The organism is Rhizobium sp. FY34 (assembly GCF_005222845.1).
Lineage (GTDB): Bacteria > Pseudomonadota > Alphaproteobacteria > Rhizobiales > Rhizobiaceae > Neorhizobium.
Map to the genome: position 1 here is coordinate 172400 of NZ_STFZ01000018.1, position 115343 is coordinate 287742.

Annotated in this window: 107 protein-coding genes and 1 tRNA gene (2 of these 108 running past the window's edge); 57 read left to right on the top strand and 51 right to left on the bottom strand. The window is 60.0% G+C overall.

Annotated elements, in window-relative coordinates:
• The 3 genes from E8M77_RS15045 to E8M77_RS15055 all read left to right on the top strand — a co-directional run.
• Positions 1–69: the end of a DUF2244 domain-containing protein gene (locus tag E8M77_RS15045; RefSeq protein WP_137131451.1), read on the top strand. 426 nt of this gene lie to the left of the window's left edge; 69 of the gene's 495 nt are visible here — the last part of the coding sequence; its start codon lies beyond the left edge, outside the window; its stop codon occupies positions 67–69.
• Between the two features lie 313 nt (positions 70–382).
• The gene (locus tag E8M77_RS15050) at positions 383–1267 is read left to right on the top strand and encodes a bifunctional helix-turn-helix domain-containing protein/methylated-DNA--[protein]-cysteine S-methyltransferase (protein WP_137131452.1); all 885 of its coding nucleotides are present in this window, start codon (positions 383–385) and stop codon (positions 1265–1267) included.
• Between the two features lie 63 nt (positions 1268–1330).
• Positions 1331–1636 (top strand): type II toxin-antitoxin system ParD family antitoxin, encoded by a 306-nt coding sequence (locus E8M77_RS15055; protein WP_137131453.1) that lies wholly within the window; start codon positions 1331–1333, stop codon positions 1634–1636.
• Positions 1637–2006: 370 nt separating this feature from the next.
• Here the strand turns inward: E8M77_RS15055 and E8M77_RS15065 are convergent, their stop codons facing one another.
• Positions 2007–2987 carry a sugar-binding transcriptional regulator gene (locus E8M77_RS15065; protein WP_137131455.1) on the bottom strand — a complete coding sequence of 327 codons (981 nt, stop codon included), beginning with the start codon at positions 2985–2987 and terminating at the stop codon, positions 2007–2009.
• Between the two features lie 179 nt (positions 2988–3166).
• Between E8M77_RS15065 and tal the strand changes: the two genes are divergently transcribed.
• Positions 3167–4126, top strand: coding sequence for a transaldolase (gene tal / locus E8M77_RS15070; protein ID WP_137131456.1), 960 nt, complete (start codon positions 3167–3169; stop codon positions 4124–4126).
• A 136-nt stretch (positions 4127–4262) separates the two neighbouring features.
• Here tal and lysS read toward each other — a convergent pair whose 3' ends face one another.
• From lysS to E8M77_RS15100, 5 genes are all read right to left on the bottom strand, one after another.
• Entirely contained in the window at positions 4263–5759 is a 1497-nt protein-coding gene (lysS, locus tag E8M77_RS15075; protein WP_137131457.1) for a lysine--tRNA ligase, read from the bottom strand.
• Between the two features lie 246 nt (positions 5760–6005).
• Positions 6006–7463, bottom strand: a complete 1458-nt coding sequence (gene gltX, locus E8M77_RS15085) for a glutamate--tRNA ligase (protein WP_137131458.1) — start codon at positions 7461–7463, stop codon at positions 6006–6008.
• A gap of 112 nt (positions 7464–7575) precedes the next feature.
• Positions 7576–9348 (bottom strand): SLC13 family permease, encoded by a 1773-nt coding sequence (locus E8M77_RS15090; RefSeq protein ID WP_137131459.1) that lies wholly within the window; start codon positions 9346–9348, stop codon positions 7576–7578.
• 113 nt (positions 9349–9461) lie between these two features.
• Positions 9462–10226 carry a TerC family protein gene (locus E8M77_RS15095; protein WP_137131460.1) on the bottom strand — a complete coding sequence of 255 codons (765 nt, stop codon included), beginning with the start codon at positions 10224–10226 and terminating at the stop codon, positions 9462–9464.
• A gap of 119 nt (positions 10227–10345) precedes the next feature.
• On the bottom strand, positions 10346–11014 hold the full coding sequence (locus E8M77_RS15100; RefSeq protein ID WP_137131461.1) for a TetR/AcrR family transcriptional regulator: 669 nt from the start codon (positions 11012–11014) through the stop codon (positions 10346–10348).
• Between the two features lie 133 nt (positions 11015–11147).
• Here E8M77_RS15100 and E8M77_RS15105 point away from each other — a divergent pair, with 133 nt between their 5' ends.
• The 6 genes from E8M77_RS15105 to E8M77_RS15135 all read left to right on the top strand — a co-directional run bounded on the left by E8M77_RS15105 (position 11148) and on the right by E8M77_RS15135 (position 19324).
• Positions 11148–12359, top strand: a complete 1212-nt coding sequence (locus E8M77_RS15105; protein ID WP_137131462.1) for an HlyD family secretion protein — start codon at positions 11148–11150, stop codon at positions 12357–12359.
• A gap of 30 nt (positions 12360–12389) precedes the next feature.
• A complete protein-coding gene (locus tag E8M77_RS15110; RefSeq protein ID WP_137131463.1) occupies positions 12390–13967 on the top strand; it encodes a DHA2 family efflux MFS transporter permease subunit in 1578 nt (525 codons plus the stop codon).
• Between the two features lie 150 nt (positions 13968–14117).
• Positions 14118–15143: a LacI family DNA-binding transcriptional regulator gene (locus E8M77_RS15115; RefSeq protein ID WP_137131464.1), complete on the top strand. Its 1026-nt coding sequence runs from the start codon at positions 14118–14120 to the stop codon at positions 15141–15143.
• Positions 15144–15170: 27 nt separating this feature from the next.
• A complete protein-coding gene (gene xylB, locus E8M77_RS15120) occupies positions 15171–16625 on the top strand; it encodes a xylulokinase (protein ID WP_137131465.1) in 1455 nt (484 codons plus the stop codon).
• 236 nt (positions 16626–16861) lie between these two features.
• Positions 16862–18172, top strand: coding sequence for a xylose isomerase (gene xylA, locus E8M77_RS15130; protein WP_137131466.1), 1311 nt, complete (start codon positions 16862–16864; stop codon positions 18170–18172).
• Positions 18173–18271: 99 nt separating this feature from the next.
• A complete protein-coding gene (locus E8M77_RS15135) occupies positions 18272–19324 on the top strand; it encodes a sugar phosphate isomerase/epimerase (RefSeq protein ID WP_137131467.1) in 1053 nt (350 codons plus the stop codon).
• 341 nt (positions 19325–19665) lie between these two features.
• Here E8M77_RS15135 and E8M77_RS15145 read toward each other — a convergent pair whose 3' ends face one another.
• Positions 19666–20301 (bottom strand): CatB-related O-acetyltransferase, encoded by a 636-nt coding sequence (locus E8M77_RS15145; protein WP_137131468.1) that lies wholly within the window; start codon positions 20299–20301, stop codon positions 19666–19668.
• Between the two features lie 191 nt (positions 20302–20492).
• Between E8M77_RS15145 and E8M77_RS15150 the strand changes: the two genes are divergently transcribed.
• From E8M77_RS15150 to E8M77_RS15180, 7 genes are all read left to right on the top strand, one after another.
• Positions 20493–21680, top strand: coding sequence for a Gfo/Idh/MocA family oxidoreductase (locus tag E8M77_RS15150; RefSeq protein ID WP_137131469.1), 1188 nt, complete (start codon positions 20493–20495; stop codon positions 21678–21680).
• A 142-nt stretch (positions 21681–21822) separates the two neighbouring features.
• Positions 21823–23196: a GH1 family beta-glucosidase gene (locus tag E8M77_RS15155; protein WP_137131470.1), complete on the top strand. Its 1374-nt coding sequence runs from the start codon at positions 21823–21825 to the stop codon at positions 23194–23196.
• A gap of 181 nt (positions 23197–23377) precedes the next feature.
• On the top strand, positions 23378–24010 hold the full coding sequence (locus E8M77_RS15160; RefSeq protein WP_137131471.1) for an NAD(P)H-dependent oxidoreductase: 633 nt from the start codon (positions 23378–23380) through the stop codon (positions 24008–24010).
• A 360-nt stretch (positions 24011–24370) separates the two neighbouring features.
• Positions 24371–25411: a methionine ABC transporter ATP-binding protein gene (locus E8M77_RS15165; protein ID WP_137131772.1), complete on the top strand. Its 1041-nt coding sequence runs from the start codon at positions 24371–24373 to the stop codon at positions 25409–25411.
• The gene (locus E8M77_RS15170; protein WP_137131472.1) at positions 25401–26069 is read left to right on the top strand and encodes a methionine ABC transporter permease; all 669 of its coding nucleotides are present in this window, start codon (positions 25401–25403) and stop codon (positions 26067–26069) included. The genes E8M77_RS15165 and E8M77_RS15170 overlap by 11 nt, the downstream gene beginning before the upstream one ends.
• A gap of 45 nt (positions 26070–26114) precedes the next feature.
• Entirely contained in the window at positions 26115–26894 is a 780-nt protein-coding gene (locus E8M77_RS15175; RefSeq protein WP_137131473.1) for a MetQ/NlpA family ABC transporter substrate-binding protein, read from the top strand.
• Positions 26895–27102: 208 nt separating this feature from the next.
• On the top strand, positions 27103–29238 hold the full coding sequence (locus tag E8M77_RS15180; RefSeq protein WP_246659277.1) for a bifunctional diguanylate cyclase/phosphodiesterase: 2136 nt from the start codon (positions 27103–27105) through the stop codon (positions 29236–29238).
• A gap of 35 nt (positions 29239–29273) precedes the next feature.
• Here E8M77_RS15180 and E8M77_RS15185 read toward each other — a convergent pair whose 3' ends face one another.
• From E8M77_RS15185 to E8M77_RS15210, 6 genes are all read right to left on the bottom strand, one after another.
• Positions 29274–29636, bottom strand: coding sequence for a hypothetical protein (locus E8M77_RS15185; RefSeq protein ID WP_137131773.1), 363 nt, complete (start codon positions 29634–29636; stop codon positions 29274–29276).
• A 92-nt stretch (positions 29637–29728) separates the two neighbouring features.
• Positions 29729–30676 (bottom strand): rhodanese-related sulfurtransferase, encoded by a 948-nt coding sequence (locus E8M77_RS15190; RefSeq protein WP_137131475.1) that lies wholly within the window; start codon positions 30674–30676, stop codon positions 29729–29731.
• 160 nt (positions 30677–30836) lie between these two features.
• Positions 30837–32576, bottom strand: a complete 1740-nt coding sequence (locus E8M77_RS23915) for a methyl-accepting chemotaxis protein (RefSeq protein WP_205910492.1) — start codon at positions 32574–32576, stop codon at positions 30837–30839.
• Positions 32577–32634: 58 nt separating this feature from the next.
• Entirely contained in the window at positions 32635–33480 is an 846-nt protein-coding gene (locus E8M77_RS15200; RefSeq protein WP_137131477.1) for a diguanylate cyclase, read from the bottom strand.
• Positions 33481–33893: 413 nt separating this feature from the next.
• A complete protein-coding gene (locus E8M77_RS15205) occupies positions 33894–34805 on the bottom strand; it encodes a CHAD domain-containing protein (protein WP_137131478.1) in 912 nt (303 codons plus the stop codon).
• Positions 34780–35271 carry a CYTH domain-containing protein gene (locus E8M77_RS15210; protein WP_137131479.1) on the bottom strand — a complete coding sequence of 164 codons (492 nt, stop codon included), beginning with the start codon at positions 35269–35271 and terminating at the stop codon, positions 34780–34782. Before E8M77_RS15210 ends, E8M77_RS15205 begins: the two co-directional genes overlap by 26 nt.
• A 164-nt stretch (positions 35272–35435) precedes the next feature.
• Between E8M77_RS15210 and E8M77_RS15215 the strand changes: the two genes are divergently transcribed.
• From E8M77_RS15215 to E8M77_RS15230, 4 genes are all read left to right on the top strand, one after another.
• Positions 35436–36086: a 2-dehydro-3-deoxy-phosphogluconate aldolase gene (locus E8M77_RS15215; protein ID WP_137131480.1), complete on the top strand. Its 651-nt coding sequence runs from the start codon at positions 35436–35438 to the stop codon at positions 36084–36086.
• Positions 36087–36147: 61 nt separating this feature from the next.
• Positions 36148–36846, top strand: coding sequence for a tellurite resistance TerB family protein (locus E8M77_RS15220; protein ID WP_137131481.1), 699 nt, complete (start codon positions 36148–36150; stop codon positions 36844–36846).
• 96 nt (positions 36847–36942) lie between these two features.
• The gene (locus E8M77_RS15225; RefSeq protein ID WP_137131482.1) at positions 36943–37635 is read left to right on the top strand and encodes a GNAT family protein; all 693 of its coding nucleotides are present in this window, start codon (positions 36943–36945) and stop codon (positions 37633–37635) included.
• Between the two features lie 2 nt (positions 37636–37637).
• Entirely contained in the window at positions 37638–37871 is a 234-nt protein-coding gene (locus E8M77_RS15230) for an intracellular growth attenuator family protein (protein WP_137131774.1), read from the top strand.
• Between the two features lie 15 nt (positions 37872–37886).
• Here E8M77_RS15230 and E8M77_RS15235 read toward each other — a convergent pair whose 3' ends face one another.
• The 3 genes from E8M77_RS15235 to E8M77_RS15245 form a co-directional block, all read right to left on the bottom strand.
• A complete protein-coding gene (locus tag E8M77_RS15235) occupies positions 37887–38921 on the bottom strand; it encodes a nickel/cobalt transporter (protein WP_137131483.1) in 1035 nt (344 codons plus the stop codon).
• A complete protein-coding gene (locus E8M77_RS15240; RefSeq protein WP_137131484.1) occupies positions 38915–39556 on the bottom strand; it encodes a DUF1007 family protein in 642 nt (213 codons plus the stop codon). Before E8M77_RS15240 ends, E8M77_RS15235 begins: the two co-directional genes overlap by 7 nt.
• Before the next feature lie 64 nt (positions 39557–39620).
• Positions 39621–40526: a LysR family transcriptional regulator gene (locus tag E8M77_RS15245; RefSeq protein WP_137131775.1), complete on the bottom strand. Its 906-nt coding sequence runs from the start codon at positions 40524–40526 to the stop codon at positions 39621–39623.
• Between the two features lie 529 nt (positions 40527–41055).
• Here E8M77_RS15245 and odc2 point away from each other — a divergent pair.
• The 6 genes from odc2 (at position 41056) to E8M77_RS24250 (ending at position 45701) form a co-directional block, all read left to right on the top strand.
• Positions 41056–42189: an ornithine/lysine decarboxylase gene (odc2, locus tag E8M77_RS15250; RefSeq protein WP_137131485.1), complete on the top strand. Its 1134-nt coding sequence runs from the start codon at positions 41056–41058 to the stop codon at positions 42187–42189.
• A gap of 91 nt (positions 42190–42280) precedes the next feature.
• Positions 42281–42871 (top strand): N-acetyltransferase, encoded by a 591-nt coding sequence (locus E8M77_RS15255; RefSeq protein WP_137131486.1) that lies wholly within the window; start codon positions 42281–42283, stop codon positions 42869–42871.
• A gap of 246 nt (positions 42872–43117) precedes the next feature.
• Positions 43118–43810 carry an OmpW family protein gene (locus E8M77_RS15260; RefSeq protein ID WP_137131487.1) on the top strand — a complete coding sequence of 231 codons (693 nt, stop codon included), beginning with the start codon at positions 43118–43120 and terminating at the stop codon, positions 43808–43810.
• A 182-nt stretch (positions 43811–43992) separates the two neighbouring features.
• Positions 43993–45102 carry a serine hydrolase gene (locus E8M77_RS15265; RefSeq protein ID WP_246659278.1) on the top strand — a complete coding sequence of 370 codons (1110 nt, stop codon included), beginning with the start codon at positions 43993–43995 and terminating at the stop codon, positions 45100–45102.
• Positions 45103–45168: 66 nt separating this feature from the next.
• Complete coding sequence (locus E8M77_RS15270) at positions 45169–45414, top strand: transcriptional regulator (protein ID WP_137131488.1); 246 nt, start codon at positions 45169–45171, stop codon at positions 45412–45414.
• A gap of 44 nt (positions 45415–45458) precedes the next feature.
• Complete coding sequence (locus E8M77_RS24250) at positions 45459–45701, top strand: type II toxin-antitoxin system RelE/ParE family toxin (RefSeq protein ID WP_281408200.1); 243 nt, start codon at positions 45459–45461, stop codon at positions 45699–45701.
• A gap of 70 nt (positions 45702–45771) precedes the next feature.
• On the opposite strand, the gene E8M77_RS15280 is transcribed toward E8M77_RS24250, so the two are convergent.
• The 5 genes from E8M77_RS15280 to E8M77_RS15300 form a co-directional block, all read right to left on the bottom strand.
• Positions 45772–46758 carry a WD40 repeat domain-containing protein gene (locus tag E8M77_RS15280; RefSeq protein ID WP_137131489.1) on the bottom strand — a complete coding sequence of 329 codons (987 nt, stop codon included), beginning with the start codon at positions 46756–46758 and terminating at the stop codon, positions 45772–45774.
• A complete protein-coding gene (locus tag E8M77_RS15285) occupies positions 46758–47906 on the bottom strand; it encodes a GTP-binding protein (RefSeq protein WP_137131490.1) in 1149 nt (382 codons plus the stop codon). The genes E8M77_RS15280 and E8M77_RS15285 overlap by 1 nt, the downstream gene beginning before the upstream one ends.
• A gap of 106 nt (positions 47907–48012) precedes the next feature.
• Positions 48013–48414, bottom strand: a complete 402-nt coding sequence (locus E8M77_RS15290; RefSeq protein WP_137131491.1) for a type II toxin-antitoxin system VapC family toxin — start codon at positions 48412–48414, stop codon at positions 48013–48015.
• The gene (locus tag E8M77_RS15295; protein ID WP_137131492.1) at positions 48411–48668 is read right to left on the bottom strand and encodes a type II toxin-antitoxin system prevent-host-death family antitoxin; all 258 of its coding nucleotides are present in this window, start codon (positions 48666–48668) and stop codon (positions 48411–48413) included. Before E8M77_RS15295 ends, E8M77_RS15290 begins: the two co-directional genes overlap by 4 nt.
• 57 nt (positions 48669–48725) lie before the next feature.
• Entirely contained in the window at positions 48726–49517 is a 792-nt protein-coding gene (locus tag E8M77_RS15300; RefSeq protein WP_137131493.1) for a creatininase family protein, read from the bottom strand.
• Positions 49518–49603: 86 nt separating this feature from the next.
• Here E8M77_RS15300 and E8M77_RS15305 point away from each other — a divergent pair, with 86 nt between their 5' ends.
• The 3 genes from E8M77_RS15305 (at position 49604) to E8M77_RS15315 (ending at position 52202) form a co-directional block, all read left to right on the top strand.
• On the top strand, positions 49604–50107 hold the full coding sequence (locus tag E8M77_RS15305; RefSeq protein WP_137131494.1) for a MarR family transcriptional regulator: 504 nt from the start codon (positions 49604–49606) through the stop codon (positions 50105–50107).
• Positions 50108–50198: 91 nt separating this feature from the next.
• Entirely contained in the window at positions 50199–51221 is a 1023-nt protein-coding gene (locus E8M77_RS15310; RefSeq protein ID WP_137131495.1) for a LacI family DNA-binding transcriptional regulator, read from the top strand.
• A gap of 18 nt (positions 51222–51239) precedes the next feature.
• Complete coding sequence (locus tag E8M77_RS15315) at positions 51240–52202, top strand: 2-hydroxyacid dehydrogenase (RefSeq protein WP_137131496.1); 963 nt, start codon at positions 51240–51242, stop codon at positions 52200–52202.
• Between the two features lie 7 nt (positions 52203–52209).
• On the opposite strand, the gene E8M77_RS15320 is transcribed toward E8M77_RS15315, so the two are convergent.
• Positions 52210–52968, bottom strand: a complete 759-nt coding sequence (locus E8M77_RS15320) for a gamma-glutamyl-gamma-aminobutyrate hydrolase family protein (protein ID WP_137131497.1) — start codon at positions 52966–52968, stop codon at positions 52210–52212.
• A 305-nt stretch (positions 52969–53273) separates the two neighbouring features.
• On the opposite strand from E8M77_RS15320, the gene E8M77_RS15325 reads away from it, so the two are divergent.
• Positions 53274–54380, top strand: a complete 1107-nt coding sequence (locus tag E8M77_RS15325; protein ID WP_137131498.1) for a TRAP transporter substrate-binding protein — start codon at positions 53274–53276, stop codon at positions 54378–54380.
• Positions 54381–54556: 176 nt separating this feature from the next.
• Here E8M77_RS15325 and E8M77_RS15330 read toward each other — a convergent pair whose 3' ends face one another.
• Together E8M77_RS15330 and E8M77_RS15335 are read right to left on the bottom strand one after the other, a co-directional pair.
• The gene (locus tag E8M77_RS15330; RefSeq protein ID WP_137131499.1) at positions 54557–56014 is read right to left on the bottom strand and encodes a TRAP transporter large permease subunit; all 1458 of its coding nucleotides are present in this window, start codon (positions 56012–56014) and stop codon (positions 54557–54559) included.
• Between the two features lie 24 nt (positions 56015–56038).
• The gene (locus tag E8M77_RS15335) at positions 56039–56578 is read right to left on the bottom strand and encodes a TRAP transporter small permease subunit (protein ID WP_137131500.1); all 540 of its coding nucleotides are present in this window, start codon (positions 56576–56578) and stop codon (positions 56039–56041) included.
• Between the two features lie 308 nt (positions 56579–56886).
• On the opposite strand from E8M77_RS15335, the gene E8M77_RS15340 reads away from it, so the two are divergent.
• Entirely contained in the window at positions 56887–57111 is a 225-nt protein-coding gene (locus tag E8M77_RS15340; RefSeq protein WP_137131501.1) for an aa3-type cytochrome c oxidase subunit IV, read from the top strand.
• Between the two features lie 77 nt (positions 57112–57188).
• Here the strand turns inward: E8M77_RS15340 and E8M77_RS15345 are convergent, their stop codons facing one another.
• Positions 57189–58082: a tetratricopeptide repeat protein gene (locus E8M77_RS15345; protein ID WP_137131502.1), complete on the bottom strand. Its 894-nt coding sequence runs from the start codon at positions 58080–58082 to the stop codon at positions 57189–57191.
• 119 nt (positions 58083–58201) lie between these two features.
• Entirely contained in the window at positions 58202–58432 is a 231-nt protein-coding gene (gene rpsU, locus E8M77_RS15350) for a 30S ribosomal protein S21 (RefSeq protein WP_137131503.1), read from the bottom strand.
• Between the two features lie 312 nt (positions 58433–58744).
• Here rpsU and E8M77_RS15355 point away from each other — a divergent pair, with 312 nt between their 5' ends.
• The 5 genes from E8M77_RS15355 (at position 58745) to E8M77_RS15375 (ending at position 65208) form a co-directional block, all read left to right on the top strand.
• Entirely contained in the window at positions 58745–59728 is a 984-nt protein-coding gene (locus E8M77_RS15355) for a zinc-binding dehydrogenase (RefSeq protein WP_137131504.1), read from the top strand.
• Between the two features lie 148 nt (positions 59729–59876).
• Positions 59877–61130: a sarcosine oxidase subunit beta family protein gene (locus tag E8M77_RS15360; protein WP_137131505.1), complete on the top strand. Its 1254-nt coding sequence runs from the start codon at positions 59877–59879 to the stop codon at positions 61128–61130.
• Positions 61131–61383: 253 nt separating this feature from the next.
• Positions 61384–61710 (top strand): sarcosine oxidase subunit delta, encoded by a 327-nt coding sequence (locus E8M77_RS15365; RefSeq protein ID WP_137131506.1) that lies wholly within the window; start codon positions 61384–61386, stop codon positions 61708–61710.
• Positions 61707–64667, top strand: a complete 2961-nt coding sequence (locus tag E8M77_RS15370; RefSeq protein WP_137131507.1) for a sarcosine oxidase subunit alpha — start codon at positions 61707–61709, stop codon at positions 64665–64667. Before E8M77_RS15365 ends, E8M77_RS15370 begins: the two co-directional genes overlap by 4 nt.
• Positions 64660–65208, top strand: a complete 549-nt coding sequence (locus tag E8M77_RS15375) for a sarcosine oxidase subunit gamma (protein WP_137131508.1) — start codon at positions 64660–64662, stop codon at positions 65206–65208. Before E8M77_RS15370 ends, E8M77_RS15375 begins: the two co-directional genes overlap by 8 nt.
• A 28-nt stretch (positions 65209–65236) precedes the next feature.
• Here the strand turns inward: E8M77_RS15375 and E8M77_RS24400 are convergent, their stop codons facing one another.
• The 14 genes from E8M77_RS24400 to E8M77_RS15445 all read right to left on the bottom strand — a co-directional run bounded on the left by E8M77_RS24400 (position 65237) and on the right by E8M77_RS15445 (position 87530).
• Positions 65237–65365, bottom strand: a complete 129-nt coding sequence (locus E8M77_RS24400) for a hypothetical protein (protein ID WP_281408198.1) — start codon at positions 65363–65365, stop codon at positions 65237–65239.
• Between the two features lie 224 nt (positions 65366–65589).
• Positions 65590–66846 (bottom strand): cyclopropane-fatty-acyl-phospholipid synthase family protein, encoded by a 1257-nt coding sequence (locus E8M77_RS15385; protein ID WP_137131509.1) that lies wholly within the window; start codon positions 66844–66846, stop codon positions 65590–65592.
• A gap of 93 nt (positions 66847–66939) precedes the next feature.
• Positions 66940–67428, bottom strand: a complete 489-nt coding sequence (locus tag E8M77_RS15390; protein ID WP_137131510.1) for a MaoC family dehydratase — start codon at positions 67426–67428, stop codon at positions 66940–66942.
• Between the two features lie 79 nt (positions 67429–67507).
• Positions 67508–69460, bottom strand: a complete 1953-nt coding sequence (gene glgX, locus E8M77_RS15395; RefSeq protein WP_137131511.1) for a glycogen debranching protein GlgX — start codon at positions 69458–69460, stop codon at positions 67508–67510.
• A gap of 181 nt (positions 69461–69641) precedes the next feature.
• The gene (locus tag E8M77_RS15400; protein WP_137131512.1) at positions 69642–71270 is read right to left on the bottom strand and encodes an alpha-D-glucose phosphate-specific phosphoglucomutase; all 1629 of its coding nucleotides are present in this window, start codon (positions 71268–71270) and stop codon (positions 69642–69644) included.
• Positions 71270–72715: a glycogen synthase GlgA gene (gene glgA / locus E8M77_RS15405; protein WP_137131513.1), complete on the bottom strand. Its 1446-nt coding sequence runs from the start codon at positions 72713–72715 to the stop codon at positions 71270–71272. Before glgA ends, E8M77_RS15400 begins: the two co-directional genes overlap by 1 nt.
• Positions 72716–72784: 69 nt before the next feature.
• Positions 72785–74047 (bottom strand): glucose-1-phosphate adenylyltransferase, encoded by a 1263-nt coding sequence (gene glgC / locus E8M77_RS15410; RefSeq protein WP_137131514.1) that lies wholly within the window; start codon positions 74045–74047, stop codon positions 72785–72787.
• 23 nt (positions 74048–74070) lie between these two features.
• Complete coding sequence (gene glgB / locus E8M77_RS15415; protein ID WP_137131515.1) at positions 74071–76284, bottom strand: 1,4-alpha-glucan branching protein GlgB; 2214 nt, start codon at positions 76282–76284, stop codon at positions 74071–74073.
• Complete coding sequence (locus E8M77_RS15420) at positions 76284–78746, bottom strand: glycogen/starch/alpha-glucan phosphorylase (protein WP_137131516.1); 2463 nt, start codon at positions 78744–78746, stop codon at positions 76284–76286. Before E8M77_RS15420 ends, glgB begins: the two co-directional genes overlap by 1 nt.
• Before the next feature lie 232 nt (positions 78747–78978).
• A complete protein-coding gene (locus E8M77_RS15425; RefSeq protein ID WP_246659279.1) occupies positions 78979–80283 on the bottom strand; it encodes a TadE/TadG family type IV pilus assembly protein in 1305 nt (434 codons plus the stop codon).
• A gap of 111 nt (positions 80284–80394) precedes the next feature.
• Positions 80395–81276 carry a transglutaminase family protein gene (locus E8M77_RS15430; RefSeq protein ID WP_137131518.1) on the bottom strand — a complete coding sequence of 294 codons (882 nt, stop codon included), beginning with the start codon at positions 81274–81276 and terminating at the stop codon, positions 80395–80397.
• Between the two features lie 5 nt (positions 81277–81281).
• Positions 81282–83651: a circularly permuted type 2 ATP-grasp protein gene (locus E8M77_RS15435; protein WP_246659298.1), complete on the bottom strand. Its 2370-nt coding sequence runs from the start codon at positions 83649–83651 to the stop codon at positions 81282–81284.
• 46 nt (positions 83652–83697) lie between these two features.
• Complete coding sequence (locus E8M77_RS15440) at positions 83698–87021, bottom strand: transglutaminase family protein (RefSeq protein ID WP_137131519.1); 3324 nt, start codon at positions 87019–87021, stop codon at positions 83698–83700.
• Between the two features lie 305 nt (positions 87022–87326).
• A complete protein-coding gene (locus E8M77_RS15445) occupies positions 87327–87530 on the bottom strand; it encodes a DUF2735 domain-containing protein (protein WP_137131520.1) in 204 nt (67 codons plus the stop codon).
• Between the two features lie 420 nt (positions 87531–87950).
• Here E8M77_RS15445 and E8M77_RS15450 point away from each other — a divergent pair, with 420 nt between their 5' ends.
• The gene (locus E8M77_RS15450) at positions 87951–88991 is read left to right on the top strand and encodes a glutamine synthetase beta-grasp domain-containing protein (RefSeq protein ID WP_137131521.1); all 1041 of its coding nucleotides are present in this window, start codon (positions 87951–87953) and stop codon (positions 88989–88991) included.
• An 81-nt stretch (positions 88992–89072) separates the two neighbouring features.
• On the opposite strand, the gene E8M77_RS15455 is transcribed toward E8M77_RS15450, so the two are convergent.
• Together E8M77_RS15455 and E8M77_RS15460 are read right to left on the bottom strand one after the other, a co-directional pair.
• Positions 89073–90875, bottom strand: a complete 1803-nt coding sequence (locus E8M77_RS15455) for a chloride channel protein (protein ID WP_137131522.1) — start codon at positions 90873–90875, stop codon at positions 89073–89075.
• A gap of 959 nt (positions 90876–91834) precedes the next feature.
• Complete coding sequence (locus E8M77_RS15460) at positions 91835–92212, bottom strand: PH domain-containing protein (protein WP_137131523.1); 378 nt, start codon at positions 92210–92212, stop codon at positions 91835–91837.
• Positions 92213–92793: 581 nt separating this feature from the next.
• Here E8M77_RS15460 and E8M77_RS15465 point away from each other — a divergent pair.
• The 10 genes from E8M77_RS15465 to E8M77_RS15510 are packed head-to-tail and all read left to right on the top strand — an operon-like array spanning position 92794 to position 98036.
• Positions 92794–93543 carry a hypothetical protein gene (locus tag E8M77_RS15465; protein WP_137131524.1) on the top strand — a complete coding sequence of 250 codons (750 nt, stop codon included), beginning with the start codon at positions 92794–92796 and terminating at the stop codon, positions 93541–93543.
• A complete protein-coding gene (locus tag E8M77_RS15470) occupies positions 93540–93782 on the top strand; it encodes a hypothetical protein (RefSeq protein ID WP_137131525.1) in 243 nt (80 codons plus the stop codon). Before E8M77_RS15465 ends, E8M77_RS15470 begins: the two co-directional genes overlap by 4 nt.
• Positions 93779–94357, top strand: a complete 579-nt coding sequence (locus tag E8M77_RS15475) for a hypothetical protein (RefSeq protein WP_137131526.1) — start codon at positions 93779–93781, stop codon at positions 94355–94357. The genes E8M77_RS15470 and E8M77_RS15475 overlap by 4 nt, the downstream gene beginning before the upstream one ends.
• Positions 94350–94625 (top strand): hypothetical protein, encoded by a 276-nt coding sequence (locus tag E8M77_RS15480; RefSeq protein WP_137131527.1) that lies wholly within the window; start codon positions 94350–94352, stop codon positions 94623–94625. The genes E8M77_RS15475 and E8M77_RS15480 overlap by 8 nt, the downstream gene beginning before the upstream one ends.
• Positions 94612–95112: a hypothetical protein gene (locus E8M77_RS15485; protein WP_137131528.1), complete on the top strand. Its 501-nt coding sequence runs from the start codon at positions 94612–94614 to the stop codon at positions 95110–95112. Before E8M77_RS15480 ends, E8M77_RS15485 begins: the two co-directional genes overlap by 14 nt.
• Positions 95103–96272, top strand: a complete 1170-nt coding sequence (locus tag E8M77_RS15490) for a phage major capsid protein (protein ID WP_137131529.1) — start codon at positions 95103–95105, stop codon at positions 96270–96272. The genes E8M77_RS15485 and E8M77_RS15490 overlap by 10 nt, the downstream gene beginning before the upstream one ends.
• Positions 96269–96598, top strand: a complete 330-nt coding sequence (locus E8M77_RS15495) for a hypothetical protein (protein WP_137131530.1) — start codon at positions 96269–96271, stop codon at positions 96596–96598. The genes E8M77_RS15490 and E8M77_RS15495 overlap by 4 nt, the downstream gene beginning before the upstream one ends.
• Complete coding sequence (locus E8M77_RS15500) at positions 96595–97257, top strand: hypothetical protein (RefSeq protein WP_137131531.1); 663 nt, start codon at positions 96595–96597, stop codon at positions 97255–97257. Before E8M77_RS15495 ends, E8M77_RS15500 begins: the two co-directional genes overlap by 4 nt.
• Entirely contained in the window at positions 97250–97504 is a 255-nt protein-coding gene (locus tag E8M77_RS15505) for a hypothetical protein (RefSeq protein ID WP_137131532.1), read from the top strand. The genes E8M77_RS15500 and E8M77_RS15505 overlap by 8 nt, the downstream gene beginning before the upstream one ends.
• On the top strand, positions 97491–98036 hold the full coding sequence (locus tag E8M77_RS15510; protein ID WP_137131533.1) for an HK97-gp10 family putative phage morphogenesis protein: 546 nt from the start codon (positions 97491–97493) through the stop codon (positions 98034–98036). Before E8M77_RS15505 ends, E8M77_RS15510 begins: the two co-directional genes overlap by 14 nt.
• Before the next feature lie 10 nt (positions 98037–98046).
• Here E8M77_RS15510 and E8M77_RS15515 read toward each other — a convergent pair whose 3' ends face one another.
• The 3 genes from E8M77_RS15515 to E8M77_RS15525 all read right to left on the bottom strand — a co-directional run bounded on the left by E8M77_RS15515 (position 98047) and on the right by E8M77_RS15525 (position 100221).
• Positions 98047–98541 carry a PIN domain-containing protein gene (locus E8M77_RS15515; RefSeq protein WP_137131534.1) on the bottom strand — a complete coding sequence of 165 codons (495 nt, stop codon included), beginning with the start codon at positions 98539–98541 and terminating at the stop codon, positions 98047–98049.
• Positions 98538–99260: a hypothetical protein gene (locus tag E8M77_RS15520; protein ID WP_137131535.1), complete on the bottom strand. Its 723-nt coding sequence runs from the start codon at positions 99258–99260 to the stop codon at positions 98538–98540. Before E8M77_RS15520 ends, E8M77_RS15515 begins: the two co-directional genes overlap by 4 nt.
• A 370-nt stretch (positions 99261–99630) precedes the next feature.
• Positions 99631–100221, bottom strand: a complete 591-nt coding sequence (locus tag E8M77_RS15525) for an Arc family DNA-binding protein (RefSeq protein ID WP_170975893.1) — start codon at positions 100219–100221, stop codon at positions 99631–99633.
• A gap of 115 nt (positions 100222–100336) precedes the next feature.
• On the opposite strand from E8M77_RS15525, the gene E8M77_RS15530 reads away from it, so the two are divergent.
• The 4 genes from E8M77_RS15530 (at position 100337) to E8M77_RS15540 (ending at position 102176) form a co-directional block, all read left to right on the top strand.
• Positions 100337–100510: an Arc family DNA-binding protein gene (locus E8M77_RS15530; protein ID WP_170975894.1), complete on the top strand. Its 174-nt coding sequence runs from the start codon at positions 100337–100339 to the stop codon at positions 100508–100510.
• Positions 100511–100553: 43 nt separating this feature from the next.
• Complete coding sequence (locus tag E8M77_RS15535) at positions 100554–100850, top strand: hypothetical protein (protein ID WP_137131538.1); 297 nt, start codon at positions 100554–100556, stop codon at positions 100848–100850.
• A complete protein-coding gene (locus tag E8M77_RS24255) occupies positions 100843–101190 on the top strand; it encodes an excisionase (protein ID WP_246659280.1) in 348 nt (115 codons plus the stop codon). Before E8M77_RS15535 ends, E8M77_RS24255 begins: the two co-directional genes overlap by 8 nt.
• 95 nt (positions 101191–101285) lie before the next feature.
• Positions 101286–102176, top strand: a complete 891-nt coding sequence (locus tag E8M77_RS15540; protein WP_246659281.1) for a site-specific integrase — start codon at positions 101286–101288, stop codon at positions 102174–102176.
• Positions 102177–102239: 63 nt separating this feature from the next.
• Here the strand turns inward: E8M77_RS15540 and E8M77_RS15545 are convergent.
• A tRNA-Val gene (locus tag E8M77_RS15545) sits at positions 102240–102314 on the bottom strand.
• A gap of 106 nt (positions 102315–102420) precedes the next feature.
• Positions 102421–102783: a response regulator gene (locus E8M77_RS15550; RefSeq protein WP_137131540.1), complete on the bottom strand. Its 363-nt coding sequence runs from the start codon at positions 102781–102783 to the stop codon at positions 102421–102423.
• A 178-nt stretch (positions 102784–102961) separates the two neighbouring features.
• On the opposite strand from E8M77_RS15550, the gene E8M77_RS15555 reads away from it, so the two are divergent.
• The gene (locus E8M77_RS15555) at positions 102962–103846 is read left to right on the top strand and encodes an N-formylglutamate amidohydrolase (RefSeq protein ID WP_137131541.1); all 885 of its coding nucleotides are present in this window, start codon (positions 102962–102964) and stop codon (positions 103844–103846) included.
• A gap of 292 nt (positions 103847–104138) precedes the next feature.
• A complete protein-coding gene (gene hisN / locus E8M77_RS15560) occupies positions 104139–104912 on the top strand; it encodes a histidinol-phosphatase (protein WP_137131542.1) in 774 nt (257 codons plus the stop codon).
• Positions 104913–104915: 3 nt separating this feature from the next.
• Here the strand turns inward: hisN and E8M77_RS15565 are convergent, their stop codons facing one another.
• Positions 104916–105884, bottom strand: coding sequence for an alpha/beta hydrolase (locus E8M77_RS15565; RefSeq protein WP_137131543.1), 969 nt, complete (start codon positions 105882–105884; stop codon positions 104916–104918).
• 393 nt (positions 105885–106277) lie between these two features.
• Here E8M77_RS15565 and E8M77_RS15570 point away from each other — a divergent pair, with 393 nt between their 5' ends.
• Positions 106278–106760, top strand: a complete 483-nt coding sequence (locus E8M77_RS15570) for an Hsp20 family protein (protein ID WP_137131544.1) — start codon at positions 106278–106280, stop codon at positions 106758–106760.
• Between the two features lie 65 nt (positions 106761–106825).
• On the opposite strand, the gene E8M77_RS15575 is transcribed toward E8M77_RS15570, so the two are convergent.
• Positions 106826–107812, bottom strand: coding sequence for a bile acid:sodium symporter family protein (locus E8M77_RS15575; protein WP_137131545.1), 987 nt, complete (start codon positions 107810–107812; stop codon positions 106826–106828).
• 90 nt (positions 107813–107902) lie between these two features.
• Here E8M77_RS15575 and E8M77_RS15580 point away from each other — a divergent pair, with 90 nt between their 5' ends.
• Positions 107903–108760, top strand: coding sequence for a LysR family transcriptional regulator (locus tag E8M77_RS15580; protein ID WP_137131546.1), 858 nt, complete (start codon positions 107903–107905; stop codon positions 108758–108760).
• Between the two features lie 48 nt (positions 108761–108808).
• Here the strand turns inward: E8M77_RS15580 and E8M77_RS15585 are convergent, their stop codons facing one another.
• On the bottom strand, positions 108809–109285 hold the full coding sequence (locus tag E8M77_RS15585) for an SgcJ/EcaC family oxidoreductase (protein WP_246659282.1): 477 nt from the start codon (positions 109283–109285) through the stop codon (positions 108809–108811).
• Positions 109286–109527: 242 nt separating this feature from the next.
• Complete coding sequence (locus tag E8M77_RS15590; protein WP_137131547.1) at positions 109528–110580, bottom strand: low specificity L-threonine aldolase; 1053 nt, start codon at positions 110578–110580, stop codon at positions 109528–109530.
• A 429-nt stretch (positions 110581–111009) separates the two neighbouring features.
• Here E8M77_RS15590 and gltB point away from each other — a divergent pair, with 429 nt between their 5' ends.
• Positions 111010–115343, top strand: the 5' portion of a protein-coding gene (gltB, locus tag E8M77_RS15595; RefSeq protein WP_137131548.1) for a glutamate synthase large subunit. It continues 382 nt past the right edge of the window; 4334 of the gene's 4716 nt are visible here — the first part of the coding sequence; the start codon lies at positions 111010–111012; the stop codon falls past the right edge of the window.

Genomic DNA, 115343 nt, shown 5'->3' on the forward strand with positions numbered 1-115343 from the left:
CCCGATGATCGCGAGAGTTTCGCCAAGGCGTTTCGTGGCGCGCTGGCAATGGTGAAGCGGCGGATTTGACACTGCTGGGTTAACCCCCTCTGGCCTGCCGGACTACCGGGGTTGAGCCGCCGGTCTCAACCCGTCCTTCGGACCCCCCACAAGGGGGGAGACAACAAGGCGCCGGGGCAATTCCCGACCGGATAGTTCCAAAGCGTGATGATGCGCTCTTTTTGCATAAGGCTTTTGGTCGAGAGGGCGTGCTTCCTGCGTTCTCCCCCCTTGTGGGGGAGATGGCGGCAGCCAGAGGGGGTATTCCAAACTGCCACGCAAGAATCGGGTGGTGTCTGCCGCTCGCCCATGCTGAATTGATCCTCCTCAAGAGGACATGGCCATGAACGTCTTTTCGCCCGCACCCGGTTCCGCCACCGACATGACGCCGCAGGGCGATGATTATGCCGTGGTCAAGCAGGTGATTGAACTGATCACGCTTGATTATCGCGCGCAGCCCTCGCTCGAGCATATCGCGGCAGAACTCGGTCGGTCGCCGACGCAGTTGCAGAAAGTGTTTACCCGCTGGGCCGGGCTTTCACCCAAGGCCTTCCTGCAGGCGGTAACGCTTGATCATGCCAAACGCCTGCTGGGGCACGAGCAATTGCCGCTTCTGGAAACATCCTATGAAATCGGTCTGTCCGGTCCCGGCCGCCTGCATGATCTCTTCGTCACCCATGAGGCGATGAGCCCCGGCGAATGGAAGGCGAAGGGCGGCGGCCTGACCATCCGCTACGGTTTCCATGCCTCGCCCTTCGGTCTGGCGCTCGTCATGGCGACCGATCGGGGATTGGCCGGCCTTGCCTTTGCCGATGACGAGGGTGGCCGCGACGCCTGTTTTGAGGATATGGCGAAACGCTGGCCGAATGCCTCCTATATCGAGGACAGCGTCTCAACCGCACCCTATGTGGACCGCGCCTTCGATGCCGGACGCTGGTGCGCCGAAGAGCCCTTGCGCGTCGTTCTGATCGGTTCCGATTTCCAGGTGCGCGTCTGGCAGAGCCTTTTGAAGATCCCGTTCGGCAAGGCTGTCACCTATTCGGATGTGGCGCGCGATATCGGCCAGCCGACCGCCAGTCGCGCGGTGGGTGCCGCCATTGGTCGCAATCCGATTTCCTTCGTGGTTCCCTGCCACCGGGCGCTGGGCAAGAGCGGCGCTCTGACCGGCTATCACTGGGGGCTGACCCGCAAGCGGGCAATCCTTGGCTGGGAGGCGGGCAAGGCGTGATGGGGGCCTCTTGGCAGTCTGGGTCAATGTGCCGTACAATCATTCTGCAAGTGGAGACATGCCATGCCCAGTCATAAGGTTGTGTTGACAGACTACCATCAGGATATGATCGACCGCTTGGTTAAGTCGGGCCGTTTTGAGAACCCGAACGAGGTTCTGTATGAAGGGCTGCGGCTGGTGGAGCAGATGGAAGAATTGGACGCCGCTAAGTTGCAAGCCCTTAGAGAGGCGGCCCGTGTCGGTTTCGCCGATCTGGATGAAGGCCGATTTACCGATGTTGCGGCGGATGATCTTGAGGAGCATATCGCCAGATTGGGTGAGAGCGCACTAGAGACCGTGCGGCGGACCGGCGCGAAGGGCAATGGCTGACGTTCGTTTATCGCATGCGGCCGATGCAGACATTCGTAACATTCTCTTCAAAACCCACGAAGACTTTGGGTACGACGCGTATCTGAGGTACCGACGTCTCATAGCAACCGCTCTTCGAGACCTTGCTCTTGATTGTCGCAGACCCGGTAGCGTCCTTCGGGAGGATATAGCGCCCGATGTTTGCTGCTATCATCTCCGACACAGCCGCGAACGTGCGCGTACTGAAAGCGGTATCGTGCGCAGGCCCCGTCACCTGATTCTGTTTCGGCAATTCCGACCAGAACTCATCGGTGTTGGCCGCATCTTGCACGACGCGATGGAGGTCAGCCGACATTTGCCTTTGGACTTTGGTGATCTGTGAGGCTTAAAGCTAAATTTCCGCCAACCCCAGCAATTCCCGTGCCGCCGCCTCGTCGGTAATCAGCGTGTTGCAGCCGATGCGGCGGATAGTGGCGCGGATGGCTTTGGCCCGGTGCGCGCCGCCGGAGGAGAGCACGATATGCTTTGCCTTTTTCAGTGTATCGAGATCGACCGACATCACCCGTTCATTGATCGGGTGGTCGATGGTGCGGCCGTCGGCATCGAGAAAGTTGAACATGGTGTCGCAGACGCAGCCGGCCGCCACCAGTTCCTCAAGCGTTGCGTGGCTGATGAACCCTTCCGACAGGGACGTCGAGTGCGGGCCTATATCGCCGCAGGAGACGATGGCGAGGTCGAGGTTTTCGGCCAGATCATAGAGCGTCTTCAGCCCGCATTCCTCGATCAGCGCCCGCTTGGTGGCCACCGAATCCACCAGAAGGGGGGCAAGGAACATGTAGCATTCGGCGCCGAGCTGGCTTGCAAGCCGCCAGGTATAGTCGATTGGGTTCGTCTGGTGGACGGCCACAATGCCGCCGAGCAGCGAGACGACCTTGCAGTTTTCCCGCCGGGGCGGGCGAAAGCCGGAGAGCGATGCGGTCATGGTGCGGCCCCAACCGACGCCGATGGTCATGTCATTCGTCACCACTTCGGTGAGGAATTGCCCGAGTGCCAGGCCAACGGCTTTGGCAATCGCACCGGCATCAGAACCGGCCGGTGAGGGCACGACGACGGCCTCATCCAGCCCATAGGCCTTTTCCAGCTTCACGGCCAGTTCGACGCAATCATCGATGCCTTCGCTGATCCAGATCTGCACTTCGGCGCGCTTCACCGCCTCGTCCAGCATGCGGATGACGGTCGAGCGGCTGATGCCGAGCTTTTCCGCCACATCCTTCTGCGTCAGACCCTGGTTGTAATAGAGCCAGGCGGCGCGCAGGCGCAAGGATGCCGCTTCCGAGTAGGCGATATGGGTTTCGCGTCTGAGTTTCGCCAAGGCGGCGACCATCCTTCTTGCTTGCTGGTTGGTTGTGACTATCCGGCTGCGTGAAACAAATGTCAAATCGGATCGGCAAATGTCCTTGACATTTCACCGGTCGAGCGCAGATATGGTGCGTAATGGAGAATGAAATTTCTCCGACCATTTTTACCAAAAACACCCGAGGAAAGATCCGCATGGCCTCCAAACTCGAACAGCTCCGTTCCATGACCACGGTTGTTGCTGATACCGGCGATATCGAGGCCGTTGCGCGCCTGAAGCCGGTGGATTGTACCACCAATCCGACGATCGTTCTGAAGGCGCTGGGTACACCCATGTTTGCCGACGACGTCAAGGAAGCCGTTGCCTGGGGCCGAAAGCAGGCCGGTGGCGAAGATGCGGTGATTTCGGCGGTTGCCGATCGTCTGGCGATTTCGGTTGGCGCTGCTTTGTCGAAACTGGTGCCGGGTCGCGTCTCGACCGAAGTGGATGCCGACCTGTCCTTCGATACCGAAGCCTCCATCAAGAAGGCGCATGGCATCATCGCCGCCTACAAGGAGCGCGGCATCGAGCGTGACCGGATCCTGATCAAGCTTGCTTCCACGTGGGAAGGCATCAAGGCTGCCGAAGTGCTGCAGACGGAAGGCATTGATTGCAATCTGACGCTGCTCTTCTCCAAGGCCCAGGCGGTTGCCTGCGCTGATGCCAAGGCCTTCCTCATCTCGCCTTTCGTCGGGCGTATTCTCGACTGGTACAAGAAATCGACGGGTGAGGACTACACGTCCGAGACCGATCCGGGCGTCGTGTCGGTGCGCCAGATCTACAATTATTACAAGGCGAACGGCATCGAAACGATCGTCATGGGCGCGTCCTTCCGCAATGCCGGCGAAATCGAAGCGCTGGCCGGTTGCGACCGCTTGACGATCAGCCCGGCGCTGCTGGATGAACTTGACAAGGATCAGGGCACGCTGGTCCGCAAGCTTTCGCCCGACAACATTACCGAGGATGCCTTCCTGCCGATCGACGAGAAGACGTTCCGCTGGATGCTGAACGAGGATGCCATGGCGACCGAAAAGCTGTCGGAAGGTATTCGCGCCTTTGCCAAGGATCTGGTTGCGCTGCGCGCCATGGTGAAGAAGGAATTGGCTGCCGCCTGACCTCCGCGGCAGTCATCAACAAGAAACGGCCTGTCCTCCAAGACGGGCCGTTTTTTTATGCCCGACGGCTGAAACGACAAAGGCCGCGAGAGTTGCCTCTCGCGGCCTTTGTTCGTTCTGCAGTATGAGTCCGGCGTCAGTCCACCTTGTTGCGGCGGGCCGGAAACAGGATGATGTCGCGGATCGAGGGCGAATTGGTGAGCAGCATGATCAGGCGATCGACGCCGATGCCCAGACCGCCGGCGGGCGGCATGCCCTGGTCGATCGCATCGAGGAACTCGTCGTCCAGCTGCTTGTCCTTTTCGCCGCGGGCATGCGCCTGCTCCAGCTGCTCGACCATGCGCTTGCGCTGTTCTTCCGGATCGTTCAGTTCCGAAAACGCATTGCCGATTTCCCAGGCATTGCAATAGGTCTCGAAGCGCTCGACGAGGCGCGGCTCGCCCGGCACTTCCTTGGCAAAGGGCGAGATGTCCTTGGGGAAATGCGTCACATGGCTCGGCTGGATCAGCGTGCCTTCAACCTTTTCCTCGAAGATGAAGGCCAGGCATTCGCCCCAGGTCCAATCCTTCTCGACCGCAAAACCGGCAGCCTTGGCGGCGGTGCGGGCTTCCTCGTCGGTCTTCATGGACAGGAAGTCGATGCCGGTGACGTCCTTGACCGCTTCCGGCATCGGCACGCGCTTGAACGGACCCTTGAAGGAAATCTCCTTGTCGCCGAAGGTGAATTCGGTCGAACCGTGGATCTTCACGGCGAGTTCGGCAAACAGCCGCTCGACGAGGTCCATCATGTCCTCGTAATCGGCATAGGCCCAGTAGCACTCCATCATCGTGAATTCAGGATTGTGCCTTGTGGAAACGCCTTCGTTGCGGAAGTTGCGGTTGATCTCGAACACCTTGTCGGAGAGGCCAGACACCAGCGTGCGCTTCAAGAACAGTTCCGGCGCAATGCGCAGATACATGTCGAGCTTCAGCGTGTTGTGGTGCGTCTTGAAGGGTTCGGCGGTTGCGCCGCCATAGATCGATTGCAGCATTGGCGTTTCGACCTCCATGAAACCATCGGTTTCCATGAAGCGACGAATGCCGGAGACGATCTGCGAGCGCTGCTGGAAGCGCAGCTTGCTGTCGTCATTGGTCATGATGTCGAGATGGCGCTTGCGGTAGCGCAGCTCGATGTCGGAGAGACCATGCCACTTTTCCGGCATGGGCAGCAGCGACTTGGTCAGCATGGTGATCTCATGCGCGTTGATCGTCAGCTCGCCACGCTTGGTGCGGCGAACAACGCCCGTCACGCCGATGATATCGCCGATATCGATCAGTGCCAGCATATCGCGCGCGGCGTCCGGCGTCGTATCCTTGTGGGAAAAGATCTGCACCTTGCCCGAGGCATCGCGGATATCCATGAACATCCCGGAATTGCGCGAGGAATAGACGCGGCCGGCAACGGTGACGATATCGGTCGTCTCGACATCCGGCTCCAGCGCCTCATATTTGGCGGCAAGCTCGGCATTGGTCAGCGTGCGATGAAAATGCGCCGGGTAAACGTCGCCGATCTTTTCGCGCAGCAGCGCCAGTTTCTGGCGGCGCACTTCGGTGGCGTCGGAGGAGAGGGCGGTTTCGGTCTTCTGTTCGGTCATCGGTTTGCCTTTAAGGGCTATCTTTGTTGACGTTACCCCCCTCTGCCCTGCCGGGCATCTCCCCCTCAAGGGGGGAGGTCGGATGGAGCGCGCTCATCGGTCCACAATGACTGTCGCTTGCGAAGCATTCGACCTTCGTGACGGCGGAGGCGGCACCTCATGTGATCTCCCCCCTTGAGGGGGAGATGCCCGGCAGGGCAGAGGGGGGTATTCAAGAATGCCGCCGTCAAAGGCAGCATTCGACAATCATTTCTCTGCACCCACCATGGATGAAACCACAGTTGCGGCAATTTTGAGCCGCTGACGCACCACGGAGCGACCCAGAAGCGCCATAGAGTCAAACAGTGGCAGCGAGCGCTGGCTGCCGGACATGGCAACAAAGAGCGGCGGGGTGACGACGCGCAGTTTCTTGCCCAGCTTGTCGGCAATGGCGCGCAATTCCTGGTCGATGCTTTCCACCGTCCATTCCGGCATCTTTTCGAAATCGGCCTGTACGGTGTTGATGATTTCCAGCGTATCGGCCGGCGTCGTTTTCAAACCGGCAAATGAGGCAGGCGTCAGGCCCACATCATTGCCGAGCAGGAAGCCAGCGAGCTGCGGCAACTCGCCAAGCTTGGAAATGCGGCTCTGGGCAAGCTTGAGGCCTTCCGTCAGGCGCTGGTTTTCCGATGCCCATTCGAAGGTGCGAGCAATGAATTCCTCGGGCGTCAGCTTTTCGCGCAGCCAGCGGCCGTTCAGCCAGTCTAGCTTCTGGATGTCGAAAATGGCACCGGCCTTCGAGAGGTTGTCCGGATCGAATTTTTCGGCCAGATCGTCCATCGACAGCAGTTCCTCGCCTTCTGCGATCTGCACGAAGAACAGGCCGAGGAAGTTCATCAACGCTTCCGGCAGGTAGCCGAGCGCCGAATAATAGGAGATCGAGGTCGGGTTCTTGCGCTTCGACAGCTTGGACTTGTCGGCATTGCGCATCAACGACAGATGCATGAACTTCGGCTCGGTCCAGCCGAAATAACGATAGAGCAGGATGTGCTTCGGCACCGATGCCAGCCATTCCTCACCGCGCGCCACATGGGTGATCTTCATCAGATGGTCGTCGATGACGTTTGCCATATGATAGGTCGGCATGCCATCGGCCTTGATCAGCACCTGCATGTCGACCGAATTCCACGGGATCGACACGTCGCCATAGACGCCGTCGTTGAAGTCGCAGGAACCTTCCGTCGGGATCTTCATGCGCACGACGGATGCTTCGCCGGCATCCATCTTGGCGGTAACTTCTTCTGCGCTGTAGCGCAGGCAGAGGCCATCATAGCCGGGCGCCTTGCCGCTTGCGCGCTGGTCTTCGCGCATCTTGTCCAGACGCTCGGGCGTGCAGAAACAGCGAAACGCATGGCCCTTGTCCAACAGGTCCTGGGCATAGGGCCAGTACATGTCCTTGCGGTCGGACTGGCGATAGGGGCCGTAAGGACCGCCGACATCGGGGCCCTCGCTCCATTCAAGACCGGCCCAGCGCAGGGCATCGAGGACTTTCTGCTCGTATTCCGGGGTGGAGCGCGAGGCATCGGTATCTTCGATGCGTAGAATGAACTCGCCGCCCATCTTCTTGGCGAAGAGATAGTTGAAAAGCGCGATATAGACCGTGCCGACATGCGGCTCGCCGGTCGGGGAGGGTGCGATACGGACGCGGACGCCGGAAGTGGTCATGGGTGCCTGCTCGAACTGGAAAAGCGCTCAAAAAGGGCGCGATCTTGATTTCGGGATTGGCAGGCCTTAGCGCATATTATGCGGGAAGCGTCAAGATTTATGCGGCAATCCGTCAGTTCACCGGCCAGAACCACATCAAGGCCGGCACGCTGACCAGCACGATCAGCAGTGAAAGCGGCAGGCCCAGCCGCGGGTAGTCGGAAAACTTGTAGCCGCCGGGGCCCATCACCAGCGTGTTGCACTGGTGGCCGACAGGCGTGAGAAAATCCGATCCGGCACCGATGGCCACAGCCATCAGGAAGGCTTCCGGCCGGAAGCCGAGCGTCGTTGCAAAGCTGACGGCAATCGGCCCCATGACCAGAACGGTGGCGGCATTGTTGAGGAAGGGCGTCACGGCCATAGCGGTAATCATGATCAACGCGATGGCGCCGTAGGAGGGCAGGCTGTGGGCGGCAGCGCCCAGCCATCCGGCGATCAGTTCGCTACCGCCTGTCGTGCGCAGCGAATCCGAGACCGGAATGAGGGCGCCCAGCATGACCAGGATAGGACCGTCCACGGATTTGTAGATATCGTTGAGCGGCACTGCCCGGAAAATCGCCATGCCGAGTGCTGCGGCAAAGAAGGCGATGGCAACCGGCGCATAGCCGACGGCGGTGAGGATCATGGCCGCGGCCAGAATGAAGATCGGGATCAGCGCCTTGCGCTGCGTCCCAAGCATGACTTCCTGCTGGGCAAGCGGTAATAGGGCCAGATCCTGTAGTACCACCGGCAAGGTCGTGCGGCTGCCCTGCAGCACGATCACGTCGCCTTCCTGCAGAACGAGATCGCGCAGACGTTCGCGCAGTCTTTCGCCGCGACGGCTGACTGCGAGAAGATTGACGCCGCGCGTGTAGGACAGCGCCAGACTGCCCGCTGAAAGGCCGGCCACGACCGATTGACGGGAGATCACCGCCTCAATGGAGATGAGATCCTGCTGCAGCTTGCCGCCCTGCGGCAGTGCCTTGCCGGACAGTTTGAGTTTTGCGCCGGAAATCACCCGGTCGAGCACGACGGAACGGCCTTCCAGCACGATCGAATCGTCTTCGCGCAGAATAAGGTCCGGGAAGGGTGACATGCGGGTTGCGCCGCGCAGCACGGCAGTGGCGACCACTTCGTTTTCGCCAAGCTTCAGAAGTTCGCTCAGCGGCCGCCCCATGACGGTGGATGTGCCGCTGACGGTGGCTTCCGAGGCATAGTTGGATATCTCGACCGCCTCTTCGATGCTGCTGGATTGCTTGCGCCGCTCCGGTACCAGCCAATGGAAGAAGAGAAGAAAGGTCAGGCCGACCAGGGTAAGGATGCCGCCGACCGGGGTGAAATCGAACATGCTGAAGGGCGTGCCGGTCATTTCGCCGCGCAGACGTGAGACCACGATATTCGGCGAGGTGCCAATCTGCGTCATCAGGCCGCCGAGCAGCGCCGAAAACGCCATGGGCATCAGATAGCGCGAGGGCGATACGCCAGAGCGGCGCGAAAACTGCATGGCAATCGGCATCATGATGGCCAGTGCACCGATATTCTTGATGAAGGCTGACAGGACCGCCACGGCGATCATCAACAGGGCCAGTTGCGCCCGCATCGAGGTGAGGCGCGGGAAGAATTTCTTGATCGCCATATCGACGATGCCTGAACGGGCAACGCCGGCGCTGACGACAAGCGCGCTGCCGACGATGATGACGATATCATCGGAAAAGCCGGTGAAGGCGTGATCGACCGGTACGACGCCAATGGCGACTGCCACGACGAGCGCGCAGCAGGCGACCACGTCATAGCGGAAGCGATCCCAGATAAAGACCGCCATCATGCCGGCGATCACGGAAAAGGCGAGGATCTGTTGGGTGGTCATGTCGCTCCGGGGGAGGGGCGGCATCATCTGCCGCCGATGGGAGGATCCTTATCGTCGCACCTCAATACAATGGTGGTCGGAAAGTTCCAAGCCGCCGGCGGCAGATGTTGGCATCAATGCACGGTGTCGCGCTTCGACGCATCATGCTTGCGCTGGCGGGCATTGCGCGCCACCATGTTGAGCACTTCGACAAGCGCCGAAAACGCCATGGCGGCATAGACATAGCCCTTGGGCACATGGACGCCCATGCCTTCGGCAATCAGCGTCGTGCCGATCATCAGCAGGAAGGCGAGCGCCAGCATGATGATGGTCGGGTTCTTCTCGATGAAGTTGGCCAGCGGGTTTGCCGCCACCAACATTACGATGACGGCGGTGACCACGGCGATGATCATGATCGGCACATGCGGCGTCATGCCGACTGCGGTGATGATGCTGTCGACCGAGAAGACGAGGTCGAGGACGAGGATCTGGCCAATGGCTGCTGCAAAGGTGGTGCTGACACCCTGGCCGACCATGTCTTCCTTGTGATCTACCGGGTCCACGCTGTGGTGGATTTCCTTGGTAGCTTTCCAGACCAGGAAAAGGCCGCCGGCAATGAGGATCAGGTCTTTCCAGGAGAAGGAATTGCCGAAGACTTCAAATACCGGGGTCGTCAGCTGGACGATCCAGGCAACGGTGCCAAGCAGGCCAAGACGCATGACCAGCGCCAGGCCGATGCCGATCTTGCGGGCCTTTTCGCGGCTTTCGGCCGGCAGTTTGTTGGTGAGAATGGAAATGAAGATCAGGTTGTCGATGCCGAGCACCACTTCCATGACCACTAGCGTGATCAGCGCGACCCAGGCCGCCGGATCCTGAACAAGCAGCATAATGTCTTGCATGAGTGAGTTATCCCTTCGCGCCGCAGTGGATTGGGCTTTGTCAATTTAGATCGGCTGTTTAGTTTATCAACCGACAGCCGGCTATAGCCGAAGATGATGAAACTCATTTACCGGCGCAATCATTTTGGCGCCGGGCCATAGGCCGCCAGAAACACCTTGAGGCCGCTTTCCACGACACTTTCGATTTCCGCGCGCGGCGGAGGCGTGGGCATGTCGCCGAACAGCCGCATCTTGAGGAAGGAACCCGTCGTCAGATCGATATACTGGCGCGCTGCAAGTTTGACGTCGTCGATGCGCAGGTTTCCGCTTGCCATCTGGCGCTCGAGAAACCGTTCCAGCACGTTGCGGACGTTCAAGGTATCGTCGTGAAAGAAACGGCCCGACAATTTGGGCATGCGTGTTGCGACAGCAACCATGGTGCGCATGGCGAAGATCGTCTCCTGCTTGGTGACCTGTAGAGCAAAATCGATGCCGTAGCGGCGCAGACCCTCTTCTGCGGACTGGATATCGGCCAGAATATTTTGCATGGATTGGCCAAGCCGCAACCGTTCGCGCTCCATCAGGGCTGCAAACAGATCGTCCTTGTTCTCGAAATAGACATAGATCGTGCCCTTGGAGACGCCCGCCTCGCGGGTGATGTCGTTCATGCTGGCGGCATCGAAACCGACAGTCATGAAGACGCGCTTTGCCCCTTCCAGAATCTGGTCGCGCTTGGCGGGGTCTTCCCCTGCTGCAAAACGCCCCGCAGACAGGGTCGCCTCGCAAGAGGGTTGCTTCTTCTCCGGCATAATAGAACCTGATCTTAACCTTTTCGAACCGGTTGGTTCGATTGCGCTTGATATGTGCGATGGAACGAACTAAGTCAAGTTTCATTGAACCGATCGGTTCGATCCGGTCGTCTTTCTCGTGATGGTGATTTTCATGGCTCAGCCACACACTCCAGGTTCCCTGCGCGTTGTTGCACAGGATGTCGATGCAACGTTGAAAACAGATCCCGTGGCGGAAATGCCGGCGAGCGACAAGGCAGCTTCCGGTGCCGCGACTGCAGGCGATGCCGCGTCCGGAGCTACGGTTACGAAAAAGAAGCGCAGCCTCGTTCTGCCGGTCATCGTCATGGCGGTTCTGGGCGCCGGTGGCTGGTATGGCTATCAATGGTGGACTGACGGACGATTCATGATTTCGACGGACGACGCCTATGTCTCCGGAGATATTGCTGTGATTTCGCCCAAGGTCTCCGGTTATGTCGAGAAGGTCAATGTTGTCGAAAACCAGACGGTGAAGGCTGGCGATCCGCTGGTCACGCTCGACCAGGGCGATTATCGCATTGCTTACGATCAGGCGCAGGCGAATGTCGAAAGCGCCCGGCTTGCCGTGTCGCGCATCGATGCACAGATCGTTGGCGGTGAGGCGAGCCTGAAGCAGGCGGAAGCCCAGCGTGGCGCTTTGCAGGCAGCCTTGCGGGGAACCGAAATCACGCTGAAGCGTGCGACGGAACTGGTGGCGAAATCCGTTGGAACGGCGGCCGATCTTGACAATGCGCAGATCGCGCTGGAGCAGGCGCAGGCCAATCTGGCCGCGGGCGACGCTGCCGTCACGTCGGCGCAGGCCAATATCGATCTCCTGAAGGCGCAGCGTAACGAAGCGGTCAACACCGTGCGCCTGCAGGAACTGGCCGTGCAGAGCGCAAAGCGGGATCTCGATTTCACCGTGCTGAAGGCGCCGTATGATGGCACGATCGGCAATCTCTCGGTGCAGACCGGCGATCTCGTCTCGATCGGCAAGCGGCTGGCCTCGCTGGTGCCGATGAGCGACCTCTACATCGAGGCGAATTTCAAGGAAACACAGATCGGCCAGATCGTTGTGGGCTCCAAGGTGCACATCCATGTGGATGCCTATGATGGCCAGACGGTCGAGGGCACGGTGCAATCCATCGCGCCGGCATCCGGTGCCGTCTTCTCGCTGTTGCCGCCGGAAAATGCCACCGGCAATTTCACCAAGGTTGTGCAGCGCGTGCCCGTGCGCATCGCCATTCCGCGTGAGGAACTGGAGAAGGGTCGCATGCGAGCCGGTCTCAGCGTCGTGGCCGATATCGATAGCCGCACCGCCCCCTCTGGTTCAACCGCCGCCAAGTAAACGGTACGGCGCAGGCGAAGGACGACATCCATGGCTGCCATCACCGCGACAGCGGGCGCTGCGCCCATCGACCCTCCTGTGGAGAGAAGAAAGGTCATTGCTTTCTTCGCCATGGTGGTCGGCATGTTCATGTCGATCCTCGACATTCAGATCGTGTCGGCCTCGCTTGCCGAAATCCAGGCCGGGCTTTCGGCCGGATCGGACGAGATCGCTTGGGTGCAGACTTCCTACCTGATTGCCGAGGTCATCATGATCCCGCTGTCGGGAACGTTGGCCCGCATCGTTTCCACCCGCGTGCTGTTTACCGTCTGCGCCGGTGGCTTTACCATCGCCTCTGCCCTTTGCGCGACGGCCACCAATATCGAACAGATGATCGTCTATCGTGCCATTCAGGGCTTCATCGGTGGCGGCATGATCCCATCTGTGTTTGCGGCGGCCTTCACCATTTTTCCGCCCTCCAAACGCGCAATCGTCTCGCCGATCATCGGGCTGATCGCCACCTTGGCGCCGACCATCGGGCCGACTGTCGGTGGCTATCTCAGCCACGCCTTTTCCTGGCATTGGCTGTTTCTCGTCAACATTGTGCCGGGTATTTTCGTCACTTTGCTCGCCTGGACCTTCATTGATTTCGACAGGCCGCAGCATTCGCTGATGAAGCGCTTCGACTGGTGGGGGCTTGCCTCTATGGCGATCTTCCTCGGTTCGCTCGAATATGTGCTGGAAGAGGGCAACAACAAGGACTGGTTCAGCGACGAACACATCGTTCTGGGCACGCTTGCCATGGCGGTTGGCGCCGTTGTGTTCTTCTGGCGCGCCTTTAATGTCGAATTCCCGGTCGTTGACCTGAAGGCCTTCGCCAACCGGAATTTCGCCTTTGGCTCGTTGTTTTCCTTCATCATGGGCGTCGGGCTTTATGGACTGACCTATCTCTATCCGCTCTATCTGGGCCGTATCCGGGGCTATGATGCGCTGATGATTGGCGAGACGATGTTTGTCTCCGGTCTTGCCATGTTCCTGACGGCGCCTGTGGCGGGTATCCTGTCCACGAGGCTCGATCCGCGCGTGATGATGGCGATCGGCTTCTTCGGATTTGCCAGCGGCACCTATCTGATGACCGGCATGACGGCCGATTGGGATTTTTACGAGCTTCTGCTGCCGCAAATCCTGCGTGGCTGCTCGCTGATGCTGTGCATGGTGCCGATCAACAATATCGCCTTGGGAACGCTGCCTCCGCAGCGCATCCAGAATGCATCCGGCCTGTTCAACCTGACGCGCAACCTTGGCGGCGCAGTCGGCCTTGCCATCATCAACACCATGCTGACCCAGCGCACCGATGAACATTATGCCAGGCTTTCCGAGAGCGTGAATTATGGCAATCCCGCTGCTCTCGACTGGCTGGACAGCGTGGGAGCCAATTTCAACGCCTATGGCATGGATGGCACAAGTGCTGCCCTTGCCAAGCTGTCCGGCATCATCACACAGCAGGCGACCGTCATGTCCTTCATCGACGTGTTCATGGGACTGACCTTCCTGTTTGCGAGCCTCATCCTTCTGGTGATGATGATCGCCAAGCCGAAGACCGCGCCGCCGCCGGGCGCCGGTCACTGATTTTCAGAGATCCACCGCCCAGGAAGGGTCGTCGCGCAAGCGGCGGCCCTTCTTGCAAATTATCGGTCAGATATCGCAAAAGTTCTGTCAGGCGGCATTTTCTGATTTACGTACCTCAAATCCGGCGCTATGTCTCTTCGCGGAGGAGACATGAAGCCAACCGTCCACGATATTGCAGCCTATGCGGGCGTCAGCCTTGCCACCGTTGACCGTGTTCTGAACGGTCGCGCCGGCGTGCGCGCCGTGACGCGCGAGCGGGTGGAAGCGGCTGTTGCTGCCCTTGGTTTCGTGCGCGACATGGCGGCGGCAAATCTTGCCAAGAGCCGTGTCTATCACCTCGTCTTCATCCTGCCGGCCAATGACAATTCCTTCATGATCGGCCTTCGGGCGCAGGTGGAGACCATGGCGGCGCGTGCCGCGACTGAGCGCATGCAGATCGATATTGTCGACGTGCCGGCCTTCGATATCCAGGCGCTGGCGGCGGCGCTCGATGCGGCTTTAGCCTTCAAGCCCGATGGGCTTGCCTTCGTCGCCGTGGATGCGCCGGCCGTGCTGGACGCGGCGGAACGCGTGAGAACTGCAGGCATCCCGGTCGCCACGCTGGTGTCTGATCTCAGCGGTTTCCGTCGGGCGCATTTCTCCGGCATCGACAACAATGCTGCCGGTCGCACGGCGGGCACGCTGATGGGGCGCTTTCTGGCGGAACGGCGCGGGCCTGTTCTGCCTCTGGCTGGTTCGCTGATGGTGCGAGACCATCGCGAACGTCTCGAAGGGTTTTGTGCCGTGATGGCCGAGCGCTTCCCCGACCGCGTACTTTTGCCGGTCGTCGAGGGACGCGATGACCCGGCCGAAGCGGAGCGGCTGGTGACAGCAGCGTTTGACGCGCATCCGGATCTCGCCGGCATTTACAGTTTCGGCGCCGGCAATCGCGGCCTGATCCGGTCGCTGAATGCGCAAGGGGCCGGGCTGCGGCCGGTCGTCATCCTGCACGAACTGACCTCTGCCACGCGCGCTGCCCTGCTTGATGACAGGATTGACGCCGTTCTCAACCAGGATGCCGGCCATGAGGTGCGCAGCGCCATCCGCGTGCTGAAGGCAAAGGCGGATGGCGCAAGTGTTGTGGACGAGCAGGAGCGCATCCGCATCGATATTTTCCTGAAGGACAACCTGCCCTGAAGCGGCGGGACAAGGAGGACACCCCCTATGTATCTCGGTCTTGATCTTGGCACATCCGGCGTCAAAGCCATGCTGATCGATGGCAATCAGAACGTCATTGCCTCGGCAACCGGCGCGCTTGACGTATCGCGCCCTTTTCCGGGCTGGTCTGAACAGGACCCGGCCGACTGGCTGCGCGCCACTGAGGACGCTCTGGCCGGCCTGAAGGCAAGTCATGGTTCTGAGCTTGCTGCCGTGCGTGGCATTGGTCTGTCCGGCCATATGCATGGCGCGACGCTGATCGGTGCTGACGATGCGGTGCTGCGTCCCTGCATTTTATGGAACGACACCCGCTCGCATGCCGAGGCAGCACAGCTGGATGCCGATCCGCGCTTTCGGGCGCTCACCGGCAATATCGTGTTTCCCGGCTTTACCGCGCCCAAGCTCGTCTGGGTGAAGAACAATGAGCCGGATGTATTTGCCAAGGTGGCCAAGGTTCTGCTGCCGAAGGATTATCTGCGCCTCTGGCTGACGGGCGAGCATATCTCCGAAATGTCGGATTCGGCCGGCACCAGTTGGCTCGATACGGGCAAGCGCGCCTGGTCACCCGAGCTTCTGGCGGCAACCGATCTCACGCAAGAGCAGATGCCGCGCCTCATCGAAGGTACCGAACAGGGCGGCATGTTGCGTTCCGAACTCGCCTCCCGCTGGGGCATGGGATCGGGCGTCGTGGTGGCTGGCGGTGCGGGCGACAATGCGGCATCGGCCTGCGGCATGGGAACGGTGCGCGAAGGCCAGGCCTTTGTTTCGCTTGGCACATCCGGCGTGCTGTTTGCTGCCAATGGTGCCTATCTGCCCAAGCCTGAAAGCGCCGTGCATGCCTTTTGCCATGCGCTTCCCAATACCTGGCACCAGATGGGTGTCATCCTGTCTGCGACCGATGCGCTGAACTGGCATGCGCGGGTTACCGGTAAATCGGCCGGCGAACTTTCCGGCGAAGTGGGCGACATTCTGCGTGCGCCGTCTGGCGTTACCTTCCTGCCCTATCTGTCCGGCGAGCGCACCCCGCACAATGACGCGAAAATTCGCGGCGCCTTTATCGGCCTTGGCCATGAGACGGATCGGCCGGCGCTGACGCAGGCGGTGATGGAGGGCGTGACCTTCGCCATCCGCGACAGTCTGGAAGCGTTGAAATCCGCCGGCACGCAGATTTCCCGCGTCACGGCCATCGGCGGCGGTTCGCGCTCGCGCTACTGGCTGGCCTCGATCGCCACGGCGCTTGATATGCCCGTCGATCTTCCCGCCGATGGCGATTTCGGTGCAGCCTTCGGTGCGGCACGTCTTGGGTTGATTGCCGCCACCGGCGCTGATCCGCTTGCCGTCTGCACCGCGCCGAAAACCGCCGAGACGGTCGCGCCGGTTGCCGGTCTGACCTTAGCCTATGAGGCGGCATACGGTCGCTACCGCGCGCTTTATCCGGCGATCAAGTCCATGACGAACTGAAATTTCAAACGTCACCCCCCTCTGTCCTGCCGGACATCTCCCCCTCAAGGGGGGAGATCAGCAAAAGGCCAGTCCACCTTCTCCCATGAACCGCACTGCGGAAGAGATGTGGAATTGGAGGACGATGAGCGTGCCGCAACCAATCTCCCCCCTTGAGGGGGAGATGTCCGGCAGGACAGAGGGGGGTGAAAACCCCCAAGCCAATGACAGAGATCACGTCACAGGAGGAACTACCCATGAGCTCAGGTTTTTTCGGCAATACCCAGAAGATCAAATACGAAGGCGAAAGCAGCCGCAACCCGCTGGCTTTCCGCCATTACAACCCGGACGAAATCGTGTTGGGCAAGCGCATGGAAGAGCATCTGCGCTTTGCCGTGGCCTATTGGCACACGTTTACCTGGCCGGGCACCGATCCGTTTGGCGGCAACACGTTTGAGCGTCCCTGGTTCAAGGATACGATGGAAGCGGCCAAGCTGAAGGCCGATGTGGCGTTTGAATTCTTCCAGCTGCTCGGCGTGCCCTATTATTGCTTCCACGATGCGGACGTGCGCCCGGAAGGCGCAAGCTTTGCCGAAAACACGAAGAACCTCAACGAGATCGTCGATTACTTCGCGGAAAAGCAGGCCGCCACCGGCGTAAAGCTGCTCTGGGGCACGGCAAACCTCTTCTCGCACCGCCGCTATATGTCGGGTGCCGCCACCAATCCCGATCCGGATGTGTTTGCCTTTGCCGCGGCAACCGTGAAGACCTGCATGGATGCCACCTACAAGCTCGGTGGCGAGAACTATGTACTCTGGGGTGGCCGCGAAGGCTATGAAACCCTGCTCAACACCGATCTTGGCCGCGAGCTGGACCAGATGGGCCGGTTCCTCAACCTCGTCGTTGAATACAAGCACAAGATCGGCTTCAAGGGCACGATCCTCATCGAGCCGAAGCCGCAAGAGCCGTCCAAGCACCAGTATGATTATGACGTCGCAACCGTCTACGGCTTCCTGAAGAAGTACGGTCTCGAAAACGAGGTGAAGGTCAATATCGAGCAGGGCCATGCGATCCTTGCCGGCCATTCCTTCGAGCACGAACTGGCGCTGGCCAATGCGCTGGGGATCTTTGGCTCGATCGACATGAACCGCAACGACTACCAGTCCGGCTGGGATACTGACCAGTTCCCCAACAATGTGCCGGAAATGGCGCTCGCCTATTATCAGGTTCTGGCCGGCGGTGGCTTCAAGACCGGTGGCACGAATTTCGATGCCAAGCTGCGTCGCCAGTCGCTGGATGCCGAAGACCTGCTGATCGGCCATATCGGCGGCATGGATTGCTGCGCGCGTGGCCTGAAGGCTGCCGCACAGATGATCGAGGAGAAGGCGCTGTCCGGTCCGCTCGCTGCTCGCTATGCCGGTTGGGATGCGGCGTCCAACCAGGCCATGCTGCGCGGCGAGGAAAGCCTTGATGCGATTGCGGCCCGCGTTGCGGCACAAAACCTCAACCCGCAGCCGAAGTCCGGCAAGCAGGAACTGTTGGAAAACGTCGTCAACCGCTACGTTTGAGTGCAAAAATATGCCGGCGGGGGCTGGAGATTTCCCCCGCCGGCTTTAATTTGGATTTTGAACTGCAACGTTGCAGGAATTCTCGGGGAGGAGAAATCCATGAAGACGATCAAGGGCCCGGCCATTTTTCTGGGCCAGTTTGCCGGCGATAAGGCGCCGTTCGACAGCTGGGACGGCATTACCAAATGGGCGGCTGACAAGGGCTATGTCGGCGTGCAGGTGCCCAGCTGGGCCGGCCAGCTGATCGACCTCAAAAAAGCGTCTGAATCCAAGGACTATTGCGACGAGTTTGCCGGTGTGGCGCGCGCCAATGGCGTGGAGATCACCGAGCTTTCCACCCATCTTCAGGGCCAGCTGGTGGCCGTGCATCCGGCCTATGACGAGGCTTTCGATGGCTTTGCGGCACCTGAAGTACGTGGCAATCCGAAGGCGCGGCAGGAATGGGCGGTGGAGCAGGTGAAGATGGCGCTGAAGGCCTCGCGCCATCTGGGTCTGAAGGCGCATGCGACCTTTTCCGGCGCGCTCGCCTGGCCCTATATCTATCCCTGGCCGCAGCGCCCGGCCGGTCTTGTCGAGACGGCCTTTGATGAACTGGCGCGGCGCTGGCGCCCGATCCTCGATTTCGCCGATGAGCAGGGCGTCGATGTCTGCTACGAGATCCATCCGGGCGAAGACCTGCATGACGGCGTGACCTTCGAGATGTTTCTGGAGCGCGTCGGCAACCATGCGCGCGCCAACATGCTCTACGATCCCTCGCATTACGTGCTGCAATGCCTGGATTACCTCGACAATATCGACATCTACAAAGACCGCATCAAGATGTTCCACGTCAAGGATGCCGAGTTCAATCCGACCGGTCGCCAGGGCGTCTATGGCGGCTATCAGGGCTGGGTCGGCCGTGCCGGCCGCTTCCGCTCGCTGGGGGATGGGCAGGTGGATTTCGGCGCCGTGTTTTCCAAGCTGACCGCCCATGATTTCGATGGCTGGGCCGTGGTCGAATGGGAATGCGCGCTGAAAAATTCCGAGGATGGCGCCCGCGAGGGTGCGGATTTCGTGCGGGCCCATATCATCAAGGTGACTGAGAAGGCCTTTGACGATTTTGCCTCCGGTGGCACGGATGAGGCGGCCAACCGGCGCATGCTGGGGCTGTAGGTCGGGTTTTATATGTCAAGGACACCCCCCTCTGCCCTGCCGGGCATCTCCCCCTCAAGGGGGGAGATCAGCAGAACGGCTAGCGCCGCAATTCAGTGAAGCGAAGGTCCAAGTGCTAACTGCGGGCGTTCTTTACTCAAGGCATTAGCGTTTGATTGAGGCAATGGTGGTGCAACGGGTCAATCTCCCCCCTTGAGGGGGAGATGCCCGGCAGGGCAGAGGGGGGTGTCTCCCATCAGGTTACGACGAGGAGGAGAAACTCATGACCATTGAAGCCAACACGTCAGGGCAACAGCGCAGGGCCAAGATCCGCCTTGGCATGGTCGGTGCCTAACGGGATGTCAGCAAACGGCTTCAAGTGCGTCTATGTCACCCCGCTCCAGAATGGACAGGTTTGCTTCAACCTTATCAAGAGGCCAGTCCCACCAGGCGATCCGGAGGAGCCTTTTGATGATGCTGTCGGAGTAGCGCATGCGGATCAGCCGCGCCGGGTTGCCGCCCACAATTGCATAAGGCGGGACATCGCGCGTCACGACGGATTCCGCCGCCACGATCGCGCCATGGCCTATCGTGATGCCGGACATGATTGTGGCGTTGTGGCAGATCCAGACGTCGTGGCCGACAAGCGTGTCACGATAAGGCAGGTTGGCATAACCGAAGGTCTCGGGCTTGAAAATGCGGAAGGGATAGGTCGTGAAGCCATCCATCGGATGGTTGGCATCGGCGCTGATGAAGTAACTGCCGCGGGCGATCTGGGCGTATCGCCCAATGACCAGTTTTTCCCGGCTGGTGGGGAAGAGGTAAGGCGCAAGAATGCCCGCCGTTTCCTCAACCGTTCCCGAATGGGTGAAATAGCTGAAATCGCCGATCTCCATCCGGGGATGAGTGACCGCATGTTTAAGGTGGACGGTATCTTTATAGATGGTGCCGTCGGAAAGCGTGATGGGATGCAGGGCATCTGCATTGAGAAGAGGCATGACAGACCTTTTGTCCTGAGTTTTTCAGCGCGCCGCAGACTATTGCCAGCGCGCGATGGAGCGGTTCAGGAGCCTCAGCGGAGGCGGGTCGCAGTGTTCATTGCCGTTCTTCCTTCTGCAGGCTGCAAGACTAACCGAGATCGGGCCCGAAGGCTACTTTGAGACCAAAAAAATCCAAGGAGGAGAAACTCATGACTATTGATGCCAGCAAATCGGGTGAGCGCAGGCCAAAGATCCGTCTCGGCATGGTGGGTGGCGGGCAGGGCGCGTTCATCGGCGCCGTGCATCGCATGGCAGCGCGGCTGGACGATCATTATGATCTGGTGGCCGGTGCGCTGTCGTCCACGCCGGAAAAGGCGATGGCGTCCGGTCGCGAACTGGGGCTGGATCCGCAGCGCTGCTATGGCTCGTTTGCGGAAATGGCCGAGACGGAAGCGGCCCGCGAAGACGGTATCGAGGCTGTCTCCATCGTTGCCCCGAACCACGTGCATTTTGCTGCCGCCAAGGCGTTTCTGGAACGTGGCATCCATGTGATTTGCGACAAGCCGCTCACCTCCAATCTGGAGGATGCCAGGGCGCTGAAGGCGGTGGCCGACAGAGCCAGTGCCCTCTTCATCCTCACCCATAATTACACCGGCTATCCCATGGTGCGCCATGCGCGCGAACTGGTAGAAAACGGCGAACTGGGCGAGATCCGGCTGGTGCAGATGGAATATCCGCAGGATTGGCTGGCCGAGCCGGTGGAACAGACTGGTGCCAAGCAAGCCGTCTGGCGCACCGATCCGGCGCAATCGGGTGTCGGCGGCTCCACCGGCGATATCGGCACGCATGCCTATAATCTCGGCTGCTTCATTTCCGGCCTGGAACTGGATGAACTGGCGGCTGACGTGCACACCTTTGTCGAGGGCCGGCGGCTGGATGACAATGCCCATGTGATGCTGCGTTTCAAAGCCAAGGGGACAGAAATGCCCGCCAAGGGTCTGCTCTGGTGCAGTCAGGTGGCGACCGGCAACGAGAACGGCTTGAAGGTACGCGTCTATGGCACGAAGGCCGGTATCGAGTGGACACAGGCGGATCCGAACTATCTGTGGTTCACGCGTCTCGGCGAGCCGAAGCAGCTGATCACCCGTGGTGGGGCGGGCGCAGGAGCTGCTGCTGCGCGCGTCACGCGTATTCCATCCGGCCATCCGGAAGGTTATCTGGAAGCCTTCGCCACCATCTATTCGGAAGCCGCCGCTGCCATCAACGCTGCAAAAACGGGTGCTGTGGTTGATCCGGCCGTCGTCTATCCGACGGTTGATGACGGGGTGAAGAGCGTTGCCTTCGTCACTGCCTGTATCGAAAGCGGCAAGGCGAATGGTGGCTGGGTGAAGGTGTGATGTTTGCTGCCACATCCCTGCAACGTTGCAGTTTTTAATTCACCACCGTCTTCACGCAGATATGGGTTTGGTCTAAACCCTCGCCTTAGATTTTGGCTGGAGCCTGTGGTTTCGCCGGCCCATAGCCTGAGAGGTTATCCGCATGATCGATCCGAAAAAGCTGGCTGCCCGGTTTCCGGGAGATTTCCTGTTTGGCGTGGCAACCGCCGCCTTCCAGATCGAAGGGGCTTCCAAGACCGATGGCCGCAAACCGTCCATCTGGGATGCGTTTTCCAACATGCCGGGCCGCGTCTTCAATCGGGACAATGGCGATATCGCCTGCGACCATTACAATCGGCTGGATGCGGATCTCGATCTCATCAAGGACATGGGTGTCGAGGCCTATCGTTTCTCGATTGCCTGGCCGCGCATCATTCCAGAAGGTGTCGGGCGCATCAACGAGCTAGGCTTGGATTTCTATGACCGGCTGGTGGATGGCTGCAAGGCGCGTGGCATCAAGACCTATGCGACGCTTTACCATTGGGATCTGCCGCTTGCGCTGATGGGCGATGGCGGCTGGACGGCCCGCTCCACATCCTACGCCTTCCAGCGCTATGCCAAAGTGGTGATGGCGCGGCTGGGCGACCGGCTGGATGCGGTAGCGACCTTCAACGAGCCCTGGTGTTCCGTCTGGCTCAGCCATCTCTATGGCGTGCATGCGCCGGGCGAGCGCAATATGGAAGCGGCGCTGCATGCCATGCATTATACCAATCTCGCGCATGGACTGGCCGTTGAAGCCATTCGCCATGTGACGCCGAATGTGCCGGTCGGCCTGGTACTGAACGCGCATTCGGTCGTGGCGGGTTCTGATAGCGGTGAGGACAAGGCGGCAGCTGGGCGTGCCTTTGATTTCCACAACGGCGCCTTCTTCGATCCGGTCTTCAAGGGCCAATATCCGGAAAGCCTCGTTTCGGCACTCGGTGACAGGATGCCGGTGATCGAGGAGGGTGATCTTGCTGTCATCAGCCAGAAGCTCGATTGGTGGGGACTGAATTACTATACGCCGATGCGTGTTCTGGATGAGCCGAGCGAGGGCGCGGAATTTCCGGCAACGAGACCCGCCCCCTTCGTCAATCCGGAAAAGACCGATATCGGCTGGGAGATTTTCCCGTCGGCCATGACTGATCTCGTCACCGAGCTTTATGCCCGCTACGACCTGCCGGAATTGTACATCACCGAAAATGGCGCCGCCTATAATATGGAAGTGGTGGATGGCGAGGTGGATGACCAGCCGCGGCTGGATTACTATGCGCATCACCTGTCTGCCGCTGCCGATCTGGTGCGTGACGGCTATCCGCTGAAGGGCTATTTCGCCTGGAGCCTGATGGACAATTTCGAATGGGCGGAAGGCTACCGGATGCGCTTTGGTCTCGTGCATGTGGATTACGACACTCAGATCCGCACGGTGAAGAAAAGCGGCAAATGGTACCGGGAACTGGCAGCGCTGTTTCCCAGCGGCAATCACAAATCTGCATAATCCGTCAAAAAGACGAGATTTTAACCGCTAGCGCGCTATGCGGTATATCTGCACTCTCAGGTTGGTTACCAAAAAGTGCCTGCTTGTCCGTCGTCAGCGCGCCTTTATTTAAGGTGCGTCATACGCAGCAAAGCGCTCCCCTACCGGAAGCTCTGCGGTATCCAAGCTGAAAGTGAGAAACATGCTTCTCGAAAAGCTCAACTGGCGCTATGCCACGAAAAAAATGGACCCGTCGAAGACGGTTGCCAAGGACAAGGTCGATCGGATTGTCGAGGCTGCACGTCTGGCGCCCACCTCCAGCGGGTTGCAGCCCTTCGAAGTCTACGTAGTCACCAATCCGGAAGTCCGGGCCCAGATCCAGGCCGTGGCCTGGAATCAGGCGCAGGTGACCGAAGGCTCGCATCTTCTGGTGTTTGCCGCCTGGGACAATTACACGGCAGAGCGCATCAATGAGATGTTCGATCTCGTCAATGCGGAACGCGGCTTTACCAGCGAAGGCTGGGAAAACTATCGCAAGATGCTGCTCAACTCCTATCCGGGCCGTGACCCGCAGGTGAATTTCGAGCATGCCGCCCGCCAGGCCTATATCGGCTTTGGCATGTCTGTCGCCCAGGCAGCCTTCGAAGGCGTGGATGCGACCCCGATGGAAGGTTTCGAGCCGGAAAAGGTCGATGAAATTCTCGGCCTGAAGGCTCGCGGCCTGCGCTCCGTCACGCTTCTGCCGCTCGGCTATCGCCAGGCCGATGGTGACTGGCTGGCCAGCCTGAAAAAGGTGCGCCGCGCCACGGACAAATTCGTCACCGAAATAGCCTGATCCGGTCTCCGGTGCCACGTCTTGCGACATGGCACCGGGTTTGCGCAGCATTTTTCCGGAAATTGGCGATTTTTCGAAACGGAATTCCTCGGAATCTGTAGGCTCGGATGCGATAAGCTGACATATGATCGTGCGGCACGGCAATCGGGCCTCGCACGGAACAGGGAAGCATCAGGGATGTTCAAGCGGCGTACCATGCGTCGAATGTGTTGCTCGCGGTAAACCGAGCCACGCCCTGATCTTGCCGTCCTGCGGCACCCATTGAAGAGTTCATCCATGCTTGCCATCCCTACAGCCACGCCGCCGGTGCGCGATAGCGCAACCTCTGTGGTGCCCGAGGCGTCTTTATCCGTGCCGACCATGGTCGCCTTCCAGGGTGTGACCAAGCGCTTTGCCGATCGTGGCGGGCAGGGCGAGTTCACCGCCCTTGCCGGCGTTGATTACACCGTGCCGAAGGGCGCGATCACCGGCATTATCGGTCGCTCGGGTGCTGGAAAATCCACGCTGATCCGGCTGGTCAACGGCCTTGAAGTGCCAAGCTCTGGCTCGGTTCTCGTGGATGGCGTCGATGTCACCGGGCTGGATGAAAACGGGTTGCGCAGCTTGCGCCGGCAGGTCGGCATGATCTTCCAGCATTTCAATCTGCTTTCCTCGCGCACCGTCTATGACAATATCGCCCTGCCGCTGGAAATCGCCGGCTTCGACCGCCGCGCCATCAAGGCGCGCGTGCAGCCGCTGATCGATCTCGTTGGCCTTTCCGACAAATCCGGTCGCTATCCGGCGGAATTGTCGGGTGGTCAGAAGCAGCGCGTCGGCATTGCCCGCGCCCTGTCGACCGAGCCGAAGCTGCTTTTGTCGGATGAGGCGACCTCGGCACTCGACCCGGAAACCACGCAATCCATTCTCGACCTGTTGAAGGCCATCAATCGCGACCTCGGCCTGACGGTTCTGCTCATCACCCATGAAATGGAAGTGGTGAAAACCATCGCATCGCATGTGGCGGTGATCGACAAGGGCCTGATCGTTGAAAGCGGACGCACCTTTGATGTCTTTACCCGGCCGGCACACGAGACGACGCGCGCACTTCTGTCCGGTCTTGCCGGCACCAAGGTTCCCGAAGCCATCACCCGCCGGCTGAAGCCGATGGCCGGTGCCGGCGACCGGGTCTATACGCGGCTCACCTTCTTTGGCGCGACGGCGGAACAGCCGCTGATCTCCCGGCTGATGAGCGAGCTTGGATCGGACGTCAACATCATCACCGGCACGATCGACGAGATTGCCGGCGAGCCCTATGGCTCGCTGGTCGTCTCCTATGCGGCCGATCCTTCGGTGACAGTGCGCGCCGATGACTTCTATCGCCAGACCGGCCTTTCCACGGAGGTGCTCGGCTATGGCGCCTGATATGCTGCTTGCCCTTCTCTGGAAGGCACTCGTCCAGACGATCCATATGGTGACGGTTGCCGGTTTCATCGGCACGCTGATCGGGCTTCCCATCGGCGTCTTCCTCGCCAATAGCGGCAAGGGCGAGCTGTTTGCCGCGCCGATGACCAACCGTATCGTCGGGCTGGTCGTCAATGCGACGCGCTCGACGCCCTTCATCATCCTCGTCGTGGCCATCATTCCGTTTACCCGGATGATTGCCGGCACCTCGATCGGCACCAGCGCTGCCATCGTGCCGCTGACTATTGCCACCATTCCCTTTGTCGCGCGCCTTATCGAGGCGGCCATCCGCGAGGTGGATCGCGGCCTGATCGAGGCGGCGCGTGCCATGGGTGCAAGCCGCTGGCAGATCGTCACCAAGGTGCTGATCGCCGAAGCAAGGCCGGGCATCACGCTTGCCCTGACGCTCACGCTCGTCAGCCTCATCGGCTACTCGGCCATGGTCGGTGCGGTCGGCGGCGGCGGTCTGGGCGATCTCGGTATTCGCTATGGCTACCAGCGCTTCATGCCGGAAGTCATGCTTGCCGTCGTGGTGGTGCTGGTTCTGCTGGTGCAGGCCGTGCAGAGCGCCGGCGACGGGCTTGCGCGGCGCTTCGACAAGCGCAACCGCCACGGCTGATCTTCCACACGTCACAAGAAACCCATTCATCCAGGAGAAACATCCATGAAGAAGCTCGTTATTGCGGCCTCGCTGGCCGCCCTGTTTTCCGCCGGTGCGGCGCTCGCCGAAACCATCAAGATCGGCGTGACGCCCGGTCCGCATGCGCAGATCATGGAACAGGTGAAGAAGGTTGCCGCCGAAAAGGGTCTCGACCTCGATATCCTCGAATTCTCCGATTATGTCGTGCCGAACCAGGCACTGGCCGATGGCGACCTGCAGGCCAATTCCTTCCAGCACCAGCCCTATCTGGACAACCAGGTGAAGGACCGCGGCTTTGCGCTGGTCAGCGTCGGCCAGACCGTTAACTTCCCGATGGGCATCTATTCCAAGAAGGTGAAGAGCCTCGACGAGCTGAAGAACGGCGCCTCGGTTGCCATTCCGAACGACCCGACGAATGGCGGTCGCGCTCTGCTGATTCTGGCCGACAAGGGCCTGATCAAACTGCGCGAAGGCAAGGGTCTCAAAGTGTCCCCGGCCGATGTGGTTGAGAACCCGAAGAACCTGACATTTGCGGAACTCGATGCCGCACAGCTGCCGCGTGCGCTGGATGATGTGGATGCCTCTGTCATCAATACCAATTACGCGCTGGAAGCCGGCCTTGACCCGGCCAAGGACCCGATTGCCCGCGAAGGCGAAAAGGCCCCCTATATCAATGTCATCGCCGTTCGCGCGCAGGACAAGGATGCGCCTTGGGTGAAGACGCTGGTAGACTCCTATCACAGTGTGGCGGTGAAGGATTTTGTCGCCAAGCAGTTCAAGGGCGCCGTGCTCGCTGCCTGGTAAGACCGCATCTATTACTTTGAAGTCGGCCTTCCCGTTGCCACGGGGAGGCCGTTTTGATGTGAGACATCAGCTCCTGGCAGTCATTAATGCAAAGTGAACACTTTGTCGGCATTCTGATGGGACTTGCCAGGACCTTTAAATGCGGTTTGTCCCCTCTCATCTGAAGCAATCCGCTGCGACTTTGGATCGACGTTCGGCCGTCCGTTCCATGCTGCTGATTTTTGCAGCCGTCATGGTCTGCGTGTCGGCCATGGTGTTTACCGCGCTGGATCGTGTGGGCCACTACGCCAACCAGCTTGATGAAGAACGCTCGCGCGAGGCGGTGACTGGCGCAATTCAGACGTTCCGCGACCAGTTGACCGCTACTTTGCATGATTACGTCGCCTGGGATGACGCGGTCACCCATACGCAAGACCCGCTGGATCTTGAATGGCTGCAACGCAATTTCGGCATGATGAGCTATCAGAGCGAACTGTTCGATGTCGTGATGGTTCTGGATGGCGCTGGCAAGCCGGTCATCGCCTATTCGGAGGGCAAGCCGATCGTGAGCGCCATTCTGAGCAGCTATATGACGCCGGATGCCTGGCTTCTGTTCAAGCGTGTCGCATCGGGCAAGGCGGACGCTGTTCCAGAGGCCAGCAGTTTCGTCAGCACCATCAAAGGTGTGGCCGCAGTCGGTGTAGGCCTTATCCGCCCGAGGATGGCCGTAGACGCCGAACGCCCGTCGCCGAGCTATTACGTTGTGATGATGCGCCATCTGAAGGGCGTTTCTCTCGAGCGCCTGTCGCGCGCCTATGTGCTGCCCGGCCTGCATATGGCCGATGTCGAGATCGACGGGACGCACCGGGTGGATATCAAGGGCCCGGATGACAAGCCGTTCACGGCGCTTGGCTGGGTGTCGCGCTCGCCAGGCGATACGAGCCTTGCCCAGGTGCGCCCGCTGGTCTGGTGCGCGGTCGCCATGATTGCCATCTATATGTTGCTGCTCTTCGTCACCGGCAGCCAGGCTTTGTCGCGGTTGAGCGCCGACGAGGCGGCGGCCGTTAAGCTGTCGCTGACCGACCGGCTGAGTGGGCTGCCGAACCGTGCGGGCCTGTTTGCCGGCATGGCGGACCTGGTGGACAAGGCACAGAGGGACAACAAGGATGTGGCGCTGCTCTACCTGGATCTCGACGGCTTCAAGGAGGTCAATGACGCCTATGGGCATGCGACCGGCGATCTTCTGATCCGTAGCGTTTCAGCCGGCCTTCGCGTTCTGGTGGGCGAAGGCTCGGTGCTGGCGCGGCTCGGCGGTGATGAATTTGCCATTTCCTTTGCCGGTTTTGATGTGCACAAGACAGCCATTGAGCTTTCCGAACGGGTGCTGGATTTCCTTGGCGAACCGCTCACCATTGGCGAGCGGGTCGCGGTCATCGGCTGCAGCATCGGGCTTGCCGTTTCCAGACGCGGGCTGGTGCCGGGCGAGGAACTGATCCGGCGTGCCGACATGGCCATGTACCGCTCCAAGGAAGATGGGCGCGGACGCTGGACGCTCTATGATCCGTCGATGGACGAGGAGCGCGAGGAGCGCAATCTTCTCGAACTCGATCTGCGGGCGGCGATCGATCGCCACGAGATCACCGTCTCCTACCAGCCCGTTGTCGATGCGCGCACGCTGAGGATTTCCGGCGTCGAAGCGCTAGCCCGCTGGAACCGCGATGGCCATGGGCCTGTGTCGCCGGATCTGTTCATTCCGATTGCGGAAAGCACGGGTCTGATCGATATGCTCGGCCTTTGCGTTTTGCGCAGCGCCTGCCTTGCGCTCAAATCCTGGCCGGACCTGACCCTGTCGGTCAATGTTTCGCCGGGGCAGTTCCGTGATCCGGCTTTCGTCGGCCATGTGGCGAAACTGCTTGAAGATACTGAGGTCGATGCCGCGCGGCTGACGCTGGAGATGACGGAAACCTATTTCGTGCAGAATCCGGCACGGGCTCGCCAGACGCTTGATCTCCTGCGCAAGACAGGCGTGAAGATCGCGCTCGATGATTTCGGTTCCGGCTTTTCCAGCGTCGGTTATTTGCGCCAGTTCGGCTTCGATCGCATGAAGATCGACCGTTCGCTGGTGCAGTCTGTCGGTGAAGGTGGTCGCGCACTGGAAATGCTGCGCGCCACGGTGGCGCTCGCCCGTTCGCTCGATATGCCGGTAACGGCGGAAGGCGTTGAAACCGAAGCGCAGGCCATGGCACTGCGGCTGGCCGGCTGTGACCTGCTCCAGGGTTTTTTGTTCGGCAAGGCGATGGCGGCGGCCGATATCGACCGCCTGCGCATGTCAGGCCCGCTGTTCACGCTGTCGAATACCGGCTGATACGGGCACGCCGGTCGCTCGTCTCTCGATCGGTCCTAGGCGTCGACTGTCTCGCGCACATCATCCAGCAGAAAATGCACGACCACATAGTGCGTCGTATAGGGCTTGCCGCTGTCGGACACGCTCTCCACACTGCCGCCATCGGACGGGTGCCAGCTCCGGTAGTGCGGATTGTTGGTGATCAGCGTGATCGCTTTGCCCGAAAACCGTCCATTCAAACGATAGCGCGCTTCGGCAAGAGGCCAGATCTTCTCGAAATCCTGCTGGCTGATCACAGCTTTCAGGGCTTTCCGGGTTATCGTCTGACTGGGTGAAATCATGTCTTTCACCGTCGGCAGTACATCGATCTCAACCTCTTCCGCATTGTTCAGCAGAAAAGCATAGTCGTCTGGCCACATCCGTCTCACGTATTGCTCCTCCCAAAGCTATCCGTCCTCAACATGGTGAGTGTAACGGTTCTGCTGTGAGAGGCAATGCGAATTGAGATCCTCTAGGATCCCAGGTGCCGTGCGCCGCGCTGTCTGGCAAGCGCGATCTGAAATTGCCGCTGGCGGTAGCGATCACGATCGGCTTCCGTGCGCGTGTCGTAGCAACTGGGGCAGGACACGCCTTCCTCATATTTAGGCGAGGTCATCACTTCGGGCGTGATCGGTTCCCGGCAGGCATGGCATAGCTTGTGCTCGCCCTCTTTCAGCCCATGGGTGACGGAAACGCGCTCATCGAAGACGAAGCAGGCGCCTTCCCAGAGGCTTTCTTCCTGCGGAACCTCTTCCAGATATTTGAGAATACCGCCCTTCAGGTGGTAGACCTCATCGAAACCCTGCTGCTTCATGAAGGCAGTTGCCTTTTCGCAGCGGATACCGCCTGTGCAATACATGGCGATCTTCGGCTTGTTGTGCAGGCCGGTATTGTTCTTCACCCAGTCCGGAAATTCGCGGAAGGTCTTCGTCTTCGGATCGACGGCGCCCTTGAAGATGCCGATCGCGGTCTCGTAGTCATTGCGCGTATCGATGACGATGGTTTCCGGATCGGCAATCAGCGCGTTCCAGTCCTTTGGATCGACATAGGTGCCGACGATCTGGTTGGGATCGATATCCTCGACACCCATCGTGACGATTTCCTGCTTCAGCCGCACCTTCATACGCAGGAAGGGCATTTTGGAAGCGCGGCTTTCCTTATGCTCCAGATCCTTGAATTCCGGCTGTGCCCGCAGATAGGCAAGCACGGTGGCAATGGCCTGATCACTGCCGGCAATGGTGCCGTTGATGCCTTCGCGCGCCAGAAGCAGCGTGCCCTTCACTCCGTTTTCATCGCACAGCGCCTGCAGCGGCTCGCGCACGCCTTCATAGCGCTCGAACCGCGCAAAGTGATAGAGCGCGGCAACGAGGGAGGAACCGGCTTGGGGCCCGGCAGCGGTCGAAGTCAGAATGTTGGTCATGGCTGGCGAAATACTGCCTCTTTGCCTGCGACGCAACGGTTTTCACCGGGCGCTTAGCACTTTGCCTTTCGTCAAGACATGGCAATTGCCCGGTGTTGAAAACGAAAAACCCCTCCCGCGCGGGCGGAAGGGGTTGCCTTGCAATCAGGTTTTTGAGACGTCAGGCGGCGCGGGAATAGCGGCTGCGCTCGGCTTGCAGATCAAGGGTGAACTTCACCATCAGTTCGCTGAGGCGTGTCGCTTCTGCCGCAAGTGATGCGGAAGCTGCGCTGGTTTCCTCCACCATGGCGGCGTTCTGCTGCGTGCTCTGGTCCATGTGGTTGACGGCCGTGTTGATCTCGGCGAGCCCTGTCGACTGTTCACGCGCCGAGGTGGCGATGGCGCTCACATGCTCGTTGATGGTGATGATGAGTTGGCCAATGCCCGTTAGCGCCGAACCGGTATTGGACACATGCTTGACGCCGGCTTCCACCTCGTTGGTGGAATTCTGGATCAGCGTCTTGATCTCGCGTGCTGCATTGGCAGAGCGCTGCGCCAGTTCGCGCACTTCCTGGGCAACAACGGCAAAGCCCTTGCCGGCCTCACCAGCGCGGGCGGCTTCCACGCCGGCATTCAGCGCCAGGAGGTTGGTCTGGAAGGCGATCTCGTCGATGACGCTGATGATCGAGGAAATCTGCGAGGCGCTCGCTTCGATGCGGCTCATGGCTTCGACGGCCTTGGCAACCACTTCGCCCGATTTGACCGCGCTGTCATTGGCTTGGGTCGCCACGCGGCGGGCCTCTTCCGTCAGATGCAGCGAGGAGGATACATTGCTGGTGATTTCTTCCAGAGCTGCTGCTGTTTGCTCAAGCGAGACGGCCTGCTGTTCCGTGCGGCGCGACAGGTCATTGGTGTTGCTGGCAATGTCCTTGGTGCCGGCATCGATGTTCAGGGCAGCGGTGACGACGACGGACATGGTCTGGCGCAGCTGGCGAACGGCGGCGTTGAAATTGGAGCGCAGCTCTTCATATTCTGGCGCAAAGCGGTCTTCGATCTGCACCGTCAGGTCACCATTGGAGAGCGCGCGCAGGCCGGCGGCAAGACCGCCATTGGCGCGGGTCATCGCTTCCAGCCGCGCATGATCGGTCTCTTCCTGGGCGCGGTGCTTCTGTTCCATCAGTTCGCGGTTGCTATCGGCATCCTGGCGCAGCTTGACGGACTGATGCACGCTTTCCTTGAAATACTGGACGGCGCGCGACATGTCGCCAATTTCGTCGCTGCGATTCTGATTGGGCACCAGTGTTTCCAGCGCGCCGCTGGACAAACGGTTCATCACGCCCGAAAGCGAGACGAGGGGCTGGGTGATGGAGCGCAGAAGGACGGCGAGCGCCAGTGCCGAGACGATCAGCGTCAGGGCTGCAATTGCGGCAAGGCCGGTCAGTGAGGCCCAGGTATTTTCCATGATCGAGGCGCTGTCGAAGGCCAGCACCATGGTGCCGATGGTCATTTCCTTGCCTTCTTCCACATGCTTCAGTGGCACGATCGAGAAGCGCAGCGCGCCGCTGTCATCGGCGGCAGTCGTTGCGGCAAGCGCTGTAATGCTTGCGGAAACAGCGCTGGCCTCACCGGAGGAGAAGAAGGTCTTGCCGGTCGGATCGACCACCACGGCGGCACGGAAATCGCTATCGGTCGTGGCCGGCTGGAAGGTCGCGTCCGCAAGTCCCTTGTCGAACTGCCAAAGCGCTGTCGAGGCGCCGGCTGTCGTCATCGAGCTGGTCAATTTCACCTTGTTGTCGAACATTTCGCGGGCGCCTTCGGCCTGCGACCAGCCCGAATAGAGGCTGAGCGCTGTCGAGCCGATAAGAATGAGCGCGAGCGACGGCAACATCACCTGCATGCGAATGGATTTGCTCTTGAACATGGTCAAAGTCCTGAAAATTGCGAAATGGTGATGGCGGAATGAAAGGCGGCTTGCAGCGTCATTTCTTCGGGTCGAACCAGTATTTCGCATCCATCGACAGGATGTCGTCCGGCAGGTTCGGGTTTGGGATCTTGATCAAGGTGCGGCTCTTGAGATTGCCCTTGTCGAGCGCCAGCTTGATATCCGGATAGGACAGGAAGGTTTCCTCGAACGAGCCATCCTTCCAGGCGGTTTCCAGCCCGCGCATCAGGTCGTCGCGCAGTTGCGGCCGGGATTTCGACACATAGAAGATCGAGGCGGAGGGATATTGCAGAACCAGCGAGGTCTCGACCGCAAGGTTCGGCAGTTCGGCAACCTGCTTGGCCTGCTCGTTCAGCGCCTCGTTGACGCCGCGGGCGAAGTAATCGCCGCGCCTGCCGATCGTCATGCGGTAGAGGTTCTTCTGCGGGCCGGTGCGCACCGTGAGTGATGATGCACGCAGCACATCCACATCGGCCCAGCCGGTTCCCTGCAGCGCTATGAAATTCTTCAGGCCGGCGAGGTCCTTGACCTTGCTGAATTCGCTCTGGCGCGCCCCGTCGATCAGAAACAGACGGTGGCCGCCGAGACCCATGTCTATGGGGAAGGGCACGGAGAGCAGCTTGGCCGAAACCGATTTTGCGGCATTGACCCAGGCAATGTCGATCTTGCCACCATTGGCGATGGCATCGACCATGCCGGCATTCGAGCTGTAGCCGGTGGGTGAGGGTTTCAGGACATAGGGCGTGCCGGACTTTTCGATCGCAAGCTTGAGAACCTCAAAGCCGAGGGTCTTCTCCCTATTACCTGTAGAATTATAGTAGATGTCCAGGTTTTCCTGCGCCTGAGCGGGGCTGGAAAGGCACCAGGCAGCCATGACCATCATGCAGATTTTGCGACTTGCGATACCAAATGTCGATGATAGGAAGCCATTGCGCCGGAGCGATCCTGGTTTTCGACAACGCCCGGAGAGCAAAGGCGCCCGGTGCTTCGCATGGGCGGCATTTCGTTCACCGACCTGGTCGCAATCCTCGACCGATACCAGAGCATCGCTCTCCGGCATGCTTCTTGCCGGATGAACGTCTCCGGTCCCACGCAATAGATTCCTATCGTCGATACTTAGCATTAGCACCACTTTTCCCCCGTAGAGCACAGTGGAGCTTGTGAGTGGCGGATTAAGGATGGATAAACGCCGGATGCAAGATCCTGCATCACAGCGCTATGATTTCGCCAAATTCCTGACTTTAGGTCACGATAAACGCCATCCTGCTGCGCGGTCCCGATCAAGGGCAAGCTTTCTCACGCCGTCGCTGCCTTGCTCCACAGCACGCTGATGATGACGGCTTCGCGTTCCGGGTCATCGGCAAACACCTGGGCGGCGAGCGCCAACGCCTGTTCGCGCACCGTCTGCTGACGGTTGATGATTGCCCCGAGCAGCAGTGCCAGCGTATCGCTGTCGCCGAACATGTCCGGGCTTTCATTCACGGTTTGCGTCAGCACGGTCAGATCGTGCTCGTGTCCCAGCAGATCGACAAGCTGTTTTGCTTCCTCCTGCCGTGCTCGCATGGCGGCAGGCCAGATCTCGCGCAGCAGTGTCAGGTGCATCCAGGAGGTCTGGCCGCATTTGCGCAGATCGTGGAAGGCCTCCGCCGTATGCGTTTCCAGGCAGTGCGCCAGCGCTAGCCGCGCCTTGTGGGATTGCTTTTTCCACACTTTGGCGAGCCGTCTTGCCGTGCGACCGCGTCCATCGGCAAGATCCAGTCCATCGAGCGCCTCCATCGCCGCCCGGCAGGTTTCGACGGCATGATCGATTTTCTGCGGCAGGTCGCTCTCTTCACTCGAAATGCGATCGCGTCGCGCCACCAGCGTGCGGGAGGCAAAGGTGAGGGCGGCAAATTCTTCCGCCGATACGGCCACCTGCGCCAGATAATCCATGGTCTCCACGAGCGCCGTTGCATCACGCACGGCAGAGAGCGTGTGGGCCATGTCGCGGATGCGGGCGTTTTCAGCGCGCCGGAAGGCCTTCGCATCCGGCTCCACCAGCCGATAGAGAGCCCGCAGGCGCTTGAACCGCTTGCGCGCCGCATGGATGGCCGCATGCGGGCCGTCCGGCTGTTGCGTCAGTGTGGTGATAGCAGCCGAAAGCTGGTCTTTCGCCACCGCCAGAAACTCTGCGCGAAACGGTTTAGCGGGTCTGATGCGAAAGGCCATTGCCGTGCTCCGGATGCTCGGTTGCCATGACCATATTGGAATAGCGCCGGTCGCCGGTCACCTCACGGCCAATCCAGTCGGGAAGGTGCGGCGTGTCGCTCTCGCTTTTCATCTCCACTTCCGCAACGACGAGCCCGCGATAGACGCCGTTGAACGCATCGACCTCCCAGGTAAAACCTTCATGCGGAACGATATAGCGGGTCTTTTCGATGACATTGCCGACTGATCCCCCGATCATTTCCTCGGCGTCGCGGATCGGGATCTCATATTCGTATTCGTCGCGGGTCACCAGATGGCGGCCAAGCTTGACGGTCAATTGCGCACGCGTGCCGTCAATGATGCGCACCCGCACATTGCGGTCCTCCCCGATCGCCACATAGGCCTGCACGATCCGCAGGCTCGCAGTGGCCTGTGCCCGCCAGCTGTCCGACAAGACAAGGAATTTGCGTTCAATTTCTTTCGCCATGCCGCTTGCCTCAATGTGACAGCGCTAACCTATTGCAAAGGCTCAAGTCGTGCCAGAGCGGATTCCGTAGCGGCAGAACGTTTTTTCTCGACAGTCCAATCGCCTCGCGGTATTCCAGCCAAGGTTTTCAATCGTTTCAATCCGTGAAAAGCGGGAGGTAGTTCATGAGCGCCCAGACCGGTAACAAGACCGATAATTTGCTTGCCATCCTGAAGCTGCAGCCGGTCGTGCCGGTTCTGATTGTCGATGATGCGGCCTCGGCCGTGCTGCTTGCCCGCGCGCTGGTTGCCGGCGGGCTGAAGGCAATCGAGATCACCATGCGCACGCCGGCAGCGCTCGATGCGGTCAAGGCCGTGGCAGCGGAAGTGGAAGGCGCGCATGTCGGCGCCGGCACCATTCTCAACGCGCGTGATTTCGATGCCGCCGTCAAGGCCGGTTCCACCTTCATCGTCAGCCCCGGCGTTTCGCCGGGCGTCTTGTCGGCTGCCAAGGGCTCGCCCGTGCCGCTTCTGCCGGGTGCCGCCACCGCCAGCGAAGTGATGACGTTGCGCGAGGCAGGCTTTGGCGTGCTGAAGTTCTTCCCCGCTGAACAGGCCGGCGGTGCCGCCTATCTCAAGGCTCTGTCGTCTCCGCTTGCCGGCACGCTGTTTTGCCCGACCGGCGGAATTTCGCTGAAGAACGCCCGCGATTACCTCTCGCTTCCCAATGTCGTCTGCGTTGGTGGTTCCTGGGTGGCGCCGAAGGAACTGGTGGCCGCCGGGGATTGGGCTGGCATCACGAAACTGGCATCGGAAGCAGCGGCGCTTAAGGGCTGATTGCCTTTGTAAAACCGCCAAGGCTTCCTATCTCTCCCTGAGATTAACAGGGAGAGATATGATGTTCGACGCCAAGAAGCTTCTTGACCAGTTCCTCGGCTCGCAGATTCCGGGCCTTTCCGGAACGCTCAAGGGCCGGGCCGGACAGGCAGGTGATCTCGCACGCAACAATCCGATGAAGGCAGCCGGTCTGGCCGCAGCGCTTCTGGGCACCAAGACGGGCCGCAAGCTGGCCGGCAATGTCGCAACGCTTGGCGGCGTGGCCGCTGTCGCGGGTCTCGGTTATCTTGCCTACAGGAATTACCAGTCGGGCCAGGCGCCGCAGGGCGTGCCGCAGGATATCAAGGCGCTGGCACCACCGGTCGGGTCGCCCTTCAACCCGCAATCGTCCGAGCTGACCAATGATTTTGCCCTGACCCTGCTGCGCGCCATGATTGCCGCGGCCAAGGCCGATGGCCATATCGATGCCTTCGAGCGCCAGTCGATCATGGAAAAGGTGCATGCGGTGGATCTGGGTGCGGAAGCCGAAGCCTTCCTGTCGCGCGAGCTTGCTGATCCGATCGATCTCGATGCGCTGGTGGCGGCAGGGCGCACGGAAGAGCAGCGGGTGGAGATCTATACGGCCTCGCGGCTTGCCATCGATCCCGATACGCGCGCCGAGCGTGGCTATCTCGATCTTCTTGCCGGACGGCTGCGCCTGCCCGACGCGCTGATCGACCATATCGAGGCAGCTGTCTCCTCGGCCAAGGTCTCGCTCTGATTTCGCGCAGGCTTGCAAAGGCTTTGGGTGCGGCGTTCCGGCGATTGCCTTTGCCGCGCCCCTCGCTTAATCCTCTGTCAAAATGAGGGGGATGCGATGCGTGATCTGACAGAATTCAAAGGGTGCCCGGCGCCTTCACCCGTGCGGCTCGAAGGCCGGTATGTGATTGCCGAGCCCTATGAGCGGGCAGTCCATCTCAACACGCTGTGGGATGCGCTGGGGGGCAACGAGGGACTGAATGACCTCATCCGCTTCTTTCCCAACCCTCTCTATCAGGCTCCGGAAGAATTCGCCGGCTGGCTGGACGGCATGAACCGCGATGGCCGGCTGATCACGCTCGTCTTTCGCGACAAAGAAGATGGCGAAGTGGTCGGCATGGCAAGCTATATGCGGGCTGATCCGGCCAATGGCGTCATCGAAGTAGGCTCGGTCGCCCATGGAGCGGGCATGAAACGCTCGCCGCTCTCGACCGAGGCGCATTACCTGATGGCCCGCCATGTGTTTGAGGATCTCGGCTATCGTCGCTATGAATGGAAGTGCCATAACGAGAACGAACCGAGCAAGGCGACCGCGCTGCGCTACGGTTTCACCTTCGAGGGCGTTTTCCGCCAGCATATGGTATCCAAGGGTGCCAACCGCGATACGGCCTGGTTTTCGATGATCGATGGGGAATGGCCGATCCTGTCCAAGGCATTCGAGGCTTGGCTTTCGCCGGAGAATTTCGACGGTCACGGCCACCAGCAGCGGCGGCTGGAGGATATTCGTTCCGAACTGCAGGGTGAGGTGTGATGATGAACGACAATCAGAAGCCGGGTGGAACGAAGCCCGGTACGAGATCGCCGGCGATTGCCGCAGCCGTCATCTTTTTCGGCTTCCTGATGCTGTTTTTCGTCATGCCGTCGATCATGACATGGCTGGCTGTGTTTTCGCCCTGGCTTGCGGCAGGCTTCGGCGCTCTGGCCGTCCTGTCCTTTTTCCTGATCTTCTGGCTGCGCGCTCGTTACCAGCGACGCCACCAGCCGTGACGTCGTCGGCCGCCTTCAGGCCTGAAGTGCGGCTCCAAGCAATGCCAGACCCATCAACAGGATGAACACGGCGCCGCCGATCTCGACGCCGATGGTGATGCGGCCGGCGGCGCGCGAACCCTTGCCGGCATAACGCACCGCCAGATCCTTGGCCGATACGGCGACCATGGCGAGGATCGACACCGTGATGGCAGTGCCAAGCGACATGAACAGAACCGAGAGCGCGCCGCCCAGATAAAGCCCGTTTAGGATCGAGAAGCTCATCACCAGAATGGCGCCGGAGCAGGGACGAAGGCCGACCGCGATAATGGCCGACCAGGCCTCCTGCAGGCTGAAATCGCGCCCGCCCAAAGCCTGGGGATCAGGCATATGCATCTGGCCGCAATCCATGCAGTAGCTGCCGGCCGAGAGCGTGGAATGATCGTGTTCCTCATTCACCTCAATGGCGCGAAACTGTAGGCCTGTCGGACCGGCGCCCGGCGATGCATTGGCAAAGATTGGTAGCGAGGAGGATAATCCGCGCAGGGCATAGAGCTTGCGGGCGAGAAGCCAGGCGCCGAACAAAGCGATCATGGCAAAGCTTGCTACTTCCATGGCCTGTGTGGCACGCGTCATGGTGATGCCGCTGCCGCGCAAGACCACATAGGCGGCGGCCACCAGCAGGATGGCAACGAGGCCCTGCAACAGGGCCGAGACGAGCGAAATGGCAATGCCCCGCTTCAGCGCCGTCTCATTGGCGATCATATAGGTGGAAATCACCGCCTTGCCGTGGCCGGGGCCGGCGGCATGGAAGACACCATAGGCGAAGGACAGGCCAAGCAGACCCTGCAGCGCCCAAGGGTCCTCGCGCATGGCCTTCAGCGAACCGGTCAGCGCCCGGTAAAAGGTCTGCTGGTGAGCATTGATCCAGGCGAAAAAGGGCCCGAGAAATCCGCCGGTGTTGAAGGAGGGTTCCGCCGAGCCGACGCCGAGCGGCGACTGCGCATGGGCGGTGGCCATGAGACCCAGGCTGATCAACAGGGCCAGCGAAAGCATACGACGGTTCAGCATGTCACCTCCAGACGGGTGGCAAACAGCTTCGTCATGTCGGTTCCCGTCGGATCGTTGAAGAAGGCGTCGGTCAGGCTGTTCTTGTTCTGGGCGATCACCTCGTCGGGATCGGGCCGCACCACTTTGTGCTTGCAGGCGGCAAAGGCCTTGCCCTCGGGCACCAGGTCGCCATCGGAGGGGAAGTCCACGGCAGTGTAAAGCGAGGGATCGTAGATGCCGAATGTCATCGTGCCCTTCAGATGCACGGGCTGCGTCGGCTTGACCGCAAAGAACACCAGAACCTGCTGGTCCTGATAGCTGACATGGATCACGTCCGGCTTGGCAATGGGGATGTTCTTGCCGTTCTGGGTGATTGTCGTGAAATAATGGAAATCCTCCAGCGAGGTTCGCATTACCTCGCCAAGCTCTGCCAGTTCCTTGTCGTCCAGTTTTAGATCGGTGTTCTTGTCGAAATCCAGAAGCACGCTGGAGGAAAACATTTCGTCGAAGCGCCAGACATTGCGCAGTTCGGAAATCGTTCCGTCATCGGCCGACAGGACTTCCATCCGCGCTTCCACGAAGATGTGCGGATGCGCAAGCGCCGGAAGCGGCGCCAGCAGGAATGCAGCGGCAAGAAGCCACTTCTGATAGGTCATGAGCGTTTCCCGAACCGGTTCGCAAGCGGTGTGACTGGCAAATGGGACGGAATTTCGTCACACGTCAATCCTGCTCGGTCTGCGTCTTGCGAAACCACAAGGACAGGAAGTCGACAAAGCTGCGCACCTTGGCCGGCAGGTAGCGGCGATGGGGATAAACGGCATAGATGCCGCGATCCTTCATCACATAGTCGTCGAACAGCGCCACAAGCGCGCCCGATTGGATATAGGGCAGGACGATGAAATCCGGCACCATGGCAACGCCAAGCCCTGCACGTGCGGCTCTAAGCGTTGCCTGTGGGCTGTTGACCTCGATGGAGCCGGAGACGGGTACCGAGAAATGGCTGCCATCGAGGTCCTGGAAACGTATATTGTTATGCGAGCGCGTGTTGGTGTCTATGATCACCGGCTTGCCGGCCAGATCCTGCGGATGGTTGAAAGGCCCGTAGCGGGCGACATAATCGGCCGTTGCGCAGGCATAGACGCGGAAATCCGAAAGCTTGCGGGCGATCATGCCCGAATCTTCGAGCTTGGTGATTCGAATCGCCAGATCGAAGCTTTCCTCGATCAGGTCGACGAATCGATCCTCTGCGACGATTTCCAGAGAGACATCCGGATGACTGACGGCAAAATCGATCAGCGACTGGCCGATTTCCGCATCGATGAAGGTGCGTGGCACGGAAATCCGCAGCCGTCCCTTGAGGTCTGCATTGTTCTCGCGCACCAGGTCGGCGAGATTGTCGATCTCCTTCAGGATGTCGGCAGCCGTGCGGAAATAGGTGTGGCCGGCCTCCGTCAGCGAGAATTGCCGGGTCGTGCGGTTGAGCAGAAGCGCGCCGAGATCGTCTTCCAACTCGCGCACATACTTGGAAAGCAGGGCCTTGGAGCGGCCGGTGCGGCGTGCGGCGGCCGAAAAGCCTTCCGCTTCCACCACGTCGATGAAGGCCCGCATCCGCGTCAAAGTATCCACACTCACGTCCCTTTTCTGTTTCAGAACCTAGGTGGAACCTTACGTCGGCTTCTGCAATGTGATTTTTGCGGGCGCGGCTAAAAAACCGCTTGATTATGACCGGAAATATTCTTATCTCCCGGTCAGCCCAAAGTCGCACGTGCCCATGGGTGTCCGCCGACCCTCTATTTGGTGAGGTCATCGGTAAGGTACCTGGAATTAACCCCTCCAGTCGCTATTCCGGCCATCCGGGAAATGCGAGGACATCTGAAGCAACGACGGTGCGGGCCTTTTTGTTCTCTCCCGGCTTTCCAACAGCCGGGGTTACTGAAGAGGCACACCATCATTGCCGGAAGTGCGGTAGGGACCTCCCTCCAATCCATGGCAGACAAAGCCGGATTATCGTTCTTGGCAGAGCGTTGATCCACTTATCGCGCGTTTGAGCGTGTCAAGGAACCGGTGTCTCCACCGACTGGTTTCTGGCGCATGCTCAGCCGTCCTTTGTCCTCCGGTTCGTAGCCGGAGCCTTGAGATTTGGAAGGGACTGACCATGACCACTCAACGCATCCTCGACTTCATCAAGACCCAGCGTCCCGAAGGTCCCTACCTCGTGGTTGACCTCGACGTCGTGCGCGACAATTACAACGCTTTCCGTCATGCCCTGCCGGATAGCGCCATCTATTACGCTGTTAAGGCCAATCCGGAGCCGGAAATCCTGAAGCTCCTGGCTTCGCTGGGCTCCAATTTCGATTGCGCTTCGGTTGCCGAAATCCAGATGGCCCTCAATGCCGGCGCGTCTCCTGCCCGTGTCTCCTATGGCAACACGATCAAGAAGGAGCGCGACATTGCCCGTGCCTTCGAACTCGGCGTTGGCCTGTTTGCCGTCGATAGCCATGAGGAAGTCGAAAAGATTGCCCGTGCAGCCCCTGGCGCCCGTGTATTCTGCCGCGTTCTGACCGATGGCGAAGGCGCCGAGTGGCCGCTGTCGCGCAAGTTCGGCTGCGTGCCGCAGATGGCCGTCGATGTTCTCGTCTATGCCCACCAGCTGGGTCTCGAATCCTATGGCGTCTCGTTCCATGTCGGTTCGCAGATGACCAAGGTCGATGCCTGGGATGCAGCCCTTGCCGATGCCAAGCGCGTTTTCGCGCAGCTCGCCAAGCAGGGCATCGTTCTGCAGATGGTCAATATGGGCGGCGGTTTCCCGACCAAGTACCTGCGCGACGTGCCGTCTGCCGAAGCCTATGGCCAGGCAATCTTCGCATCGCTGCGCAAGCACTTCGGCAACAACCTGCCCAAGACGATCATCGAGCCGGGTCGCGGCATGGTCGGCAATGCCGGCGTCATCAAGGCCGAGGTCATCCTCGTGTCGCGCAAGTCGGACAATGACGAACACCGATGGGTCTTCCTCGATATCGGCAAGTTCGGCGGTCTGGCCGAAACCATGGACGAGGCGATCCGCTACCCGATCCGCACCGAGCGTGACGGCGATGCACTGGAGCCTTGCGTTCTGGCCGGCCCGACCTGCGATTCGGCTGACGTGATGTATGAGAAGAACATGTATCCGCTGCCGATCTCGCTGACGATCGGCGACGAAGTTCTGATCGAAGGCACCGGCGCCTATACGACGACCTATTCGGCGGTTGCCTTCAATGGCTTCGACCCGCTGAAGGCCTATGTCATCTGATTTTTGACGCGGGCTCCGGCCATGTGCCGGAGCCACACATCACCCTGATCTGATAGAGCCGTTTGAACGGTTTTGAGCTTCGGAGGCCAAAATGGCCGCTGTTCTTGACGCTGTGCGCGCATTGTTTGCGCCCCATACTTTCACCATCTGCGAAGAAACGCCGGCGGATGTTGTCGCGCGCGAAAATCTGCTCGATCGCGCCATGGGTGCGGATCGCCGCAAGAAGTCGTCCGAGGCCCTGCGTCGTGGTCGTGTGCCGGCCGAAGGGCTGGCGCTCGTGGCGCGTGACGCGCGTGGCCATGTCATCGGCACCGTGCGCCTGTGGAATGTCGAAGCGGGCGTGACGCCCGGCGGTCAGCCGGTCGATGCGCTGCTACTCGGGCCGCTTGCCGTGGATGGTGCGCATGAAGGCAAGGGCATCGGTGCGGCCCTGATGCGCGCGGCCATTGCGGAAGCGCATGCCCGTGGCCATGGCGCGATCCTCCTGGTCGGCGATGCGCCCTATTACGAGCGTTTCGGTTTCTTTGCAGGCGCTGCGCAGCATCTTCTCATGCCTGGTCCGTTCGCCCGCGAGCGGTTCCTCGCGCTCGAGCTGAAAGCCGGCTGGCTTGAGGGTGCTGCCGGAATGTTGACCGCCTCCGGGCGCAAGCTGTCGCAGCCGATGTTCCGCCGCGCCGCCTGACCGCTTCTGATTCTACCCTCTCCAGTCGAGCCCTTCCTTCGCATCCACGCGGGGAAGGGCTTTTTCGTTTGTGCAATCTGGCGGCGGAATCTGTGGCATTATTGCATCGCCTGTCGCTCGTGCGATGGCAAGCTGGCCGGCCAGCTGATCATTGTCAAGTCTGCTTGACCAAGATCAAGTCTCTGAAAAGCCTTGATGTTAATCCTCTCCCCATCGAATTTGACGATGCGTTTCAAGGAGAGTGACATGTTCAAGAACGGACCCGCCATCGCCGCCATACTCAGCGCAGCAACGGTCCTTCTGTCGGGAGTGGTGCAGGCGGCGGATATCGCGCCTCTGGCGCCGGAGCCGGTTGCGCAGGATGCCGTGGCGGCCGCCAAAAGTCCCTGGCAGATCCGTGTGCGCGCGCTTGGCGTCATCCCCAATGATGACGGTTCAGTGAACGGAGTTGCCGGTTCCGACCTGCAATATTCCAACTCTATCACGCCGGAACTGGATATTTCCTACTACTTCACCGACAATGTCGCCGCAGAATTGATCCTCGGCACGACGAGTTCGCGGATTTCCGGCGATGGTTCGCTGGCTGGCGTGGATGTGGGCAAGGCCTGGCTCCTGCCGCCGACGCTGACGCTGCAATATCATTTCACCGATTTCGGCGCTTTCAAGCCCTATGTCGGTGCGGGCGTGAACTACACCTTCTTCTACAACGAATCGGAAAAGGCCGGTTTCAGCAATCTGAAGGTTGATCACCATGTGGGTGCGGCACTGCAGGTTGGTTTCGATTACATGATCGACGATCATTGGGGCTTCAACTTCGATGTGAAGAAGCTGTTTCTCGAAACCAACTGGAGCGCCGATCATTCCACGCTCGGTCCGCTGTCGGGCAAGGCAAAGCTTGATCCTTGGCTGGTCGGTGCCGGTGTAACCTACCGCTTCTGACCGCTCTAGTCTCCACCACGCCGAAGAATCGTCCGGATGGGGGCATCCGGCAACCGTGGCAGGTATCTTCGGTTGGGGAAGGAAGGGGGACTGGCGCGTCTATCGCGCTGGTCCCCGTTTCCGTTGTGGCCGCTTTCTGCATAGGCGCATCCTCACAAGCATGTGAATCCCGGTTTTTCGCCATGGTCCCGTTGGGCAGCCACGCTATGCTGGCCCGCATGATTGATCGCCGCGCTTTCCTTGCCACACTGCCATTTGCGTTTTCCGCTTTGCCGACCTTCGGGCAGGAGGAAGGGCAGGTGGGTGCTCCAGTGGCAGACGCATCTGCGCCCGCGCAGGCGCCTCCCGCACAGACTGTGTCGCGACCGCTGAGTGATATCCTGACTTCCGCCGAGCGATTTGCCCCGTTGAAATCCGTCCTGGTCTCGCGCAAGGGCGACTTGCTGGCCGAGCGCGGCTATCACGGATATGCGCCGCAGGGTTCGACGAATATCAAATCCGCCTCCAAATCAATTCTGTCCGCCATGGTCGGCATCGCCATTGCAAAGGGCCTGCTTGCGGGGCCGGACCAACCGATGGCGCCGATCCTGCAAGCGGATCTGCGGCAAAATCCCGATCCGCGACTGGCACGGGTGACCATCGGCAATCTTCTCTCCATGCAATCGGGGCTCGATCCGCTATCCGGCCCCAATTACGGGCGCTTCGTTGCCAGCCGCAACTGGGTGCGCTTTGCATTGGCGCAGGATTTTGTCGAGGATCCGGGCGGGCCGATGCTCTATTCGACAGCCTCCAGCCATCTCGTCTCGGCCATTCTCACCAAAGTGGGGCGCAAGCCGACACTGGAACTGGCGAAGGATTGGTTTTCGCCGGTTGAGGGCTTTCGCATCGGCTCCTGGTCGCGCGACCGGCAGGGCATTTATCTCGGCGGAAACCAGATGGCGATGACGGCGCGTTCGCTGCATGCCTTTGGCGAGCTTTACCGGTGCGGCGGGCGTACGGCCGCGGGCGTCCAGGTCGTGCCGGAGGACTGGGTCAAGACCTCCTGGCAGCAACGGACCAGTTCGCGCTATTCCGGCGACGGCTATGGCTATGGCTGGTTTTTGAAACGCATTGGCAATGAGGATGTGTGCTTTGCCTGGGGCTATGGCGGGCAGATGCTCTATATCGTGCCGAACCTCGATCTTACCGTCACCATGACCTCGGAAAGCGATTCGCCATCGGCAGCCAATGGCTACCGCGACCGGCTGCATGATCTGCTGGCCGAGATTATCGGGGCCGTGAAAATCACGTGATGAGCACGCAAATTTTGCTCTGCTGATTCTGCTTGCGGCTGCCCAAACGCAGCGCATAATAGTGCCATGGATGTGAAGTTCGAACTATCGCCGGATCTGAAAAAACGCGTCGAGATCATCGCTGCGCAATCCAACCTGTCGCCGGCTCAGATTATCTCGGATGCATTGGAATACGGTCATTCCCTGGAATGGCAGGAGCGCTTTCACCAGCAGGTCAAGCAGGTCAAGCGGGGCATTGCGGCGGCTGAGCGCGGCGATTTTGCCAGTGAGGGAGACATTGCACGCCTGGGCGGCAAATATCGTGCACTCTGATGCGCCTCCGCTGGACGACACCTGCATTGCTCGATCTGTAGCAGATCGCTGACTATGTCGCCCAGGATAGCCCGACCAGTGCCCATCGCCTTGTCTCGGAGATTTTTGACAGGACCGAAAATCTTCTGGGTGCCAATCCTCGGGCTGGAAGGTTGGGTCGGGTCCACGGCACGCATGAACTTGTTATCAGTCGAACGCCCTATCTCGTAGTCTATCAGGTTAACAGCCAGATCGATGTGCTGGCCGTCATCCATGCGGCGCGGGATTGGTCTGACACTTTCGGCTGAGCGGTGCAGGCCGTTCTTGACGGGTGGGCCACAGGACGAGGGGTGGGATCGATGCGGCCCATCACTGAGTTTACGCCGCGATATCGATGATCCCGCAATCGCCGGCTTCTGAACCGAAAGCCACCAGCTTGCCATTGCTGCTCCAGCTCATGGCGGTAATCGCGCCCTTGCCCGGCCGGCGCAGCAGCGCTTCCTTGCCATCGGCAATGCGCACGCCGAGGATCATGCCATCGATGAAGCCGATGGCGAGCACTTCTTCCACCGGGTGGAAGGCAACGCAGGTGGTCATGATGGTCGAGCGGGTGCCCAGTTCCAGCGGTGCCTTGCCCATCGGGCCATCCTTGGCCGAGAAGGGCCAGACGATGGCCGCCGGCGCGCCAGACGAGGCAAGCCATTTGCCTTTGGGCGACCAGGAGAGCGATTTCACCTTGGCGGGATAGCCCGTCATGCGCATATGGCGCGCTTCGCCAGCCTTGCCGTCGAGCTTCCAGCCATGCAGGGCATTTTCCTGCATCTGGGTGACGATAAAGCGACCGTCCGGCGAGAAGGTGACGCCCGTATGGGCGCCCTTCCAGTCGAGATCGGCGGCAGGGGCCGTCGTGTTGACCCAGTGCAGCGTCACGCCATTGTAGCGGGCTGCGGCAATGCGCAGGCCCTTGGGCGCAAAGGCGAGCGCCTCTACCGTGCGTTCCTCGGCAAATTCCTTCGCCGTGCCATCGGACAGCACGACATGGCTGGATTTGCCATAGGCATAGGCGACCGAGCCTTGCGGGCCGCCGGCCACCACCGTGATCCATTTGCGTGGCGCTTCGGCAATCTGCGTGGTGCTGCCATCGGCGGCAATGCGCATGACCTTGCCGTCTTCTCCGCCCGTCAGCAGTGTCGTGCTGAACGGGTCCTTGATGCAGGTCAGCATGCCCTGATGCGCCTGCGTCACCTTTTCGCCGCCATCCAGTCGGCGGATTTCGCCGGCGGCTGTGGCAAAGAACGGTACGTCGCCCAGGAATTGCGTGGCAATCACATGGCCGTCGAGATCAAAAGGGGCAACGGTCGGCATCAGGCTTGGTCTGCCTGGCAGGCGAGGAAGCTCTGTTCGATCTTTTCGCGGTCCAGATCACGGCCGATGAAGACGAGGCGGCTTTCGCGCTTCTCGCCATCCTTCCACGGGCGCTGGTGATCGCCTTCGATGATCATGTGCACGCCCTGAACCACATAGCGTTCCTCATCGCCCTTGAAGGCGATGATGCCCTTGAGACGCAGGATGCTGGGGCCTTGCGTCTGGGTGATCTTCTGGATCCAGGGGAAGAAGCGGTCCGGGTTCATCTCGGCCCCGCGCAGCGAAATCGATTTCACCGTCACGTCATGGATGGCCGAAGGGGCGGCGTGGTGGTGATCGTGGCCGTGATCATGTGCGTGGTCGTGCCCATGATCATGTCCGTGGTCATGATGATGGTGATGATGGTGATCATGGTCATGATCATGATGATGGTCGTGGTCGTGATGGTCGTGATCGCAATCGGGGCCGCAGACATGGTCTTCGTGGCCGTGCGCGAGGAAATGCGGATCATTTTCCAGCGCGCGTTCAAGGTTGAAGGCGCCCTGGTCGAGAACGCGGGAAAGATCGACGCCGGAACGGGTCGCCTTGTAGACGCGAGCCGTCGGGTTGATGGCGTGCACCACCTCTTCGATGACGGCGAGTTCCTGCGGGGTCACGAGATCGGTCTTGTTGATGATGACGACATCGGCAAAGGCGATCTGGTCTTCGGCTTCGCGGCTGTCCTTCAGGCGCAGCGGCAGATGCTTGGCATCAACCAGCGTCACAACGGCATCAAGCTCGGTCTTGGCGCGCACGTCGTCATCCATGAAGAAGGTCTGGGCGACGGGCACCGGATCGGCAAGGCCGGTGGTTTCCACGATAATGCCGTCGAAACGGCCGGGACGGCGCATCAGGCCTTCCACAACGCGGATCAGGTCGCCGCGCACGGTGCAGCAGACGCAGCCATTGTTCATTTCGTAGATTTCTTCGTCCGATTCGACGATCAGGTCGTTGTCGATGCCGATCTCGCCGAACTCGTTGACGATGACGGCGTATTTCTTGCCGTGGCTTTCCGAGAGAATACGGTTCAGAAGCGTTGTCTTGCCGGCGCCGAGATAGCCGGTAAGAACGGTCACGGGAACGGGCTTCTGGGGGGCGATATCGGCCATGGGAACCTCCGGGGACAGGAATGGCGCTCACGAACGGAGCGGCAGCGGTTGGCGATCATATAAGGCCTTGGGTCCGGCAGTTCAAAGGCTTTTGTATGTTATAAGATCACGTCTGCTCTGCGGTGAGGGCAGGCACAATATCCGTGCGGGAAAAATCCTGGCCCACATAGAGAAGCGGGCAATCGAATTCGTTGGCAGTGGCATAGGCGAAGCAATCGCCGTAGTTGAGCCCGGCGGCATGAAAGCTCTTGCCGAATTGCCGATAGGCTTCGGCCGCTTGTTCGGCGCGCGCTGTGGTGACGTCGATGACTTGAAATCGAACCGTGGCGAGCAATTCCTCCAGACCTGGCCGACAGCTTTTTCGCGCAGCGACGATTTGAATCTCCAGCAAGGTTCCGGCCGAAAGCAGAAAGGAAGTCTCTGGATTTTTCAGCACCGCACTGCAGGCTTCGGCTGAAGGTTCATTCAGCAGGATGGCTAGCAGCGCAGACGTATCAACCGCAATCACGCGGGAAGCCCGTCCTCATCATGGAGATCGTCATGGCTCCTATCCGCCGTCGGTTCACCCGGCATTCGCGGCGGCGCCATAGCCCGAATTCTGTCAAACGCCGTTTCACACTCCTCTCGGGTGAGCGCAGGTGGTGTGCGAATGATGCGGGCAATCATCTTCCCGTCACGTGTCAAGACGATATCTTCGCCGCTTTCGACGCGGTCGAGGAGTTCGGCGAGGTTTTCCTGCGCCTCTTTTACGGAAATCTGCATGGTCCCATGCCTCCGATGTTCACGTAAAGATATGCAGTTCCCGCTTCAGGCGCAAGATCAGCCAAATGTTGCAACATCAAACCGGCGCACGTCATCCAGCAGTTCCAGAAGACCGGTCACCGCATGGGAAATAAGCGCCTCGCCGCGTTCTGCCGTGGCGGCTGCGGCATTGCCGGCCACGCCATCGACATTGAGGTCCGACATTTTCCAGCCAAAGGCATGCGGGCCATAGGCGCGAAGATGGCGGAAGTCTCGCGCAAATTCCGACTGTCGTGAGGGAAAGGTGGCAGCCCTTTGCATATCCACCTTGTCGGGGTGCAGTGCCAGCATGACGGAGGTTTCGATATCGCCGCCATGAATGTCGATCGTCTTGTCTTCCGGTGTCATCCAGCCGTCCGGCTGGCCAAAGCGCGTCCAGCTGGTGGCAACCGCCAGAATGTTGAGCCGCACGCGGGCCTCGGTTGCCACGATGGTCAGCAGGGGGGAATTGCCGCCATGGGCATTCAGCATCACGAATTTACGGATGCCGATGGCACTCAGGCTTTCGGCAATCGCCAGCCAGCGGTTGATCGCCTGACTGAAGGTCAGCGTCCGGCTGCCCGGTACATCCATATGTTCGATGGAATAGCCCAAGCGCTCCACGGGCAGGAAGGTTACCGGCAGATCCGTCGGCAGCCGCTCCATCAGACGCGAAACGATGCCGCCTGCAATCAGGCTGTCTGTATCAAAGGGCAGGTGCGGTCCGTGCTGTTCATGCGCGCCAAGCGGCAGCACGGCAATCCAGTTCGCCCGGTCTTTGGGTGAAATCGTAGGGTCGTTGTCGTCGAAGCGGGGCTTTGGCAGCGGCATCTGGCGGTAACGTCCTGCTTTCGCTATGGATAGTCTTGGCCACAGCATATAGCGATAATCATGGATGCGGCAAACGGGCAGGTGCAATGAGCAAGAAGAAGGGTGACAAGAAGGACAAGGGGTCGAAAAAGAAAGACCTCGCCTCTTTCGGCGACTTGGCGCCGGTGCTGACCCAGGCGGCCCGTTCGCTGCGCACGGTCCTGTCGCGCAACCTAGCCGATGCCGGGCTTTATGCCGGACAGGATGGGGTCATCCTGCAACTGGCGCAGGAGCCGGGCCAGACGCCCGGCCAGCTTGCCCAGCGGCTTGGCGTCAAGGCACCCACTATGACCCGCACGGTGGGCCGCATGGAGGCGCAGGGCTTTCTGGAACGTCGCCCGGATGCCAGTGATGCCCGGCTGATCAAGATCTACCTGTCGGAAAACGGTCGCCAGAGCGTCGAGCGTATCAACGGCGCAATTACCGAGAGCAGCGAACAGGCGATCCGTGATTTCTCCGATAAGGAGGTGCGCACATTGGTCAAGCTTTTGAAGGCGCTGGACCGCAATCTGCACGGGCATGACCCGGTTGTGGATGAGGACGAAGATTGAAAATGACGGCTCTGTGACTAAGGATTGCGCGCTGCGATTAAACTGTTTAAATAAACTTTAAAACGTTCGCAGCGTGCTCCTGGGGAGGGTCATGGTTCAAAAGATCAAGTTGTCCACGATTGCAGAGAGCCTGGGGCTTTCGACGGCAACCATATCCCTTGCTTTGCGTGACAGCCCGCTTGTGGCCGTCGATACGCGCGAGAAGATCAAGGAACAGGCGCGCGCGCTGGGCTATATCTACAACCGCCGCGCCGCAAGCCTTCGCACCTCCCGCTCCGGCATTATCGGCGTCGTCGTGCACGACATTATGAACCCTTTTTACGGGGAAATCCTGAAGGCGATCGAAAGCGAGCTCGACCGCAGCCGGTATACGTTCATCCTGTCCAACCATTATGATTCGATCGAAAAGCAGCGCACCTTCATCGAAACGCTGCTGCAGCTTGGTGGCGATGGCGTCATCATGTCGCCGGCTATCGGCACGCCGATCGAGGATGTGAAGCTTGCCGAAGCCAATGGCATGCCGGCCATTCTGGTGGCCCGTTCCATGGATGGCGTCGATCTGCCGACATATCGCGGCGATGACAGCTACGGCATTTCACTGGCCACCAACCATCTGATCGGGCTTGGCCACCGCACCATCGCGATGATCGGCGGCACGGACCAGACCTCCACCGGTCGCGACCGCTACCAGGGCTATGTGAACGCTCTGCGCAAGGCGGGTATCGAGGTGGACCCGAACCTGCGCATTCCCGGCCCGCGCTCCAAGCAGGGCGGTTTCGAGGCGGCGGTGCACTTCCTTTCTTTGCCGCAGAAGCCGACGGCTGCCGTCTGCTGGAATGATCTGGTGGCCATCGGGTTGATGAACGGTATCGGACGCGCCGGGCTCATTCCCGGCCAGGATATTTCCGTCACCGGCTATGACGATCTGGAAGAAGCATCCATTGCCACGCCGGCCTTGACCACGGTGTGGAACGGCCAAACCGAGGTGGGGCGGCTTGCCGCGCGCGCACTTCTGGATAGATTGGCCGGAAGCCACGAACCGGATGGCATCCATCTCATCAAGCCCGAGATGCGCATTCGCCAATCCACCGGCCCCCATCGCCCTCGCGCCTGATCATACGGGATAGACACCATGACTGAACAGAAAATCACTGTGCTCGTTCCGGGCCGCATGCATCCGCGCGCACTGGAGCGCCTCACAGCGGCTTTCGACGTGGTGCAGACGGCGCCCGGTGCTGAACTGGAGCTTACCGACGCCGTGAAGGCAAAGATTGCCGGTGTCGCCACCACCAACCGCATGCCGGCAGACTGGATCGACCAGTTGCCGAACCTGAAGGTGATCGCCAATTTCGGCGTCGGCTATGATGGCGTGAATGCAAGCCATGCCGGCACCAAGGGCATTTTCGTTACCAATACGCCGGACGTGCTGAACGACGAGGTGGCCGATACGACGATCGGCCTCCTCATCAATACCGTGCGGCGCCTGCCGGTGGCCGAGACCTATCTGCGCGAAGGCCGCTGGGAAAAGGAAGGGGCGTTTGCGCTCACACCGCTGTCGTTGAAGGGGCGCCATGTCGGCCTTCTTGGGCTCGGTCGCATTGGGCTGGAAATCGCCAAGCGGCTGGAACCGTTCAAGGTGAAGATCAGCTATCACACGCGCACGCAGCGCGCGGATGTGCCCTATACCTATGCGCCGTCACTGCTGGACCTTGCGCGTTCCGTCGATACGCTGATCTCGATCATTCCGGCGACGCCGCAGACGTACAAGATCATCAATGCCGATGTGCTGGCAGCGCTTGGGGCGAACGGCGTGTTCATCAATGTCGGGCGCGGCACCAGCGTGGACGATGAGGCGTTGATCGCCGCTCTCAAGACCAATGTCATCGCGGCAGCCGGGCTCGACGTTTTTTACGACGAGCCGCGCATACCGGCCGGTTTCTTCGATCTGCCGAATCTCTCCATGCTGCCGCATGTGGCATCGGCTTCCGTGCCGACCCGCAATGACATGGCCGATCTGGTGGTCGACAATCTGATCGGCTGGTTCCGCGATGGCACGCTGCTGACGCCCGTGCCGGAAACCCCGGTCAAGGGCTGACGGGATATCAGCGGGCGTTGGCGCTGGCATAGGCGCGCACTGCGTCCCCAAAGGATTCGAAAAGGGCGCGTGACGGGCTGTCTGTCTGCGCCCAATATTCCGGATGCCATTGCACGCCGACCGCAAAACCTCGTGCATCGATGACGGAGACGGCCTCGATCGTGCCGTCTTCGGCTGTCGCCTCCACCTGCAGGCTCCGTGCCGTCTGCGCAATCGCCTGGCGATGCAGCGAATTCACTTCGATTGCGCCGGCAAGGCCCAGATGCTGTGCAATGCAGGAGCCTTCGCGCACGAAGACCTTCTGGCGGATCGCATACATCTCATCGCGGCTTTCGACCGGCGGCTTGCGATGGTCCCAGATGCCCGGTTGTTCCTGGATTTCGCTGGCTAGCGTGCCGCCCAGTGCGACGTTGAGTTCCTGGATGCCACGGCAGATGGCCAGAAGCGGAATGCCACGCGCAATGGCGCGGCGGATGAGCGGCAGGGAAGTGGCATCGCGGGCTGGGTCAAATGGGCCATCGGCATCGGTTGCCGCACGTCCGTAAAGCGACGGGTGCACATTGCTGGCCGAGCCGGAAACGAGAACGCCATCCACCCGGTCGAGGACGGCATCCAGATCATGGCCGTCTTCCAGTGCCGGCACCAGAAGCGGGATGACCCGCGCCACCTTCACGGCTGCATTGATATATTGGCTCTGGACCGCGTGCCAATCGACCTTGTCCAACTGGCGGATGTCGGCAGGAATGGCAATGATCGGCATGGGCATGGAAAGATCTCCGCGCAAAGGGGGGCGGCAGCGTTCTTGATCCGGCGCTTGGTCCGAGTCAAGTCCGACCGGCCGGCTGCGCTCCTGCCGCGCTCTGGTCATGGATCTCGTCCCGGCATGGCACTCTGCTCTATATTCAAGCGACCCAAGGTTTATTAGACGAAAGTCTTGGTCACTGCAGCTCTGTTGCAATGCAGGATTAGTGTCCGCGCGCTTGCATGTACCTTGCGGGCATGGTTACTTCGGTCAAGGCCGGGGATAGGGGAACAGGACTGCCTGCGGCTTGTAACAACGGGAGGTTATTCATGGATCGTCGTTCATTCTTCAAAAAAGCCGCCGTCACCGGCGCGGGTGCGGCCGGTGCCGTGGCGCTTGCCGCTCCGGCTATCGCGCAATCGATGCCGAAGATCACCTGGCGCCTGACGTCTTCGTTCCCGAAGTCGCTGGATACGATCTATGGCGGTGCCGATGACATCGCCAAGCATGTGGCCGCTGCAACCGACGGCAATTTCACCATCCAGACCTTCGCTGCCGGCGAAATCGTGCCCGGCCTGCAGGCGGCTGATGCGGTTGCGGCCGGCACGGTCGAAATGTGCCACACCTGCTCCTATTACTATGTAGGCAAGGATCCGACCTTTGCGATCGGTACGGCTATTCCCTTCGGCCTCAATGCGCGCCTCACGAATTCCTGGTTCTACCAGGGCAATGGCAACAAGCTGTTGAATGAATTTTATGCGACCCATGGCCTTGTCGGTTATATCGCCGGCAATACCGGTGCCCAGATGGGTGGCTGGTTCCGCAAGGAAATCAACACGGTCGATGATTTCAAGGGCGTCAAGATGCGCATTGCCGGTCTTGCCGGCCGGGTCGTGGAGAAGCTCGGCGTCGTGCCGCAGCAGATCGCCGGTGGCGATATCTATCCGTCGCTGGAAAAGGGCACGATCGACGCCGCCGAATGGGTCGGTCCCTATGACGACCAGAAGCTCGGCTTCTACAAGGTCGCCAAGTATTATTACTACCCGGCCTTCTGGGAAGGTGGTCCGGTTATCCATGCCTTCATGAACAAGGAAAAGTTCGAAGGCCTGCCAAAGGCCTATCAGGCCGTGCTTCAGGATGCCTGCTCGTTCGCCAACACCAATATGATGGCGAAATACGACATCAAGAACCCGATCGCGATCAAGGAACTGGTGGCCCAGGGAACGATCCTGCGTCCGTTCAGCCAGGATATTCTCAGTGCATGCTTCAATGCCGCCAAAGAAGTCTATGCCGATATCACTGCCAAGAACGAGTGGTTCAAGAAGGTCTATGAAGATCAGGTTGCCTTCAAGAAGGAAGGTTACCTGTGGATGCAGCTGTCGGAATACACCTATGACACGTTCATGATGATCCAGCAGCGCAACGGCAAGCTCTGAACATCAGTGACTATAGGCTGAACAAAAAACCCCGGTGCCTTGGCGCCGGGGTTTTTCGTTTGATGCGAAGATGTCTTGCCTCTTGACCTCAATATTCTCATGTCACTGAGATCTGATATCGGCGATATTTGCCAGTAAAGGGTCCGCCTGCCTAATACCAAGCGGACCCTTTATGGTCAGGGGTTGACCTTCGGAGGTTCGCCAAAGTTCATCGGCGGCAGGCCCAGATTGGGCATCTGGTTATTTCCGTCGGAATTGCCGAATGCCGGTATGTCGATCTTGATCGTGCTGGAATCGATCTTCGGCGAGTTATCCAGCCAGTAGGTCACGGTTTCAGGCCAGAAGATGACAATGGCGACCAGGATGAGCTGCATGCAAAGCCATGGAATGGCGCCCATATAGATATCGCTGGTCTTGACGCTGCGTGGTGCGATGGAACGCAGGTAGAACAGGGCAAAACCGAAGGGCGGATGCATGAAGCTTGTCTGCATGTTGATGCAGATCAGCACGCCGAACCAGATGAGATCGATGCCGAGCGACTGCGCGACAGGCGCCAGCATGGGAATGACGATGAAGGCGATCTCGAAGAAATCGAGAAAGAAGGCCAGAATGAAGATGAAGATGTTGACGAAGATCAGGAAGCCGACGGCGCCGCCTGGAACATGCGACAGCATGTGTTCGATCCACAGGCCACCATTCATGCCCTGAAACACAAGGCTGAAGCAGGTGGCGCCCACCAGAATGAACACCACCATGGCGGTGATGTGCATGGTGGAATGCATGCCCTGCTTGACCAGGTCCCAGGTGAGGCGGCGGTGCATGGCGGCAAGGCCCATGGCGCCCACGACACCCAGCGCGCCAGCTTCCGTCGGCGTGGCAAGGCCCATGAAGATGGTGCCAAGGACAAGGAAAATCAGAACGAGGGATGGTACCATGCCGGCGAGAACACGCCAGACGAGGGCGGCATTCAGCTCTCCGCGCGCTTCCGGCGGCAAGGCCGGCAGGTCCTTCGGGCGCAGGATCGACAGCACCAGAATGAAGAGCATGAAGATCAGGACCTGCAGGATCGACGGCCCGATGGCACCCAGATACATGTCGCCGACAGAGCGGCCGAGCTGGTCTGCCAGAACGATCAGGACGAGCGAGGGCGGAATAACCTGGGTGATCGTGCCCGATGCGGCAATCACACCGGTCGCCAGACGGGGATTATAGCCGTATTTCAGCATGATGGGCAGCGATATGACGCCCATGGTAATGACCGATGCGGCAACCGTACCCGTGATCGCACCAAGGATTGCGCCGACGAGAATGACGGCATAGGCAAGACCGCCGGGTATGGCGCCGAACAGCTTTCCGGTTCCTTCCAGCAGATCTTCCGCCAGACCGCATCGTTCCAGAATGGCGCCCATCAGCGTGAAGAACGGAATTGCCAGCAGCAGATCGTTCGAGACGATGCCGAAGATGCGCAAGGGCAGTGCTTGCAGGAATGCTTGCTCGAAATGTCCGGTGAACACGCCGAGAAAGCCGAAGAACAGACCGACGGCCGCAAGCGAGAAGGCGACCGGAAAGCCGTAGAGCATGAAAATGACCATGCCCACAAACATTGCAGGCGGCATAAGGCCGAAATCAAACATTGTTATTCCCCCGTTCGGGCCGTCTTATTGCAGCGGCTTCTCGTATTTGGTGTCGATATCAAGAATTCCGGAAAGACCGGCAATGCGCTTGATCAGTTCGGAAATGCCCTGCAAGGCCAAGAGCGCGAAGCCGGCAAAAATAATGAACTTGACGGGCCAGCGGATCAGGCCGCCGGCATTGGCGGATGTTTCCGACTGCAGATAGGACAGAACGAAAACCGGCCAGGATTGCCAGGCCAGATACAGGCAGGCCGGCAGCAGAAACAGGACGATGCCGATTGCATCAACCCAAAGGCGCTTGCGTGCCGAAATGGCGCCGTAGATCAGATCGACGCGCACATGTTCATTGCAACGCAGCGTGTGTGCCGCGCCCAGAAGAACCACGAAGCCGAACATGTACCACTGGATTTCCAGCCAGGCATTGGAGCTGTAGTTGAACAGGTAGCGGATGATGGCATTGCCTGCGCTGACGAGGCAGCACGCCAGCACCACATAACCCGCGACCTTGCCGATCGCTTCGCTGACCTGGTCAATTGCGCGGCTGACTGCAATTAAAGCCTGCATGGAATGTCCCCCCTGCTTCTTGCATCTTAACTACGTCTAAAACACTGCTCTGTGCAACGTTTGCAATGCCGCATTCCGGACGCATCTATACCAAATATGTCGCTCAACCTCCTATGCGCGCACAGAGGGAAAAGCAATCGGGCCGAAGGGCTAAGATTCGGCCTGTTTGCGCCATTTTTGCACCATCAACAGGCCTTTGCCATCGCATTGCTCTTTTAAGGGTTTTTGTGTAGCGCTATAGTCTGTGGGCAGGACTTGACCGCTGGCCAGCGCATGGCGCGTTGCGGTCTTTTAGGGAGAGCATGGGAATGGACAATCATCAGGCGGGACCGGTCGAGACGGGCGCAGCGATGGATTATCGCGAGCACGAAAAGACCTATAATCTGTTTCTGGCAGGCGCGAAGTGGGGCACGATGATGGTGGTGGTCCTGCTGATTGCCATGGTCGGCGGTTTTTTTGCCGGGGGCGGCCTTCTGGGCGGCACGGCATTGTTCCTCATCCTCAATGCTGCCGGCTTTTACCTGCTGCGCTGAATTTTCCCCACGAAAAAGCCCGGTCAAGCCGGGCTTTTTGCTAAGGCTTCAGTAAGAGCCAATCACTCGAAAAACGCTCATGCGCCAGGCGTGCGCGTGCGTGCTGCGCCGTCCTGTGCTGGTTTGTAATCCGGCTCGAGGCGTATAGCGTGGCTGTAGGATTTCAAGGCGCGTGCCTTGTCACCCTTGCGTTCATAAACCAGCGCCTGGTTAGCCCAGGATTCCGCCAGCTTGTCGTTCAACTCGATTGCATGGTTGAAATCGGCAAAGGCATTGTCGTCGTCATTCAGCGCCAGATAGGAGACGCCACGGCCGTTATAGGGTTCCGGTGAAGAGGGCGACAGCGAGATGGCGCGGGAGAAATCCTCGATCGCCTGAGCATGCTGGTTGCGCAATTGGTAGATCAGGCCGCGATTGTGGAAGGCGCGACCGTCGGTCGTGTCCAACTGGATGGCGCGGTTGAAATCGGCAAAAGCTTCATTGGTGCGGCCGGCCTGGCGATAGATATTGCCGCGACCGATCAGAGCGACGTCGTAATTCGGGTTGATCTGCAGCGCGGTATTGTAATCGGCCACGGCCTCGGCCGGCTTGCCGACATTGCGGTTGGCAAGGCCGCGGTTGGCATAGGCCTGGTAGAAGCGCGGATTGAGTTGGATGGCACGGTTAAAGTCTTCGAGTGCGCGCTTGAAATCGCCTGCGCGGCCATAGGCGGTACCGCGCACATTATAGGCTTCCGGGTCCTGCGGGTTCGACTGGATGACCGAGGACAACGAGGCAATATTCTGCTCCGAGCCCTGCGCGCGATCAAGGCGGATGAGGTCGGTGCTGCTGTTGGTCTGGCAGCCAGCCAGCGCAAGGCTTGCCAGAAGAAGGGCTGCTCCCGGCAGGCCAGATCGTGAAATACGCTTTCTGCGCGTCAGCTCGAAGGAAGGGCAGGCGGCATGCGGATTTACAGTGGTCGTGGCGGCCATCAGGCGCAGGTCCTCGTGTCACTCAAAGGAGATTGGACGGTGCAGGTAAACGGAAAAAGCGGTGGCGAACAATATCGCCCCCGCCTTAAAGCACGGAAAAACGTCGAAAAAGCGACCGATTAACGGGCGGCGGGGCGTGGTGCCGCAATCAGGCCTTCGCGCTGCATGCGCTTGCGTGCCAGCTTGCGAACGCGACGAACGGCTTCAGCCTTTTCGCGGGCGCGCTTCTGAGAAGGCTTCTCGTAATAATCGCGCATCTTCATTTCACGGAAAATGCCTTCGCGCTGCATCTTCTTCTTGAGAGCGCGGAGAGCCTGATCGACGTTATTGTCGCGGACAAGTACCTGCACGTGAATCCCGTTCCTTTGGTTCTTTGAGTTGACCGCCCCGAAACTGCCCAGTCCGTGACGAAATAAGAGATTGCGTGGCGGATCAGCCTCGCGATTGGTGAAGGCACATAACAGAAGGTATTTGTGAAGTCCAGCAGGCTTGCGCGGCGCGTGTGAAAAATCACCGGGATTTGTTGAAAGCCATGGTTTGCAGGGGCTTCAGGCTTCTGTCCCGGCTCTCCCAAGGCGCTCAGGGGGCGATGGGGATTTGCCATTCACTCGTGCTGCGCCATATGCACCTTGTATTTCATCACGCGAAACTCAGGAGCGATTATGCGCAGTCTGACCTATTCGATATTCGGAAAGCCCGCCGAGGTTCTGGCCGTCTGCGAGCTTGCCACGCCGCAGCCCGGTCCCGGCGAAGTGCGGGTGAAGATGCATCTGTCGCCCATCCACAATCACGACCTCCTGACCATCAGCGGCCAGTATGGCTACAAGCCCGATCTTCCCTCCGGCTCCGGCAGCGAGGGCATGGGCATGATCGATGCGCTGGGTGAGGGCGTTACCCATGTCAAGCCGGGCCAGCGGGTGGCGGCGAGCGGGTTGAAGGGCGCCTGGTCTGAATATGCCATTGCGCAGGCGCTTTCCGTAGTGCCGCTGCCCGATGATGTATCCGACGAGACGGGGGCGCAGTTGATCGCCATGCCGCTCAGCGCGCTGACGCTTTTGGAATTTACCGGCATCCGCAAGGGCCAGTGGCTGATCCAGAATGCCGCAACCGGTGCCGTAGCCAAAGTCATGTCGCAGCTGGCGCGCAATCGCGGCATCAATGTCGTCAATCTGGTGCGCCGGGCAGATGCCGTGGCTGAACTTGGCGAACTGGGCATCGGCAATGTCGTTGCAACCTCTGACGAGGGCTGGAAGGAGAAGGTGGGCGCGATCACCAATGGTGCAGCGATTGCCGTGGGTGTCGATGGCGTTGGCGGCACGGCCTCCGGCGATCTGTTGTCGCTTCTGGGCGAGGGCGGCCAGTTGATTTCCTTTGGCCTGATGTCCGGCCAGCCCATGCAGATCTCATCTGCCGACCTGATCTTCAAGCAGGCGGTGGTCAAGGGCTTCTGGCTTGCCAAGCTGATGACCACGATGACGCCCGAGGATATGCGCCGTCTGGTGGGCGAACTGGTCACGCGGGCTGCCAGCGGCGAGATGATTTTGCAGACGGATGGCGTCTATCCGATGGCGGATGCGGCAAAGGCGATGACGGCCGCCATGCAGCCCGGCCGCAAGGGCAAGGTGCTGCTGGATTTGACGCGATAAGCTCTGCTGCACCGCGTCACTATTTTGTGCGTGTCGAAAGAAGAGACGGAATGCGTCGCAAAGCAGCCATTGCGACGCGCATTGATTTGCGATCAGTATGGTTCTACCCAAGGCCGGTCCTCAAGGCCCCAAGGAGCTATAGGCAGATATGCGCAAATATTCGGTCTTTGCGGTGGCCCGAGAGGCCATGCGCAGCCACAAGGGATGGGAACCGCAATGGGTCTCGCCGGAACCACGCTCATCTTATGATGTCATCATCATCGGCGGCGGCGGGCATGGCCTGGGCGCTGCCTATTATCTGGCCAAGGAGCATGGCATCACCAATGTCGCGGTGATCGAGAAGGGCTGGCTCGGCGGCGGCAATACCGGCCGCAATACCACCATCATCCGCTCCAACTATCTCTACGAAGAGAGCATGGATATCTACGAGCATTCCCTGAAACTTTGGGAAGGTTTGAGCCAGGAGCTGAACTATAACGTCATGTATTCGCCGCGCGGCGTGATGATGTTGTCGCACAACACCCATGACCAGCAGAGCTTCAAGCGGCATATCAATGCCAATCGTCTCTACGGCATCGACAATGAATGGCTGACGCCGGAACAGGCCAAGGCCTTCTGTCCGCCGCTCGATATTTCGAAAACCGCGCGCTATCCCATCAACGGTGCGGCACTGCAAAAGCGCGGCGGCACGGCCCGTCATGATGCGGTGGCCTGGGGCTATGCGCGCGCGGCGTCTGATCTCGGCGTCCACATCATCCAGAATTGCGAAGTCACCGGCATCCGCCGTGGCGCAAACGGCGAAGTGACTGGCGTGGAAACCGGCCGTGGCTTTATTGGCGCGAGGAAGATCGGCGTCTCGGCGTCGGGCCATTCCTCCATGCTGATGCAGATGGCCGATGTGCGCGTGCCCCTGACCAGTAATCCGCTGCAGGCGCTGGTTTCGGAGCCGCTGAAGCCGATTTTCCCCTGCGTCGTCATGTCGAACACCGTGCATGCCTATATTTCGCAGTCCGACAAGGGCGAACTGGTCATCGGTGCCGGCACCGACCAGTATCATTCCTATTCCCAGACCGGCGGTTTGCAGATCATCACCCATACGTTGGATGCGATCTGCGAGCTTTTCCCGATCTTCCGGCGCGTCAAGATGATGCGCCAATGGGGCGGCATTACTGACAATACGCCCGACCGTTCGGCAATTCAGAGCGTCACCCCGGTTCAGAACCTGTTCGTCAATTGCGGCTGGGGCACCGGCGGCTTCAAGGCTACGCCCGGTTCGGCCAACCTGTTTGCGCATCTGATTGCCAAGGGTGAGCCGCATCGTTTGGCGTCGGGCCTGACGCTCGACCGTTTCCGCACCGGCCGGCTGATCGACGAGGCGGCTGCTGCTGCCGTCGCGCATTGATGGGGGTCTGGATGTTCCCGATCAGCAAGATTCCCCCTCTGGCCTGCCGGACTACCGGGATTGAGCCACGGGTCTCAACCCGTCCTTCGGACCCCCCACAAGGGGGGAGAGGATATGCTGCAATGTTTCGCTTCTTATCAATCGACGGTGCTCCGGGTGAAGCCCCTCCCCCTTGTGGGGAGGGGTTGGGGCGGGGACTTGACCCTTCCATTCTGTGTGGCCTGCTTACTCAATCCGTTCGGGGACCCATCGCATGTTTCTGATCAAATGCCCCTATTGCGGCGAGAACCGCTCCGAACTGGAATTCCGCTGGGCCGGCGAGGCGCATATCGCAAGGCCGGAAAACATCGTGGATATTTCGGATGAGGCATTCGCCGAATATTTCTTCCTGCGCGACAATGTGAAGGGCGTCGCCTATGAGCGCTGGCGCCATATCCATGGCTGTGGTCGCTTCTTCAACGCCATCCGCGATACGGTGAGTGACAATTTCCTCATGACCTACAAGGCAGGCCTGCCGCGCCAGCCTGTTCCGGGTGCCGAGCCCGCCTCCCCAGATGCCAACTCCGCCGGTGCCGCATGACAAAATCCTTCCGTATCAAGGGCGCCGGTCGCCTGACGCCGGCCCGCACGGCGCGCTTTACCTTCGATGGCAAGACCTATTCGGCGCTGGAAGGCGATACGGTCGCCTCGGCGCTGCTCGCCAATGGCGTTCACCTGATGGGTCGCTCGTTCAAATATCACCGCCCGCGCGGTATCCTGTCGGCCGGACCCGAGGAGCCGAATGCGCTTCTTGACGTGGCGCGCGATGCTGCCCGCCGCCAGCCGAATGTGCGCGCCAGCGTGCAGGACGTGTTCGATGGCGCCATCATCCGATCGCAAAACCGCTTGCCGACGCTTGCCTTCGATATCGGCGCGATCAACAACCTGCTGTCGCCGTTTTTTGCCGCAGGTTTCTACTACAAGACCTTCATGTGGCCGCGCGAGGCTTGGGCAAAGATCTATGAGCCGATCATCCGCCATGCGGCTGGCCTTGGTGTTGCGCCGAAGGAAGAAGATCCCGATCACTATGCCAACCGCTTTGCCCATTGCGATGTGCTGGTGGCGGGTGCCGGCGTTGCCGGCCTGACGGCTGCTCTGTCGGCGGCTGAAACGGGCGCCGAGGTGATCCTGGTCGATGAGCGGGCCGATGTCGGCGGGGCGCTTTTGTTTGACACGTCCACCATGATCGACGGCAAGCCCGGTTATGACTGGGCGCAAGGCGTGCTGGTCAGACTGAAGGCCATGGCCAATGTGACGGTGCTGACCCGCACCACCGCCTTTGGCTATTACACGCACAATTTCATAGGCCTGGTGGAGCGGGTGACCGACCACCTGCCTCGGCCTGCCAAAAACCTGCCGCGCGAACGGCTGTGGCAGGTGCGCGCCAAGAAAGTGGTCATGGCAACGGGCGCCATCGAGCGGCATATGGTCTTTGCCAATAATGACCGCCCCGGCATCATGCTGGCTTCGGCTGCGCGGATGTATCTCAATCATTATGGTGTGGCTGTTGGCGAAAAGGTCGGTGTCTACACCGCGCATGACAGTGCCTATGAGGCGGCAATCGACCTGAAACGTGCTGGCGTCGATGTGGTGTCGATTGTCGATTGTCGCGCAAGGCCCGGCGAGGCAGTGCTGTCTGCCGCCCGTGCGCTGGGCATCGAGGTGCTTACCGGCTATTCGGTCATTGATACGTCAGGGCGCCTGCGCGTCTCCTCCATGACGGTTGCCCGCAACGGTTCGACCAACAACCGCAAGATCAAGATTGATGCGCTTTTGATGTCCGGCGGTTGGACGCCTTCGGTGCATCTCTTCTCGCAATCGCGCGGCAAGCTGAAATTCGACACGCAGAACGAACGTTTCCTGCCGGATATCCACGTGCAGAACGGCGTTTCCATCGGTGCCTGCAATGGCACGGACGAGCTCTCGGCCCTGCTCGCCGAGGCGGTGGCTGCCGGCGGCGGCTCAATCTCCGTCTCCGGCAGTTCTGCCTATAGCTGGACAGGCGGCATGATCGGGGCTGGCGAAGGTGCGGGCCAGGAAACGACGGTCAAGGCTTTCGTCGATTTCCAGCACGATGTGACGGCCAAGGATATTCGCCTTGCGGTGCGCGAAGGCATGCATTCCATCGAGCATATCAAGCGCTTCACGACGAATGGCATGGCGTCCGATCAGGGCAAGATGTCCAATATGCACGGTCTGGCAATTGCTGCCGAAGTGCTGGGCAAGGAGATCCCGCAGGTGGGCCTCACCACCTTCCGCGCGCCCTATACGCCCGTCACCTACGGCACGCTGATTGCGCATTCGCGTGGGCCTCTGTTCGATCCGGCCCGCAAGACGCCGCTGCATGGCGAACTGGCGAAGGCCGGTGCCGAATTCGAGGATGTCGGCAACTGGAAGCGCGCCTGGTATTTCCCCCGCCGTGGCGAGGATATGCATCAGGCTGTGAACCGCGAGTGCAAGACCGCACGTGAGGTTGCCGGGCTTTTCGACGCCTCGACGCTCGGCAAGATCGAAGTGGTCGGGCCGGATGCGGCAAAGTTCCTCAACCTTCTTTACACGAATGCCTGGGATACGCTGAAACCCGGCAAGTGCCGCTACGGCATCATGACCCGCGAGGACGGCTTCGTCTACGATGACGGCGTTGTCGGGCGGCTTGCCGAAGACCGCTTCCATGTGACGACTACGACGGGCGGTGCGCCGCGCGTGATGGCGCATATGGAGGATTACCTCCAGACCGAATTCCCGGACCTGAAAGTGTGGCTGACCTCCACCACCGAACAATGGGCGGTGATTGCCGTTCAGGGGCCGAAGGCGCGCGATATCATTGCGCCTTTCGTTGAGGGTCTGGACCTTTCCAATGAGGCCTTCCCGCATATGAGCGTGGCGGAATGCAGCGTGATGGGCGTGCCAGCGCGGCTTTTCCGCGTCTCGTTTACCGGCGAGGTCGGCTTTGAAATCAATGTACCGGCCGATTTTGGCGCATCCGTCTGGAAGGCGCTCTGGGCGAGGGCGGAAAGCATGGGGGCCTGCCTTTATGGCACGGAAGCCATGCACGTGCTGCGCGCCGAAAAGGGCTATATCATCGTTGGCCAGGATACCGACGGTACCGTGACGCCGGACGACGCCGGGCTCGGCTGGGCGGTGTCGAAGAAGAAGCCGGATTTTGTCGGTATTCGCGGGTTGAAACGGCCGGATCTGATCCGCGAGGGCCGCAAGCAGCTTGTCGGCCTTCTGACCAAGGATCCGAACGAGGTTCTGGAAGAAGGCGGGCAGATCGTTGCCGATCCGAACGAACCAAAGCCGATGACCATGCTCGGTCATGTCACCTCGGCCTATTGGTCGGAAAATCTCGGCCGCTCCATCGGTTTTGCGCTGGTGGCCGGCGGGAGGGCGAAAATGGGCCAGACGCTCTATGTGCCGATGAAGGATAAGACGATTGCCGTCGAAGTCACCGATATGGTGTTTTTTGACAAGGAAGGAGGCCGTATCCATGGCTGAGCTTGCCACCCGCACCCTGCCGCTTGCCGGTCTTCATGGCGGCTCGTCCGTCGCAAGCCTGACGCCGGCTGAGCCTGCCGAACGGGTCTCGCTGCGCGCCAGGCCGGAGGATGTCGAGGCCCTGTCCAATGTTCTCGGCCTTCAGCTGCCAATGGCGGCGAAGACCTCGGCCTCTGCCGGCGCGCGCCATGCGCTCTGGCTCGGGCCGGACGAATGGCTGCTGATCGATGAGGGTGAGGGCGGCATGATGGCGGCACTTTCCGCCTGCACTGCGCTGCATTCGGCAACCGATATCTCGCACCGCAATACAGCCATTCTGGTTGCCGGCTCCGGTGCTGCCAAAACCCTGAATGGCGGCTGCCCGCTCGATCTTTCGCTGAAAGCGTTTCCGGTCGGCGCCTGTGCCCGCACCCTGTTCGGCAAGATCGAGGTGGTGGTGTTCAGAACCGCCGGGAATGCCTTTCGCCTGGAATTCTGGCGCTCGTTTTCGGACTATGCCTTTGGCCTGCTTCACGAAGCAGCGGAAGATGCCGCGATTTGAGATGTCTGGATTTTGACGCGACGCCAGCTCACTCGCCGGGTTGGCGCAGTTTCTGCTTGCGGTCCAGGTCTCGTTCATAAAGGCGTACAGCCATATAAGCGCAGAGTGCAATAATGGCTGGAATGCCGAACGAGATGAAAAGCCAGTCACCTATCATGCCAATTTCCTCAAGACGCGTCTTGCCAGGTAATGCAGGAATACGGACACCATCAGCCAACCCATGAGATACAATAGCACGGCATAGCTGAATCGGATACCGATGTTACCAAGGCCGTAAAAGCATGGCTGCAACGGGCGTTGCTATGCCAATGGTGAAGCATGAGGTGGAGGCGCGATCCAGCGCATTCGCCGGAAGCTTTGTCAGCTCCATTTCGGCCGATGTCATGCCATAGGTCCGGTACCAAGAGGTGCGAAATGCCGCTCCCGTTCCATATAGTCCCGCTGCCGGTCCGTCACATAGTCGCGCACGATCGGGGCTGCATCCCGGTTGCGTGACAGCTGCATGTGAAACACCATCTGACTGCCGGTGCGGAACATCATTTCGGCGCTGATCAGGTAGAATTCCCACATGCGGGCAAAGCGTTCATCGTAAAGGGCGATCACCTCGTCGCGATGCGCCTCGAAGCGCTCGGTCCAATGGCGCAGCGTCTCGGCATAATGCAGGCGCAGGAATTCGAGATCGGTCACCCAAAGGCTGTTCTGTTCCACCACTTCGAAGACCTCCGACAGTGCCGGCGAATAGGCGCCCGGAAAGATGTATTTGCGCAACCAGGGGCTAGCCATGCCGGGTGGGCTCATATGGCCAATCGAGTGAATGACGGCGAGCCCGTCATCCGGCATCAGGGCGTTCAGCTTCTTGAAGAACTCGTCATAGTGATGAACGCCGACATGTTCGAACATGCCGACCGAGACGATCCGGTCGAATGTCTGCGTGACATCGCGGTAATCCTTGAGTTCGAAGTGGACGCGGTCTGCAAGACCTGCCGCCTGCGCGCGGCTCGATGCCAGCGCCTGCTGTTCTTTGGACAGCGTTACGCCGGTCACGTGGACATCTTCGAGTGTCGCAAGATAGAGCGCCAGATCACCCCAGCCGCAGCCGATATCCAGAACCTTCATGCCCGGCTTCAGGCAGAGTTTTGCTGCCAGCAGCCTCAGCTTGTTGCGTTGCGCCTGTTCCAGCGTCTCGCCCGGATCGCGAAAATAGGCGCAGGAATAGAGCATGTTCTCGTCGAGGAAGAGCTTGTAGAAGTCATTGCCGAGATCATAATGGTGGGCAACATTCTGCTGCGCCTGACCTTTTCGGTTCGACTGCTGGCGCTTGCGAAACTTCATCTTGATCGCCCGCAGCACTTTCTGCAGCGGATAGGACCCGAGCGACAGCCTGTTCATGGAGAAGAGCTTCAGGAAATCGCGAAGGTGTGACCCTTCCTCAAACCGCATCGTGCCATCCATATAGGCTTCGCCTGCGGCAAGTTCCGGGTTGAAAACGAGGCTGCGGTAGAGCTTGCGATCCGTCAGCCGCATGGTGACGGAGATGCCTGGTGTGCCTTCAAAAACGTGCCGTCTTCCCTCGGCATCGATCACCGTCAGGCGACCCTTGCGGATAAATGATTTCATCATATGCGAAAGCGGAAACATCAAGCATCCTCGCTGTTTTGAAATGAACTAACGCGCTACCATCGGCATTCGGGAATGTTGAAATCGGATTGATGCATAGTGGTGGGTGCTGGCTCAAGCGTCGTCTGGCCGATCCTTCGGATCGAACTGCACGATTGTCGTCCAGGTGGCGGTCAGAGCTGGCTTGCGTTCCTCCTCGATTTCCACCGTTATGTCATAGGTGGTCATCATCATCGAGGCGCCGCGAAGCCGCATGTCCGTTAGCGTGAAATGTCCGCGAACCCGCTTGCCGGCGCGCACCGGAGAGCCGAAGCGGATCTTGTCGAAGCCGTAGTTCAGCCCGAGCAGCTGTTCCCGGATTGTGGGAAGCGCATTGTAATTCATGGCAGACAGTAGCGAGAGCGTCAGGAAGCCGTGGGCGATCGTGCCGCCGAACGGGCTTTCTGCCTTGGCGCGTACCGGGTCCACATGGATGAACTGGTGGTCCTGCGTCGCATCGGCAAAGGTATCGATCATCGTCTGGTCAACGGTAATCCAGTCGGAAACGCCAACCTCCTGGCCGACCAGATCCTTCACGTCCCTGAGCGAAATTTCACGCGCCATGGGCACCTCTTGTCATTCGGATCAACCGATCTGAAGTCTTACAGTATTCCTGCCCGTCTGTAAGTGTGCAATGCACACGTCACGTCGTCACCGCCCAGGTGACGGAGCGTGGCGGAAGGCTGAAATCCGACAATCGCTTATTCGTTGCAAGATCCTGCCAGGGGCCGCCGGGCAGCCAGGTCTTCAGCACTTCATGGCTGCGATTGAACAGAATAGCGAGCCGGCAGGGCAGGCCCGTTTGACGGTCGATACTCTTCAGCAGCATGGCGAGATAGGCCCGCTCTGGGTTCTCCCAGTCGCCGACACTCATCGGCTGACCATGCTCGTTCAGCCAGGTGACATCCTCGTTTTGCCCCGTAAAAAAGCTGGCCTTTGAGAAGACATCAAAGCGCCGGCGAAAGCGGGAAAGTTCAGCCGTGCGCGCGATCAGCTGCGGATCAAGCGCCGACCAATCGATCCAGGTAATGGCATTGTCCTGCGCATAGGCGTTGTTATTACCGGCCTGGCTGCGTCCGCCTTCGTCGCCGGCCGTCAGCATCACGCTGCCGCGCGTGGCAAACAGTGTGGCGAGCAGCGCTTCCACATCCGCGCGCCGGGCGGCAATAATCTGCGGATCCTCGCTCTTGCCCTCTACGCCATTGTTCCAGGACTGGTTGTCATTGTGGCCGTCGCGATTGTCCTCGCCGTTGGCCTCATTGTGCTTGTGCTGGTGCGAAACGAGATCCATCAGCGTGAAACCGTCATGGGCGGCGAGAAAATTGACGCTGCGTGTGTGGTCCAGACCATGGCGCGAGAAAATGTCGGAGGAGCCGGCAAGGCCGCTTGCCAGCACGCCGGTCTTGCCCGCATCGCCGCGCCAATAGCTCCTTACATCATCGCGTGCCCGGTCGTTCCATTCGAGGAAAGGCGGGGGGAAATTGCCGAGCTGGTAGCCGCCGGGGCCGATGTCCCAGGGTTCGGCAATCATCACCCGGTCTGACAGAACACTATCGGTAAGGATGGCCGTCAGGGTCTCGCTGTCACGGGAAAAGCCGTTGATGCTGCGGCCAAGAATGGGGGCGAGATCGAAACGGAAGCCATCGACGCCGGCATGCAGCACGAAATGGCGCAGCGTATCGACAATCAGCTGGCGCACCATCGGGTGGTCGCAGGCAACCGTATTGCCCGTGCCGGTATCATTGACGAGATGCCCCGGCTCGCCGGGCATGTGGTGGTAGTAGGTCAGGTTGTCGATGCCACGCAGCGACAGCGTTGCACCATGCCGGTCGCTTTCGCCGGTATGGTTGAAGACGAGATCGAGGAGCACGCCGATGTCGTTTTCGTGCAGAATACGAACGGTTTCGGCCAGTTCCGCCATGCCGCCCGGCACCAATCGCGGATCGAGCGCCATGAAGGCGACGGGGTTATAGCCCCAGCCATTGGTGAGGCCAAGCGCCGGCAGATGCCGTTCGTCGATCCAGGCAGTGATCGGCATCAGTTCCACGGCGTCAACGCCGATATGTTTCAGATGCGCAAGCACGGCAGGATGGGCAAGGGCTGCGACCGTGCCGCGCTGGTATTCCGGCACATCCGGATGCAGCATTGTGAAGGGGCGCACCGCCACTTCGTAGATCAGACCGCCCGGCGCAAATTGCGGCTTTTCGCGTTTCACCGGTTTTTCCGAGGTCAGAATGGCCTTCGGTACAAGCCCTGCTGTCTCCACGCCGAAGTGCGACAGCTTCGCATCATGGCGGAAGGGGCGGTCCAGCTGCTTGGCGTAAGGGTCAACCAGCAGCTTGGAGGCATCAAACCATAGGCCTTGATCGGGTTCATAAAGGCCATGGGCGCGAAAGCCGTAACGGGTGCCTGCGCCAAGACCATCGATGTTCAGGATGAAAAGGCCGTCATCGGCGCGCGGCATGGTTAGCCGCGCCGTTTCCGTCTCGCCATCTTCGTCGAAAAGGCAGAGCTCCATGCTGCTCGCATGGGCGGAGAAGATCGAGAAACGAGCGCCCTTTGGTGTCAGGACGGCGCCGAGCGGGCCTTGGGTCATGAACTGTCCGGCTTTCATGTTGGGGGCCGAGCTGCCCGTGGGATGCAGTGCGAGAGAGGGTCGCTGCTTTGTCCGTCTACCTCTTTTCGGTATCATGCATCGGCGCATATTAATGATCGCCCAAAGCCGCGCCGGTATCCTTCTCCCCGGCCAGGGAGAAGGAGCTTGTTTGGCACCAGGATCAGGTAATCACCGTCGGCGCATCGCGACCGGTGCGCGTCTTGATCTCGGCGATCTCGTCGGCCACTGCGATCAGGTCGGCGAGCGCTTCCTGCGTTTCGATGCCATGGCCGGCAGCGTCCGGCTCGTAGCGTTCGACATAAAGGCGAAGCGTTGCGCCCGATGTGCCGGTGCCTGACAGGCGGAAGACCACGCGGCTGCCGCCCTCAAACAGAATGCGGATGCCCTGGTTCTTCGAGACCGAGCCATCGACCGGGTCAAGATAGGCGAAATCATCGGCGCTTTCGACCTTCAGCGCGCCGAACGTCTTTCCGGGCAGCGAAGCGAGTTTGTCGCGAATGGCTGTGACAAGACCGTTTGCGGCATCCGTGTCCACTTCCTCGTAATCGTGGCGCGAATAGTAGTTGCGGCCAAACTCCGCCCAGTGCTTCGTCACGATGTCCTTCACGCTTTCCTTGCGTGCTGCGACAATGTTCAACCAGAACAGCACGGCCCAGAGACCGTCCTTTTCGCGCACATGGCTTGAGCCGGTGCCGAAGCTTTCCTCGCCGCAGACGGTGACCTTGCCGGCATCCATCAGATTGCCGAAATATTTCCAGCCGGTCGGTGTTTCATACATGCCGATGCCAAGCTTTTCGGCCACGCGGTCTGATGCGGCGCTGGTGGGCATGGAACGCGCAATGCCGGCTATCCCGGCCTTGTAGCCCGGCGCGCAGGTGGCATTGGCGGCAATCACCGCAAGACTGTCGGAGGGCGTGACGAACATGCCCTTGCCGACCACCATATTGCGGTCGCCATCGCCATCGGAGGCGGCGCCGAAATCCGGGCCGTCGGCGCTCATCACGTCGTCATAAAGTTCCTTGGCGTGAACGAGGTTCGGGTCCGGGTGGTGGTGGCCGAAATCGGGAAGCGGGATTTCGTTGCGCACGGAGCCTTTGGCTGCACCCAGGCGCTTTTCGAGGATTTCCACGGCATAGGGTCCGGTGACCGCGCTCATGCTGTCGATCACCACGCGGAAGCCCGAGGAAATCAGATCGCGGATGGCGGAAAAATCAAACAGGGTTTCCATCAGGTCGGCATAATCGGTCACCGGATCGATGACCTCGACCACCATGCCGGCCAAATCGAAGGAGCCGAGCGTATCGAGATCAATATCGGCGACCTCGGCGATTTTATAGGTATCGATCACCTTGGTGCGTGCAAAGATCGCGTCGGTGATCTTTTCCGGGGCCGGGCCGCCATTGCCGATATTGTATTTGATGCCGAAATCTTCCGTCGGGCCGCCGGGATTGTGGCTGGCCGACAGAACGATACCGCCGAAGGCATCATATTTGCGAATGACATGCGAGGCAGCCGGCGTTGAGAGAATGCCGCCCTTGCCGACCATGACCTTGCCGAAGCCAGAGGCTGCCGCCATTTTCAGCGCCATCTGGATGACTTCGCGATTGTAGTAGCGGCCGTCGCCGCCGATCACCAGCGTCTTGCCTTCAAAGCCCTCCAGGCTGTCGAAGATCGACTGGATGAAGTTCTCGGCATAATTCGTCTGCTGAAAAACCGGCACCTTCTTGCGCAGGCCGGATGTTCCCGGCTTCTGGTCCAGATAGGGCGTGGTGGAGACGGTCTTGATCATCAATGCGGACCTTTCGGTAGAAGACTGGAATAAAGCTTGGCGTAAAGCGCGGCACTCTTGTCCCACGAGACGTCGGATTTCATGCCCTGCTTCTGGATCTGAGCCCATGTTTTTGTTTCACCATAGAGGCGCACGGTGCGGCGGATGGCGCGTTTCAGGCTGTCGAGGGTGACCGGCCCGAAGGAAATGCCGGTGGCGCTTTTCGTTGAAAGGGCGGCCGGATTGGCGTCGATCACCGTATCGTTCAAGCCGCCGGTGCGCGATACCACCGGCACGCAGCCATAGCGCAACCCGTAAAGCTGGGTCAGCCCGCAGGGTTCGAAGCGCGAGGGAATAAGAATGGCATCGCAGCCGGCCTGCATCAGATGCGACAGCGGCTCGTTATAGCTGACGGCAATTGCCACACGGCCCGGATGGCGTGCGGCGGATGCCTGGAGTGCACCGACAAGGGCGGCATCGCCGGAGCCGAGCACGGCGAGCTTGCCGCCCAGTGCCACGATCTCATCGACGGCCTCGGCCACCAGATCCATGCCCTTCTGCCAGGTCAGCCGCGAGATGACGCAAAACAACGGGCCATCATCCTCGATGAGGCCGAACTGCGCTTCCACCGCACGCTTATTGGCCTGCCGGGCCTTGATATCGGTGATCGAATAATGATGGCCGATCGAATCATCGGTGAGCGGGTCCCAGACATCCGTATCGATACCGTTGACGATACCGTGCAGTTCCAAAGCGCGCCGGTTGAGGAGACCTTCCATGCCCATGCCGAATTCGGGGGTGAGAATTTCCTCGGCATAGGAGGGGCTGACGGTGCTGATCGCCCAGGCGGTCTGGATGCCGGCTTTTAGAAAACCCACCTGACCGAAATATTCGATGCCTTCCATATCGAAGGCATGCGCGGGCAGGCCCAGATACGGGAAGATATTGGCATTGTAATTGCCCTGGAAGGCGATGTTGTGGATGGTCATCACGCTTGGTCGAGCCGGAGTTTCGCCAAAGCGCATATAGGCGGGAACAAGACCCGCCTGCCAGTCATGCACATGAACCAGATCCGGCTGCCAGCCGGGCATCTTGCCACCGGCAATCTCGGCACCGGCCAGTGACAGGGCGGCAAAGCGTCGCCAGTTGTCGAAATGATCGATGCCATGCGTGTCGAGATAGGGCCCGCCCGCCCGATCATACAGGGCAGGGGCATCGAGCACCAGCAGGTCGAGACCGGCCACCTGCGCCTCAAGCACGTCGGCATGGGTGCCAAGCAGGTCATCAAAGCTCATGCGGATAGCGACGTCCCTCAGCGCCGACATCACTGCCGGATAGCCCGGAATGAGGGTCTTCGTCGCAACGCCTTGTTTCTGAAGCGCCAGCGGCAGTGCCCCCGCCACGTCTGCCAGGCCTCCGGTCTTGATCAGCGGATAGATTTCGGAAGCAACTGACAGAACCTTCATACGTTCCCCTTATCTCGTTGTAGCCAAAGACGGCGCAGCGTGCCGCGCCGTTGACGAAATGGCGTGTGATCAGAGATCCAGCTTGTCGATCATCGCTTGGGTGATCAGGCAGATGCCGTTTTCGCTGCGTCGGAAGCGCTTGGCGTCAATGTCGGGATCTTCACCGACGATCAGCCCTTCGGGAATGGTTACACCCGCATCGATGACGACATTGCGAAGCTGGGCGCGACGGCCGATCCGCACATTCGGCAAAACGACTGCGCCTTCGAGACGCGAATAGGAATTGGCACGCACACCGGTAAACAGCAGGCTGTTGTAGAGCGAGGAACCGGAAATGATGCAATCGCCCGACACGACGGAGGAGACGGCCGAACCGCGACGATCCTCGTCGTCATGCACGAATTTCGCCGGCGGGGTAATCTCGGCATAGGTCCAGATCGGCCAGGACTTGTCATAGATATCGAGTTCGGGAACGATGCCGGTCAGGTCGATATTGGCCTGCCAATAGGCATCGATCGTGCCGACATCGCGCCAATAGGCCTGTTTTTCGAAATCGGAGCGTACGCAGGATTCGTTGAAGCGGTGCGCCACGGCCTTACCATTGGCAACGATCCACGGAATAATGTCCTTGCCGAAATCGCGGCTGGATGTGGGGTCGGCGGCGTCGCGGCGCAGGCAATCCATCAGGAACTTCGTGTGGAAGACATAGATCCCCATGGAGGCCAGCGCAAATTCCGGCTTGTCGGGCATGCCCGGCGGATCGGCCGGCTTTTCGACGAAGGCAATGATCTCGTCCTTGTCGTTGACATGCATGACGCCAAAGCCGGTGGCTTCCATGCGCGGCACTTCCAGGCAACCGATCGTCACGTCGGCGCCGGAATCGACGTGCTGCTGCAGCATCAGCTCGTAGTCCATCTTGTAGATATGGTCGCCGGCCAGGATGACCATATATTCGGGGTTATAGGGCTCGATGATATCGATGTTCTGGAACACCGCATCGGCCGTGCCTTCATACCATTGCGTTTCGGATACGCGCTGGGAGGCAGGCAGGATATCGAAGCTTTCATTGCGTTCCGGGCGGAAGAAGTCCCAGCCGCGCTGCAGGTGGCGGATCAGCGAATGCGCCTTGTACTGGGTGGCAACCCCGATGCGGCGGATGCCGGAATTCAGTGCGTTGGACAGGGCAAAATCGATAATGCGGGCCTTGCCGCCGAAATAGACGGCAGGTTTGGCGCGGCGATCCGTCAGCTCTTTCAGGCGGCTCCCCCGGCCTCCTGCCAGCACATAGGCCATGGCGTCGCGCGCCAGCGGCTGGATGCGTTTTGTCGTCATGTTTTCTTCCTCCCGTTACGCAATCAGTTTTCCGGCTCAAGCATGATGGTGGCGAGCGGCGGCAGTGTGACTTCGGCATGAATGATGCCGCCGGCCGAAACCGCTTGCACTCTCCCGCCATTGCCCTTGCCGCTGCCACCGTAAATTTCGGCATCGGTATTCAAGATCTCCCGCCAGCGCCCGGCGCTGGGCAGGGGCACGCGGTAATTCTCCCTAAGGACCGGGGTGAAGTTGGTGATGACGGCCACCGGCTTTTCGCCCGGCGCCTTGCGCAGCCAGGCATAGACCGAGTTTTCCGAATCATCGGCGATCAGCCATTCAAAGCCGCCCGGTTCGCAATCGCGCGCATGCAGCGCGCGCTTTGAGCGGTAGGTGAAGTTGAGATCGCGCACCAGACGGCGCACGCCCTCATGCGGATTGTAGTGCAGGAGGTTCCAGTCCAGCGAACGCGCTTCGCTCCATTCGCTCCACTGGGCAAATTCCTGGCCCATGAACAAGAGCTTCTTGCCGGGATAGCCCCACATGAAGGCATAGAAGGCGCGCAGATTGGCGAATTTCTGCCAATCATCGCCGGCCATTTTGGCAATCAGCGAGCCCTTGCCATGCACCACTTCGTCATGGCTGAGCGGCAGCACGAAATTTTCCGAATAGGCGTAAAGCAGGCCGAAGGTCAGCTCGTTGTGATGATGCTTGCGGTGCACGGGTTCACGCTTCAGATAGCTCAGCGTGTCATGCATGAAACCCATGTTCCACTTGAAGCCGAAGCCGAGCCCGCCCTCATGCACCGGATGCGAAACCTTGGGCCAGGACGTGCTTTCCTCGGCAATCGTCATGACGCCCGGATGCGCCCCATAGCTCAGCATGTTGAGCTTCTGCAGGAAACGCACGGTCTCGAGGTTTTCGCGCCCACCATATTCGTTGGGCACCCATTCGCCGTCCTTGCGCGAATAGTCGAGGTAGAGCATCGAGGCGACCGCATCGACGCGCAACCCGTCGAGATGGAATTTTTCGGCCCAATAGAGCGCATTGTTGATGAGGTAGGACAGAACCTCGATCCGGCCGAAATTGTAGATCGCGGTGTTCCAGTCCGGGTGAAAGCCCTGGCGCGGATCGGCATGTTCGTAAAGGGCTGTTCCGTCGAACTCGCGAAGCCCATGCGCATCGGTCGGGAAATGCGCCGGCACCCAGTCGAGAATGACGCCGACACCGACCTTGTGGCAGCCGTTGACGAAGCGGGCAAAGCCTTCCGGCTCGCCGAACCGGGCGGTCGGCGCATAAAGGCCGGTCGTCTGGTAGCCCCAGGACGGATCGAAGGGATGTTCGGTGATGGGTAGGAATTCGATATGGGTAAAGCCCATGTCGGTGACGTAAGGGATAAGCTCGGAGGCCAGTTCGTCCCAGCTGAGGAATGTGCCATCGGCGCGGCGCTTCCAGGATCCGGCATGCACTTCATAGATGGAAATCGGTTGGCGGCGATGATCTGCCTCTGCCCAGAATTTGCGGTGCGCCTCGTCGCTCCAGGTCTGTACCAGTTCCGGTGCCGTCACCGATGCCGTTTGCGGGCGCATTTCGGCGCGCCGCGCATAGGGGTCGGCCTTCAGCGGCAGGACGGTTCCGTCCTTGGCAATGATCTCGAACTTATAGTTGGAGCCCACCCGCACATCCGGGGCAAAGATTTCCCAGATGCCGGTATCGGAGCGCAGCCGCATGACATGGCGGCGACCGTCCCAGGTGTTGAACTCACCCACGACCGAGACGCGTGCTGCATTGGGGGCCCAGACGGCAAAGTGAAAGCCATCGACACCCTCATGCTTCAGCGGATGGGCGCCCATCTTGTCGAACAGGCGCAGATGCGAGCCTTCGCGTACGAAGTAATCGTCCATCGGCCCGAGCACCGGGCCGAAGCTGTAGGGGTCTGTCAGCGCCCATTCCACATCGCCGCGCCGTGCGCGGTACCGCACGGGTCGCGGGCTTTGCAGGGATACGATGCCTTCGAAAAAGCCTGCTTCGTGACGGCAGGTCAGTTCGCCGATTTCCGTCCCGTCGAGCGAAAGGGCGGTAACGGCCTCGGCACCGGGGATGAAGCAGCGGGCAAGCATGCCGCCGCCCACCTTGTGGGTGCCGAGGATGGCGAAGGGGTTGCGATGAGAACCGCTGATGATCGCCTCGATCTCGGCAGGCGGAAGTTCACCACTGGTCTGTCCGTTCCTGCCGAGGTCTTTGGGCGTATCGTTCATCAGGCTCTCCAGATCTCCGTGGCATACTGGCGGATGGTGCGATCCGACGAGAACCAGCCCATACGCGCGGTATTGCGGATCGTCTTGGCATACCAGGAGGTCGGATCGCTCCAGATCTGGTCCACGTCGCGCTGTGCCTTGGCATAGGCGTCGAAATCACCGGCCACCATGAACCAGTCGCCATTGTAGATGCCGTCCATCAGTGCCGTGAAGCGCGACCGGTCATCGGGCGAGAAAACGCCGGAGGAAATCGCCGACAGCGCCTGCGACAGCTCGCGGGAGGCCTCGATGATGGCGCGCGGATTGTGGCCCTCGGCGCGGGTGCGGGCAACTTCCTCGGCGGTCATGCCGAAGATCACGATGTTTTCTTCACCCACATGGTCGCGCATTTCGACATTGGCGCCATCGAGTGTACCGATGGTGAGCGCGCCGTTCAGCCCGAATTTCATGTTGCCGGTGCCGGATGCTTCCATGCCGGCCGTCGAAATTTGCTCGGAAAGATCGGCTGCAGGCACCATGACTTCGGCCAGCGACACATTGTAGTTGGGGATGAAGACGACCTTCAGCAGGCCGCGCACCGCCGGATCATTGTTGATGACGCGGGCCACGTCATTGGCCAGTTTGATGATCAGTTTGGCATTATGGTAGCTCGGGGCGGCCTTGCCGGCAAACAGCTTGACGCGCGGCACCCAGTCGAGTTCCGGATGCGAACGGATCTGGTCATAAAGCGCCACCGCCTCGATGATGTTGAGAAGCTGGCGTTTGTATTCGTGGATACGCTTGATCTGGATGTCGAACATGGCCGAGGGATCGAGCCTGATGCCCATGCGGCTGCCGACGAGATTGGCAAGCTGCACCTTGTTGGCCCGTTTCACGGCGGCGAATTTCTGCTGGAAGGAGGAATCCTCGGCAAAGGCATCCAGTCCCTTCAGCGCATCGGTATCGTCCTTGAAGCCTTCGCCGATCGCCTCGGTGATCAGGTCGGTGAGGCCCGGATTGCACTGCATCAGCCAGCGGCGCGGGGTAATGCCGTTCGTCTTGTTGTTGATGCGGGTGGGATAAAGCGCATGCAGGTCGGCAAACACGGTTTCCTTCATCAGTTCCGTATGCAGCGCCGATACGCCATTGATCGAATGCGAGCCGACAAAGGCCAGATTGCCCATGCGCAGGCGCCGATCGCCATTTTCGTCGATCAGCGAGATCGAGCGGATCTGCGCGTCGCTGAACTTCTTTTCCTTGCGGGCTTCCAAGAGGATCTTGGTGTTGATCGCATAGACGATCTGCATATGGCGCGGCAAAAGCCGCTCGAACAGCGGGATCGGCCAGCTTTCCAGCGCTTCGGGCAGAAGCGTGTGATTGGTGTAGGAGAAAGTCTTGCGGGTGATTTCCCAGGCTTCGTCGATATCCATGCCATGCACGTCCGACAGAAGACGGATCAGCTCGGCAATGGAGACTGCCGGATGCGTGTCGTTGAGCTGGATGGACACCTTGTCATGCAGGTTGGTGAAATCCGGATATTGCTGCAAGTGGCGGCGCAGGATGTCCTGCAACGAGGCCGACGAGAAGAAATATTCCTGGCGCAGGCGCAGTTCCTGGCCGGCCGGGTTGGCATCGGCCGGATAGAGAACGCGGGTCAGTGATTCGGCCTTGTTGCTTTCGCGCAGCGCGCCGATATGGTCGCCGGCATTGAAGGCATCAAGTAGGATCGGGTCGATCGGCTGGGCCGACCAGAGGCGCAGCGTGTTGACGCGCTTGCCGCGCCAGCCGACGATCGGCGTATCATAGGCCATGGCGATGACGCGCTCGGCGGGCTTCCAGACATAGCGCGGTGCATCGTCATAACCACCGACGCTTTCCACCGAACCGCCATAGCCGATTTCATAGGAGCTTTCGCGCCGCTCGAACTCCCAGGGGTTGCCGTGGGCCAGCCAGGTTTCCGGCAATTCCACCTGCCATCCATCGGCCATCTGCTGGCGGAAGAGGCCATGCACATAGCGTATGCCATAGCCGTAGGCGGGGATATCGACCGTGGCCATGCTTTCCATGAAACAGGCAGCCAGTCGGCCAAGACCGCCATTGCCGAGCGCGGCATCCGGTTCCAGACCGGCGATCACGTCGATATCGACGCCGAGCGAGATCAGCGCGTCGCGGATCTCGTTCATCAGGCCGAGATTGGAGACGGCGTCGCGCATCAGGCGGCCGATGAGGAATTCCAGCGACAGATAATACACACGCTTGTCGCCCGTCCGGTAAACCTTGCGCGTCGATTCCATCCAGCGGTCAATGATGCGGTCGCGCACCACCAGGATCGTGGCCGTTAGCCAGTCATGCGGCTTGGCAACCTTGGCGTCCTTGCCGATGCGGTAGGTCAACCGCTCGATAATCTCCTCTGCCATGATCTCTGGGCTGGAGCTGCGCGGTGCGGGCTGGGGGATATCTACCGGAGAGAGCGTATTGTTCATGAGGTCGCCAACTTTGCTGGGGGAACGTGGGAGGGGGCGTTCGATTCAGTGCATGGCATGTTGTCCGCTGACAGTTTATGCATCGTTATGATGCACATGCAATCGCCTGCTGCAATGGGTTTCCGCAATGATTTCCAAAGCGCTGTGAATTGACGCCGAAAAAACGCGCAAACGCCCGCTTTTCAGCGGGCGTTCCGATAAGTTCAGGTGCGAGATCAAGGCTTTGGCTGGGTCAGTTGGTCAGCCGTGACGAGGTCTTGGCCGCCTTGCGGCCGATATCGCCGAAGGCCTGCACGAGCTTGGCCATGTTGTCAGCTTCATAGTAGTTGTCATCGCTGGAAGCGCAGGCAGACAGCAGCGATTTTCCCTTGTCCGGTGCCATGAAGGCAACGGTAAAGACAGTGATGCCGTCGTCCTTTGCCGTCTTACACTGGGCGCGCACCTTGTCGTCGATTGTCTTGTTCCAACTGCTGCTGTAGCCGGTCATTTCGCCATCGGTCATCAGCACGATGTAGCGGCCAAAGCTGATATTGTCTTTTGCCTTGTGCTGAGTCTCTTCGGTCTTGTTGCTCTTTCGCAGAGCGGCGAAGGCCACATCCATGGCGCCTGTGGCATCGGTGCCGCCTTCCGGCACGGCCGGTAGGTCAGCCACATATTTTGCTGCCTTGGTGGTTCCCCAATCCGGCTTTTCTTCCTTCTGGGTCTCATGCGTATAGGAGACGGCGCCAATGCGGATCAGCTTCTTGGCCTCCTGTTCGCGCAGGGCCGTTGTGGTGGCGTCCGGTGCCGAGGCCTTCTGCAGTTCGCCGAACAGCACATTGGCTGCAGATTTCAGAGCGGCGATCTTGGTGACGTAGTTGGGCACGGTCTTCGTCTGGTTGTACCAGCCATAGCAGGTTGTGTTGTTTCCCCACCAATCCTTGCAGGCATAGCTGCCATAAACCTGTTCCTGCACCTGCTTTGTCGGATTGACCGGATCGACGGTCGTCGTGTCCCAGGCCATGGAGCCGGAACGATCAAGCGCCAGATACATGGACAGGGCATTGCCCTCGCGGGCACTGGCCGCGACGCTCGAAATGCTGATCGGCACGGTGGTAAAGCCAAGCATCTGGGTCAGCGGGTTCAACTGGACATTGGAAGTCGTGGTGATGCGTACTTCGAATGCCTTGCTCGTTCCGCCTGTGGATGTTGCGGTGGCCTGAGCGGTCGTGCTGGCTTCAAGGGCTGCGCGTAACGCGTCCAGTTCCGCCTTGGTGGCGCCGCTCTGTTCATACTCCATCAGCGTCTGGCTGATCAGATAGCTTTCGGCAACGGCCATGGCCTGCGCTTCGGTAATGTCTTCGGAGGACATTTTCGATGCTGCGGCAAGCGTTGCCGCATCGGCGGTTGCCTGGAGATCGGCCTTCTGCTGCAAAAGGTTGGTGAGGTCGATTGCCATGCCGCCGACGCCGATGGTGACCGGCAACAGGATGGCCGTCATCATGCCGAAATTGCCACCGCGATCCCGCAGCATGCGCCAAAATGTCGATCTGCTCATCATAGCCACCCGTTCGTGCTCATCACAACGCACTGATGAATAAGGCAGGGACCTGATCAAACCGCTAAGCAGAATGGTGGCATTTGAGTGAAACGCCCGAAAGCGGGGCGATTATTGCTTCAAAGGTACCACATCGACCGATTGTACCGTTTTGTGTTTACCGTAAGTCTTTAAAACGCCGATGACGGGGGCCACGTCGGCATAGTCGCGACCATAGCCCACGACGATATGGTCGGAGCTCGCGGTGATATTGTTGGTCGGGTCCAGTTCGATGAACCCTTCCGCCGCGCCGCACCATACCCTGACCCAGGCATGCATGGCGTCTGCACCTTCCAGCCGCTCCTTGCCCGGTGGCGGAATGGTGCGCAGGAAGCCGCTGACATAGCCCGCCGGAATGCCGAGGCTGCGCAGGCCGACGATCATGATATGGGAAAAATCCTGGCAGACGCCGCGTTTCAGCTTGAAGGCTTCGCGCGGTGTGGTGTCCACAGTCGTCGCATCCGGATCATATTTGAAATCCTTGTGGATGCGGGCGCAAAGGGATGTGGCGATCTCGCGCACCGTCTGGCCGGGCTTTAGGCCTTCGCGGGCGTAAGCCGCAATCGCCGGCTCGAAGGGCAGCCTCGGGCTGGAACCCGTCAGGTGATGCGGCGAGCCGGCATCCACCGACCAGAGATCGGCCAGTTCTTCCGTCAGCGTGGCAAGTTCGGGCGAAAGGTCTGCCGTCAGCGGCATGGTCTCCACATGCACGCGGGCCTGCATGCGGATGTCCAACTTGTCATGCGGGGCGCGAAACAGGATGGACGTGGTCGGCTGGCCGAAGAAATCGGTAAAGCTTGCCCGCTCGTCTGCTGTTGGTGAAATGGTGATGGAGCCGGCAATCAGCCGCTGGCGGTTCGGCAGCGACAGAGGCAGAAGGCGGACGTGATGGCGCGCACCGGAGGCCGGCGCCTCGTAGACATAGCCCATGTGCAGCGAGAGATCGTAGAGCATGGTACTTATCCGAAATAGGTCTGGCCCAGCAGATCGGAGAGTTTCTCCATCTCTGCTTCCAGCTTGGCATAAACGTCGGCATTCATGGCATCGGGCGTCATCACCGCAAGGCCGGAATGCAGCCGCATGGATTCGCGATCGAGCGCCGACATCTGCCCGGTTCCGTGCGGATGCGGCAATTGCTCGACTTCCGTGCGGATCTCGTTCAGCTGGAACAGGATCGAGCGCGGATTGAGCGGATCAAGCGCCAGCAGGTCGGTCACCGTCAGCCGCGCCGTGTTGACATTGTAGCGGCGGCGATGGGTCATCACGCTGTCGCCGATTTCCAGCAGCATGTCGAGCGAGCCGTCTGGGGCATCCGGCCCGGACATGTGGCCGAGCAGCCGCGTCATGTGCAGCCCGCGCTCCAGGTAGCGGCCGATGGACAGGAAGCGCCAGCCAGTAAACCGGTACATGTTTTCGTGCACCAGGCCGGCAAAGCCCGCAAGCTTGCGCAAAAGAACCGTCATCGCATGGGCGGCATCATCGCCTGCCTGTACCGCTTCGTGAAAGCGTTTGGCGGTTTTTGCCAAGTCGTTCAGCGCCAGCCAGCCATCCGGCGAAAAGCGGTCGCGGATATTGCTGGCGGAATAGATGGCGCTGTCGATATTGCGGATCAGCGGTTCGGGCACGGCCTTGGCCATGTCCATGTCGATGCTTTCCAGATAGCGCGCCACATCGGCCAGCAGCGGCTGTGCGGGATTGGCAGCCTCGGCATAGCGGATATGCCAGGAGCGCAGGATGCGCAGCGCGCCTTCGGAGCGCTCGATATAGCGGCCAAGCCAGAACAGGTTGTCGGCGGCGCGGCTGGGCAGGCTGCCCGGCATGTTGCGCGAAAAGCTTTCCTCGGGCGGTAGCAGGCTCTGGCGTTCCACCGGCTTGTCGGAAACGATCCAGACATCGGCTGCCGTGCCGCCGGCCTGCATGGCAATGGCTTCCACATCATCGCCGGAGCCGATGCGGGCAAAGCCGCCGGGCATGATCTGCCAGCCGTTTTCGGTGCGCGCGGCAAAGACGCGCAGCGACATCGGCCTTGGAATGAGCTTGCCGCCGCAATAGGCCGGCGTGGTCGACAGCGTCACGACTTCCTGGCCGACGAGCTTGCCGCCTTCCGAGGCGAGCCATTCGCCGACGGAGCGCTTGGCCGATTCGCGCAGCGACGAGCCCAGCACCGATTGGCCGCTGTCATCAAAGAAGGGCAGGCGCGAATAGGCCGGGCCGATGACCATGCGCTCGATATTGTCGGCCACGTGCTTGCGCTCGCTTTCCTGGCCGCACCACCAGGTGGCAATCGAGGGAAGCAGCAGTTCTTCATCCAGCAGATGATGACAGATGGTGGGGGTGAAGGCGAGCAGCGCGCGGGTTTCCAGAATGCCGGCGCCCAGCGCATTGACGATAGTGACGGAACCGGCGCGCAACGCCTGCACCAGGCCGGGCGTGCCGATATGCGAGTTCTGGTTCAGCTCCAGCGGATCGGCATAGGATGCATCGAGACGCCGCCACAAGACGCCGATGGGTTTGAGGCCGGCCACCGTGCGCACCATGACCCGGTCGTTGACGACGGTAAGATCCTCGCCCTCCAGCAGCATGAAACCGAGATAGCGAGCAATATAGGCGTGTTCGAAATAGGTCTCATTGGCCGGTCCCGGTGTCAGAACCGCGATCCTGTCATCCGGATAGCGCTTATGCGCCTGCAGCGCATTGCGGAAGGCGCCGAAGAAGGAGGCCAGCCGGTGCACATGCATTTCGCCATAGATATCGGAGAGCGCGCGGGTGGTCGCCACGCGGTTTTCCAGGGCAAAGCCGGCGCCTGACGGGGCCTGTGTGCGATCCGCCAGCACCCACCAATTGCCATCCGGCCCGCGGCCGATCTCGAAGGAACAGAAGTGGAGATAGTGCCCGTTGACCGGCTTGACGCCGACCAGCGGGCGCAGGAATTCCGGATTGGACGCCACGAGCGCCGGCGGCAGAATGCCGTCGCGCACCAGCGTATTGTCGCCATAGATATCGGCGACGATCTTTTCCAGAAGCTCGGCGCGCTGCACGAGGCCGGCGGACACCTTTTCCCATTCGCGGCCATCGATCAGCACCGGAACATGCGAAATCGGCCAGCTGCGTTCGCCATTGCCCTGCGCGCCATAGGAGCGATAGAAAACGCCTGCATCGCGCAGATAGCGGTCGGCACGGGCAAAACGCTCATGCAGTTCGCTTTCCGACATGCGGCCCAGCGCGTCGATGAGCGTTTGCCAGACCGGACGGATCTGCCCGTTCCGGTCCAGCATTTCATCCGATACGCCCGACAAGGCACGATAGCCGAGGACTGGATCGTCGCCGATCGCCTCGCTATGGACTGGTCGTTCGTTTGTCGGAATGCGTACCACGTCAGACTCCTATCGGCCGGCGCAGATCGAGAGTCAGCGGAAACTCCGGTGAGACTTGCTCAGGCATCAATACATATTGACCTGCCGTATGCCCCCAAGGTTCAAAGCGCGCAAGCCTGCGGGCTTCTGCCTCATTGCCATTGACGGGGAAAGTCTCATAGCTGCGCCCGCCCGGATGGGCCACGTGATAGACGCATCCGCCAATCGAGCGGCTCGACCAGGTGTCGTAGATGTCGAAGGTGAGCGGCGTGTTGACCGGCAGGGCCGGATGCAGGCCGGAAGCCGGTTGCCAGGCCTTGAACCGCACGCCGGCCACCGATACGCCGGAATGGCCGGTGGGCTTCAGCGGCACCGCGCGGCCGTTGCAGGCAACCCGGTAACGCTCGGGATTGGCCGTTTCCAGCCGCACCTGCAGGCGTTCCACGGAGGAATCCACGTAGCGCACAGTGCCGCCGATCGCGCCCTGTTCACCCATCACATGCCAGGGTTCCAGCGCCTGGCGCAGCTCGAGCTTGGCGCCCTCGTATTCCACCTCGCCGAAGAAGGGGAAGCGGAATTCCAGCTGTGCCTCGAACCATTCGGAGCGGAAATCGAAGCCGTTCTGGCGCAGATCCGCCAGCACGTCGAGGAAATCGGCCCAGACATAATGCGGCAGCATGAAACGGTCGGCCAGCGCCGTTCCCCAGCGCACGAAAGAGCCCTGGATCGGGTTCTTCCACGAGCGGGCAATCAGCGCACGCACCATCAGCTGCTGGGCAAGTGACATGCGGGCATTCGGTGGCATTTCAAAGCCGCGGAATTCTACAAGTCCAAGGCGTCCCGTCGGTCCATCCGGCGAGAACAGCTTGTCGATGCAGATTTCCGAACGATGGGTATTGCCGCTCACATCGGTCAGGAGATTGCGGAACAGGCGATCGACAAGCCAGGGCAGGGGCGCGAGCCCCTGTCCCGGTGCCGGTACCTGCGCCATGGCGATTTCTAGCTCATAGAGGCTGTCATGCCGGGCCTCGTCCACGCGCGGTGCCTGGCTGGTCGGGCCGATGAACAGGCCGGAGAACAGATAGGACAGCGAGGGATGGCGCTGCCAGTGCAGGATCAGGCTTTTCAGCAGGTCCGGGCGGCGCAGGAACGGGCTGTCATTGGGATTGGCACCGCCGACCACAACATGGTTGCCGCCGCCGGTGCCGGTGTGGCGCCCGTCGATCATGAACTTGTCGGCACCCAGCCTGGTCAGGCGCGCTTCCTCATAGACGGCGGTGGTGATTTCCACGCATTCCTTCCAGTTGGAGGCGGGATGGACATTGACCTCGATGACGCCCGGATCGGGCGCGACGCGCATGACATTCAGCCGTTCATCCTGTGGCGGCGTATAGCCTTCGATATGCACGGGAAGCTTGAGAGCGGCGGCTGCCCGTTCCGCCGAAGCGATGAGGTCGAGATAATCTTCCAGCGCTTCGGTCGGCGGCATGAACACGCAGATGCGCCCGTCGCGAACCTCGACGGAAATGGCGGTGCGCACGCGTCCGCCAATCTCCTCATAGGACTGGCCCATCTGCACCTGCTGGGCGGTTTCCCGGCGCAGGGAATGTTCCGGCAGGCTGCGGGCGCTGTCCTTGGTGAAATCGGGCAGCGGCGGGCGCTCCACCGTCGGGTCCATCGGGTTGATATAGGGATAGGACGAGGGCGAAATATAGGGCAGTGAGTTCAGCGGCAGGCGGAAGCCGACGGGAGAATCGCCCGGCAGAAGATAGAGCTGGCCGCGCCGCGTGCGCCATTTCTCGCTGATCCATTTGCGGCCTGTGGCGCGTGTCTGCCAGGCTTGCACCGGCAGTACATAGCCGGCGGGCACGGTGAGCCCCTTGGAGAAGACCTTGGCGATGCGGTTGCGCTCTTCCGGGTCCTTCAGCTTGGAATTGGACGGATCGACATTTTCTGGAAGGTTTGCCTCCTTGACGATCCATTCTGCCGGATCTTCGAAGGCTGGCGTGACATTCTCTGTTTCAAGAGCCAGTTCCGCGGCAACCGCTTTCAGGAAGCGGCCGGCATCCTCGTGATCGACATCGTGTTGCTTGTGCTCGATGGCGATCAGATCCGGATTGTTCCAGATCGGCAGTCCATCCCTGCGCCAGTAGAGCGAGAAGGTCCAGCGCGGCAGGCTTTCGCCGGGATACCATTTTCCCTGGCCGTAATGCAGGAAGCCGCCTGGTGCAAAGCGCTGGCGCAGGCGGCGGATGAGGGCATCTGCCTTGTCGCGCTTGGTGGGGCCGACAGCGCCGGTGTTCCATTCATCGGATTCGAAATCGTCGATCGAAACGAAGGTCGGCTCGCCGCCCATGGTGAGGCGCACGTCCTGCGCGGCCAGAAGCCGGTCCACCTTGTCGCCCAGCGCATTCAGCGCATCCCAGCTCTCGTCGGAAAACGGCTTGGTGATGCGCGGATGCTCAGAAACGCGTGAAACGGACATGTCAAAGTCGAAGGAGGTCTCGGCTTCGCCGAAATAGCCGCCGGAAATCGGCGCGGCATTCTTGTAATGCGGTGTGGCGGCCAGAGGTATGTGGCTTTCACCGGTCAAAAGGCCGGAGGTCGGGTCAAGCCCGATCCAGCCGGCGCCGGGCAGATACACTTCCGTCCAGGCGTGCAGGTCGGTGAAATCCACCTCGGTACCGGAAGGGCCATCGAGCGCCTTCAGATCCGGTGTCAGCTGGATCAGGTAGCCGGAGACGAAGCGCGCGGCAAAGCCCAGATGCCGCAGAACCTGCACGAATAGCCAGCTGCTGTCGCGACAGGAGCCGCGCGCCGTTTCCAGCGTCTGCTCGGGCGTCTGCACGCCGGGCTCCATGCGGATGACATAGCCGATTTCGCGCTGCAGCCTGGCATTGAGGCCGACAACCATATCGACCGTGTGCTGGTCGGGGCTCATGTCCAGCGTATCGAGGAAGGCTTTCAGATGCGGGCCGACCGGTTCCGGCGTGCGGTAGATGGACAGGTCTTCGACCAGCGTTTCGGGATAGGCAAAGGGCCAGCGGGCGGCTTCTTCTTCGACGAAGAAGTCGAAGGGATTGTAGACCGTCATGTCGGCGACGAGATCGACCTCGATCTTGAATTCGGTCACCGGCTCGGGAAACACGAAGCGGGCGAGGTAATTGCCGTAGGGGTCCTGCTGGAGATTGACGAAGTGGTTTGCCGGCGTGACCTTGAGGGAATGGCTGAGGACGCGGGTGCGCGAATGGGCAGCGGGCTTGAGGCGAATGATCTGCGGTCCAAGGCGAACCGGCCTGTCATATTTATAATGGGTTAGGTGATAAATACTGGCTTTGATCGACATGGAGCTCCTTGCCGGACCGCTGCATTAGCCCGCGCTGAATGAAGGCACCAAGTTTGTGCAATGCAAATCAATAAAGCAAGGCAGTTTCGCGCTTTATCCCGTGCAGCAGGATAGTCTTATCAAGCAGGCGCTAAGTCTCTGGCTTGTTTGATGTCCTGCCTGATAATGTTTCCGCCTGCCGCTATATCAGGCGCGTGTCTGCGAGGCGGATCGGCTTCAACGCAAAAAGCCTGCCGGGCGGTGCTCACCAGACAGGCTTTCGCCTAAAAAATTACCATTCATGCCTGTGTGCTGTGCAGATTGCCTCAGCTCAGTTTGCCGTTCGGCGGCGTTGGCTCGCGGATCGCATCTTCGTGATACCAGCAACCACCGAAGGCAAGATCGCTGAACCGCGCAACCTCGACCGGGCCCTTGGCTGCCGCGCGCTCATTCTTGTTGCGGAAGGCGCGCAGGCCTCCGACGGGGAACTGAATGATCTGGGCAGTGGGTCGTTCGATTGCTGTGGCCATGTTCTTATCCTTCGTTCATTCTTCCATTCCAGGCGGGTTTTGCCTATATTTTAGTCTTGATGCTTTAAAATGCAGCTTTTAGCTGATTTATTTGTGGGCATTATGCATAATTTTCGGACATTATGCAAGCGCCGTCTTTCGGTGCTCCGCCGGTGCCACGCGCATGGCGCGAAGGTGCTCGTCGCTGTTCAACAGAGTGATAGGGCGATTGGTTCCACGCTTGTGGGCATGCCGTATCCTGCAGCGCCGATGGGGTGGGAGTTTGTCCGGTCGGCGCGGATTTTTGAGGCAAGTGCACGCACCGGGGTCAACTGGCACGCATTATGCATTTCCATGGTCAGTCCTGGCGGTGGCGCCCATGATGCGGCGCCGCGGGTCGGGATGTGCTCACACCTCGAAGCGTAGAAACGAGAGAGACCTATGACGAAATACAAGCTCGAGTACATTTGGCTCGATGGCTACAAGCCGGTTGCAAACCTTCGCGGAAAGACGCAGATCAAGGAATTCGATGAATTCCCGGCTCTCGAACAGCTCCCGCTCTGGGGCTTCGATGGTTCGTCGACCATGCAGGCCGAAGGTCATAGCTCCGATTGCGTCCTGAAGCCTGTCGCGATCTATCCTGATCCGGCCCGCACCAATGGTGCGCTGGTCATGTGCGAAGTCATGATGCCGGATGGCGTCACGCCGCATCCGACCAACAGCCGCGCCACCATTCTCGACGACGAAGGTGCATGGTTCGGTTTCGAGCAGGAATACTTCTTCTACGAAAACGGCCGTCCGCTCGGCTTCCCGGAACAGGGCTACCCGGCTCCGCAGGGTCCTTACTACACCGGCGTTGGCTACAAGAATGTCGGTTCCATCGCTCGCGAAATCGTTGAAGAGCATCTCGATCTCTGCCTCGAAGCCGGCATCAACCACGAAGGCATCAATGCTGAAGTGGCCAAGGGTCAGTGGGAATTCCAGGTATTCGGCAAGGGCTCCAAGCGCGCCGCCGACCAGATCTGGATCGCTCGCTACCTGCTGCTGCGTCTGTGCGAAAAGTACGGCATCGACGTCGAATTCCATTGCAAGCCGCTCGGCGATACCGACTGGAACGGCTCGGGCATGCATTGCAACTTCTCCACCACGTTCATGCGCGAAATCGGCGGCAAGGACTATTTCGAAGCCCTGATGGCTGCCTTCTCGAAGAACTGGGAAGAGCACATTGCCGTTTACGGTCCGGACAACCACCTGCGCCTGACCGGCAAGCATGAAACGGCTCCGTGGAACAAGTTCTCCTACGGCGTTGCCGACCGTGGCGCCTCGATCCGCGTTCCGCATTCCTTCGTCAACAATGGTTACAAGGGCTATCTCGAAGATCGCCGCCCGAACTCCCAGGGCTGCCCCTACCAGATCGCTTCCGTTGTTCTGAAGACCATTGCTGAAGTGCCGACGGCTGACTACGCCAAGAGCGCTGCCTGATCCTTTATCGGACGGACACACAAACGAACGGCACTGGAGCGATCCGGTGCCGTTTGCATTTGGTCTGTGAGTTTTACGTGTTTACGTGACTTCGCCCACGGCTTCCCGTCGCTGCCGGTCCAGTTCTTCGCTATAGCGGCGCAGCGTATGCGCCTCGCTGAGCTGGCCCATAACCCGCCGATCGATGAGATTGCTGATCACCGCCAGCGCTTCGGCATGCGTTTCCTCGAAAATCCCGGCAGCCTGTTTGGCATTCATCTGCGGCAGCAGGAAATCATTCTGGTGCCGAATGAAATCAGCAAGCTGTGTGCGCGGCTTGATGGCTTCCGCCTCATCGGCATAGATATCCGGCAGAGAGATGATGCCGGTATAGCGGCCACTGTCATCGGTGATAACCACCCGCTTGGCCGAGCCGAGCGGGAAGGTTTCGCGAAAGGCTTCGAGCGTGACGTCAAGCTTGGCGCATTTGACATCGGCGCGCATCAGCTTGTCGACGGTGAGATTGCGGATCCAGCCGACATCATGGGCGCTGCGAATGCTTTCGCCGCGCAGGTGAAAGCGCCAGGTGGCAAAGGAATAGCCGAATGTGGTGCGCACCACGACGGAGGAGGTGATGACGGCGGCAAGCACCAGCGCGGTGATGGGAAAGTCGGCGGTGATTTCCAGGGCAAGGAAGGTCATGGTCAGCGGTCCGCCGATGATAGCGACCGCCAGCGCGCTCATGCCGACGACGGCCAGCACTGTGGGTGTGAGTGAGCCGGTGGTGATGAGGTCTGCCGGCATGGCAAAGATCTTGCCCACCAGCGCCCCCATGAACAGCGAGGCGAAGAACAGCCCGCCGCGAAAGCCCGAACCGATGGAAATGGCTGAGGCAAAGGATTTGAGCAGGAAAAGCCCGATGAGGATCTGCACTGGTGCGTCGCTGTCGAGGTTGAGATGCAGCGCGCCATGGCCGGCCGAGAGAACCTGCGGCGTGACAAGCGCAAGCAGGCCGATGACGATGCCGCCGAGCGCTGGGCGCACGTGAGGTGGCAGCGAACTCTTGCGCGCCATTTCCTCGACGAAGGCGACGCCCTGCATGATGAGGATGCCGATGCCGGCGCAGATGGCGCCGAGCAGGATGGCGGGCACGTAATCGGCGGGCATTATCGTGCCGATTTCACCCACTTCAATCAGGAAGCTGTCACCTGAGAGGCCGCGAGCGACAAAGGTGGCGATGATGGCCGACACCACCACCGGCGCCAGCGCCACCATGCTATAGGTGCCGATGATCAGTTCGAAAGCATAGAAGGCGCCGGTCAGCGGCGCATTGAAGGCCGAGGCGATGGCGCCGGCTGCACCGCAGCCGACGAGGATTCGCATATCCTCGCGGCGCAGCTTCAGCTTGGTGCCAAGCTTGGAGGCGATGCCGGTGGAGAGCTGGGTATAGCCGGCTTCCAGCCCGACAGAGGCGCCAAATCCGTTCGAGATGAGGTTCTGGGCTGCCACGATAAAGCTGTCGGTCAGGGAGATGCGGCCGCCATAAAGGGCGTTTGCCTCGATCGGGTCAATGATTGGGCGCCGGCGCTTTCGGCTGAGGATATAGAGGAAGAGACCGAGCAGCATGCCGCCGATGATGGGGGCGATGAGCACGATCAGTCTGTTGTCGATCTCGGCCGAACTCAGCCATTCCGACATGTCGATGCCGAAGATCAGGCTGTGCATCGCCCGCGAGATCCAGCTCATGACGCTGACGGCGGTGCCGGCCGCCACGCCAATGGTGGCACCCGATACGATGAGGCCGATTTCGCTGCCGCGGGCGAAAGCCTTCTTCCGGATGAGCTTGCCCCGTGCCTGGATAGGCTTCAGGAGCGCATGGGAGAAGAAGGATGGGATCAGGCGCATTGTCTTCCTGCATTCTCTGGGCGGCCTCAGCCGCACCGGATGTCATGGCCGCAGATGCGCCATGCGTGGCAAGGCCTCTGGAACCAGACTTGCCGTGCAAGCGCAAGAGCTGATACCAAGTGTCGACGATAGAAACCGATTGCGCTGGAGCGATTTTGATTTTCGACAAAGTCCGGGAGGCAAAATTGCCCGGTCCTTCGGATGGGCCGGATTTCGTTCGCCGGCTATGTCGCAATCCTCGACCGATGCGGGAGCATCGCTCTCCGGTATGCTCCTTGCCGGATGAACGTCTCCGGTCCCACGCAATAGGTTCCTATCATCGACGCTTGGTATGAATTGTAACGCGGAGCGATCCTGTCAAGCGCTGATGGTCAACAGGGTGTTTCATCCATCGGGTCCCGCCTCCTGCATAGGATAGTTTGCGCGACTGTTTGATGAACGGCTAATTCAGCCGCCGTTCACAGGGCGAGCCCTAGGATCGGGACAGTCATTCACCCGAGGGTTTCTCCATGAAGGCCTTTCTTCTCGCCGCCGCACTTTTGATGAGCGGCCCCGTCATCAGCCAGGCGCAGCCCATGCCGCTGGCCCCGGCCAGCCAGGGCACCCTTGCCGCGCCCTCGCTGGTGCAGCCGGTCGATTATGCCTGCGGTCCCGGCTGGCGTCAGACGCGCTATGGTGACTGCGTGCCGCGCCGTCGCCCACCGCCGGACCGTTACTACCGACCACCGCCGCGGGATTGGGGCTGGGCGCCTCCGCCGCCGCGCTATCGCCCGCCACCGCCGCCGCAATGGGGCTGGGCCCCGCCGCCGCGCGATTACCATCGCCCGCCACCGCGCGGTGACTGGGGGCCGCCGCCGCGCTGGTAGGATCTGGATATGCACAAAGGGCAGGTTCGCGAGAGCCTGCCCTTTGTGCTTGGAGATCGATGTGCGTGGAGATGGATCTGGCAGTCAGACCGCCTAGCGGCAGATGCCGGTTGCCAGCGCCCGCTGGATGCCGCGCACATCCGATCCCTTGCCAAGCGTACGCTGGATGGGCTGTTCGCTGCCGGATACCCAGATGCGCAATTCCGATTCCAGATCGAATGTGCCGGCCGTTTCCACCGAAAACCGTGTGACCGCCCGGTAGGGAATGGTCATATACTCAACCTTGCTGCCGGTGATGCCCTGGATATCCACTAGAATCAGTCGGTGCTGGGTGAAGACGAAGAAATCCCGCACGATTCGAAAAGCCAGCTGCGGCTGTTCGCCATCGATCAGCACGCCATCCAGGCGCTTCCTGATGTCGGCAGGGTCAACACTCGATCCATGGCCGAGCAGGCTGTCGAAAAGTCCCATTCTTCTATCTCTCCCGTAAACGCCAGTTTTGTTCGTCGGAGAGATAGGGACGAGGGAAGGGGAATTCAGCCCCCGGACGCGTCAAATGAGGGTGTGATCGTCTGGAGAGCCTCGGTTTCGGTGCAGAATAGCTGCGGCTGGCGCTGAGATCTTGAGCTGATTCTCTGTGCTGTCGCGATGGCTGGTGAGGCTTGGTCGGGACTACCTGAACCCCAGAAACGGAGAAATCCGCCGAAGCGGATTTCTCAACGTTTAGAATGGAATGGTGGGCGTGACAGGGATTGAACCTGTGACCCCTACGATGTCAACACGGTACGCACCCAGTAAAACCGGCCGTTCTCTAACTACCTCGTCCCATCGCGTCAACGCGCTTCTGGCTTCAACAAGCCCTTATCTTGGGCATAGCTTGGGCAATATCGAACGCGCTGCGCAATGGTTGGCGGCGCACCTTCATGAAATATCCGGGCCGTTCTTTCCCGTCCTTCGTCAGAAGTTCCGACTTCCCCAAATGGAAATCGTGGCGGCGGTAAGCTGGGCTTGCGTCCTCATGATGGTGACAGCGGCGGGGGAGGGCATGGCCGATGGCTGACCTTTCAGCATCCCCCGCGCTGTTGCGGTCGCTCTCGCGCTTCGCCCATCGTCCCCTGAATGGCTATGAGCAGCGCATTGCCGACGGACTGGCAACGAAGCCGGTCACACAAGCGCACCAGCGCCAGGCGCTATCCGTTTCGACAGAGCGGGCCATGAAGGCGGCGGCGCGCGCACGGCTGACACCAGAACAACGCTCCAAGGCAATCGAGCGGCGGCGCAAGTGGGCCGGAGGTGGCAGCATGCCGCCTGACGTGAGGGCCGGTTATAGCGAAGCAGAGCGCGCCGCCTTGGCAGTCATTGCCGATGCATGCCGGCGTAAGGGCTTCTGTGATCTGTGCCTCGACGAGATCGGGCGCATTGCAGGCGTCAGCCGGACCAGTGTGCAGAACGCTATCCGCAAGGCGCGTTCTCGCGAGCGCTCACAGATCAGCGTCAGGGAGCGTCCGCAGCAGGGCGGCAAGAGCCTGACGAACGTCATCAAGATTGTATGCGCGTCGTGGATCGGCTGGATCAAGCGCGCCATAGGGTTCAAACGTCTGAACACTTCAGAGACTGGAGATAATAACTCTCTCTCTGAGTACAATCGAAACGGCAAAAGGGCTCTTGAGAGGGTGAAGGCCGAACCGGCTTGGAGCCCATTGCACGCCTTGCGTGTGGCTGGTGATCCAAAGCGGAATGATGAGGCGCGTTCTCTGTTCGACTTGGCCTCCCTTCCTGCCCTGAACGGGTGGCGAAGATGATGGATTGCTCGATCACATGCGGCGGAAGGCTTGTCGATCGGCATAGCGACGAGGCCTCATTGCTTGCCGAACTGCTGGCAGACCTGGAGGCAGAGGCGGTGCGCCGTGGCTGGCCTGGTGCTGCGGTGGTGGCGTTTCGGATCGCTGGCGATAGCCGACAGATCGAGATTGCGCCGGCTGATGGCTGGGCTCTGACGATCGAGACGCTGCAGGCGTTCAGACGGGCAGGCAAGCCATGACGAACCAGACACAGACCCCGCCCCCCGTCAAAAGTTCAGAGCCTTGCGCTTCAAGACCGGTGCTCTCAAAACAAAAAAAGCGGCGCGATATTTTGGCGATAAAACTTTTTTGTGGGACCGAAAAGGGCAGTGAAGGCAAGGCATTAGAACAAAATCGCGCCATTGCCAGCGATGCGACGGGCATCCTCGACCTGTTCGGCCACGACGCGGAAAACCATTCCGCAAAATCCAAAAAACAGCCCGAAATTCGCGAAAATGCGTGTTCGTGGTGCGGTGCGCCGTTTTCGCAGTCGCTGCGATGGGGCCGGCCGCTGCGCTTCTGTTCCGACCCATGCCGGCACGCTTCGAAGGCCGACCAGGTGCGGGAGTGGAGAAGCGCCCACGCTGGCAAGCCCGCCGCCGGCCTCATCACCTGCCGCGCCTGCCGCCGCGACTTTTCTCCGCCGCCGCGATCCACCGGACGCGCGCCGCACTGGTGCAGCCACGCCTGCAAGCTGGCCTCGCTGCGCAAGCCTGCCGATCGGCCGGCAACGCCTGACCTCTTCACCCAAACCGAAAGGATCAACGATGACTGACCAGACCGACACCACGGCGGATGATGCCGCGCACGCTCAAGCCGTCGATACAGTCGTCAATTCGATTTTTGAGCTTGTTCCTGCCTTCGCACGCCTGGGAGCATCGCCAGAAATGGTTTTTGAGGGCGCGGTGAAGGCCGGCGCGGCGGTCCTCATGTCCGGCGCGGGTGCCAGCCGCTTCGATGTGGCCGAGCTGCTGGAGCACATGGCGGCGGGCTTCCGAGTGACGCATGACCCAAAACGGGGGAATTTGCATGTTGTCGAATAATGCCCCCTTGTCAGCCGTGCCGGATCATGCCAGCTTTGCCGCCGTGTCAGACGAAAGCTGCCTGCGGGATGCAGGGACTTCCGCCGAGACCACCTCAGGCGCGCCAGTGGGATGCTGGGCAAACGAGGCAAAGCCTAACTCAGACGAAACGACGCAAGCCGAACACGCCGAAACCGAACCTGCGGGATGCAGGCCGGATGAAGGCGACGAACGCCAAGCGCACGCCGATGATGATGGCACTTTGTCCGTGAATGCGCCTGGTGGACCGTCTGAACCCTCCTCAACAGAGCCAAAGACCGCCGCCGATGCGATCAAGTCGCGCCGCGACTTTGAGGCATTTCTCCGCACCAACGGATTTTCACGCGCCGCAGCGAAAGCCATAGCCGCCAATGGCTGGGCCTCGATCGGTGAAGACAAATCTAGCGCGCTTGACGATCTGGCAGACATGATCCGCGCGCAAACGGAAGAGTTGAGACAATGGACCTGAATGATTTGAAAGACCTGATCACCCTTCAGGGCAAGGCCTTCGACGGTGTGAAAGCCAAGCTGGACGGTATCGACGCCGCCATTGCAGCCGAACGCAAGGAACGCGAAGAGCTTGAGGCGAAAATGAACCGTGTCGGCATGTTCGGCGGCAATGGATCGTTGCCAGGCCTTCCGGGTTCCAAGCGCAGCGCTGGCCTGGTGGCCGAACACAAGGCGCTTGATACCTTCATCCGCACGGGCGACGAAACAGAGCTGAAGACGCTGCGCGCCGGTTCCGATCCGGACGGCGGCTATACCGTGCTGCCGAATTTCAGCGCCGGCATGACACAGCGCCTGTTCGATATTTCCCCGATGCGGCGTCTGGCGCGCTTCGAAACCATCGGCGCGGGTGATTCGTTCGAAGAAATCGACGATCGCGGCGAGGCCGGCGCGACGTGGGTTAGCGAAAGCGAAGGCCGGCCGGCAACCACAACGCCACAGATTGGCAAGTGGCGCATTCCCGCCCATGAAATCTACTCGCTTCAGCCTGTCACGCAGCGCCTTCTTGACGATACGTCGCGCGACCTGGGCGCATGGATCGAAACGAAGATTTCCGACAAGTTCGGACGCAGCGAAGGTTCCTCCTTCGTTAATGCGGATGGTGCCGGCAAGCCGCGCGGTTTCCTGAGTTATCCGACGACCGAGGAAAAGGACTTTGTGCGCGCGGCTGGCAAGCTGCAGTTCGTCAAAAGCGGTGCCGCCGCCGGCTTCGCCACCAGCGCCGCCGCCGATGCCCTGAAGTCGCTGATGTGGTCGCTTCGCGCGCCTTACCGTGCCGGCGCTGTGTGGATGATGAACAGTAACACGGCTTCCATTGTCGACAAGTTCAAGGATGGCCAGGGGAATTACATCTGGCGTGATGGCATGACGGCCGGCGCTCCGCCTTCGCTTCTCGGATATGCCGTGGAAATCAACGAAGACATGCCGGACGTTGCCGCGAACGCCTTCCCGATCGCGTTCGGAAATTTCCCGCTGAGCTACTGCATCGTTGAAAAGCCCGGCATCAAGATGCTGCGCGACCCCTACACCAGTAAGCCCAACGTGCTGTTTTACGGATATCGGCGTGTTGGTGGCGGCGTCACGAATGACGACGCGCTGAAGCTCCTGAAGATCGCTGAATGATCTTTCCCGCCTGGTCACGACGCTCCGACCAGGCCGCACAAGCCGTGAGTGTGCGTCACAACCTCGGCAGCCGCCGGCCCGTTAAGTGCGGGTGCGGCGGCATTTCCTCAGGTAAATTCAGAGGTGACAACATGAAAATCTTCAAGAGTGCATGCCTTGCCGGCCTCGCCCTGGTGGGCTTTGCCGTGCCGGCCCATGCCGAGCCGGTCACGACTGCTTTATTCGGTGGTGCACTTTTATCCGGCTCCATTGGTTCTGTAGTTCTCAAGGTAGGTTTCGCCATCGCGCCGTCATACGGCTTTTGCAACGTTGGGCGCACCAGATGAGCGCCCTGATTGCCTATGTCAGGGGCGCAAATGCCCACATCATCACCGATGGCGCGGCGACGACACCAGGCGGATGGTTTGGGCGATTGACGCCCAAGGTTCTGCCTGTTCCGCACCTCGGCATTGCCGTCGCTGGTCGCGGTTCATTGCCGATCGTGCGGCGTTTGATGTGGTATGTGTCGACATTCGCCAGTCAGGCGGAATTGCGTCAGGCTTTGCCCGCCGCTCTTGCCAAAACATATGGATGGCGCGCCCGGCTTCTGCCGTGGGTCTACCGGTTCGATTTGCTGATTGTCGGCACAGATGGCACGGCCGGCTTTGCCTTCCTGGTGTCCAGCATTCCGCATCCTGGCATGAAGCCTTTTCAGTTGCTCGAGGTCGATTCGCTGTTTGCTTCACCGCAAGTCGATGACGATCGGCTGCGTATGATTCTCGATCGCCTGGACGGTGACAAAAGCGCCTTGTTTGCCGATGGCGAGCGCGCACTTGCCGATCTGCTGGACATTCAGCGGGAAAACGGTCGCGTGGGTGGATTCGGGCAAATCACGACGATCGGCAGCCGCGGCATTGTCACGCGCATATTCAAGCGCTGGCCTGATCAGGTGGGGGATTATCTTCGCCGCGCACGCCAGCGGGAAACGGCGGTTGAATATGCGTGAGGACCAGGCTGAAGACTTCGCTATCGACGTGTTTCAAAAGTCGATCAGGACGCTGGAGCTTGCCGGCGTGCCTCGCGGCGCAATTCATGTAGCGATGTTGACCCTCATTGCCGATTGGGGCGTGAAGGCGGCCGGCGACGGTGCGGAGCTGAATATGGCCGTCCTGGATGCCGCTATCGAGGAATCATTGCAGGCTGCTGGATTGACCCCGCCTGATTTCGGGAGAGGCTTGAATGGCACCGAATAAGGGCGGCATCCGCCTTGAAGGATTCAAAGAGCTGGAAAGGGCGCTGATGGAGCTGCCAAAGGCGACGGCTCGCAATGTTGGAAAGCGTACCCTGGTGAAGGCTGCGCAGCCCATCAAGAACAAGGCTCAAAGCCTTGCGCCAAAGGATACCGGCGAACTGAAACAGCGCATTGTCGTCAGCACGAAAGCGCCTGCAAATCATGATCCCGGCGATATCGCATATTCCAAGGTGATGCAGGGCGGCGGCGACCAGGGGCAGGCGGTTGCCGCCATGCGCGCGGCCCGGCGCGCCAGCAACACGCTGACAGAGGTATTCGTGGGGCCGGCACACACCCGCAACAAGCAGGCGGCGGAAAAGACGATCGTGCAGGAATTCGGCTCGAAAGATCAGCCCGGCAAGCCCTATATGCGCCCGGCCTGGGACAGTGAGAAAGACACGGCGCTGGAGATTATCAAGACCGAGCTGGGCAATGAAATCACCAAGGCCACACAGCGTGCGGCAAAACGTGCTGCCAAGCGAGTGAAGACTTAAACCTGCGCCTCTATAGGTCGAGCGAAGGCTGGCGAGACGACTCGGGCTCGGGGAGATCATCGATCAGCTTTAGCTCTACCGTGCTTCCCCTGAGATATTTGCCCAAGTTTGGATCGGCGGTGTAGAGCGCGTTTGCGCCACGTACGATGGCCGTGGCAGCGATCATGGCGTCATATTTCATGGTTGCCTTCCAATGAGGGGCGCGTTCCTCAGGACGCAATTGCGCCTGATGCTGCGCAATTCTCTCACCGGTTTCGATGGCAATAACCTCATCAAAGGCCTGCACGGTGAAGCCCTTCAGCCGGCGTAAGGTCTCGACAACTTCCTCAATTCGTTCCGCCCTTCCTGCCACAAGCTCGGCTATCGCAGGGGAGGGTACAGTAATGAGTGTTGAGCTATTCGATAGGGTGCGCACAAAATGCTGCACCTTAGCCACTCGGCCTTGATCCTGGGTGCTTTGCGGATCGATCATTAAGACGAGAAAAACAGTATCGACGACAATCATGCGCGGCGCAGCTCTTCGATGGCTTCGATTATGCTAGAACCGCCACCGGCCGGCAGTATATCGCGCAGTCTTTCGAGCGTGTCCGTCAATGGCTCATCATGCAGCGGCTCAAAGGATGTGGCGGACAGCTTGTCAAGAAACCAGCGGCCTCCTGTGTCCCGTCGCCATCTGCCATCCCCGCTGATCTTGACGTATTGATGAAACAACTTCGCCAGTGGGATGGCGTAAGCGCTCGGCATTGAAATACGAGCGTTAAGGTCACCATCGATTTCCAAGCCAATGTTCACCTGATCGCCAGCTCCTTCGATGCGGATCAGGCGTCCTTGAACGGATGTGTGCTGGTTGACCACCCGTATAACTTTTGAAGCTTTTGCAGAGCCGGGAAACGCGATCACTTCTCCGCCCTTCGGCAAAGGCATTTCTGCCGTCCAGCCATCTTCCGCCAAAAACTCGTTCAGCTTCCGCCACGGCGCGGCTGCATCGGCGTCGTTGTCGTTCTGCGCAGCCTCGCGAATGCGGGGGGAAATCGTTGCAACCGATTGTTCCTCCGCATATGCAATGATGTTCACGCTACTGTCGAGAATCTCTTTGAAATGTACGCACTCAGTTGCGCCCATAAGCTTGGCCAGTTCGACCATATAAACGGCAAGGCGAGCCATAGAGATCGTGTTCGGCTTTGGGCCGATGATGCGGAATGAATATTCAAGAAAATCGCTCATCCTACCCTCCGCGCCATTTTGTGAGCCTACTTGCTATCCCCTAACACAGCTTTAAGCCAAATTAACGTCACAGAACAAAAAATGTGCCATACGGCTAAGGCGTCGTATGACTTTACCCGCCGCGTCCTGATGGTCAGATTGACCACCAACTGGGGAATTTCCCCAGTTGCCTCGACGCCTCTCAACTGCGGAAAATCCGCAGTTGGCGCTCCTGGTGAAAGGTCCGAAGTCTGGACCTTTTCCGGCCGGTGGGCTCGATCAAAGGTTTTCCAAGTCAACCTTTCAAAGGCGGCGGCAGGGCGTGCAAACATTCTCGGCGGGAATGTTTCGACCTGGTGTCTTGAATTCCGATAAGGGAGCTTATCGGTAATCAGGATTTACCGCTGCCGGGACGCAACGCTTTCAAAATATTCGCTATCGGCAAGATTTCAGCGCCGCTTATTGGTGTTTCGCCTGCTCGTTCTAGCTTTTCTAGTATGGCGTCTATGGTCTCGGCACTAAGGCCAAAGTTATCAAGATGATTTTCCGCGTGAGGCGAATTTTCTTCTGCATCTACATCAACACCTGCCGGCTCATTCGGGAGGGATGAAATATATTTATCAAGAGTTTCGAATGTGCCAAGCATTTCCTTCGCGTAATCAGCGATATATTCGGGTACTTCGCCTTTATTCAAAACTATTAGTTGCGAGAAGCTTCTTATAAGAGAAATATATGATTGAGATGTTGAGCGCTCTTTATAATAAAGAGATTTCCACTCTTGTGTTAATTCGCGTATTTCTTCAAAGGTCCGGCTTAGGCTTTCGCTGCCCTTCTTGAACTCCAAGCCTGATTCGATGAGGTCGATAATTTCAGCGTTCATCGAGCGCCGGTTTTCATCAGCCCTCACTTTTACGCGCTCGCGCATGCCCTCAGGCATGCGGACGATGAATTTGTTCTGATCTCTCGTGGGTGTATCGCTCATCATCAATGCATACTGGCACATGGGCACTAAATAAATGATGGCACATGGGCATCACCTGTATTGCGTCGATGATGCCCATGTGCCATCATCGGTTCGTGATTGGGGAGTTAAGACCGTGAAGCCAAATCAGGACGTAGAGAAATTTGTGGTTCGTCTTCCATCGGGGATGCGACAGACCATCAAGAGTGAAGCTGAGAAACAGTGCCGCAGCATGAACGCTGAGGTGATCTATCAATTAAGTCGCGCCTATCGCGGCGACGAAACGCAAAAAGCCGACGCTCAGGCCTGAAGAACCAGCGTCGGCTTTTTCCTAACCCCAAGAGGAGCTAACAATGCAAGACCTCAATACACCAAAGGCCGGCGAGGGCGCAAGCCTTTCGCCCCGCCGGATGACGTTGGCCAAGCTGAAAAAGGCCGACCCTTACGCGGAAATCAGCGAAGAACTTACCCGCGCGCTCGATCTGGTGCGCGTGGTTTACCTTGCCGTGTCGAACAAGGAGCAGCGCAACACCTGGGATGATGATCCGTGCCCTGACATTTTGCTGGTGGCGGAAGGCATGATCAATAAGGCGCGCGAAGAGGCGAACCGGCAAGCCGCGCTGATTTGGGAGGCTGCGGGCCATGGTTGATGTTTCACTCATTGGCGATGACCAGCCGATTAGGCTGGCGGTTGCCGCCAAGCTGGCTTTCCCGGATGGCACCATGACCGTGCACGGATTGAGGCGGGAATTCTACAAGGGCAATCTCGCGATCGAGGTGATCGCGGGAAAGCACTACACTACACTGAACGACATCAAGGCTATGAGGGTAAAATGCCGCGAAAATCCAAAGGGGCGCGGCTGCACTGGCGCAAGCCGCGATCGGGGAGACCTGGACAATGGGTTATCCTCGATGGAACGACTGAACGCAGCACAGGCTGCAGCCTCGATGATCGGGCTAAGGCTGAAATCGTCCTGCAAGGCTACCTAGCCGAAAAGCATCGGCCTGACTGGAGGCGCGGCGAACCTGCAGAGGTGGCGGTTGCGGATGTGCTTGCCTTTTATGGCGAACATCGCGCACCTGAGATGGCGCATCCGGAGCTTGTCGGCTTTCATATGCCGCATCTGTTGGCCTTTTTTGGTGACAAGATGTGCGGTTTCATCGACGGCACGGCATGCCGGGCCTATATAGCGGCGCGCACCAAGGGGAAGATCGGCAAGCGGCCGGTTGCCATGGGCACGGCGCGGCGCGAGCTGGAGACGCTGCAGGCTGCGCTTAACTTCGCCTACAAGGAAAAGAAGCTGATCTATCCCGTTCCGGTGACGCTCCCCCGGAAATCAGTCCCGCGCGAACGCTGGCTCACCAGATCGGAAGCGGCGCGGCTGCTGGCTGGTGCTTTGGGCATAACCGCCACGGCATTCGATATCCAGAGCCGTCAGCCTGTCAAATGGGGACGGATGTCGCGTCCGAGCTACCATGTCGCGCGGTTCATTCTGATCGGTCTTTACAGTGGCACGCGGCACGAGGCGATTCTTGCCTTGCGCTGGTCTCCTAATTCGGCGGGTGGCTGGTTCGATATCGAGAATCGCGTGATGTACCGACGTGGGGAAGGCCAAGCGGAAACCAAGAAGCGCCGGCCGCCCGTTCCGATCCAAGACGGTATCGAGCTTCACGTAAAGCGCTGGCGTCGGATCACCGTCAATGGACCTGTGGAATATCATGGTCGGTTGATCAAGAAAGAGCGGCGTGGATGGGCCAGAGCCTGCGAATTGGCAGGGCTTGGCGACGAGGTTACGCCGCATGTGATGAAGCACACATGCATCACCTGGATGCTCCAACGGGGCGACCCGATTTGGGAAGTTGCCGGCTTCACCGGCACCTCTGAAAAGACGATCCGCGAGACCTATGGACACCACTCCCCAAGCCACATGAGCACCGCCAAAAGGCGGTTCCATGGGCGAAGCTTGGGCAATTAATTTAGGAAAGTGAGGACCTTATGAATAAGACCTCGGAAGTGTTTGAAAACACTTTTAAACGGATGGTGGGCGTGACAGGGATTGAACCTGTGACCCCTACGATGTCAACGTAGTGCTCTCCCGCTGAGCTACACGCCCTTCCGTGGCGGCGGATAGACCACAACGCGGTCGGCCCGTCAACCAGTTTTTCGCCGGCATGTGACTGTTTTTTGTCAGTCACCGCCAAGAGCCCGGAAATTCGGGCTTACGCCACAAGCAGCTTGTTCACTTCGTCCACAAGGTCACGCAGATGGAAGGGCTTGGAGAGCACCTTGGCATCCTTCGGCGCCTTCGAATCGGCATTCAGGGCAACGGCGGCAAAGCCGGTGATGAACATGACCTTGAGATCCGGATCGAGTTCCGTGGCGCGGCGGGCCAGTTCAATGCCGTCCATTTCCGGCATCACGATGTCCGTCAGCAGCAGGGAGAAAGGCTCCTCACGCAGGCGGTCATAGGCGCTTGCCCCGTTATCGAAGGACGTGACCTTGTATCCGGCCTTTTCCAGCGCCTTCACCAGGAAGCGGCGCATATCGTTATCATCTTCTGCGAGAAGGATTTTTTGCATCATCAGGACCGTTTTGTGGTTTCTCTTGTTCCGGAGGCATCGACACTAGCCGGTTTGCAGTAAAAAAGCAGTGAATGGCAGGCGTGGCGCGTCCTTGGCTCGGGATTTAGATAGTATGGACTTCCCGGCAGGCAACTGGCAACATGGACTATGGACTTGTTCACGACATGGTAAAGGGCGCATGGATTGGGTGACGGGCGATTGTGAACCCTTCGAGGTGCGGGAGCCCGAGGAGCAGACCATTCCCTTCGTGTTCAATTCGCCTCATAGCGGGCGGATCTACCCGAGCGAATTTCTGGCAGCCTCGCGGCTGGATGCAGCCGGCATCCGCCGCTCCGAAGATCACTATGTCGATGAACTGTTTGGCGATGCGCCGGCTTTCGGTGCGCCTTTTCTCCTGGCGCATTTCCCGCGGGCCTATCTCGATGTCAATCGCGAGCCCTATGAGCTTGATCCGCGCATGTTCGATGGCGCCTTGCCATCCTATGTGAATATCGGGTCCATGCGGGTGGCCGGCGGGCTTGGCACGATCCCGCGCATTGTTGCCGAAAATATGGAGATCTATGCGCATCGCCTGCCGGTGGCCGAAGCGCTTGCCCGCGTCGAGACGATCTACAAGCCCTATCATACCTGCTTGCGGCGGTTGATTGCCCGTACCCATGCGCGCTTTGGCCTTGCAATCCTTATCGATTGCCACTCCATGCCGGGCAATATCCGCCTTGCCGGCTCGGATATCCGGCCGGATTTCATCATCGGCGATCGCTATGGAACGAGCGCTTCGGCGGAACTGTCGCGCGCAGCACTTCATATTCTCGAAGACATGGGTTTCAATGCCGTGCGCAACAAGCCCTATGCTGGCGGCTTCATCACCGAACATTACGGTCGGCCGGTGCGCGGCCTGCATGCGTTGCAGATCGAGGTTAACCGTGCGCTCTATGTCGATGAAGTGACGCTGGAGAAAAAGCCGGAATTCGAGCTGATTGCCGCAGCACTTTCGACCTTCATGCGCCAGATGGTGGAATTTGCCGAGGATTTCAGCCTGGATATGACGCTGGCCGCCGAATAATCCAAGATTTTCCCAGTGAGACTGCCGCAGTTCGCATCGTGATGCGGGCAAAAAAAACCGCGCTTGTGGCGCGGCTAAGTCTAGGGAGGAAACACCCAAGGAGGGTATTTACAGTCAAGAGACTGTAGGATGAGACTATCAATGGCTGCTCAATTGTCAAGCACGTTTCGATTGTGATTATAAGTGAGGCATTCCTGACGGAAGCGCGGGATTGAAAGGCATTTCGGCCTTGCTCAGCCCGCCTGATCGGCTAGAACGGTTGCAGCCTTTCTCCTCAGTCTGGATTTCCCCCATGATGCCTGATCGCGCCTTCTTCGATGCCCTTGCCGATGCCGCCAAGCACGAGACACTGCCGCGGTTTCGCACCGGCACGCTGGTCAGCAACAAGCTTGAGGGCGGGTTTGATCCGGTGACCGAAGCCGACCGTGCCGCTGAAACCGCCATTCGCGATCTGATCACCGCGCGTTTTCCCGAGCATGGCCTGCTGGGTGAGGAGCATGATTCGATCGGGCTCGATCGTGAACATGTCTGGGTCATCGATCCGATCGACGGCACGCGGGCCTTCATCTCCGGTGTCCCGGTTTGGGGCACGCTGATCGGTCTTTATTCCAATGGTCGCGGTCGGATGGGCATGGTCGATCAGCCCTTTACCGGCGAGCGCTATTTTGCCGATGGCACGTCCTCCTGGTATCGCGGGCCGGATGGTGAGCGGCAGATCCGCACCCGCGATTGCGGATCACTGTCGCAGGCGATCCTGTTCACCACCTCGCCGCATATTTTTGACGGTGATGAGCTTGCCCGCTATCGGCGCGTCGAGGAAAAGGCGCGGCTCTTCCGCTATGGCACCGATTGCTATGCCTATGCGCTGCTGGCAGCCGGCCATGTGGATCTCGTGGTTGAAAACAACCTGAAGCCCTATGATGTCGGCGCGCTGATCCCGCTCATCGAGCAGGCCGGCGGCGTGATCACCACCTGGGATGGCGGACGGCCGGAACAGGGCGGCAGCATTATCGCGGCGGGCAGCCGGGCGGTCTATGACGAGGCGATGGCGCTTCTTTCGGCCTGATCCTCAGACGACCACCTCTGAAAATCCGGTGACCGGCTCGCTGCCGGGCATGAAGGCCTCGATGGCGGCTAGCGCCTGGACGCGAAAGACATCGCGTTCCTGGAAGATCTCGTGGCGTGCGCCGGTGATTGTCACCAGTTGGCCGGCGCGGAAATTGCGCGATAGCGCCTCCTGCGCCAGATAGGGCACGACGCCATCCAGCATCGGCGCGAATATCAGCGTCGGAATGGTGATGCGCGTCAGATGCGCCTGTTGCGTTACACGGCTTGCCGTTTTCAGCGTCTCGTGCAGCCAGCGGGCGGTGGGCGCGCCGATGATGAAGTCCGGCCGCGCGGCACTGATGGCCGTATTGCGCGCGAAACGCCTGGCATCGGAGGTTAGCGGATTGCCGGGAAAGGGGCGCTTGCCAAAATCCTTGCCCATGGAGCGCTGGCCAAAGCCGGTGATGGAAAAGCCGGCCGATAGCCGGCGGATCCAGTGTTCCGGTAGCTGTTGCCCGGTCAGCGCCACGAAGGGGGCGGCCAGTGCCATGCGTTCGATGCGGTTCAAAAGGCGCGGCGCGGCAGACAGCGCAATCAGCGCGCCAGTCGAGTGGGCGATGATGAAGAAGGGCAGGCGGGCATCGGGCAGCACGATCTTTTGCAGAAAGAGGTCGAGATCCCGCTCATATTCGGAAAAGCGCCGCACATGGCCCTTGCGCGGATCTTTCAGCAGCCGATCTGAACCGCCCTGGCCGCGCAGATCGAAGGTCGCGACCCAAAGGCCCATGGCGTTCAGGTCGCGGATCGTCTCGAAATATTTCTCGATGAATTCATTGCGCCCATGCAGAAGCACGACAGTGCCGCGGGCAGGCGAAATCTCGGAGCGGAAAAGCGCATAGCGAAGTTTCACGCCGCCATGTCCTTCGAAAAAACCGGCCCGATGGTTGGGCGGAGCCGGGTTCTCCGGCGTGGAGAAAAGGATTTCGTCCATGGGATCGCCGCTCCATTCTTTGCTCAACGGATAGGGGCTCTGCCCGCAACCGTCAAAGAAAAAAGCCGGCAACGGGAGAGGGGTACCCGTGCCGGCTGGAAAATCCGGCTGAAGAGAAGGGACGTGACTTCAGCCGCCGGCGGCAGATCCTGCCGGTTGAGATGAGGATTAGCAGTGTCCGGCTGAACCTTTCCCGAATCGTCGGTTCATCTGCCATTCATCGCGCGGATCCTGACAAATATTTTTGGTCGGGAGGGGCCTTGAAGCAGATTTTTGCAACTCCCATCTCAGGGTGGCAGGCGCCAGATGGGCCTGCGCACACGGTCGATGCAGCCAGATGGGGTGTCGGCCGAAATCTATATCACCGCAAACGTCGCTTCCCAGGAGGACACCATGCGTCACGTTGATTTTACCCCCCTCTATCGCTCCACCGTCGGCTTCGATCGTCTTTTCTCGATGCTGGATGGCGTGAGCCAGCCTGAACAGGCCCAGACCTATCCGCCCTATAATATCGAACGCACCGGCGAGACGACCTACCGCATCACCATGGCGGTGGCCGGCTTTGACGAGCGCGAACTCAGCATCGAAGCGCATGCCCATGTGCTGACGGTGAAGGGCGAAAAGTTTGACGACGAGACAGCCGTCAAGACCGAATATCTCTATCGCGGCATTGCCAAGCGCGCTTTTGAGCGTCGCTTCCAGCTGGCCGATCATGTGGAAGTTCAGGCGGCCTCGCTGAAGAATGGCCTGCTGCACATCGATCTGTTGCGCAATATTCCAGAAACCCTGAAGCCGCGCCGCATTGCGATTGCCGCCGACGTGGTGGAAACGCAAAAGACCATTGAGGCGCAGCCGCAGCCCCACGAAGTCAACTGATCCATCAGCCCTTTTAAAGGCTGTGAAGGCCTCTCCCGGCAGCGGGAGGGGCCTTTTGCATGATGTCAGGTTGTCACTGGTGCGGACTGGTCTGCACTGCGACGGGAGGCATATTTCTGTGCAATCACGGCACAGACCATCAGCTGGATCTGGTGGAACAGCATCAGCGGCAAAACGATGGCGCCGATGCTCTGGCCGGCAAAAATGGCGCCGGCCATCGGCACGCCCGAGGCAAGGCTCTTCTTGGAGCCGCAAAAGGTAATGGTGATCTCATCCTGCTTGTTGAAACCGAGAAGCCGGCTGCCGAACATGGTGATGGTGAGAACGACGGCGAGAAGCAGGACATCCAGCGCCACGACGACGCCGATATCGGTGAGTGAGAAGGTCTGCCACAGGCCCTCGTTCACCGATTCGGAAAAGGCGAGATAGACGACCATCAAGATCGAGCCGCGATCGATCGGCGACAGAAGCGTCTTCTTCGAGCGTATCCATTTGCCGATCCAGGGTTCGAGGATCTGGCCGAGGATGAAGGGGGCGAGAAGCTGCAGCAGGATGGTTTCCAGCGCAGTGAAGGAAAAGCCGGTTGTGCCGCTGGTGGTCATCAGCAGGCCGACAAGAAGCGGCGTCAGAAACATGCCGAACAGGTTGGACGCCGATGCCGAACAGATGGCGGCCGGCACATTGCCGCCGGCCATCGAGGTGAAGGCGATCGATGATTGTACTGTGGAGGGCAGGACGCAGAGAAACAGAATGCCGACATAAAGCTCGGGCTTCAGGATCTCGCCGGGAATGAAGCCGGCGGCAAGTCCCAGAAGCGGGAAGATGGCATAGGTGACGAGGAGAATAGTCAGGTGCAGGCGCCAGTGCAGTACGCCGGCAATCACCACATCACGCGACAGGCGTGCGCCATGCAGGAAGAACAGAAGAGCGATGGCGACTTTGGTCGCCATGCCGAAATAGTCGGCAAATGCGCCGCTCGCCGGAACCAGCGAGGCGATGATGACAGTGGCGATCAGCATCATGGTGAAGCGATCGGGCAGGAAACGGGACATGCGGGGTCCTTCCAGAATGGCAGCAGGCTTTACGCCTCGCTCATCATGATCCAGGATGCAAACACTAACAGTTATCACGGATCGCAATAGATGCTGAACCTTGCCCACCTGACGAGCTTTACCATGCTGCAGCAGACCGGCAGCTTTACGCTGGCAGCCGAGCGCCTGGGCCTCAGCCAATCGACCGTCAGCCAGCATATCCAGCGGCTGGAAAAGGCACTGGGTCGCCAATTGATCGATCGCACCACGCATCAGGTGCAATTGACGGCGGAAGGCGAGGCGCTGATCGGCTATGCGCGCGGCATGCTCGATCTGAACGGCAAGGCGCTCGCGCTGTTTTCGCAGACGCGCCTGCGCGGACGGTTGCGGCTTGGGGTGTCGGAAGATGTGGTGGCCAATCGTCTGACCGGCATTCTGGAGGATTTCATCCGGCTTTATCCGCTCGTCGATCTTGAGCTGACGGTGGCGCTCAGCGCCACTCTCTACCAGATGCAGGAGGTGGGCGATCTCGATCTGGTGCTAGCCAAGCGGCATATCGGCGAAACGCATGGCCGGCTGCTGTACCGCGAGCCGCTGGTCTGGCTAGCGCGCGATCCCGATCTCCTGTCAATGCGCGAGGGCGAGCCGCTGCCGCTGATTGCCTTTCCGCCGCCCAGCATTACCCGAAGGGTGGCCCAGCAGGCGCTGGACCGGGACAACGTGGCCTGGCGGATTGTCTGCACCTGCGGCAGCCTTTCCGGGCTGACGGCTGCAGCCCGCGCCGGTATGGGCGTGCTGGTACAGCCGCGCAGCATGGCACCGGAGGGCCTGCGCGAAATTGCCGGCGACAGGCTGCCGGCGCTGGAGGATGTGGAGTTCGTGCTGGTTTCGCGCCGCGGCGCCGATACAGCCCTCGTCGAGGCCCTGTCAAACCTCGTCATTGCGCAGATCGTGCCGCACGCCCCGTGAGGCTGGGTCGAGGCGGGCGGCCTTGATGAAAGCGTCAGTCGAGACCGCTTACTTCTGTGGCATCATCGATGAATGAAGATGGTCGATCTTCCACTGGTTGCCTTCATAGCGATAGAGGAAGCTGTAGCGCGCCTTCACCTCGGTCTTGGCATTCGTTGCCGCGTCTGTCAGCGTCACCGTCCAGGTGCCGACGCGCGATGCGGTCTGGCAATCGATCTCGATGGTCGATGTATCGATGCGACCGACCGGGCTGCCCTTCAGAAACGAGACGAAGTAATCGTTGACGGCCGCTGGCGTCGTGCGAGGCTCGTTCGAGACCGTGGCAAGCAGAACCGGATGGCTGGTAAACAGGCTGGTGACCTTTGCCGGGTCCTTGGTGGCCCAGGCATCGTTGAACTGGGTGAACAGGCCCTCGACCTGCTTTTCGGTCACATCCGGGCAGGACTGGCTCTTTGCGTAGGCAGCTGCACCGCCGCTCATCATGAAAGCAACCGTCAAGGTTGCAGCTGCCATGGTCTTCATCATTTATCGAAATCTCCTGTTGTTCGTTGATGACAATCAACAGGTAGGTGGTCGAACCAGATATTTTAAGCTTTGGCTTGCTGAAAACTTCTGACGTTATTGTCAGATAAAAATCATAAACAATGCGTGTTTAGCTCTTGAAAATATTTTCTACTTTTTGATGTGTTGTTTTGATTGTCTTGTTCTGCGCAATGGCAGTGCGCGGAATCGCTCCCGCGCCCTCTTTGCAACACGCTATTGCGCACTCAACCGGCGGCGATGACGTCCAGAAACGCATCGACATCCTGCGTTTCGGTGGCAAAGCTGGTGACGAGGCGGATCAGCATATCCCCCTCTCGCACGGGCTCCGGCATGTCATGCGGTTCCAGCCAGTCGTAGAATTTGGCGCCCTTGTCCTCGGCAGTCTTGGCCGTCTCCTTCGAAATGACGGCAAACACTTCGTTTGATGTCGTCTCCCAGGCGAGCCGGGCGCTGTTGGAGGCGGAAAGCCCGGCGCGCAACCGGTCGGCCATGGCATTGGCGTGGCGTGCCAGTTGAAGCCAGAGATCTTCCTGCAGATAGGCTTCAAATTGCGCGGCGATAAAGCGGGATTTGGAGAAAAGCTGCGCCGAACGCTTGCGGATGAAGGGCAGTTCCCTGGCCATGGCCGGATCAAAGAAGACGATGGCTTCCGCGCACCAGCAGCCGTTCTTCGTGCCGCCGAAGGACAGCACATCGACGCCGCGCTTCCAGGTCATCTCCGCCGGTGTCGCGTCCAGATGCACGAGCGCATTGGCAAAGCGTGCGCCATCCATGTGCAGCGGCAGGCCATGTTCTTTGGCGATGGCGGCGATCTCGTCGATCTCGGTCAGGCTGTAGATGCTGCCGACCTCGGTTGCCTGGGTCAGGGTCACGGCAGTGGCGCGGCCGTGATGGACGGCATCCTGCGGGTAGCGGCCGATGCGATTGCGCAACTGCCTGGGGTCCATCTTGCCCAGCGCACCCGGCACCGGTGACATGCGCATACCGCTGAAGAAATCCGGCGCGCCGCATTCATCCTCGATCACATGCGCTTCGGAATGGGCAAAGGTCACGCCGCCGGGCTTGGCAAGGCTTGCCAGCGCCAGCGAATTGGCCGCAGTGCCGGTGGCGACGAAGAACACCGCCACCTCGCGCTCGAAGATTTCGTTGAAGCGCTGCTCGATCGCCTGGTCCAGCGCGCTGGTGCCATAGGCTGCGGCAAAGCGGGTCGATTCCCGCATCAGCCGTTCATTGATCGCGTGATGGGCGCCGGCCCAGTTGTCCGAGGCAAAGAACATGGAAAATGGCTTTCGGTGATGGTCTGGAAGGAAGGCCGGAGATTAGGCCGATCAACGCTCTGATCAACCGGTTTTTGCCCTCTCTCGCGCGCGGACCTGTTCCGGCGGCAATGAAACTCTTAGACTATTGAGGGAAGGCGCAATAAAATTACGCCCATGGGCAGCTTTCGCTAATTTTACATCGAAACTGCCCGGATTTTTTATGGCGACGATCTTGCGTAAAGGCGTATAATCTGGCATAGAATTCCACAAATAGGGCAGTCTTCCTGTCCTAATTCGAGCGGAATGCCGCAAAAAACAGTTAACCTTTGCTCTTGACGGTTGGCTGTCTTTTGCGGTGCACTCACGCTGTGTAGGAATAGCGGGTGCCGATTGGTGCTCAATCCCTGTCAACCTTGTCCGCTCGCGCGGCCTGAAGGAGGAAAGACGATGACGAAGGCTGAAACAGTGCATGGTGCCGCTGGCGAGACCGTGAAAGCCGCTTCGCCGGCCCGTCGTTCTCTCTCGGGCATGCCGTTTGCTCAGGGGCTCTATAACCCTAAGAACGAGCATGATGCCTGCGGCGTTGGCTTCATTGCCCATATGAAGGGCGTCAAGTCGCACCAGATCGTCAAGGATGGGTTGTTCATCCTGGAAAACCTCACCCATCGTGGCGCTGTCGGTTCCGACCCGCTGATGGGCGATGGTGCCGGCATTCTGGTGCAGATCCCGGATCGCTTCTTCCGCGAGGAAATGGCTAAGCAGGGTGTGACCCTGCCCAAGGCTGGCGAATATGCCGTCGGCCACGTCTTCCTGCCGCGTGATCCGGCCCAGATCGAGCACTTCAAGCAGGTGATGATCGATGTCGTGGCCGAAGAGGGGCAGCAGTTCCTTGGCTTCCGTGACGTGCCTGTCGACAATTCCTCACTGTCCAAGGCGCCGGATATTGCCGCGACCGAACCCTATCACTGTCAGATCTTCATCGGCGCTGGCCGCGATGCCGCGACGAACCATGATTTCGAGCGCAAGCTGTTTTTGCTGCGCAAGGTCATCTCCAACCGGATCTATGATGCCTTTGGTGGCGAGGAGACCGGCTTCTATCCGGTGTCGCTGTCTTCCTCGACGATTGTCTACAAGGGCATGTTCCTCGCCTATCAGGTGGGCGCCTATTACAAGGATCTCGCCGATCCGCGTTTCGAGACGGCGGTTGCCCTCGTGCACCAGCGCTTTTCCACCAACACTTTCCCGTCGTGGAAGCTGGCGCATCCCTACCGCATGGTCGCCCATAACGGCGAGATCAACACGCTGCGCGGCAATGTGAACTGGATGGCGGCGCGTCAGGCGTCCGTGTCCTCGCCCTTCTTCGGCGACGATATCTCCAAGCTTTGGCCGATCTCCTATGAAGGTCAGTCGGATACCGCCTGTTTCGACAATGCGCTCGAATTCCTCGTGCGCGGCGGCTATTCCATGGCCCATGCGGTGATGATGCTGATCCCGGAAGCCTGGGCCGGCAACCAGTCCATGTCGCCTGAGCGCAAGGCCTTCTACGAATACCATGCCGCTCTGATGGAACCGTGGGATGGGCCGGCCGCCGTTGCCTTCACCGATGGTCGCCAGATCGGCGCGACGCTGGACCGTAACGGCCTGCGTCCGGCGCGTTATGTCGTCACCGATGATGATCGCATCATCATGGCATCGGAAGCCGGTGTTCTGCCGGTGCCGGAAGAAACGATCATCAAGAAGTGGCGTTTGCAGCCGGGCAAGATGCTGCTCATTGACATGGAAAAGGGACGCATCGTTTCCGACGAGGAAGTGAAGAGCGAGCTTGCCACTAAGCATCCCTATCGGAATTGGTTGGATCGCACCCAGATCATTCTGGAAGACCTGAAGCCCGTGGAGCCGCGTGCGCTGCGTCGCGACGTATCGCTGCTCGACCGCCAGCAGGCGTTTGGCTATACGACCGAAGACACCAAGATCCTGATGTCGCCGATGGCGACGACCGGCCAGGAAGCCGTCGGCTCGATGGGCACGGATACGCCGATCTCTGCCATGTCGGCGAAGTCGAAGCTGCTCTATACCTATTTCAAGCAGAACTTTGCGCAGGTGACGAACCCGCCGATCGACCCGATCCGCGAAGAGCTGGTCATGAGCCTCGTGTCGTTCATCGGCCCGCGTCCCAACCTGCTGGACCATGAAGGAATGGCCAAGGCCAAGCGCCTGGAAGTGCGCCAGCCGATCCTGACCAATGGCGATCTGGAAAAGATCCGCTCCATCGGCCACATGGAAGACCATTTCGACACCAAGACTCTCGATTTCACTTATGATGTGGAGCGTGGCGCCGAGGGCATGCCGGAAATGCTTGACCGTTTGTGCGAACGGGCGGAAGCGGCCGTGCGCGGCGGTTACAACATCATCGTGCTGTCGGATCGCCAGATCGGCCCGGACCGCATCGCCATTCCGGCGCTTCTGGCCACCGCTGCCGTGCACCATCACCTGATCCGCAAGGGTCTGCGCACCTCGGTCGGTCTCGTGGTGGAAAGCGGCGAGCCGCGCGAAGTACATCACTTCTGCTGCCTGGCCGGCTTCGGCGCGGAAGCCATCAACCCCTATCTCGCATTCGATACGCTGATCGACATGCACAAGAAGGGCGAATTCCCGAAGGAAGTATCGGAAGACGAAGTCGTCTATCGCTACATCAAGGCTGTCGGCAAGGGCATCCTCAAGGTTATGTCCAAGATGGGCATCTCGACCTACCAGTCCTATTGCGGCGCGCAGATATTTGACGCAGTGGGCCTGTCGTCGGAACTGGTCGAGAAGTATTTCTTCGGCACTGCCACTTCCATCGAAGGCGTTGGCCTGACTGAAATTGCCGAGGAAACCGTTTCGCGCCACACCTCGGCTTTCGGTAAGGACCCGATTCTGGCCACAACGCTGGATGTCGGTGGCGAATATGCCTACCGCATGCGTGGCGAAAGCCATGCCTGGTCGCCGGATGCGATTGCCTCGCTGCAGCATGCCGTGCGCGGCAACAGCCAGGACCGCTACCGCGAATTTGCCGAAATGGTGAACGACAGCGCGTTGCGCATGAACACCATTCGCGGACTGTTCAAGGTGAAGTCCGCCGCCGAACTGGGTCGCACGCCGATCTCGGTCGATGCGGTCGAGCCGGCTGTCGATATCGTCAAGCGTTTCTCCACCGGTGCCATGTCCTTCGGCTCGATCAGCCGCGAGGCGCATACGACGCTGGCTATCGCCATGAACCGGATCGGCGGCAAGTCGAACACCGGTGAGGGTGGCGAGGAAAGCGACCGCTACCTGCCGCTGGCCGATGGGTCCTCCAATCCGGAACGCTCGGCCATCAAGCAGATCGCCTCTGGCCGTTTCGGCGTGACGACCGAATATCTGGTCAATGCCGATATGCTGCAGATCAAGGTGGCGCAGGGTGCAAAGCCCGGCGAAGGCGGCCAGCTGCCCGGCCACAAGGTGGATGCCACGGTTGCCAAGACCCGTCACTCAACGCCGGGCGTCGGCCTGATTTCGCCGCCGCCGCACCACGACATCTATTCGATCGAAGACCTGGCCCAGCTGATCTTCGACCTGAAGAACGTCAACCCGGTCTCGGATATTTCGGTCAAGCTCGTCTCGGAAGTCGGCGTCGGCACGGTTGCCGCCGGCGTTGCCAAGGCGCGCGCCGACCATATCACCGTCTCGGGCTTTGATGGCGGCACGGGGGCCTCGCCGCTCACCTCGCTGAAGCATGCCGGTTCCCCTTGGGAAATCGGCCTTGCCGAAACCCAGCAGACACTGGTGCTGAACGGCCTTCGTTCGCGCATCGCCCTGCAGGTGGATGGCGGCCTGAAGACCGGCCGTGACGTGATCATCGGCGCACTTCTCGGCGCAGACGAGTTCGGCTTTGCCACGGCACCGCTGATTGCCGCCGGCTGCATCATGATGCGCAAGTGCCATCTCAACACCTGCCCCGTCGGCGTTGCCACGCAGGATCCGGTCTTGCGCAAGCGCTTCAAGGGTGCCCCGGAACATGTGATCAATTACTTCTTCTTCGTTGCCGAAGAAGTGCGCGAAATCCTGGCCTCGCTCGGCTTTACCCGTCTCGACGATATCATCGGCGCGTCGGAACTGCTCGAGAAGGACGAGATGATCGCCCACTGGAAGTCCAAGGGTCTCGATTTCTCGAAGATTTTCCACAAGGTGGAGGCTCCGAAGGAAGCCACCTACTGGACCGAACGCCAGAAGCATCCGATCGACGATATTCTCGACCGCAAGCTGATCGAGAAGTCGATGCCGGCGCTGGAGGCCAAGGAGCCGGTTGTGTTCGAGGTTCCGATCAAGAATGTCGATCGTTCCGCCGGTGCCATGCTGTCGGGTGCGCTTGCCATGCGCTGGGGCCATAAGGGCCTGAAGGATGATACGATCCATGTCACGCTGCGTGGCACGGCCGGCCAGTCCTTCGGCGCTTTCCTTGCCCGCGGCATCACCTTTGATCTGGTGGGCGACGGCAATGACTATGTCGGCAAGGGCCTGTCGGGTGGCCGGATCATCGTGCGCCCGCCGGAAAATTCAAAGCTCGCCGCTGAACACTCGATCATCGTCGGCAATACGGTTCTTTACGGTGCAACCACCGGCGAATGCTATTTCCGTGGTGTGGCCGGCGAACGGTTTGCCGTGCGCAATTCCGGTGCCGTGGCGGTTGTCGAAGGCGTGGGTGACCACGGCTGCGAATACATGACGGGCGGCGTGGTGGTGGTTCTGGGTGAAACCGGCCG

Coding starts and splice junctions, on each gene's coding strand:
- E8M77_RS15050 (WP_137131452.1), top strand. CDS start 383: ATGAACGTCTTTTCGCCCGCACCCGGTTCCGCCACCGACATGACGCCG.
- E8M77_RS15055 (WP_137131453.1), top strand. CDS start 1,331: ATGCCCAGTCATAAGGTTGTGTTGACAGACTACCATCAGGATATGATC.
- tal (WP_137131456.1), top strand. CDS start 3,167: ATGGCCTCCAAACTCGAACAGCTCCGTTCCATGACCACGGTTGTTGCT.
- lysS (WP_137131457.1), bottom strand. CDS start 5,759: ATGACCGAACAGAAGACCGAAACCGCCCTCTCCTCCGACGCCACCGAA.
- gltX (WP_137131458.1), bottom strand. CDS start 7,463: ATGACCACTTCCGGCGTCCGCGTCCGTATCGCACCCTCCCCGACCGGC.
- E8M77_RS15090 (WP_137131459.1), bottom strand. CDS start 9,348: ATGACCACCCAACAGATCCTCGCCTTTTCCGTGATCGCCGGCATGATG.
- E8M77_RS15095 (WP_137131460.1), bottom strand. CDS start 10,226: ATGCAAGACATTATGCTGCTTGTTCAGGATCCGGCGGCCTGGGTCGCG.
- E8M77_RS15100 (WP_137131461.1), bottom strand. CDS start 11,014: ATGCCGGAGAAGAAGCAACCCTCTTGCGAGGCGACCCTGTCTGCGGGG.
- E8M77_RS15105 (WP_137131462.1), top strand. CDS start 11,148: ATGGCTCAGCCACACACTCCAGGTTCCCTGCGCGTTGTTGCACAGGAT.
- E8M77_RS15110 (WP_137131463.1), top strand. CDS start 12,390: ATGGCTGCCATCACCGCGACAGCGGGCGCTGCGCCCATCGACCCTCCT.
- E8M77_RS15115 (WP_137131464.1), top strand. CDS start 14,118: ATGAAGCCAACCGTCCACGATATTGCAGCCTATGCGGGCGTCAGCCTT.
- xylB (WP_137131465.1), top strand. CDS start 15,171: ATGTATCTCGGTCTTGATCTTGGCACATCCGGCGTCAAAGCCATGCTG.
- xylA (WP_137131466.1), top strand. CDS start 16,862: ATGAGCTCAGGTTTTTTCGGCAATACCCAGAAGATCAAATACGAAGGC.
- E8M77_RS15135 (WP_137131467.1), top strand. CDS start 18,272: ATGAAGACGATCAAGGGCCCGGCCATTTTTCTGGGCCAGTTTGCCGGC.
- E8M77_RS15145 (WP_137131468.1), bottom strand. CDS start 20,301: ATGCCTCTTCTCAATGCAGATGCCCTGCATCCCATCACGCTTTCCGAC.
- E8M77_RS15150 (WP_137131469.1), top strand. CDS start 20,493: ATGACTATTGATGCCAGCAAATCGGGTGAGCGCAGGCCAAAGATCCGT.
- E8M77_RS15155 (WP_137131470.1), top strand. CDS start 21,823: ATGATCGATCCGAAAAAGCTGGCTGCCCGGTTTCCGGGAGATTTCCTG.
- E8M77_RS15160 (WP_137131471.1), top strand. CDS start 23,378: ATGCTTCTCGAAAAGCTCAACTGGCGCTATGCCACGAAAAAAATGGAC.
- E8M77_RS15165 (WP_137131772.1), top strand. CDS start 24,371: ATGGTCGCCTTCCAGGGTGTGACCAAGCGCTTTGCCGATCGTGGCGGG.
- E8M77_RS15170 (WP_137131472.1), top strand. CDS start 25,401: ATGGCGCCTGATATGCTGCTTGCCCTTCTCTGGAAGGCACTCGTCCAG.
- E8M77_RS15175 (WP_137131473.1), top strand. CDS start 26,115: ATGAAGAAGCTCGTTATTGCGGCCTCGCTGGCCGCCCTGTTTTCCGCC.
- E8M77_RS15180 (WP_246659277.1), top strand. CDS start 27,103: ATGCTGCTGATTTTTGCAGCCGTCATGGTCTGCGTGTCGGCCATGGTG.
- E8M77_RS15185 (WP_137131773.1), bottom strand. CDS start 29,636: ATGTGGCCAGACGACTATGCTTTTCTGCTGAACAATGCGGAAGAGGTT.
- E8M77_RS15190 (WP_137131475.1), bottom strand. CDS start 30,676: ATGACCAACATTCTGACTTCGACCGCTGCCGGGCCCCAAGCCGGTTCC.
- E8M77_RS23915 (WP_205910492.1), bottom strand. CDS start 32,576: ATGTTCAAGAGCAAATCCATTCGCATGCAGGTGATGTTGCCGTCGCTC.
- E8M77_RS15200 (WP_137131477.1), bottom strand. CDS start 33,480: ATGATGGTCATGGCTGCCTGGTGCCTTTCCAGCCCCGCTCAGGCGCAG.
- E8M77_RS15205 (WP_137131478.1), bottom strand. CDS start 34,805: ATGGCCTTTCGCATCAGACCCGCTAAACCGTTTCGCGCAGAGTTTCTG.
- E8M77_RS15210 (WP_137131479.1), bottom strand. CDS start 35,271: ATGGCGAAAGAAATTGAACGCAAATTCCTTGTCTTGTCGGACAGCTGG.
- E8M77_RS15215 (WP_137131480.1), top strand. CDS start 35,436: ATGAGCGCCCAGACCGGTAACAAGACCGATAATTTGCTTGCCATCCTG.
- E8M77_RS15220 (WP_137131481.1), top strand. CDS start 36,148: ATGTTCGACGCCAAGAAGCTTCTTGACCAGTTCCTCGGCTCGCAGATT.
- E8M77_RS15225 (WP_137131482.1), top strand. CDS start 36,943: ATGCGTGATCTGACAGAATTCAAAGGGTGCCCGGCGCCTTCACCCGTG.
- E8M77_RS15230 (WP_137131774.1), top strand. CDS start 37,638: ATGAACGACAATCAGAAGCCGGGTGGAACGAAGCCCGGTACGAGATCG.
- E8M77_RS15235 (WP_137131483.1), bottom strand. CDS start 38,921: ATGCTGAACCGTCGTATGCTTTCGCTGGCCCTGTTGATCAGCCTGGGT.
- E8M77_RS15240 (WP_137131484.1), bottom strand. CDS start 39,556: ATGACCTATCAGAAGTGGCTTCTTGCCGCTGCATTCCTGCTGGCGCCG.
- odc2 (WP_137131485.1), top strand. CDS start 41,056: ATGACCACTCAACGCATCCTCGACTTCATCAAGACCCAGCGTCCCGAA.
- E8M77_RS15255 (WP_137131486.1), top strand. CDS start 42,281: ATGGCCGCTGTTCTTGACGCTGTGCGCGCATTGTTTGCGCCCCATACT.
- E8M77_RS15260 (WP_137131487.1), top strand. CDS start 43,118: ATGTTCAAGAACGGACCCGCCATCGCCGCCATACTCAGCGCAGCAACG.
- E8M77_RS15265 (WP_246659278.1), top strand. CDS start 43,993: ATGGTCCCGTTGGGCAGCCACGCTATGCTGGCCCGCATGATTGATCGC.
- E8M77_RS15270 (WP_137131488.1), top strand. CDS start 45,169: ATGGATGTGAAGTTCGAACTATCGCCGGATCTGAAAAAACGCGTCGAG.
- E8M77_RS15280 (WP_137131489.1), bottom strand. CDS start 46,758: ATGCCGACCGTTGCCCCTTTTGATCTCGACGGCCATGTGATTGCCACG.
- E8M77_RS15285 (WP_137131490.1), bottom strand. CDS start 47,906: ATGGCCGATATCGCCCCCCAGAAGCCCGTTCCCGTGACCGTTCTTACC.
- E8M77_RS15295 (WP_137131492.1), bottom strand. CDS start 48,668: ATGCAGATTTCCGTAAAAGAGGCGCAGGAAAACCTCGCCGAACTCCTC.
- E8M77_RS15300 (WP_137131493.1), bottom strand. CDS start 49,517: ATGCCGCTGCCAAAGCCCCGCTTCGACGACAACGACCCTACGATTTCA.
- E8M77_RS15305 (WP_137131494.1), top strand. CDS start 49,604: ATGAGCAAGAAGAAGGGTGACAAGAAGGACAAGGGGTCGAAAAAGAAA.
- E8M77_RS15310 (WP_137131495.1), top strand. CDS start 50,199: ATGGTTCAAAAGATCAAGTTGTCCACGATTGCAGAGAGCCTGGGGCTT.
- E8M77_RS15315 (WP_137131496.1), top strand. CDS start 51,240: ATGACTGAACAGAAAATCACTGTGCTCGTTCCGGGCCGCATGCATCCG.
- E8M77_RS15320 (WP_137131497.1), bottom strand. CDS start 52,968: ATGCCCATGCCGATCATTGCCATTCCTGCCGACATCCGCCAGTTGGAC.
- E8M77_RS15325 (WP_137131498.1), top strand. CDS start 53,274: ATGGATCGTCGTTCATTCTTCAAAAAAGCCGCCGTCACCGGCGCGGGT.
- E8M77_RS15330 (WP_137131499.1), bottom strand. CDS start 56,014: ATGTTTGATTTCGGCCTTATGCCGCCTGCAATGTTTGTGGGCATGGTC.
- E8M77_RS15335 (WP_137131500.1), bottom strand. CDS start 56,578: ATGCAGGCTTTAATTGCAGTCAGCCGCGCAATTGACCAGGTCAGCGAA.
- E8M77_RS15340 (WP_137131501.1), top strand. CDS start 56,887: ATGGACAATCATCAGGCGGGACCGGTCGAGACGGGCGCAGCGATGGAT.
- E8M77_RS15345 (WP_137131502.1), bottom strand. CDS start 58,082: ATGGCCGCCACGACCACTGTAAATCCGCATGCCGCCTGCCCTTCCTTC.
- E8M77_RS15355 (WP_137131504.1), top strand. CDS start 58,745: ATGCGCAGTCTGACCTATTCGATATTCGGAAAGCCCGCCGAGGTTCTG.
- E8M77_RS15360 (WP_137131505.1), top strand. CDS start 59,877: ATGCGCAAATATTCGGTCTTTGCGGTGGCCCGAGAGGCCATGCGCAGC.
- E8M77_RS15365 (WP_137131506.1), top strand. CDS start 61,384: ATGTTTCTGATCAAATGCCCCTATTGCGGCGAGAACCGCTCCGAACTG.
- E8M77_RS15370 (WP_137131507.1), top strand. CDS start 61,707: ATGACAAAATCCTTCCGTATCAAGGGCGCCGGTCGCCTGACGCCGGCC.
- E8M77_RS15375 (WP_137131508.1), top strand. CDS start 64,660: ATGGCTGAGCTTGCCACCCGCACCCTGCCGCTTGCCGGTCTTCATGGC.
- E8M77_RS24400 (WP_281408198.1), bottom strand. CDS start 65,365: ATGATAGGTGACTGGCTTTTCATCTCGTTCGGCATTCCAGCCATTATT.
- E8M77_RS15385 (WP_137131509.1), bottom strand. CDS start 66,846: ATGTTTCCGCTTTCGCATATGATGAAATCATTTATCCGCAAGGGTCGC.
- E8M77_RS15390 (WP_137131510.1), bottom strand. CDS start 67,428: ATGGCGCGTGAAATTTCGCTCAGGGACGTGAAGGATCTGGTCGGCCAG.
- glgX (WP_137131511.1), bottom strand. CDS start 69,460: ATGACCCAAGGCCCGCTCGGCGCCGTCCTGACACCAAAGGGCGCTCGT.
- E8M77_RS15400 (WP_137131512.1), bottom strand. CDS start 71,270: ATGATCAAGACCGTCTCCACCACGCCCTATCTGGACCAGAAGCCGGGA.
- glgA (WP_137131513.1), bottom strand. CDS start 72,715: ATGAAGGTTCTGTCAGTTGCTTCCGAAATCTATCCGCTGATCAAGACC.
- glgC (WP_137131514.1), bottom strand. CDS start 74,047: ATGACGACAAAACGCATCCAGCCGCTGGCGCGCGACGCCATGGCCTAT.
- glgB (WP_137131515.1), bottom strand. CDS start 76,284: ATGAACGATACGCCCAAAGACCTCGGCAGGAACGGACAGACCAGTGGT.
- E8M77_RS15420 (WP_137131516.1), bottom strand. CDS start 78,746: ATGAACAATACGCTCTCTCCGGTAGATATCCCCCAGCCCGCACCGCGC.
- E8M77_RS15425 (WP_246659279.1), bottom strand. CDS start 80,283: ATGAGCAGATCGACATTTTGGCGCATGCTGCGGGATCGCGGTGGCAAT.
- E8M77_RS15430 (WP_137131518.1), bottom strand. CDS start 81,276: ATGCTCTACGATCTCTCGCTGCACATGGGCTATGTCTACGAGGCGCCG.
- E8M77_RS15440 (WP_137131519.1), bottom strand. CDS start 87,021: ATGTCGATCAAAGCCAGTATTTATCACCTAACCCATTATAAATATGAC.
- E8M77_RS15445 (WP_137131520.1), bottom strand. CDS start 87,530: ATGGCCACAGCAATCGAACGACCCACTGCCCAGATCATTCAGTTCCCC.
- E8M77_RS15450 (WP_137131521.1), top strand. CDS start 87,951: ATGACGAAATACAAGCTCGAGTACATTTGGCTCGATGGCTACAAGCCG.
- E8M77_RS15455 (WP_137131522.1), bottom strand. CDS start 90,875: ATGCGCCTGATCCCATCCTTCTTCTCCCATGCGCTCCTGAAGCCTATC.
- E8M77_RS15460 (WP_137131523.1), bottom strand. CDS start 92,212: ATGGGACTTTTCGACAGCCTGCTCGGCCATGGATCGAGTGTTGACCCT.
- E8M77_RS15465 (WP_137131524.1), top strand. CDS start 92,794: ATGGCTGACCTTTCAGCATCCCCCGCGCTGTTGCGGTCGCTCTCGCGC.
- E8M77_RS15470 (WP_137131525.1), top strand. CDS start 93,540: ATGATGGATTGCTCGATCACATGCGGCGGAAGGCTTGTCGATCGGCAT.
- E8M77_RS15475 (WP_137131526.1), top strand. CDS start 93,779: ATGACGAACCAGACACAGACCCCGCCCCCCGTCAAAAGTTCAGAGCCT.
- E8M77_RS15480 (WP_137131527.1), top strand. CDS start 94,350: ATGACTGACCAGACCGACACCACGGCGGATGATGCCGCGCACGCTCAA.
- E8M77_RS15485 (WP_137131528.1), top strand. CDS start 94,612: ATGTTGTCGAATAATGCCCCCTTGTCAGCCGTGCCGGATCATGCCAGC.
- E8M77_RS15490 (WP_137131529.1), top strand. CDS start 95,103: ATGGACCTGAATGATTTGAAAGACCTGATCACCCTTCAGGGCAAGGCC.
- E8M77_RS15495 (WP_137131530.1), top strand. CDS start 96,269: ATGATCTTTCCCGCCTGGTCACGACGCTCCGACCAGGCCGCACAAGCC.
- E8M77_RS15500 (WP_137131531.1), top strand. CDS start 96,595: ATGAGCGCCCTGATTGCCTATGTCAGGGGCGCAAATGCCCACATCATC.
- E8M77_RS15505 (WP_137131532.1), top strand. CDS start 97,250: ATGCGTGAGGACCAGGCTGAAGACTTCGCTATCGACGTGTTTCAAAAG.
- E8M77_RS15510 (WP_137131533.1), top strand. CDS start 97,491: ATGGCACCGAATAAGGGCGGCATCCGCCTTGAAGGATTCAAAGAGCTG.
- E8M77_RS15515 (WP_137131534.1), bottom strand. CDS start 98,541: ATGATTGTCGTCGATACTGTTTTTCTCGTCTTAATGATCGATCCGCAA.
- E8M77_RS15520 (WP_137131535.1), bottom strand. CDS start 99,260: ATGAGCGATTTTCTTGAATATTCATTCCGCATCATCGGCCCAAAGCCG.
- E8M77_RS15525 (WP_170975893.1), bottom strand. CDS start 100,221: ATGAGCGATACACCCACGAGAGATCAGAACAAATTCATCGTCCGCATG.
- E8M77_RS15535 (WP_137131538.1), top strand. CDS start 100,554: ATGCAAGACCTCAATACACCAAAGGCCGGCGAGGGCGCAAGCCTTTCG.
- E8M77_RS24255 (WP_246659280.1), top strand. CDS start 100,843: ATGGTTGATGTTTCACTCATTGGCGATGACCAGCCGATTAGGCTGGCG.
- E8M77_RS15540 (WP_246659281.1), top strand. CDS start 101,286: ATGGCGCATCCGGAGCTTGTCGGCTTTCATATGCCGCATCTGTTGGCC.
- E8M77_RS15550 (WP_137131540.1), bottom strand. CDS start 102,783: ATGATGCAAAAAATCCTTCTCGCAGAAGATGATAACGATATGCGCCGC.
- E8M77_RS15555 (WP_137131541.1), top strand. CDS start 102,962: ATGGATTGGGTGACGGGCGATTGTGAACCCTTCGAGGTGCGGGAGCCC.
- hisN (WP_137131542.1), top strand. CDS start 104,139: ATGATGCCTGATCGCGCCTTCTTCGATGCCCTTGCCGATGCCGCCAAG.
- E8M77_RS15565 (WP_137131543.1), bottom strand. CDS start 105,884: ATGGACGAAATCCTTTTCTCCACGCCGGAGAACCCGGCTCCGCCCAAC.
- E8M77_RS15570 (WP_137131544.1), top strand. CDS start 106,278: ATGCGTCACGTTGATTTTACCCCCCTCTATCGCTCCACCGTCGGCTTC.
- E8M77_RS15575 (WP_137131545.1), bottom strand. CDS start 107,812: ATGTCCCGTTTCCTGCCCGATCGCTTCACCATGATGCTGATCGCCACT.
- E8M77_RS15580 (WP_137131546.1), top strand. CDS start 107,903: ATGCTGAACCTTGCCCACCTGACGAGCTTTACCATGCTGCAGCAGACC.
- E8M77_RS15585 (WP_246659282.1), bottom strand. CDS start 109,285: ATGATGAAGACCATGGCAGCTGCAACCTTGACGGTTGCTTTCATGATG.
- E8M77_RS15590 (WP_137131547.1), bottom strand. CDS start 110,580: ATGTTCTTTGCCTCGGACAACTGGGCCGGCGCCCATCACGCGATCAAT.